This is a genomic window from Delftia sp. WSY_7 (assembly GCF_043104845.1).
In the GTDB taxonomy this organism is placed as follows: Bacteria; Pseudomonadota; Gammaproteobacteria; order Burkholderiales; family Burkholderiaceae_C; genus Comamonas; species Comamonas tsuruhatensis.
In genome coordinates, this window is the sequence record NZ_JBICLB010000021.1 from 1 (window position 1) to 112,586 (window position 112,586).

General features: G+C 68.1%; 96 protein-coding genes, 3 tRNA genes and 1 pseudogene (1 of these 100 running past the window's edge). 35 read left to right on the forward strand and 65 right to left on the reverse strand.

From position 1 onward, the window contains the following. From ACF8ME_RS09045 to ACF8ME_RS09090, 10 genes and pseudogenes are all read right to left on the reverse strand, one after another. Positions 1–199, reverse strand: a pseudogene (locus tag ACF8ME_RS09045) (copper-binding protein); the annotation flags it as partial. Next, the gene (locus ACF8ME_RS09050; RefSeq protein ID WP_392416093.1) at positions 196–1,434 is read right to left on the reverse strand and encodes a hypothetical protein; all 1,239 of its coding nucleotides are present in this window, start codon (positions 1,432–1,434) and stop codon (positions 196–198) included. The pseudogene ACF8ME_RS09045 and the gene ACF8ME_RS09050, both read right to left, overlap by 4 nt. A 1-nt stretch (position 1,435) precedes the next feature. Next, positions 1,436–2,635 carry a methanobactin export MATE transporter MbnM gene (locus ACF8ME_RS09055; protein WP_074923516.1) on the reverse strand — a complete coding sequence of 400 codons (1,200 nt, stop codon included), beginning with the start codon at positions 2,633–2,635 and terminating at the stop codon, positions 1,436–1,438. After that, complete coding sequence (locus tag ACF8ME_RS09060; RefSeq protein WP_392416095.1) at positions 2,635–3,582, reverse strand: MbnP family copper-binding protein; 948 nt, start codon at positions 3,580–3,582, stop codon at positions 2,635–2,637. Before ACF8ME_RS09060 ends, ACF8ME_RS09055 begins: the two co-directional genes overlap by 1 nt. Before the next feature lie 149 nt (positions 3,583–3,731). Next, entirely contained in the window at positions 3,732–4,217 is a 486-nt protein-coding gene (locus tag ACF8ME_RS09065; protein ID WP_392416097.1) for a DUF2946 family protein, read from the reverse strand. A gap of 10 nt (positions 4,218–4,227) precedes the next feature. Then, positions 4,228–4,695: a copper chaperone PCu(A)C gene (locus tag ACF8ME_RS09070; protein WP_013803107.1), complete on the reverse strand. Its 468-nt coding sequence runs from the start codon at positions 4,693–4,695 to the stop codon at positions 4,228–4,230. Between the two features lie 99 nt (positions 4,696–4,794). Then, the gene (locus tag ACF8ME_RS09075) at positions 4,795–6,855 is read right to left on the reverse strand and encodes a TonB-dependent receptor (RefSeq protein WP_392416099.1); all 2,061 of its coding nucleotides are present in this window, start codon (positions 6,853–6,855) and stop codon (positions 4,795–4,797) included. 42 nt (positions 6,856–6,897) lie between these two features. Next, positions 6,898–7,389, reverse strand: coding sequence for a copper uptake system-associated protein (locus ACF8ME_RS09080; RefSeq protein ID WP_061288307.1), 492 nt, complete (start codon positions 7,387–7,389; stop codon positions 6,898–6,900). 34 nt (positions 7,390–7,423) lie between these two features. Continuing rightward, on the reverse strand, positions 7,424–9,262 hold the full coding sequence (locus tag ACF8ME_RS09085; protein ID WP_392416101.1) for a TonB-dependent receptor: 1,839 nt from the start codon (positions 9,260–9,262) through the stop codon (positions 7,424–7,426). Positions 9,263–9,574: 312 nt separating this feature from the next. Then, positions 9,575–9,934 (reverse strand): DUF2946 domain-containing protein, encoded by a 360-nt coding sequence (locus tag ACF8ME_RS09090; RefSeq protein ID WP_088165237.1) that lies wholly within the window; start codon positions 9,932–9,934, stop codon positions 9,575–9,577. Positions 9,935–10,137: 203 nt separating this feature from the next. Between ACF8ME_RS09090 and ACF8ME_RS09095 the strand changes: the two genes are divergently transcribed. Together ACF8ME_RS09095 and ACF8ME_RS09100 are read left to right on the forward strand one after the other, a co-directional pair. Next, on the forward strand, positions 10,138–10,497 hold the full coding sequence (locus ACF8ME_RS09095) for a DUF2946 family protein (protein WP_133074043.1): 360 nt from the start codon (positions 10,138–10,140) through the stop codon (positions 10,495–10,497). A gap of 88 nt (positions 10,498–10,585) precedes the next feature. Further along, entirely contained in the window at positions 10,586–12,760 is a 2,175-nt protein-coding gene (locus tag ACF8ME_RS09100; RefSeq protein WP_392416104.1) for a TonB-dependent receptor, read from the forward strand. A 48-nt stretch (positions 12,761–12,808) separates the two neighbouring features. Here the strand turns inward: ACF8ME_RS09100 and ACF8ME_RS09105 are convergent, their stop codons facing one another. The 4 genes from ACF8ME_RS09105 to ACF8ME_RS09120 form a co-directional block, all read right to left on the reverse strand. Next, positions 12,809–12,940 carry a biotin/lipoyl-containing protein gene (locus ACF8ME_RS09105; RefSeq protein ID WP_082145284.1) on the reverse strand — a complete coding sequence of 44 codons (132 nt, stop codon included), beginning with the start codon at positions 12,938–12,940 and terminating at the stop codon, positions 12,809–12,811. A gap of 105 nt (positions 12,941–13,045) precedes the next feature. Next, positions 13,046–13,122, reverse strand: a tRNA-Arg gene (locus ACF8ME_RS09110). 85 nt (positions 13,123–13,207) lie between these two features. Next, positions 13,208–14,965 (reverse strand): M14 family metallocarboxypeptidase, encoded by a 1,758-nt coding sequence (locus tag ACF8ME_RS09115; RefSeq protein WP_016449926.1) that lies wholly within the window; start codon positions 14,963–14,965, stop codon positions 13,208–13,210. Between the two features lie 239 nt (positions 14,966–15,204). Beyond that, positions 15,205–17,001: a DEAD/DEAH box helicase gene (locus tag ACF8ME_RS09120; RefSeq protein ID WP_016452439.1), complete on the reverse strand. Its 1,797-nt coding sequence runs from the start codon at positions 16,999–17,001 to the stop codon at positions 15,205–15,207. Positions 17,002–17,268: 267 nt separating this feature from the next. On the opposite strand from ACF8ME_RS09120, the gene ettA reads away from it, so the two are divergent. From ettA to ACF8ME_RS09135, 3 genes are all read left to right on the forward strand, one after another. Continuing rightward, positions 17,269–18,930, forward strand: a complete 1,662-nt coding sequence (gene ettA, locus ACF8ME_RS09125) for an energy-dependent translational throttle protein EttA (RefSeq protein ID WP_016449924.1) — start codon at positions 17,269–17,271, stop codon at positions 18,928–18,930. A gap of 60 nt (positions 18,931–18,990) precedes the next feature. Then, a complete protein-coding gene (locus ACF8ME_RS09130; protein ID WP_392416106.1) occupies positions 18,991–21,579 on the forward strand; it encodes a DUF1631 family protein in 2,589 nt (862 codons plus the stop codon). Positions 21,580–21,749: 170 nt separating this feature from the next. Then, positions 21,750–22,895 carry an FAD-dependent monooxygenase gene (locus ACF8ME_RS09135; RefSeq protein WP_133074155.1) on the forward strand — a complete coding sequence of 382 codons (1,146 nt, stop codon included), beginning with the start codon at positions 21,750–21,752 and terminating at the stop codon, positions 22,893–22,895. Between the two features lie 6 nt (positions 22,896–22,901). On the opposite strand, the gene ACF8ME_RS09140 is transcribed toward ACF8ME_RS09135, so the two are convergent. The 10 genes from ACF8ME_RS09140 to ACF8ME_RS09185 form a co-directional block, all read right to left on the reverse strand. After that, the gene (locus tag ACF8ME_RS09140) at positions 22,902–23,912 is read right to left on the reverse strand and encodes a P1 family peptidase (protein ID WP_392416108.1); all 1,011 of its coding nucleotides are present in this window, start codon (positions 23,910–23,912) and stop codon (positions 22,902–22,904) included. Between the two features lie 66 nt (positions 23,913–23,978). Continuing rightward, a complete protein-coding gene (locus tag ACF8ME_RS09145) occupies positions 23,979–24,371 on the reverse strand; it encodes a copper-binding protein (protein ID WP_016452437.1) in 393 nt (130 codons plus the stop codon). A gap of 15 nt (positions 24,372–24,386) precedes the next feature. Continuing rightward, on the reverse strand, positions 24,387–24,896 hold the full coding sequence (locus ACF8ME_RS09150; RefSeq protein ID WP_252651668.1) for a DUF411 domain-containing protein: 510 nt from the start codon (positions 24,894–24,896) through the stop codon (positions 24,387–24,389). Between the two features lie 34 nt (positions 24,897–24,930). After that, entirely contained in the window at positions 24,931–25,422 is a 492-nt protein-coding gene (locus ACF8ME_RS09155; RefSeq protein ID WP_133074156.1) for a plastocyanin/azurin family copper-binding protein, read from the reverse strand. Positions 25,423–25,442: 20 nt separating this feature from the next. Further along, positions 25,443–26,825, reverse strand: a complete 1,383-nt coding sequence (locus ACF8ME_RS09160) for a multicopper oxidase family protein (protein WP_016452435.1) — start codon at positions 26,823–26,825, stop codon at positions 25,443–25,445. 1 nt (position 26,826) lies between these two features. Then, positions 26,827–28,275 carry a TolC family protein gene (locus tag ACF8ME_RS09165; protein WP_392416110.1) on the reverse strand — a complete coding sequence of 483 codons (1,449 nt, stop codon included), beginning with the start codon at positions 28,273–28,275 and terminating at the stop codon, positions 26,827–26,829. Further along, entirely contained in the window at positions 28,272–28,631 is a 360-nt protein-coding gene (locus tag ACF8ME_RS09170; protein WP_392416112.1) for a hypothetical protein, read from the reverse strand. The genes ACF8ME_RS09165 and ACF8ME_RS09170 overlap by 4 nt, the downstream gene beginning before the upstream one ends. Before the next feature lie 121 nt (positions 28,632–28,752). Further along, complete coding sequence (locus ACF8ME_RS09175; RefSeq protein WP_392416113.1) at positions 28,753–29,211, reverse strand: hypothetical protein; 459 nt, start codon at positions 29,209–29,211, stop codon at positions 28,753–28,755. Between the two features lie 48 nt (positions 29,212–29,259). After that, on the reverse strand, positions 29,260–29,646 hold the full coding sequence (locus ACF8ME_RS09180) for a DUF3703 domain-containing protein (protein WP_016449914.1): 387 nt from the start codon (positions 29,644–29,646) through the stop codon (positions 29,260–29,262). After that, positions 29,643–31,841: a heavy metal translocating P-type ATPase gene (locus ACF8ME_RS09185; protein ID WP_392416114.1), complete on the reverse strand. Its 2,199-nt coding sequence runs from the start codon at positions 31,839–31,841 to the stop codon at positions 29,643–29,645. The genes ACF8ME_RS09180 and ACF8ME_RS09185 overlap by 4 nt, the downstream gene beginning before the upstream one ends. 39 nt (positions 31,842–31,880) lie before the next feature. Here ACF8ME_RS09185 and ACF8ME_RS09190 point away from each other — a divergent pair, with 39 nt between their 5' ends. From ACF8ME_RS09190 to ACF8ME_RS09205, 4 genes are all read left to right on the forward strand, one after another. Beyond that, positions 31,881–32,345 carry a Cd(II)/Pb(II)-responsive transcriptional regulator gene (locus ACF8ME_RS09190; protein WP_160855091.1) on the forward strand — a complete coding sequence of 155 codons (465 nt, stop codon included), beginning with the start codon at positions 31,881–31,883 and terminating at the stop codon, positions 32,343–32,345. Positions 32,346–32,417: 72 nt separating this feature from the next. Continuing rightward, a complete protein-coding gene (locus ACF8ME_RS09195; RefSeq protein ID WP_392416116.1) occupies positions 32,418–33,221 on the forward strand; it encodes an MlaE family ABC transporter permease in 804 nt (267 codons plus the stop codon). Positions 33,222–33,286: 65 nt separating this feature from the next. Continuing rightward, positions 33,287–34,279 (forward strand): MlaD family protein, encoded by a 993-nt coding sequence (locus ACF8ME_RS09200; protein WP_392416118.1) that lies wholly within the window; start codon positions 33,287–33,289, stop codon positions 34,277–34,279. Then, positions 34,276–35,034, forward strand: a complete 759-nt coding sequence (locus ACF8ME_RS09205; RefSeq protein ID WP_392416120.1) for a hypothetical protein — start codon at positions 34,276–34,278, stop codon at positions 35,032–35,034. Before ACF8ME_RS09200 ends, ACF8ME_RS09205 begins: the two co-directional genes overlap by 4 nt. Before the next feature lie 59 nt (positions 35,035–35,093). Here the strand turns inward: ACF8ME_RS09205 and ACF8ME_RS09210 are convergent, their stop codons facing one another. Both ACF8ME_RS09210 and ACF8ME_RS09215 read right to left on the reverse strand, forming a co-directional pair. Continuing rightward, positions 35,094–35,258, reverse strand: a complete 165-nt coding sequence (locus ACF8ME_RS09210; protein ID WP_016449910.1) for a hypothetical protein — start codon at positions 35,256–35,258, stop codon at positions 35,094–35,096. Between the two features lie 236 nt (positions 35,259–35,494). Next, a complete protein-coding gene (locus tag ACF8ME_RS09215) occupies positions 35,495–36,523 on the reverse strand; it encodes a porin (protein ID WP_016449909.1) in 1,029 nt (342 codons plus the stop codon). Positions 36,524–37,051: 528 nt separating this feature from the next. Here ACF8ME_RS09215 and ACF8ME_RS09220 point away from each other — a divergent pair. Beyond that, positions 37,052–37,690, forward strand: coding sequence for a response regulator transcription factor (locus ACF8ME_RS09220; protein ID WP_016449908.1), 639 nt, complete (start codon positions 37,052–37,054; stop codon positions 37,688–37,690). Between the two features lie 26 nt (positions 37,691–37,716). Here ACF8ME_RS09220 and ACF8ME_RS09225 read toward each other — a convergent pair whose 3' ends face one another. Further along, positions 37,717–40,368: a PAS-domain containing protein gene (locus tag ACF8ME_RS09225; RefSeq protein WP_392416122.1), complete on the reverse strand. Its 2,652-nt coding sequence runs from the start codon at positions 40,366–40,368 to the stop codon at positions 37,717–37,719. A gap of 223 nt (positions 40,369–40,591) precedes the next feature. Between ACF8ME_RS09225 and ACF8ME_RS09230 the strand changes: the two genes are divergently transcribed. After that, positions 40,592–41,920, forward strand: a complete 1,329-nt coding sequence (locus ACF8ME_RS09230; protein WP_392416123.1) for a dicarboxylate/amino acid:cation symporter — start codon at positions 40,592–40,594, stop codon at positions 41,918–41,920. A gap of 83 nt (positions 41,921–42,003) precedes the next feature. Here the strand turns inward: ACF8ME_RS09230 and ACF8ME_RS09235 are convergent, their stop codons facing one another. The 9 genes from ACF8ME_RS09235 to ACF8ME_RS09275 form a co-directional block, all read right to left on the reverse strand. Beyond that, positions 42,004–42,885: a MurR/RpiR family transcriptional regulator gene (locus tag ACF8ME_RS09235; RefSeq protein ID WP_016452430.1), complete on the reverse strand. Its 882-nt coding sequence runs from the start codon at positions 42,883–42,885 to the stop codon at positions 42,004–42,006. Between the two features lie 120 nt (positions 42,886–43,005). After that, on the reverse strand, positions 43,006–44,178 hold the full coding sequence (locus tag ACF8ME_RS09240) for a Gfo/Idh/MocA family protein (RefSeq protein WP_212645968.1): 1,173 nt from the start codon (positions 44,176–44,178) through the stop codon (positions 43,006–43,008). A 39-nt stretch (positions 44,179–44,217) separates the two neighbouring features. Next, positions 44,218–45,150 carry a TIM barrel protein gene (locus ACF8ME_RS09245; RefSeq protein ID WP_017404562.1) on the reverse strand — a complete coding sequence of 311 codons (933 nt, stop codon included), beginning with the start codon at positions 45,148–45,150 and terminating at the stop codon, positions 44,218–44,220. A gap of 24 nt (positions 45,151–45,174) precedes the next feature. Continuing rightward, a complete protein-coding gene (locus ACF8ME_RS09250) occupies positions 45,175–46,188 on the reverse strand; it encodes a Gfo/Idh/MocA family oxidoreductase (RefSeq protein WP_392416125.1) in 1,014 nt (337 codons plus the stop codon). A 14-nt stretch (positions 46,189–46,202) separates the two neighbouring features. Next, positions 46,203–47,024 (reverse strand): TIM barrel protein, encoded by an 822-nt coding sequence (locus tag ACF8ME_RS09255; protein ID WP_392416127.1) that lies wholly within the window; start codon positions 47,022–47,024, stop codon positions 46,203–46,205. Further along, positions 47,021–47,968, reverse strand: a complete 948-nt coding sequence (locus ACF8ME_RS09260) for a sugar phosphate isomerase/epimerase family protein (protein ID WP_016449900.1) — start codon at positions 47,966–47,968, stop codon at positions 47,021–47,023. The genes ACF8ME_RS09255 and ACF8ME_RS09260 overlap by 4 nt, the downstream gene beginning before the upstream one ends. Before the next feature lie 24 nt (positions 47,969–47,992). Continuing rightward, entirely contained in the window at positions 47,993–49,030 is a 1,038-nt protein-coding gene (locus tag ACF8ME_RS09265; protein WP_016449899.1) for an ABC transporter permease, read from the reverse strand. Between the two features lie 29 nt (positions 49,031–49,059). After that, the gene (locus tag ACF8ME_RS09270; RefSeq protein ID WP_392416129.1) at positions 49,060–50,610 is read right to left on the reverse strand and encodes a sugar ABC transporter ATP-binding protein; all 1,551 of its coding nucleotides are present in this window, start codon (positions 50,608–50,610) and stop codon (positions 49,060–49,062) included. A gap of 71 nt (positions 50,611–50,681) precedes the next feature. Then, positions 50,682–51,662, reverse strand: a complete 981-nt coding sequence (locus tag ACF8ME_RS09275; RefSeq protein WP_016449897.1) for a sugar ABC transporter substrate-binding protein — start codon at positions 51,660–51,662, stop codon at positions 50,682–50,684. A 218-nt stretch (positions 51,663–51,880) separates the two neighbouring features. Here ACF8ME_RS09275 and iolD point away from each other — a divergent pair, with 218 nt between their 5' ends. The 4 genes from iolD to ACF8ME_RS09295 all read left to right on the forward strand — a co-directional run bounded on the left by iolD (position 51,881) and on the right by ACF8ME_RS09295 (position 57,024). Further along, complete coding sequence (gene iolD / locus ACF8ME_RS09280) at positions 51,881–53,764, forward strand: 3D-(3,5/4)-trihydroxycyclohexane-1,2-dione acylhydrolase (decyclizing) (RefSeq protein WP_392416131.1); 1,884 nt, start codon at positions 51,881–51,883, stop codon at positions 53,762–53,764. Positions 53,765–53,845: 81 nt separating this feature from the next. Then, positions 53,846–54,772, forward strand: coding sequence for a myo-inosose-2 dehydratase (iolE, locus tag ACF8ME_RS09285; RefSeq protein WP_288898046.1), 927 nt, complete (start codon positions 53,846–53,848; stop codon positions 54,770–54,772). A gap of 44 nt (positions 54,773–54,816) precedes the next feature. Continuing rightward, the gene (locus ACF8ME_RS09290) at positions 54,817–55,914 is read left to right on the forward strand and encodes a porin (protein WP_392416133.1); all 1,098 of its coding nucleotides are present in this window, start codon (positions 54,817–54,819) and stop codon (positions 55,912–55,914) included. A gap of 135 nt (positions 55,915–56,049) precedes the next feature. After that, a complete protein-coding gene (locus ACF8ME_RS09295) occupies positions 56,050–57,024 on the forward strand; it encodes a DUF4434 domain-containing protein (protein ID WP_392416134.1) in 975 nt (324 codons plus the stop codon). 16 nt (positions 57,025–57,040) lie between these two features. On the opposite strand, the gene ACF8ME_RS09300 is transcribed toward ACF8ME_RS09295, so the two are convergent. From ACF8ME_RS09300 to ACF8ME_RS09355, 12 genes are all read right to left on the reverse strand, one after another. Then, positions 57,041–58,186 carry an acyl-CoA dehydrogenase family protein gene (locus ACF8ME_RS09300; RefSeq protein ID WP_047327189.1) on the reverse strand — a complete coding sequence of 382 codons (1,146 nt, stop codon included), beginning with the start codon at positions 58,184–58,186 and terminating at the stop codon, positions 57,041–57,043. Between the two features lie 26 nt (positions 58,187–58,212). Further along, on the reverse strand, positions 58,213–58,914 hold the full coding sequence (locus tag ACF8ME_RS09305) for an alginate O-acetyltransferase AlgF (protein ID WP_016449891.1): 702 nt from the start codon (positions 58,912–58,914) through the stop codon (positions 58,213–58,215). Between the two features lie 17 nt (positions 58,915–58,931). Beyond that, positions 58,932–60,395, reverse strand: a complete 1,464-nt coding sequence (locus ACF8ME_RS09310; RefSeq protein ID WP_392416136.1) for an AMP-binding protein — start codon at positions 60,393–60,395, stop codon at positions 58,932–58,934. Between the two features lie 69 nt (positions 60,396–60,464). Beyond that, positions 60,465–60,704: an acyl carrier protein gene (locus ACF8ME_RS09315; RefSeq protein ID WP_016449889.1), complete on the reverse strand. Its 240-nt coding sequence runs from the start codon at positions 60,702–60,704 to the stop codon at positions 60,465–60,467. Between the two features lie 22 nt (positions 60,705–60,726). Next, on the reverse strand, positions 60,727–62,307 hold the full coding sequence (locus ACF8ME_RS09320) for an MBOAT family protein (RefSeq protein ID WP_046986545.1): 1,581 nt from the start codon (positions 62,305–62,307) through the stop codon (positions 60,727–60,729). A gap of 13 nt (positions 62,308–62,320) precedes the next feature. Beyond that, entirely contained in the window at positions 62,321–63,454 is a 1,134-nt protein-coding gene (locus tag ACF8ME_RS09325) for a cell division protein FtsQ (protein WP_392416138.1), read from the reverse strand. 3 nt (positions 63,455–63,457) lie between these two features. Then, positions 63,458–64,492 carry a twin-arginine translocation pathway signal gene (locus ACF8ME_RS09330; protein WP_392416140.1) on the reverse strand — a complete coding sequence of 345 codons (1,035 nt, stop codon included), beginning with the start codon at positions 64,490–64,492 and terminating at the stop codon, positions 63,458–63,460. A gap of 54 nt (positions 64,493–64,546) precedes the next feature. Next, positions 64,547–67,414, reverse strand: a complete 2,868-nt coding sequence (locus ACF8ME_RS09335) for a tetratricopeptide repeat protein (RefSeq protein ID WP_392416142.1) — start codon at positions 67,412–67,414, stop codon at positions 64,547–64,549. Beyond that, entirely contained in the window at positions 67,411–69,132 is a 1,722-nt protein-coding gene (locus ACF8ME_RS09340) for a glycosyl transferase family protein (RefSeq protein ID WP_392416144.1), read from the reverse strand. The genes ACF8ME_RS09335 and ACF8ME_RS09340 overlap by 4 nt, the downstream gene beginning before the upstream one ends. Before the next feature lie 42 nt (positions 69,133–69,174). Further along, positions 69,175–71,406 carry a hypothetical protein gene (locus ACF8ME_RS09345; protein WP_392416146.1) on the reverse strand — a complete coding sequence of 744 codons (2,232 nt, stop codon included), beginning with the start codon at positions 71,404–71,406 and terminating at the stop codon, positions 69,175–69,177. A gap of 99 nt (positions 71,407–71,505) precedes the next feature. Continuing rightward, positions 71,506–72,690: a non-hydrolyzing UDP-N-acetylglucosamine 2-epimerase gene (wecB, locus tag ACF8ME_RS09350; protein ID WP_392416147.1), complete on the reverse strand. Its 1,185-nt coding sequence runs from the start codon at positions 72,688–72,690 to the stop codon at positions 71,506–71,508. A 621-nt stretch (positions 72,691–73,311) separates the two neighbouring features. After that, a tRNA-Ser gene (locus ACF8ME_RS09355) sits at positions 73,312–73,401 on the reverse strand. A gap of 619 nt (positions 73,402–74,020) precedes the next feature. On the opposite strand from ACF8ME_RS09355, the gene ACF8ME_RS09360 reads away from it, so the two are divergent. From ACF8ME_RS09360 to ACF8ME_RS09370, 3 genes are all read left to right on the forward strand, one after another. Next, positions 74,021–75,067, forward strand: a complete 1,047-nt coding sequence (locus ACF8ME_RS09360; RefSeq protein ID WP_392416148.1) for a hypothetical protein — start codon at positions 74,021–74,023, stop codon at positions 75,065–75,067. Between the two features lie 45 nt (positions 75,068–75,112). Further along, positions 75,113–76,213 carry a peptidoglycan-binding protein gene (locus tag ACF8ME_RS09365; protein WP_197943042.1) on the forward strand — a complete coding sequence of 367 codons (1,101 nt, stop codon included), beginning with the start codon at positions 75,113–75,115 and terminating at the stop codon, positions 76,211–76,213. Between the two features lie 64 nt (positions 76,214–76,277). Further along, positions 76,278–78,104: an SAM-dependent methyltransferase gene (locus ACF8ME_RS09370; RefSeq protein WP_392416150.1), complete on the forward strand. Its 1,827-nt coding sequence runs from the start codon at positions 76,278–76,280 to the stop codon at positions 78,102–78,104. Positions 78,105–78,151: 47 nt separating this feature from the next. Here the strand turns inward: ACF8ME_RS09370 and ACF8ME_RS09375 are convergent, their stop codons facing one another. Then, entirely contained in the window at positions 78,152–79,369 is a 1,218-nt protein-coding gene (locus ACF8ME_RS09375) for an MFS transporter (RefSeq protein WP_074924265.1), read from the reverse strand. 106 nt (positions 79,370–79,475) lie between these two features. Between ACF8ME_RS09375 and ACF8ME_RS09380 the strand changes: the two genes are divergently transcribed. After that, positions 79,476–80,432, forward strand: coding sequence for a LysR family transcriptional regulator (locus ACF8ME_RS09380; protein ID WP_016448914.1), 957 nt, complete (start codon positions 79,476–79,478; stop codon positions 80,430–80,432). 179 nt (positions 80,433–80,611) lie between these two features. Here the strand turns inward: ACF8ME_RS09380 and ACF8ME_RS09385 are convergent, their stop codons facing one another. Further along, on the reverse strand, positions 80,612–80,875 hold the full coding sequence (locus tag ACF8ME_RS09385; RefSeq protein ID WP_016452405.1) for a hypothetical protein: 264 nt from the start codon (positions 80,873–80,875) through the stop codon (positions 80,612–80,614). A gap of 202 nt (positions 80,876–81,077) precedes the next feature. On the opposite strand from ACF8ME_RS09385, the gene ACF8ME_RS09390 reads away from it, so the two are divergent. Both ACF8ME_RS09390 and ACF8ME_RS09395 read left to right on the forward strand, forming a co-directional pair. After that, positions 81,078–81,371, forward strand: coding sequence for a DUF2789 domain-containing protein (locus tag ACF8ME_RS09390; protein WP_392416152.1), 294 nt, complete (start codon positions 81,078–81,080; stop codon positions 81,369–81,371). A gap of 85 nt (positions 81,372–81,456) precedes the next feature. Further along, entirely contained in the window at positions 81,457–83,394 is a 1,938-nt protein-coding gene (locus tag ACF8ME_RS09395; RefSeq protein WP_392416153.1) for a PAS domain S-box protein, read from the forward strand. A 33-nt stretch (positions 83,395–83,427) separates the two neighbouring features. Here the strand turns inward: ACF8ME_RS09395 and ACF8ME_RS09400 are convergent, their stop codons facing one another. The 3 genes from ACF8ME_RS09400 to ACF8ME_RS09410 form a co-directional block, all read right to left on the reverse strand. After that, positions 83,428–83,550 (reverse strand): hypothetical protein, encoded by a 123-nt coding sequence (locus ACF8ME_RS09400; RefSeq protein WP_016448910.1) that lies wholly within the window; start codon positions 83,548–83,550, stop codon positions 83,428–83,430. Positions 83,551–83,738: 188 nt separating this feature from the next. Next, positions 83,739–83,828, reverse strand: a tRNA-Ser gene (locus ACF8ME_RS09405). Positions 83,829–83,841: 13 nt separating this feature from the next. After that, positions 83,842–84,801 (reverse strand): LysR substrate-binding domain-containing protein, encoded by a 960-nt coding sequence (locus ACF8ME_RS09410; RefSeq protein WP_017403991.1) that lies wholly within the window; start codon positions 84,799–84,801, stop codon positions 83,842–83,844. Between the two features lie 185 nt (positions 84,802–84,986). On the opposite strand from ACF8ME_RS09410, the gene ACF8ME_RS09415 reads away from it, so the two are divergent. Then, positions 84,987–85,394, forward strand: a complete 408-nt coding sequence (locus ACF8ME_RS09415; protein WP_392416155.1) for a tautomerase family protein — start codon at positions 84,987–84,989, stop codon at positions 85,392–85,394. A 68-nt stretch (positions 85,395–85,462) separates the two neighbouring features. Here ACF8ME_RS09415 and ACF8ME_RS09420 read toward each other — a convergent pair whose 3' ends face one another. Then, the gene (locus tag ACF8ME_RS09420) at positions 85,463–86,380 is read right to left on the reverse strand and encodes an SPFH domain-containing protein (RefSeq protein WP_016448907.1); all 918 of its coding nucleotides are present in this window, start codon (positions 86,378–86,380) and stop codon (positions 85,463–85,465) included. 127 nt (positions 86,381–86,507) lie between these two features. Beyond that, positions 86,508–86,933 (reverse strand): NfeD family protein, encoded by a 426-nt coding sequence (locus ACF8ME_RS09425; protein ID WP_016448906.1) that lies wholly within the window; start codon positions 86,931–86,933, stop codon positions 86,508–86,510. A 151-nt stretch (positions 86,934–87,084) separates the two neighbouring features. On the opposite strand from ACF8ME_RS09425, the gene ACF8ME_RS09430 reads away from it, so the two are divergent. After that, complete coding sequence (locus tag ACF8ME_RS09430) at positions 87,085–89,646, forward strand: Orn/Lys/Arg decarboxylase N-terminal domain-containing protein (protein WP_392416156.1); 2,562 nt, start codon at positions 87,085–87,087, stop codon at positions 89,644–89,646. Positions 89,647–89,733: 87 nt separating this feature from the next. Here ACF8ME_RS09430 and ACF8ME_RS09435 read toward each other — a convergent pair whose 3' ends face one another. The 3 genes from ACF8ME_RS09435 to ACF8ME_RS09445 form a co-directional block, all read right to left on the reverse strand. Next, entirely contained in the window at positions 89,734–90,789 is a 1,056-nt protein-coding gene (locus ACF8ME_RS09435; protein ID WP_392416158.1) for a Bug family tripartite tricarboxylate transporter substrate binding protein, read from the reverse strand. Positions 90,790–90,934: 145 nt separating this feature from the next. Next, on the reverse strand, positions 90,935–92,182 hold the full coding sequence (locus ACF8ME_RS09440; protein ID WP_392416159.1) for a CaiB/BaiF CoA transferase family protein: 1,248 nt from the start codon (positions 92,180–92,182) through the stop codon (positions 90,935–90,937). A gap of 39 nt (positions 92,183–92,221) precedes the next feature. Further along, positions 92,222–93,175 carry a hydroxymethylglutaryl-CoA lyase gene (locus ACF8ME_RS09445; RefSeq protein WP_392416161.1) on the reverse strand — a complete coding sequence of 318 codons (954 nt, stop codon included), beginning with the start codon at positions 93,173–93,175 and terminating at the stop codon, positions 92,222–92,224. A 159-nt stretch (positions 93,176–93,334) separates the two neighbouring features. Here ACF8ME_RS09445 and ACF8ME_RS09450 point away from each other — a divergent pair, with 159 nt between their 5' ends. Further along, positions 93,335–94,066 (forward strand): IclR family transcriptional regulator, encoded by a 732-nt coding sequence (locus ACF8ME_RS09450; protein ID WP_034364346.1) that lies wholly within the window; start codon positions 93,335–93,337, stop codon positions 94,064–94,066. A 24-nt stretch (positions 94,067–94,090) separates the two neighbouring features. Here the strand turns inward: ACF8ME_RS09450 and ACF8ME_RS09455 are convergent, their stop codons facing one another. The 4 genes from ACF8ME_RS09455 to fabI form a co-directional block, all read right to left on the reverse strand. Next, the gene (locus ACF8ME_RS09455; RefSeq protein WP_016452392.1) at positions 94,091–95,011 is read right to left on the reverse strand and encodes a ZIP family metal transporter; all 921 of its coding nucleotides are present in this window, start codon (positions 95,009–95,011) and stop codon (positions 94,091–94,093) included. A gap of 45 nt (positions 95,012–95,056) precedes the next feature. After that, positions 95,057–95,692, reverse strand: coding sequence for a superoxide dismutase (locus ACF8ME_RS09460; RefSeq protein ID WP_213757901.1), 636 nt, complete (start codon positions 95,690–95,692; stop codon positions 95,057–95,059). 69 nt (positions 95,693–95,761) lie between these two features. Further along, a complete protein-coding gene (locus ACF8ME_RS09465; protein ID WP_016448898.1) occupies positions 95,762–95,887 on the reverse strand; it encodes a hypothetical protein in 126 nt (41 codons plus the stop codon). Between the two features lie 215 nt (positions 95,888–96,102). Continuing rightward, on the reverse strand, positions 96,103–96,903 hold the full coding sequence (fabI, locus tag ACF8ME_RS09470) for an enoyl-ACP reductase FabI (RefSeq protein ID WP_016448897.1): 801 nt from the start codon (positions 96,901–96,903) through the stop codon (positions 96,103–96,105). Positions 96,904–97,014: 111 nt separating this feature from the next. Between fabI and ACF8ME_RS09475 the strand changes: the two genes are divergently transcribed. From ACF8ME_RS09475 to ACF8ME_RS09490, 4 genes are all read left to right on the forward strand, one after another. After that, complete coding sequence (locus tag ACF8ME_RS09475) at positions 97,015–98,844, forward strand: extracellular solute-binding protein (protein ID WP_034348785.1); 1,830 nt, start codon at positions 97,015–97,017, stop codon at positions 98,842–98,844. 96 nt (positions 98,845–98,940) lie between these two features. Beyond that, a complete protein-coding gene (locus tag ACF8ME_RS09480) occupies positions 98,941–99,969 on the forward strand; it encodes a microcin C ABC transporter permease YejB (RefSeq protein ID WP_016448895.1) in 1,029 nt (342 codons plus the stop codon). A 104-nt stretch (positions 99,970–100,073) separates the two neighbouring features. Then, positions 100,074–101,216, forward strand: coding sequence for an ABC transporter permease (locus ACF8ME_RS09485; RefSeq protein WP_074924285.1), 1,143 nt, complete (start codon positions 100,074–100,076; stop codon positions 101,214–101,216). Continuing rightward, on the forward strand, positions 101,213–102,901 hold the full coding sequence (locus ACF8ME_RS09490) for an ABC transporter ATP-binding protein (protein WP_046240372.1): 1,689 nt from the start codon (positions 101,213–101,215) through the stop codon (positions 102,899–102,901). Before ACF8ME_RS09485 ends, ACF8ME_RS09490 begins: the two co-directional genes overlap by 4 nt. Positions 102,902–102,925: 24 nt before the next feature. Here the strand turns inward: ACF8ME_RS09490 and ACF8ME_RS09495 are convergent, their stop codons facing one another. Continuing rightward, a complete protein-coding gene (locus ACF8ME_RS09495; RefSeq protein ID WP_016448892.1) occupies positions 102,926–103,552 on the reverse strand; it encodes a lipocalin family protein in 627 nt (208 codons plus the stop codon). A 246-nt stretch (positions 103,553–103,798) separates the two neighbouring features. On the opposite strand from ACF8ME_RS09495, the gene ACF8ME_RS09500 reads away from it, so the two are divergent. Further along, the gene (locus ACF8ME_RS09500) at positions 103,799–103,960 is read left to right on the forward strand and encodes a hypothetical protein (protein ID WP_012204826.1); all 162 of its coding nucleotides are present in this window, start codon (positions 103,799–103,801) and stop codon (positions 103,958–103,960) included. Between the two features lie 89 nt (positions 103,961–104,049). Here the strand turns inward: ACF8ME_RS09500 and ACF8ME_RS09505 are convergent, their stop codons facing one another. Further along, entirely contained in the window at positions 104,050–104,385 is a 336-nt protein-coding gene (locus tag ACF8ME_RS09505) for a hypothetical protein (protein ID WP_016448891.1), read from the reverse strand. Next, positions 104,382–105,371 (reverse strand): DnaJ C-terminal domain-containing protein, encoded by a 990-nt coding sequence (locus tag ACF8ME_RS09510; protein WP_392416163.1) that lies wholly within the window; start codon positions 105,369–105,371, stop codon positions 104,382–104,384. The genes ACF8ME_RS09505 and ACF8ME_RS09510 overlap by 4 nt, the downstream gene beginning before the upstream one ends. Before the next feature lie 168 nt (positions 105,372–105,539). Between ACF8ME_RS09510 and ACF8ME_RS09515 the strand changes: the two genes are divergently transcribed. The 6 genes from ACF8ME_RS09515 to infB form a co-directional block, all read left to right on the forward strand. Continuing rightward, positions 105,540–106,367: a c-type cytochrome gene (locus ACF8ME_RS09515; protein WP_392416164.1), complete on the forward strand. Its 828-nt coding sequence runs from the start codon at positions 105,540–105,542 to the stop codon at positions 106,365–106,367. Further along, complete coding sequence (locus ACF8ME_RS09520; RefSeq protein WP_392416166.1) at positions 106,364–107,704, forward strand: c-type cytochrome; 1,341 nt, start codon at positions 106,364–106,366, stop codon at positions 107,702–107,704. Before ACF8ME_RS09515 ends, ACF8ME_RS09520 begins: the two co-directional genes overlap by 4 nt. A gap of 10 nt (positions 107,705–107,714) precedes the next feature. Continuing rightward, a complete protein-coding gene (locus tag ACF8ME_RS09525) occupies positions 107,715–108,116 on the forward strand; it encodes a thioredoxin family protein (protein WP_016452383.1) in 402 nt (133 codons plus the stop codon). Between the two features lie 278 nt (positions 108,117–108,394). After that, the gene (gene rimP, locus ACF8ME_RS09530; RefSeq protein ID WP_374005454.1) at positions 108,395–108,973 is read left to right on the forward strand and encodes a ribosome maturation factor RimP; all 579 of its coding nucleotides are present in this window, start codon (positions 108,395–108,397) and stop codon (positions 108,971–108,973) included. Positions 108,974–109,059: 86 nt separating this feature from the next. Beyond that, positions 109,060–110,547: a transcription termination factor NusA gene (gene nusA / locus ACF8ME_RS09535; protein WP_016448885.1), complete on the forward strand. Its 1,488-nt coding sequence runs from the start codon at positions 109,060–109,062 to the stop codon at positions 110,545–110,547. A gap of 23 nt (positions 110,548–110,570) precedes the next feature. Beyond that, positions 110,571–112,586 carry the 5' portion of a translation initiation factor IF-2 gene (infB, locus tag ACF8ME_RS09540; RefSeq protein WP_016448884.1) on the forward strand. The gene runs 840 nt beyond the window's last position, so only the first 2,016 of its 2,856 coding nucleotides appear in the window; its start codon is at positions 110,571–110,573; its stop codon lies beyond the right edge, outside the window.

A 112,586-nucleotide genomic window follows, 5' to 3' on the forward strand; every position in this document is an offset into this window, starting at 1 on the left:
CGTTCTTTCCCTTGTTCCTGATCCCCCGCAAATACGCCGCCCCGTTGCTGGAGCCGGCGATGGAGGGCGTGGCGTAGGGGTGGTCTATGACCAGGTCTCCCGCCCGGAAGTCATGGGCCCGTGCCGTCAGCGGCAGTGTCAGGGCACAGCCCGTGCCCAGCAGCATTCCAAGCGCCTGGCGGCGAAGCATCGTGGTCATTTCCAGTTCCTTTCCAACAGGGCATCGGGGGTCCAGATCAGCCGCATGCCTGCCACCGTATGGCCTTTGCCGGCAATGTGCTCGCGCCCGGCTTCAAGCGCGATCAGAACGCTTTTGACGGGGCGCCAGCCGGCCATGGCCGTGAAGCGGCGCGATGGGTTGTTGGGCAGCAGGTTGGCGTCCGTGGCCACCAGCAGGGCGCCCGGCCCGCTGACGCGATTGGTGCTTCTGAGCCATTCCTGGCGGGCACCGAATTCCCAGCGCGCGCGCGGCTGCCAGAGCACCTCCAGCCAGCCGCCCAGGGTGCGGCCCTGGTAGCGGGTGTCGCCGTTCTGGGAATAGAGGTTTCCGCTTTCGCGCCGCCAGATGCCTGCTGCGGTGAGCTGGACGCCCTGCAGCGGCGTGGTCCAGGTGGCGCTGGCCCCGGCCAGGTCCACGGTGCCGTCGAAGCAGGTGATGTCGCGCAGGCTGGCATTGCACTGTGGCGCCGTGTGGATGTGGCCGCTGTTGGAGCGCTGTACATAGGCGCCGCGCCCCTTGGGCTGCATCCGGCTGTAGAAGGCGTCAGCCTGCACCGAGGTCCAGGCGGCGCTGGCATGCACGACGGGCGCCCAGGCGGCGTTGTCGCTGCCGGGAAAGCGCCGGGCGCGCCAAAGCCCCAGGTCAATGCCCTGCAGCCAGGACATGGCGCCTTGCAGGTGGGGACGCCAGGCGGCGTTGACGCCATCCTCGATCCAGTCGCCGTTGAAGGCCGCCCGCTTGGCCAGCGGCATCTGGCCGTAGCGGTCGAAGTGCCCGGCACGCGTGAGCACCTGTCCCATGGGCACGCGGTTGCGGCCTGCGCCCAGGGTCAGCTCGGCGTCTGAGCCGCTGCGCGCCTCCATCCAGGCGGCCTCCACATGGGCTGGGTCGCTGTCGTGCCAGCCCATCGCGATGTTGGCCCCCAGTTGGGGAGATACGCGCAGGCCGGCGCCCAGGGTGCCATGCTCCAGCCGCCAGCCGCGCTGGTCGTCAGGCGTGTCGCCCAGGCCCAGCGTGCCGGCCAGCTTGGGTGCCGGCAAGGTGGAATCGCCATGGAGATAGGCGGCCACCGCCGCCATGTCGATGCGCAGGCCGTTGGTCTGCGGTATGCCGTCATCCAGGGTGTGCGCGGCGGCGCTGCCTGCCGCCAAGGCGATGACGACGGCGATGGCCGCTGCCAGCGGTGTGCGTTGCGCGAGGAAGCTGCGTTGCATGCTATTGGCCTGCCTGCCGTGCAAAGGGATCGGCGAGCCTGGGGTTGGTGAGCAGCTCATGGTCCGTGAGGGTTTTGAGAAAGGCCAGCAGGTCGGCGCGGTCGTCGGCCGTCAGGGCGATCTGGTTGATGAAGTCGTTCTTGTTGGGGTTGGCGCGCCCGTCGCCGGCATGCGGGCCGGAGGTGATGTTGCGGCCCCCGGCCGCATAGAACTGCAGCACTTCCTCCAGCGTCGCGATGCTGCCGTCATGCATGTAGGGGCCGGTGACTTCCACATTGCGCAGGCTGGGCGCGCGGAACTTGCCCATGTCCTTGAAGAGCTGGGTCAGTTCGTAGACGCCCCGGTTGGGCTCGGGGAAGGCGCCGGTGCCGCCGATGTTGTAGAGGCCCGTGTTGTGGAACGGGGTCTCGACGATGCGGCTGCCCGCGTGCACGATCTGGTCGTTGAAGTTGAAGCTGCTGTGGCAGTGGAAGCATTCGGCCTTTTCGCCGAAGAACAGGTTCATGCCGCGCTGCTCGGCCGGGTTCAGTGCCGTGCTGCCCTTGAGGTACTGGTCATATTTGCTGTTGCCCGAAAGAATGGTGCGCTGGAATGCCGAGATGGCGTGGATCACATTGCCCCAGGTGATGGGCGCTGCCTGGCCCGGGTAGGCCCTGGCGAAGCGCGGGCCGTAGCCGGTGTCGGCAGCCAGCCGCGCGAGGATTTCCTCCTTGTTGTTGTCGTTGACGCCCATCTCCACCGGGTCCGTGCCGAACAGCGGCGTCTCCATCTGCTTTTCAAGCGTGACCAGCGAGGGGTTGGCCCAGGTCAGCGTGGCGTTGTAGACCACGTTGGCCAGGCTCTGGGCGTTGCGCGGATGTGCGTGCCCCGTGGAGCCCAGTGATGTCGTCAGGCCATCGGTGAAGGCCTTGGACTGTATGTGGCAGCTCGCGCAGGCCTGCGTGCCGTTGCCCGAAAGGCGCCTGTCATAGAACAGAAAGCGGCCGAGCTCGGCCTTCTCTGCCGTCATGGGATTGGTGTCGGGCACCTTGGGGGTGGGGAAAAAGGAGGGCAGCACCCAGGACCAGCCCGTGCTGCTGCCGGAGTCATCGTGGACGGCGGTGTCGCCGCCCCCGCAGCCCGCCAGGGCGATGGCCCCGGCAAGGCCGCACAGGGCGGCGGTCCATGCCGCCACCCGCCGAAGCGAATGGGGCTTGTGCATTACTTGGCCTCGGTACGGAACACGGTCTGGCCGCTGCCTTCATTGATGGAGCGGCCCGTGGTCAGATCGATCTTGAGCGCGCTGAAGATGGGCACGCATTCCGGATCGGTGGCCCCGGACATGCAGCCGGCGGCGCCGCCCAGGTCTTCCTTGACGTTCGAGCCCTGCAGCAGCTGCGCAATGTCCAGCACCACCTTCTGGGTGCCGGCATTGAAATCGCCGAACCCGAAATCCATGCGGTCCGGACGCGCGCAGCTGACCGTCTCGCCGGTCACGGGGTTGCCCGTGCAGCCGGTGGAGCCCAGGTGGACGTAGAACGTCTTGCCGGGGGCGGCCGGCGCGGGGCGGGCCACGCCGCCCACGGGGTTGACCTCGATCTGGGCGAACTTGCGGCCGGCCTGCCACGACCAGGCCAGGGCCTGCACATCGAGCGGCTTGGGCGCGACGGCATAGTCGGTGTGGTTGACCGAGGAGGGCACGCCCACGGTCATCCTGATGCCCTTGTACGTGCCTGCGGGCACCGTGCCCCGGACCTGCGTGTTCTGCGCCTGCGTGCCTGCGTCGGCGCATGCGCCGGTGCCGTCCTCCAGGTCGATCAGCGTCACCTCCTTGGTCTGCCAGTCGTTGACGTCCAGGGTGACGGCCACGGCCTCGCCCTTGTCATTGATCAGCGAGACGCCGCTGACGTAAAAGCGCAGGTCATGCAGGTCCACCGTGGCCTGGCTGGTTCCCATGCCGGCGATGGGCGTGCCGCATTTGGCGGGCAGGTTGCCGGCCTTGGCGGCGAACTCGATGGCCACGGCCTGGGGGCCCGTGGGCGTGGTGGGTGTGGTGGGCTGGCTGTTGTCACCGCCTCCGCCGCCACCGCAGGCGGCCAGCAGCAGCGGCAGCGCGGTGGCGATCAGGGCGAGGGGAAAGCGGGAGTTGTCAAAGTAAGTGGTACGCATGGGTAAACGGTTTCTTGGTGCCTGCGCTGGGGCCATGGCGGCGCGCAGGCGTGGGTAACCCTGCAGGCTGCGACACGGGTCGCGGCTTGGCATGGGAAAGGAGTTCGGGAATGGGCGACGGCATGCCGCCCGTGCGGCCCTTTCGGGCTTCAGGAAAGGGGAGGCGCCCTGGGGGGAGTGCTCAGCACCACGCGCAGCACGGTGTCCCGCGGGCGCAGGGCCTGGGGCGGCAGCGGGGTGGGAGGCGGCGGCGCGGCAAAGCGCAGGTCCGCGCGGGACACATCAGGAGGGGCATCGCCCACGACCCGGCACAGCGGGCAATGCGCCTGGCCAGCGGCCGTGGTTTGACCATCGGCTTTGGGCTCGCCTGCAGCAGACACCGGTTGCGCCTGCTGCAGTCCCAGGGGCGTGCAGACTTCCATGGCCAGCCGCGCCAGCGGGTCGCCACTGCCCTGGCCCGATGCCAGCACCATCGCCAGGGCAGGGTGCACAAAGGCGAACAGCAGCGCCGCAGCCATCCATGCGGCAAAGCGCCGTCCCTGGTCGCGCCGCTGTCGTGCGCCCGGCAACGCCCACGGCCAGGCGGGTGGCCCGAAGGCCACCCAGCGCTTGATGCGGAGGCTGCTGCAGCGCATGGGCCCTGTGTCAGTGCTTGTGATCGTGGCCCGAGGGCGCCGCCTTGGTGGCCAGCGGGCGTACGGGCGCCTGCACCTGCACGGATTCACGCTTGCCGTCCTTGCCTTCGATGATGAGGGTCAGGGGCACGGTCTGGCCTTCCTGCACCTGCTGCTTGAGGTCCAGCAGCATCACGTGGTAGCCGCCGGGCTTGAGCTCCACGGTCTTGCCTGCTGGCAGGGCGATGGACGGCACCTGGCGCATCTTCATCACGTTGTCCTGCATGGCCATCTCATGGACTTCGACGACCGGCGTCAGGGGCGAAGTCGCTGCGACGAGCTTGCTGTCCTGGGCGGCCTGCAGTTTCAGGAAGGCGCCGGTGGCCTTTTGCTGCGGCACGGTGGCGCGCACCCAGGCATCACTGACGCTGACCTGGGCATTGGCGAATCCGCTGATCATGGCGGCGGCGAGGGCAAGCAAACGGACGTGGCGTTTCATGGGTTTCTCCTTCGTTGGCAAAAATGTCGTGTGTGTCGGGTGCGTGCCTGGTGCGTGACTGGTACGCGACTGGTGCGGTGGACGGCTGGAAGGTGTCCATCAGAAGCGCAGGTTCATGCTGGCATAGACGCCGCGCCCGTCGGCGGGCGAGTAGCCCGAGGAGCCGCTGTCATACCAGGCGTAGACGTACTTGCGGTTGGTGACGTTCTTGACCTGCAGGCCCAGGTCCATGGTGTCCGAGAGGCGGTAGCTGGCACCCAGGTTCAGCACGGCGAACTTGCCTGCTCGGCCCTGGGTATTGGTGCGCTCCAGGTAGTAGTCGCCCTGGGCATTGCCCCAGGCCGACAGCTTCAGCCGGTCCGTGGCCTGCCAGTCCACGCCGGCCGAGACCAGGTAGTGCGGCACGTTCTCGATTTCCTTGCCCAGGGTGGCGGGAGCGCTGGGGTCGGGCGCGGTGATGCGCGCCACCTGATGGGAGTAGGCGATCCAGGCGGTGGTGCGGGCATGGGGCTTCATGTTGAGCTGTATGTCGTAGCCCTTGCGCAGCGTCTTGCCCACGTTGCCCAGGCCGCCCGGGTCGGGCAGGCCGTCCACGCCCAGCACCCGGGCCACCTCGCCCGAGGCGCGCTGCTCCCAGTAGGCCACGCGGCCGTTGAGCCAGGGCAGGGGAGAGAACTTGACGCCCGCTTCCCAGCCATCATTGATGGAGGGCCTGAGGTTGCGATCCTGCGTGCGGTAGGCGTCGATGCCCGAGCCGATCTGGAAGGTCCGGCCCCAGTTCGCGTAGACGCTGGCCTGCTGGCTCAGGGTGTAGGCGATGCTGATCTTGGGCTGCTTGATCAGGCCGTAGTCATGCACGGGGGCGCGCGTGCCGGCCAGGCGGTCGATGAAGTGGCCATCCACGTCGTCAATGCGCAGCGCCGGGATGATCCGCAGGGCTTCGATGGGGCGGATCACGGCCTGCACGTAGGCGCCCTGCGTATGGAGGTCGAAGTCCCAGTCGCGGAACGGCGAGGTCCGCACGCGCTCCGTGGTGCGGTAGCGCTGGCCCAGGTTGCTTTGCCGCTGGGCGTCCAGACCGCCTTCGAGCGTGAATTCATGCGCCCAGGCCACCTTGGGGCGCCAGGTCAGGGTGGTGATGGCGCCTTGTTGCTGCTCGTCGTTGTAGCGCTCCTGCTGCGAGCCCGCTGCCGAGAAGCGCACCCAGCGCTGGTTCTCGTACTGGTTGGCGTAGACCTTGGCGGACAGCGACAGCTCGGGCGTCAGTTCGCCATCCAGGTGGACGCTGAGCTGGCCGGTTTCCCGCTCGCCACGGTCGGCCGCCGCATAGGCCGGGGAGCTGCGCGGCGCCTTGAGGGCTTCTTCGTAGCTGAGGTAGCCCGACTCCAGCGCCTTGTTGCGGTAGTAGCGCGCGATCACGCCGGTGCGCCAGCGGCCATCGTCCGAGGTGTAGAACCATTTGCCGGACAGGGACAGCTTGCGGGCGTCGGCATGGTCCCGGTAGCCGTCCGAATCGCGCCAGGCCAGGAAATAGTTCTGGCTCCAGTTGCCGCTCTCGATGCCCTTGGACACCTGAAACTCCTTGGTCCCGAAGCTGCCCACGGTCACGCTGGCACGGCCCTCGTTGCCGCCCGTGCGGGTGATCACGTTGGCATTGCCGGCGATGTTGTTGAGGCCGTAGCGCGCGTCATTGGTGCCGCGCACGATCTCTATGGCCTCGATGTCCAGCGGGAAGACCGCGTCCAGAAAGGGCATGCCCCCGGCGTTGTCATTGCTGGGGATGCCATCGATCAGCAGCTTGACCGCATTGATGCGGCCTTCGCCGTTGAAGCCCCGGAAGGAGAAGCGCCCGGCATCCGTGCCCTGCTTGAACTGCGTGACCTGCACGCCGGGCGCCTTGGACAGCAGCTCCCAGCTGTAGTCCACATGCTCGTTCTCGAGGATGTCCGCGCCCACGATGTCCACGGAGCTGAACACGCTGCGTGTGGACAGCGGGCCGGAGGCCTTGGAGGTGATGCTGATGGTGCCCAGCGTCAGGGCGGAGTCGTCCTGGCTCAACGGTTGGGGGGCGGCCAGGCCCTGGGCATGGGCCGCCGAGGCCAGTGCCAGGGTGATGGACAGGACCAGGGGGCTGCGCGAGAAGGAGAGGGAGACAGACATCAGGTAAGGCAGACGGTGGATGGTGTGGAGGAGGCGATCGGCTCAATGGGCCGGATGTGCGGATGGGGGATGCTGGCCCTGCGCGTCCATATGGACCATGCCGTCGAACAGGGACAGCAGGGCGCGGCGCGGGGCGGGCATGGCGGACTCGGCCTGCACGACCTTGCTGGCCAGGCTGCGCGCGGCCGATGCAGACAGGCCAGCCATTGCCAGCATCTTGGGGTCCTTGAGTCCATCGCCGCCACAGGCGGCCACCAGCCATTGGCCCTGCGCGTCGCGCCGCAGCAGGGCCCGGCCACCGCGATCGCCTTGTATCCATCCGGCGACCGCATGGCCGCCTTCGATGGAAATGGGCGCTACCTCCAGCCTGGCCTCGGGCTTGTCCCAGGTGGCCATCATGACGCTGCGGATGGCCGCCGCATCAGCCGATCCGGCCGTGGCGGGGGGCGTCGCGCCCGAGGCCGCCGCCATGGCGGGCAGGCCCAGGACCAGGGCCATCGACAGGGCGATGCTGCTCAAAGAAAGATGTCTCATGCGTGCTCCTTGTGCGGGCTGTGCGGGCGGGGGATCAGAAGCTGGCCGCCACGCCGATCTGTGCCGAGCGGCCGGGCATGGGGTAGCCGGGGCGATAGGCGTAGTTGCGGTCGAACAGGTTCTCCACGGCCAGGAAAACCTCTCCCTTGCTGCCCAGCGCAGGCACCGGATAGGCCACTCGCAGGTTGGCCACGGCAAAGCCGGCCACGCGCTCGGTGTTGGCGGCATCGGCGCCCCGCGCGCGGCTCAGCGCCCAGACTGCCGACTGGTACTGCGCATCGAAGGCGACCCGCACCGGGCCGGCCTTGCCATTGACGCCCAGCGTCAGCGCGCGGCGCGGGCTGTAGGGCAGGTTGTCCATGCTGGGGTCCAGCAGCGTCAGGCCGGCAAAGCCCGACCAGCCGCCGCCCAGCGCCTGGCGCAGCGACAGCTCCATGCCGCGCATGGTGTAGCCGCCCAGGTTGATGAACTGCGGCGGGGGCGGGACATTGGGCGGAAAGCCGAAGACATAGCGGTTCTTGACCTTGTCGTGGAAGATGCTGGCGTCAAGCTGCGTGGCCTGCGACAGCGTCCACTTGAAGCCCAGTTCGGCGTGGTCCATCTCCTCGGCGGACAGCTGCTGCCACGTGGAGCCCAGGGCCGGAATCAGCGATGCCAGCAGCGGCGTCTCCAGCCCGGGGTAGTTGATGCCGCGCGACAGGTTGGCGTAGACGGTGAACTGCTCCGAGGCCAGCGACAGGCCCGCATGGGGGGCCGCCTTGGAGCTGAACTGGCTGTGGTCGTACATGCGCAGGCCGGCAGAGGGCACCAGGCTCCATGTCGCCGACAGCGGGATCTCCTGGCTGAGTCCCGCATAGGGGGTGGTGATCCTGAAGGTGGGCGCCTGGAAAAATCCCTGCGGCGCTGGTGCGACGCGGTTGAAAGAGGCATCGCCCGAAATGCGGTCATGGTCCAGGCCTGCAGTGACGGTGGCCCCCCTCCAGGGCGAGAACTGTTCCTTCCAGCGCAGGCCGCTCATGCGGAACTTGTTGATGCTGTCGCCGTCCGGCGCGGGCTGGTCCAGCCAGTCGCCACGGCCATGGTTGCTGTACAGCTTGAGCTCGCCCCGCCAGTCACCATGCACGTGGGACACGGAGCTGCTGAACATGCTGGCCTTGGTGTTGTACTGGGGGGCCAGCGCCGCAGCGGCAAGCCGTGCATCGCCAGGGTCCCTGGCCTTGTTGTCCACCTGCAGGAAGCTGGCCGCCACCGACCAGCTCGCATCCAGCCTGTAGCCAATGCGCCCCATGAGGTTGCTGAGCCGGCCATCCGCATTGGCGCGGTGGCCGTCGGAGCGTGCAAAGCCCTGGGCCAGGCTCCAATCCAGGTTGCCGCTTCTGCCCAGCAGACTGGCCTGTTCGGTGAGGGTGCCGTAGGAGCCCGCCGAGATCCTGGCATCCCCGTGCACGCCGTCCTCGGTGGCGCGGCGCGTGAGCAAGTCGATGGAGGCGAAGTTGTTGCCATTGACCTGGGGCTGCGGGCTCTTGTAGACCGTGATGGACTGCATGCCGTTGACGGGCAGCAGGTCCAGCAGGGGATGGCTCCACAGTCCCATGTAGAACGGCACGCCGTCCACATAGGTCTTGATCTCGCTGCCGGGTCGGCTCACACCCATGCCGCGGATATAGACGGCGCCGCCCTGATCGCCGCCAAAGGCACCCACGGGGTTGTAGCGCGAGATCTGGACACCGGGCGTGCGGCGCAGGGCCGAGGCCAGGTCCACCGCGTTCTGGTCGCGCAATTGGTCCTGGGTGATCACGGCCGAGTTGGAGGAAAACGCATCCAGCTCCATCTCTTCCACCACGGGGCGGGCATTGACGGTGACGGGGGCCATCTGAGGCTCCTGGGCATGCGCGCCGGCAGCCAGTGTGAGAAGGGCCGAGGCGATGGAGGACCTGTGGAAAACGGCCGGAATGCAGGTGAAGCGTTGGGCAAGCATGGGTGTGCACGCAGTCCGTCTGAACTGCGCAAATCATTGTTGGACGATCCAGGGCAGGCCGTTGCCCGTGCGCCGCACCGCCGGCCTGGTCACAGGCGGGCGCATTGGGGGCTTGGGGCAGGCCAGGAAATGACCTCGCAACTGGCGTGGCGCAATGCCTTGCCATGGTGTCGCGGCCAAGGCAGCCGCGCTATCGATGCGAGGGAATCAGGCCTGTGCGGGAGGCCCGCGGGGTGGAAGCGGCGCGCCGACCAGGGCTGCGATATGGGCCGCTGCAAACGGATGCAGGGCTGCCGCCAGAGGATGGGGTTGTGCCACCGCCAGGCTGACGGGAGGCAGAGGCAATGCAGGGGCCAGGCACATCGAGCAATCGAGCGTGTGCTGACCTGGCGCCTGGGCCTGGCCCTCGTCGTCAAGAACCACCATGGTGATGGCTCCGCCGCTGGAGCAGATGAGCTCCATGGTCTTGGGGTTCACGAAGGGCGAAGCGCCCGCAACACCCAGCGTCAGCAGGAACCACGCCAGGGCGAGGCGCTTCCAGAATGACGATGTGCGAAGGGTGTGCATAGCCCGCGATTATGGCGGCGATATCGGACCGACAGCAACCTTCTTGCGCAATGGCGGATGCAGATCCGGCCCGGTTGATCTTGGTCAAGGCGCTGCCGCCGCTTGAAGGCGGCGGATGGCAAGGCAGTTTTGCAGGGAACTCACAACAGCTTGCCAGGCAGCTGCCTCGCTCAACAGGCGATGGCCCCCCATAATGCGTACGCATGCAAACCTTGCGCAATTGCCTGATGCTGCCCCGCCTTGCTTTGGCGTGGTTCATGCTGGCATTGGCGATGGCCGTGGCGTCGCCCATCGTGCACCCGCGCTCCCTGGAAGTGGTTTGCACGGGCAATGGCAGCATGCAGGTGGTCGTTCTGGATGACGAAGGACAGGCGAGTGCCGGCACGCACCACTCGCTCGACTGTCCTTTGTGCCTGGTGGTCACGCCTCCCTTGTTTCACCCTTCGCCGGAGTTTGAACAGCCGCAGCCGTTGGGATTGGCGGTGCAGCCCGTGGAGTCTGCGCGCATTGCCGCGCTGGTGGGGGCACCGCTTCCGCCCAGAGGTCCGCCGGCGCGCGTGTAAGCCTTGTGCGGCGGGCCCCGATGCCTGCCTCACCTTCGCCGCCGGGCCTTGCGGGGCACGGCAGGTCTCACTTGCACGCAAATCGCTCATGACCCGTTCCGTTGGCCCCGCGATGCCCGAAGGCATCGTTCACACTTCTTCGTCCACCTTTTTGCAACGTTCTCGCCAGACCCGGGCCGTGGTGTTGCTCCCCATGGCGTTCGCTTGCTCGGCAAGCTGGGGGCAGGCCTCCACAACCCTGGACACCGTCACCGTGCGCTCATCCGGCGACAGCGCCCTGGAGCGCCCGCTGGCCACCGGCAGCCGACTGGATCTCAGCGCACGCGATACGCCCGCCAGTGTCGAAGTGATCACGCGCGAGCAACTGCAGGCCAGGGGAGACACTTCGCTGGTCGATGCAATCACCCGCTCCACGGGTATCACCAGCCTGGGGCATCCGGGCAACAGCGGCAGTTCGCTGTCGGCACGGGGCTTCACCGACACCACGTCGGTCATGCGCTTGTATGACGGCACTCGCCAATATGGCGGTGTGGGCGTAAGTTTTCCCTTCGATACCTGGTCCGTAGACCGCATCGAAGTACTGCGTGGACCGGCTTCCGTGATCTATGGCGATGGCGCCATTGGCGGGGTCATCAATGTGATTCCCAAGAAGCCCACGCGCAGTCCGATACGCAACGAGGTCCAGGCCACGGTAGGCACCGACGGAAAACGCGGCCTGGCCTTTGGCAGCGGCGGCGCAATCAATGAGCACTGGTCCTACCGCCTGGATGCCAGTGGCGACCGCGCCGACGGATGGGTTGACCGGGGTGATTCCAGCAACCGCACCCTCTCCGCAGCCTTGCGATGGGATCCGGTGCAGGACTTCAGCGTGCAACTGTCCCACGCGCTGGGCAGGCAAAAGCCCATGCGCTACTTCGGCACGCCGTTGATCAACGGAGTTCAGGATCCGGCGGTACGCGAACGCAACTACAACGTGGCCGACAGCCGCATCCAGTACAAGGACCGCTGGACCGAACTGGCGGCGCAATGGACGCCCTCCAGCAACGTGATCGTGCGCAGCAAGCTCTATCGCATAGCCAGCGACCGCTACTGGCGCAACGCCGAGACCTACCTGTACAACGCCTCCACCGGCCTGATCGACCGATCAGGAAACACCGAGATCGCCCATGACCAGACGCAGACCGGCAACACCACGGATGCGACCTTCAGCGGCAGTCTCTTCGGCCGCAAGAACCAGGTGTCCCTGGGCTTCGATGTCAACCACGCGGCATTCCGGCATTCCAACAACACCTATGCGGGCAGCTCCGGTCCGGTGGACCCCTACAACCCCGATCCCGGTCAATACACCAGCTCCATTCCCTTCATTCCCCGCTATCGCAACAAGGCCGAGCAATATGCGCTGTTCGCCGAGGACCGCCTGGAGATGACGGGCCGCTGGTCATTGGTGGCAGGTGCGCGGTTTGACCATGCAAATCTCTCGCGCCAGGACCTGGTGGCTGGTACGCAGGCCTTCAAGCGCAGCTACTCCAATGCGGGGTGGCGCTTGGGATCGGTCTACCAACTCCACCCCGGCCTGTCACTGTATGCCCAGGCATCCAAGGCGGCGGATCCGGTGAGCGGCCTGCTGATGCTGTCTGCCGCCAACGCCGCCTTCGACGTGTCCACAGGGCGGCAGTTCGAAATCGGCCTCAAGCAATCGTTCTGGGAAGGCAAGGGCGACTGGACGCTGGCGATGTACTCCATCACCAAGAACAATCTGCTCACGCGTGACCCTGCCAACCCCGCGCTGCGCATCCAGGTGGGGCAGCGGTCATCCAAAGGCATGGAGAGCACCCTGTCGATGCAGGTCGCCAAGACGGTCCGGCTGGATGCCAACGTGGCCTTGCTCAAGGCGCGGTACGACGACTTCAGCGAGTCGGTTGGCGGTGTCACCGTGTCCCGCAATGGCAACGTGCCCACCGATGTGCCTGAACGTGTCGCCAATGTCTGGGTGGGCTGGAACCTCGCTTCGAACTGGACACTGTCAGGAGGGCTGCGCCATGTCGGCAAACGCTACGCCGACAACGCCAATACCTTGAAGCTGGGGGCGTACACCACCTTCGATATGGCTCTGCAATGGAAGGCCACCGCAGATACCACGCTGACGCTGCGCGGGTTCAACGTTCTGGACAAGCGCTATTTCTCCACGGCCTACTACACCACGACGCAGTGGCTGGTGGGCGAGGGGCGGCGCGCGGAGATCACGTTGCATCACCGCTTCTGAAGGCATAGCTGGCGAAAAGGTCGGTCTCCTTGAATGCCGCACAGGACTTCAGGAGCCGGCCGGTTGTAACGCTTCCAGCACCATCAACGCATCTCCCGCAGCCACAGCCTTTCCAGCTTGGCAATGCGCGGCAGCAATCCTGCCTGCCTGACTGGCTACCACCTGGAACTCCATCTTCATCGCTGGCCGATGGACAACGTCCTAAGCTGGATGTACCTGAAGCCCGAGACCAGCGCGGGCTCTTGGACTTCTTTGGATCTATTGGGATTTCTTGGGATGCCAGGATGGCCTGCCCGGAGGGACTCGAACCCCCGACCTATTGCTTAGAAGGCAATTGCTCTATCCGGTTGAGCTACGGGCAGGTATGGCCGCTGACGGGCCAGCGCGGATCATACCCGCAATGGGCGGGCGCTCAGGGCTTGGCGGCGTGCCCTGGCGCCCTTGCCGTCATTCGGCGTCTTCTTCTTCCTCGAACACCACCGAAGGGGGGGCCATCACGCGCGCCATGTCGCTCAGCGTGGGCACCAGGCCGCGTGCGAGGTAGCTGTAGGGCGTGTCGGGCTCCAGCGCCGCAGCGGCAATATTGGCCATGGGCTGGTTCATCGACAGGTAGTAGCTGCCCACGGGTGCTTCGACGGCACCGCGCGTGAGCGCATAGGCGCCGCTGGCGGGCGTGGCCGAGCGGGCCTCGTTGTACGAGTCGGCCAGCAGCTGGCCGGGCTCGGCCACCTTGAGTACTTGCAGGCCCAGCAGGCGCAGCCTGTCCACGGCGGTCTGGGCGCTGGCGGACAGCCAGTAGCCGCAGGAGCGCGGGCGCGACAGCGTGGTGCGGGCCTGCAGGGAGGCGTTCCAGTCCACGCGCACCTGCTGGTCGGCACCCGTGTCGGGCTGGATCATGGTGAGCGTGCGCTGCTCGGGCGTCTGCTCGGCCTGGACGGCCAGTTGCTGGTGGCAGGCGAGAGAGGCGGTCTCGCGCGCCACGAAGGCCTGCACCTGGGTGAGGTCCTTGGCGCGCTCGGCGCTCGAATGCAGCATGCGTGTGGCGGCGGTGACCAGGGTGTGCACGCGCCGCTGGATGTGGGCGCGGCCCAGGTCCGAGCCACGGCTGCTGACCAGATAGCCCACCGAGTTCTTGAGTCCGCTGATGTTGCGCAGCGAATCGGGCGCCAGGCTGCCCATGGAGATGGACTTGTCCTGCAGGTCCTGGCTGGTGGTGTAGTACCAGTCGCTGCTCAGGCCGGCCTGCGACAGCGCGGTGCGCAGCGGTGCCGTGTACCACTCGCGCGCAGCCTTGGTCACGAATTCATTCTGGTTGGCCGTGGCCGAATACTGCAGCAGGGCGTCGTAGCGCTGTATGGCCTGGTACTTCTGCAGGAAGATGCTGGCGGCCGGGAATTCCTGCAGGTCCACCACGGCGACGGGGCGGTAGTCGCGTGCCAGCGTGGCCAGGGCCTTGGCCTCCGGCGTGTTCAGGAGCAGGTGGTCATGGGCGATGTCGGTGCCATCGGCTGCATTGCGCGTGCCGGCTTCCACGGCATCGGGGTTGGCGCGCGGGACCAGGATCACGTTGATCTGCTGCAGCAGCGGCTCCAGCAGGCCGCCGGGAGCGAGTTCGCGGGCAATGATGAGCAATGCCTCGGTCCCTGCAGGCTCGTCGCCATGCTGGCCGGCCACGAGCATGACCGTGGGGCGGCGGCTGTCATACAGCGCCGACGGCTGGATGCCGGGAGCGCGCGTGGCCACCAGGGCCTGGATGGGGCTGCCGCGCTGCGAGCTGCCGGGCTGCACGATTCCCAGGCGCGTGTCGCGGCCCAGGGATTTGCTGGCCTGGCTGTTCAGCCAGGAAGACAGTTCGCTGGCCGTGGTGAACTGGTTGCGCTGCGGCGCCAGGCCGGGCGTGTCATAGCGCGTGGCCGGGTCGGGGAAGCGCGCCGCCACGGCCGCGTTGTAGGGCAGGGGGACGAGGTTGTTGGCCGGTGCGATCGGCTGCGTGGTCGCCTGGGGCACCACGGGTATTTCCGGGGCCGGGCGGGTGGGCGTGGCCACCTGGGGCTTGGAGGACGTGGGCCAGGGCGGCAGCGGCGTGCTGGAGCAGGCGGCCAGCAGGGCGGTGCATGCCAGGGCCGACCACCGCAGCCGGCCCTGTGGCAGCTCCGGATCGGGGCGCTGGCTGGAGGGTATGGCGGGTGGAGTCAGCAGTGTCATGGCGTGGCCTTGAGGAACCAGTCGTGGGGAATCTTGGGGAATCCGGGAAAAGGGGTGCGGCCTTCAGTCGCCGCAGGCCGCAATGCTATCGGGATGATAGCCATGCAGGCTTGCGGCGCGCTGTCGGCTGAAGGCGCAATCTGTGCAATGCAAAAGGGCTGCAGCCCCGGGGAGATGCAGCCCTTTGGGCTGGTGCAATGCCCGGTATGCCGCCTGGCACGTCGGGTATTCAGTGCAGGTCAGCGACCGTAGCCGCCGCGCGAGGAGCCGCCACGGCCACCGCCGCCGAAGCCACCACCGCCGCCGCCGCCACCGCGGTTGAAGCCACCGCCGCCGCGGCGGCCGCGTTCGGCCATGGTGTCCACGCTGGTGCGCATCGGGTCGGGTTGGCCGCCACCGGCGCCGCCGCGCGGTCCGCTGCTGCGTGCATGGCCGAGCTGCGTGCCCAGGTGGGCGTCAGCGCGCGGGGGCTGGTCGTCGAAGCGACGGCCACCGCCGCCTTCGCCGTCAGGACGCGGGCCGCGACGGGGGGCGTTCTGGGGACCTGCCTTGGGGCGGTGAGCAGCGCCGGAGCCGTTGCCCGGACCGTCGAAGCGGTCGCGGCGCGGCTTGTTGTTGGCGCCTGCGCCGGCGTGGTTGCGGCCACGGCCCTGGCCGCCTGCGCTGCCTTCGGAGCGGCCTTCGTCCGAGCCTGCCTTGGGTGCTGCCTGGCCACGGCCGCCTGCACGACCGCCGCGGTCGGGCTGGGCAGCCTTGTTGGTGCGGATGCGGTCCATCATTTCCTGGCGCGCAGCCTTGGCGGCGGCCTGCATGACGTCACGGCTGGGCGGCTTGCCCGCGCCGCCCCAGATGGTCTGGCGGCCCATGGCGATGGGTTCGGCCACTTCGCCTTCTTCCGGGCCGAAGCCTTCGAGCACCTGCACGGGGATTTCCTGCTTGGTGAAGCGCTCGATGTCCATCATGAAGCCTTCTTCGTCCATGCACACGAGGCTGACGGCATGGCCTTCGCGCCCGGCACGGCCCGTGCGGCCGATGCGGTGCACGTAGTCTTCGGAGACGTTGGGGATTTCGTAGTTCACGACGTGCGGCAGCTCATCGATGTCGATGCCGCGTGCAGCGATGTCGGTGGCCACCAGTGCGCGCAGCTCGCCGGTCTTGAAGCCGGCCAGTGCCTGGGTGCGTGCGCTCTGGCTCTTGTTGCCGTGCAGCGCCATGGCGCTGATGTTGTTCTTGGTCAGGAATTCGGCAACGTTGTTGGCGCCGAACTTGGTGCGCGTGAACACCAGAACCTGGCTCCAGTTGTTCTCGTTGATGATGTGCAGCAGCACCTGCTTTTTCTTGCCGCGGCCCACGGGGTGGATCACCTGGGTGATGCGCTGCACGGTGGTGTTGCTGGGCGTGACCTGGATGGACTGCGGGTTGCGCAGCAGGCCGTTGGCCAGGTCGCGGATCTCGTCGCTGAAGGTGGCCGAGAACAGCAGGCTTTGCTTTTCCTTGGGCACCAGGGCCAGCACCTTCTTGACGTCGTGGATGAAGCCCATGTCCAGCATGCGGTCGGCTTCGTCGAGCACCAGGACTTCGACGGTGGACAGGTCCATGAAGCCTTGCTGCTGCAGATCCAGCAGGCGGCCCGGCGTGGCGACCAGGATGTCCACGCCCTTCTTGATGCGGTCGATCTGGGGCTTCATGCCCACGCCGCCGAAGATGACGGTGGAGTTGATGTCCAGGTACTTCGCGTAGCTGCGCACCGATTCCTCGACCTGCGCTGCGAGTTCACGCGTGGGCGTCAGCACCAGGGCGCGGATGCCCTTGCCGCCGAACTTGTTGCGCGGCACCTGGCCTTGCGAGAGGCGGTGCAGCATGGGCAGGGTGAAGGCCGCGGTCTTGCCGGTGCCGGTCTGGGCGCCTGCCAGCAGGTCGTGGCCGGCGAGCACCGCCGGAATGGCCTGTGCCTGGATGGGAGTCGGGTTCTCGTAACCCTCCTCAAGCACGGCCTTCAGAATGGCGGGAGCCAGATTCAGTTCTTCAAATGTCATGTGATCAAAGATGCGCCCGTCCGGGGCGCTGGGTATCAGCCTGCCGAGGCAACCAGGGCGGTTGCCGGACCAGTCGTAGGCGGATGAGGTTCAATGTCGGGAGCCTGGAAAACAGCGTCCATCGTCCCCAGCTGGAATGCTGATGTCACGGGCAACTGGAACCCGCAACGCAGGGTATTGTCGCATGCGCCGATAATCACGGCTGGCGTGCAACCGATTTGTTGCCCGGTTTTTGCAGAAATCAACGATTCAAGTACTCGGACCAGAATGGCTCAATACGTTTTTTCGATGAACCACCTCACCAAGACCGTGCCGCCCAAGCGGCAGATCTTGAAGGATATCTCTCTCAGCTTTTTCCCGGGCGCCAAGATCGGCGTGCTGGGTCTGAACGGCTCTGGCAAGTCCTCGCTGCTCAAGATCATGGCCGGGGTGGACAAGGAATTCGAAGGCGAGGCGCTGCCCATGCAGGGCCTGTCCATCGGCTATCTGCCGCAGGAGCCTCAGCTCAATCCAGAGCACACGGTGCGCCAGGCCGTGGAAGAGGCCATGGCCGAAGTCAACGCGGCCCGCGCGCGCCTCGATGAAATCTACGCCGCCTACGCCGAGCCCGACGCCGACTTCGACGCGCTGGCTGCCGAGCAAGGCGAGCTGGAAGCCAAGATCGCCGCTGCCGGCACCGACTCCGAGCACCAGCTGGAGATCGCCGCCGACGCCCTGCGCCTGCCGGCCTGGGACGCCGTGATCGGCAAGCTGTCCGGCGGCGAGAAGCGCCGCGTGGCGCTGTGCAAGCTGCTGCTGTCCAAGCCCGACATGCTGCTGCTGGACGAGCCCACCAACCACTTGGACGCCGAGTCCGTGGAATGGCTGGAGCAGTTCCTGCACCGCTTCACCGGCACCGTGGTGGCCATCACCCACGATCGCTACTTCCTGGACAACGCTGCCGAGTGGATCCTGGAACTGGACCGTGGCCACGGCATTCCCTACAAGGGCAACTACTCCGAGTGGCTGATCCAGAAGCAAAACCGCCTGGAGTCCGAGCAAAAGGGCGAGGAAGCCCGTGCCAAGGCCCTGAAGAAGGAACTGGAGTGGGTTCGCCAGAACGCCAAGGGCCGCCAGGCCAAGTCCAAGGCCCGTATCGCGCGCTTCGAGGAACTGAGCGATTTCGAATACCAAAAGCGCAATGAAACCCAGGAAATCTTCATTCCTGTGGCCGAGCGCCTGGGCACCCAGGTCATCGAGTTCAACAACGTCACCAAGAGCTTTGGCGACCGCGTGCTCATCGACAACCTGACCATGAACATCCCCGCTGGCGCCATCGTCGGCATCATCGGCCCCAACGGCGCCGGCAAGTCCACGCTGTTCAAGCTGATCGCGGGGCGCGAGCAGGCCGATTCCGGCGAAGTCATCGTGGGCCAGACGGTCAAGATGGCCTATGTGGAGCAGACGCGTGACGCGCTGGCCAACGACAAGACGGTGTGGGAAGACATCTCGGGCGGGCTGGACATCATCAACGTCGGCAAGTTCCAGATGGCCTCGCGCGCCTACGCAGGCCGCTTCAACTTCAACGGACAGGACCAGCAAAAGAAGGTCGGCAACCTCTCCGGCGGCGAGCGCGGCCGCCTGCACCTGGCCAAGACGCTGATCCAGGGCGGCAACGTGCTGCTGCTGGACGAACCCTCCAACGACCTGGACGTGGAAACCCTGCGCGCGCTGGAAGATGCGCTGCTGGAGTACGCGGGCACGGTGCTGGTGATCTCCCACGATCGCTGGTTCCTCGACCGCATCGCCACGCACATCCTGGCCGCCGAAGGCGATTCGCAGTGGGTGTATTTCGACGGCAACTACCAGGAGTACGAAGCCGATAAGAAAAAGCGTCTGGGCGAAGAAGGCGCCAAGCCCAAGCGCATGCGCTACAAGGCACTGAAGTAAGCATCAAAGGCAAGCCTCAAAGCGCCTCCGGCACGGGCTGGAGCCTGTATTCTTCGGGCCATGAATCCTCCACCCGTTTCTGTTGCCGCGTTGCAGGCCTGCCTGGTGCAGGCTGTCCGCGGCTCGGAGGCGCTGATCCTGCGGCTGCTGCAGCGCACGGCTCATGCCATGGAGCAGGCCGAGCTGCCTGGCTCCGGCCTGCCGCGCCGCGCTGAAATCCCCGAGGCGCTGGAATTGCTGGCGCGCCACCGGGCCGCCATGCTCAAGGGCTATGGGCTGGCGCTGCTGGAATGCTTTGGCCAATCCGGTGGCGCTGCCGCCTGGCCGCCGGTGCCGGGCATCTCCGGGGCGTCCGGTGTGCCCGGCACCACTGATTTCGCCTCCCTCTCCCTGCTGGATGACTCCGTGCTGCAGTCGCAGCTGGCCCACCAGCGCCTGCTGCAGCATGTGGCGCCGCAGGTGGAGATTGCACTGGCCGAGCTCGATGCCCTGGTCAGCGCCATCCAGGGCCTGGACCGTGTCCAGCCCGAACGCAACCCGCTCAGGCCCCACAACTATGTGCAGGCGCTGCAGCGCGTGATCGACGACACCGGGGTCGAGCCCGAATGCGCCGCCTGCTGGCTGGGCTTCATGCGCGAGCATCTGGGCGCATTGCTGGTATCCGAGTACGGCCATGTGGCCCAGTCCCTGCGCGACCAGGGCGTGCAGCCTGCCGCCTATGGCGTGGCACCGCCGCCCGAGCCGGGCCGGCGCCAGACCGACATGCCGGGGCCGAACCGCTGGCGTGCGCCTTCACACTATGGCGATGCCGTGGCACAGAGCCGCGCCTACGGCGCCTTCGGCCAGCAGGCGCAGGAAGATGAGCTGACGCGGCGCCTGGTGGCCGCCCTGCTGTCCGACCCCCGCTGGATGGATTCACACCGCGAGGCGCCCGCTGCGGCGCCTTCTTCCATGCTGGCGCTGGCCCAACCATCCGCCTATTCCGTGCCCGGGCAGTTTGCGCCGGCCATGGACGGCGCAAGCCGGCTGCAGACCACCGCCTGGCAGGGCAGCGAGACGGCACCCACCGTGCTGGCGGCGCTGCCCGAAGGCTGGACCTCGCTGAGCTGCATGGCGCTGGAGTCCGTGCAGCACCACTCGGCCCAGCTGGAGCAGCTGATGCAGGCCCTGCAGCCGCAGGAGCCGCAGGAGCCTCCCCCGGGCGCGCGCGCCGACGACGGCGCGGCGCTGCATACGCTGCAGCGCATGATGCGCTTCATGGCCGCCGACACGCGCCTGCTGCCTTCCGTGCAGCGCACGGTGGGCCGGCTGGAGCCGCTGCTGCAGCAGCTGGTGGTCCAGGACACGCGCTTTTTCGAGGACCGCAATCACCCTGCGCGCCAGCTGCTCGACGAGCTGACGGCGCGCAGCCTGTGGTTCGACAGTGAATCCGCACCGGGCTATGGCCAGTTCCTGCAGGTGGCCGATTCCGCTGCCATGCGGCTGGCGGCCCTGCAGCGCGCCGATGCATCGGCCTTTGCCACGGTGCTGCAGCAGCTGCGTGACGGTTGGGGCGGCAGCGGCATGCAGCCCGTGGGCCCGAGCGAAGCGCCTGAAGATGGCACGGTGACCGGCCCCGTCTCGGCCGCGCTCCGGCGCGTGGAAGGGCGGCGTGCGGACCCGCGCTGGCCGGAAACCGCCATGCCCCGGGCCGAGCAGATCGCAGCCGCCATCCGGCGCCTGCCCAGTGCCCAGGGCGTACCCGATGACATCCTGGAATTCGCCACGGGGCCGTGGGCCCAGGTGATTGCCAGCGTCCAGGAGCCTGTGGACGGCAGCGAGGCCCGCGACCCCGGCGGCTACCTCGCCCTGGTGCCCAGCCTGCTGTGGAGCGTGTCCGCACACGCCGGCCGCGATACCGACCGGCTGGTGGCGCTGGCGCCGCGCCTGCAGGCCCGGCTGCGCGCCGGCCTGCGCAGCGTGGGGCGCACGGAGGAGGAGATCCAGGCCTTTGCCGCGCGCTTGGCCGGCCTGCACCAGGATGCGCTGGATGCCGGTGTGGTCCGCCAGCCCATAGAGAGCGTGGATATTTATCTGGACTCCGTGCCGCCCACCGTCTATGGGTCGGACTCGGTGCTGGCGTCCCTGCCTTCCCGGTTCGATGCTGCCGGGCCCGGCCAGGCCAGGCCCGGCTCCTCGGCAGCGCGCCTGCCACAGTCGTTGTTCGGCGTGGCGGCCTCCATGCCGGTGCCGCTGGATGTGCCGCAGCCCATGGCGAGCGATATGGCGCACGAGATGGCCACCCTGACCGAGCAGGACCTGGAGCTGCCCGAGGCGCTGCAGGACGAGCTGCCTGCCCCCCCGGCCGTTGCGGCGTCGCCGACCAGGATGCCTGGCGAGCCTGCCGGGCCCCAGGTGACGCCGCATGCGACATCCGTGGCACCTGCACCTGCACCTGAACCTGTGGCGCCCGTGGTCTCCGAGGACTGGGCGCTGGGCACCTGGGTGGAGCTGTCCAATGCCCGGCAGCGCATCCGCACCCAGCTGACCTGGGTCAGCCCGCAGCAGACGCTGTTCCTGTTCACGGCCACGGATGGCAGCACCCAGTCCATGACGCGCCGCATGCGCGACAAGCTGCTGGCGCAAGGGCAGCTGCGGCGCGTGGACTGAGGCGCCTGCCGGACATGCGCCGGCGCCGATGGGGACGAATCGTGCCCAATTCGGGCGTTGCGGAGGTTGAGGCTTGAGGCGCGTCAAAAAGACAATGTCCTGCATCGATGCGCCCCGGATCACGGGGCGCATTACCACCGAATAGACCCCACCAGCAGGAGACAGGAACCATGGCGCGTTTGAGGATAGGCATCGTCGGAGCAGGCATTGGCGGATTGGCGGCAGCCAATGCGCTGCACCAGGCAGGGCATGAAGTATTGGTGTTCGAGCAAAGCCGGCAGTTCCTGCGCGTGGGCGCGGACATCAACCTCACGCCCAATGCCGTGCGCGCCCTCGATGGCCTGGGCGCCGACATCGCCGCCGCCGTGCGTGCCAGCGCCGCACGGCCCACGCACCGCATCAGCCGCAACTGGGACACGGGCGAGGAAACCTCACGCCTGACCATGGGTGACGAGGCCGAGCGCAAATACGGCGCGCCCCAGCTCACCATCCACCGCGCGGACCTGCTGGCGGCCCTGGCCGATGCCTTTCCGCTGGACCAGGTGCAGTTGGGCAAGCGCGCCAGCCAGATCACGCAGACGGGGCAAGGCGTGGACATCGCCTTCACCGATGGCAGCGAAGTGGCCGGGCTGGACGCACTCATTGGCGCGGACGGCATCCACTCCGTGGTGCGTGCGGCCCTGTTCGGCGCCGAAAGCCCGCGCTTCACGGGCGTGGTGGCCTTCCGCGCGGTGGTGCCTACCGAGCGCGTGCGCCATGTGCCCGACATCCAGGCCTTCACCAAATGGTGGGGCGCCACGCCGCAAAGCCAGATCGTGACCTTTCCGCTGAACCAGGGGCGCGATACCTTCATCTTTGCCACCACGGCCCAGGAATCGTGGCACGAGGAATCCTGGACCACGCCGGGCAGCGTCGAGGAGTTGCGCGGCTTCTATGCCGATTTCCATCCCGACGCGCGTGCGCTGCTCGACGCCTGCGACACGGTGCTCAAGACCGCGCTGTACGAGCGCGATCCCCTGCCGGCCTGGTCGCAGGACCGCGTCACGCTGCTGGGCGATGCCTGCCACCCGATGATGCCCTTCATGGCCCAGGGTGCGGGCATGGCCATCGAGGATGCCGTGGTGCTGGCGCGCAACCTGGACGCTGCCCAGGGATCGCAGCAGGTGCCCGCTGCCCTGGCGCGCTACCAGGCCATGCGCATGCAGCGCACCAGCGAGATCCAGATCGGCTCGCGCGGCAACAACTGGCTGCGCGCCGGTGGCAATGCCGATGGCGTCTACGGCTACGACGCCTGGGCGGTGGCACTGCAGGCCTGAACCCGGTCAGGGCCGGCAGGCGGCCAGCTCCCTGGCACAGGGCAGCTCCAGCCCTTCGGCCGTGGTCAGCGACTGCGCGGCCAGCACGGCGCGCACCGTGGCCAGGGCCACGGCCTCGGCGGCCATGGCGGACAGGGTCAGCATGCCCAGCGATTGCTCGGCCAGGCCCGTGCCCAGGGCGAACAGGGTGTCGCCATCGCTCATGGTGTGCACGGGTCGTATGGCGCGTGCCAGGCCGTCATGGGCCACCACGGCCAGGCGCTGGGCCTGGGCCTTGGTGATGCGTGCATCGGTGGCAACCACGCCGATGGTGGTGTTGGTGCCTGCCAGCAGCGGCCGGGGCTCTTCGCCGCGCAGCAAGGCACGGCAGGTGTCGTGCAGCTGGCGGCCATCGGGGCTGCGCGCGCCGGCCAGCAGCACGCCGCTGTGGGGATCGACCACATCGCCCACGGCATTGCAGGCGATCAGCGCGCCCACGGTGACGCCGTGCACGGTGAGCGAGGCCGTGCCGATGCCGCCCTTCATGGCGCGATCCATGCCGAAGACCTTGCCCACGCAGGCGCCCATGCCGGCGCCCACATTGCCCTCGGCAGGCCGCGCGGCGCTGGCGGCCTGGCAGGCCGCATGGCCGGCATCGGCACCCGGGCGGATGCGGCTGTCGCCCACCGCCAGGTCGAACAGCACGGCGGCCGGCACGATGGGCACGCGGCCCACGCCCACATCCAGCCCTATGCCCTGCTCATCGAGCCAGCGCATGGCGCCGCTGGCCGCGTCCAGCCCCCATGCGCTGCCGCCCGAGAGCATGACGGCATGCACCTGCTGCACCAGGTTGGAGGGATGCAGCAGGTCGGTCTCGCGCGTGCCGGGGGCGGCGCCACGCACATCGCAGCCCCCCACGGCGCCGCCGCGCGCCAGCACGACGGTGCAGCCCGTGGGCCGGCGGGCATCGGTGTGGTGGCCTACCTCGATGCCCTGTACGCGGGTGATGGAGCCGGGGTCTGAGTCGGTGCTTGGCATGCGCTGCTCTGCTCTGTGATGGACAGGCCTTCACCTTAGCCGAAACGGCAGCCCTGCACCCGGTCTTCAGCGCAGCACTTCCAGCTGCGTGACCACGAAGGCGCCCTGGTCCTGCTCGGCGCGAAAGCGCACCTTGTCGCCCGCCTTGAGGGCGGGCTCGGGTGCTGCCACGCGCAGCTGGAAGACCATGGTCATGGGCGGCATGCCCAGGTTCTTGAGTTCGCCGTGGCGCAGCGTGACCTTGCTGGTGCGTGCATCCCAGCGCGTGACCTCGCCTTCGCTGAGGTCCTGGCTGGCGGCGGCGGGTGCGGTTTCGGCAGATTGCGCGCCATGCGCCGCATGGTCGTGGGCCGTGGCCTGGGCACAGGCCCAGGCCGGGATCAGCGCGGCGGCAAGGGCCAGGCGCACGGCAAGGGCGGTACGGGACGTACGGGAAACAAGGAGGACTGTGTTGTGCATGGTGTGCTCCGGGGTTCAGCGGTAGCTGGTGAAGGTGCGGGTGGAAACGTCGCTGTTCATGAGGTTCTTGGTGATGAGCAGCACCTCGTAGGGGTCCTTGCGGCCGCCGTACTCGGGGCCGTCCATGCCGGGGCTGCCCACGGGCATGCCGGGCACGGCAATGCCTACCGCCTTGGGCTTTTGCTTGAGCAGCTTGTGCACGTCGGCCGCAGGCACATGGCCTTCGAGCGCATAGCCTTCGACCAGGGCCGTGTGGCAGGAGCCCAGGCGCGCCGGAATGCCCAGCCTGGCGCGCACGGCGCTGTTGCCGGTGTCGTGCACGGTGACGGCAAAGCCGTTGCGCTCCATGTGCACCACCCAGTCCTGGCAGCAGCCGCAGTTGGGGTCCTTCCAGACCTCGACCGGGATGCGGGCCGTGGGTGCAGCCGCCCATAGCGAAGGGGCGGCGAATGCCGTGCAGGCCAGGGCCATGCGGCGCAGCGCACTGCGGCGCGGGTGGGCGGATGCCATGCGTTCATGTTTCATGGGGTGCTCCTGAAGGGGGGAAGAAGTGGCGCGCTCATTGCGTCACGGTGATGGTTCCGCGCATGCCGGCCTGGTAGTGGCCGGGGATGAGGCAGGCAAAGTCGAAGCTGCCTTCGCGGTTGAAATTCCAGACCAGGTCGCCGGATTGGCCGGGCGAGACATGGGCCATGTAGGGCTCGCCGTGCTCCATGGTGGGGAACTTGAGCATCATCTGCGCGTGCTCGTCCAGCGAGGCCGGCGTGCCCAGCACGATCTCGTGCATGACCTGGCCCTTGTTGGCCACGCGCAGGCGCACCGTCTCGCCGCGCTTGACGCTGATGCGCTCTGGCGTGAAGCGCATGTTGTCGCTCATGTCCAGGGTGATGGTGCGCCGGGCGGCCGAGGCATCGCCGGCGATGCCCCAGGGCTTTTGCTCCTTGACCGCGGCGGCCTTGGGAGCGTCATCGTGGGTTTCGCTGCCATGGGCGAAGACGGCAGCGGGGCCGGCAAGCAGTGCGGTGGCGAGGAGGAGGGCAAAGGTGTTCATGAGGGACTCCTTGGATGGCATCAGTGGTGCTCATGGCCCGCACCGGGCTTGCGCACGCTGGGCGCGCCGGGGGACTGGCCGGGCGTGGTCTGGCGCGGTGCGGAGGCCTCGGCCGCCGGCCCCTTCCATTCATAGGCCACGCGGCCCTTGGGGTGGTTGAACCAGCCCGGGTCGCCGTAGTCGTTGGCGCCCAGCTGCTCGCGCACCTTGAGGGTGGTGAACATGCCGCCCATCTCGAGGGGGCCGAAGGGGCCCGTGCCCGTCATCATCGGGAAGGTGTTGTCGGGCAGCGGCATTTCCATGGCGGCCATGTCGCCCATGCCGCGCTCGCCCATGACCATGTAGTCGGGCACGATCTTCTGGATCTTGCCGACCAGGCCCCGGTGGTCCACGCCGATCATGGTCGGCGTGTCGTGGCCCATGGCGCCCATGGTGTGGTGGCTCTTGTGGCAGTGCAGGGCCCAGTCGCCCAGCTCGTCGGCGATGAACTCCACCTGCCGCATCTGGCCCACGGCCACGTCCGTGGTCACCTCGGGCCAGCGTGCGGACCGGGGCACGGGGCCGCCGTCCGTGCCCGTGACCTCGAATTCGTGGCCATGCACGTGGATGGGGTGGTTGGTCATGGTCAGGTTGCCCACGCGCAGGCGCACGCGGTCGCCGCGCCGGGCGACGACGGGGCTGATGGCGGGGAACACCCGGCTGTTGAAGGTCCAGATGTTGAAGTCCGTCATCTCGGCCACGCGTGGGGTCATGGAGCCGGGCTCCACGTCGTAGGCCGACAGCAGGAAGGCGTAGTCGCGCTGGACCTCGGCGATCTGCGGGTGCGCCGCCTTCGGGTGCGTGATCCACAGGCCCATCATTCCCATGGCCATCTGCACCATCTCGTCGGCATGCGGGTGGTACATGAAGGTGCCGGGACGGCGCGCCGTGAACTCGTAGACAAAGGTCTTGCCGGGCGGGATGTGCGGCTGGGTCAGGCCGCCCACGCCGTCCATGCCGTTGGGCAGGCGCTGGCCGTGCCAGTGCACGGTGGTGTGCTCGGGCAGGCGGTTGGTCACGAAGATGCGGACCTGGTCGCCTTCCACCACCTCGATGGTGGGGCCGGGGCTCTGGCCGTTGTAGCCCCACATGTTGACGAAGAAGCCCGGCGCCACCTCGCGCACCACGGGCTCGGCCACCAGGTGGAATTCCTTGACGCCTGCGTTCATGCGCCAGGGGGTGGTCCAGCCGTTGAGCGTGACCACGGGGCGGTAGGGGCGGCCGTTGGGCGGGGCCAGCGGGGCGGCGGTTTCGGCCGAGGACTGGGTCGCTGCCTCGGGCAGGGCGGCCAGGGCCACGCGGCTGACGGCGGCACTGGAGACGGCGGCCACGGCGGCGCCGGTGAAGAAATTGCGGCGGTTCATGTCAGTGGCTCGCTTCGTTGGTGGGGGTGGGCGCGGCAGCGCTGGCGGCAGCCTGGATGGCTCCCGGCGACGTGCCGGTCAGTGCCAGCTGCAGGTCGGTCTCTGCCAGCCAGAAGTCGCGCTGCGCATCGGTGGCGGTGGCCACGGCCTGGGCGCTGCTGCGGGCCTCGGCCAGCAATTGCCAGACGCTGACGAACATGCCGTTGTAGCGAAGCATGGTTTCGTCCTGGATGAAGCGGCGCAGCGGCAGCACCTCGGCCTGCTGCTGGTGGGCCAGGTCCCAGGCCGTGCGGTAGCGCATCCAGCTGCTGCGCGCCTCGGCGCGAGCCTGGATGGCGCCTTGCTGCAGCTGGGCCGCGCTGCGCTGCAGCTCGGCGCGCGCGCGGCCGCTGGCGGCGCCGCCCCAGTCGAACAGCGGCAGGGGCAGGTCGATCTCCCAGCCGCGTGTTACATCACTGTGGCCAGTGGCCCGGTCCGTGGCGGTGTTGCGGCTGTAGCCCAGGCCGATGTCGCCGAAGATGGCGCCGGCGCGCGCCCAGCCCCGGCGCTCGCCCAGATGGTCCAGGTCGCGGCGCAGGGCGCGCAGGTCCAGGCGCTCGCGCAGCGCGGTGGCCTCGGCATCGTCCCCGGCGCGCAACTGCGTGGCGGCCTGCGGGATGGCGGGCAACTGGTCGGGCAGCTTGAAATCGATGCGCCCTCCCCACAGGCCCATCAGGCGGGCCAGTTGCTCATGCTCGGCCGTGGCGGCCAGGCGCGCACGCGCCAGCTGGGCTGCGGTGTCCTGCTGGATGCTGAGCTCGCGCGCCTGCTGCAGCCGGCTGAAGTTGCCCACGCGGGCCATGCGCCGCGCCAGCTCGGCCCCGGCCTCGGCCGCCTCGTGCATGCGCTCGCTGGCCGCCAGCTGCTGGCGCGCGGCCACGGCGCGCAGCCATGCGCGGCGCGTGTCGGCGGCCAGCCGCAGCACGTCCTGCGCGGCGGTCAGCGTGGCCTGTTCCATCTGCATGCCCTGCCAGCGGCTGCGCCAGGGCAGGGTGATCAGGCTGACCAGGCCGAAGCTCAGCTGGCGTTCGATCTCGCGCTCGTCGCTGTTGACCATGCGGCCCAGGGTCAGCGTGGGGTTGGGCAGCGTCAGGGCCTGCACGCGGTCTGCATCCTGCACGCCCAGTTGCGCCAGGCGCGCCTGCAGGCCGGGGTTGTTGAGCAGTGCGATGCGCACGGACTGGTCCATGTCCAGCGGCTGGCGCAGCCACTCGTCGATGCGCTGCTGCGCCGCGTCGCGGGCCTGCAGATCGGTTGGCGGCAGCTGGGCGCCGTCCGGCAGGCGGCTGGCGGTATGGGACTGGACCGCGCCGCGCAGGCCGTCGGGCGAGATGCTGGCGCAGCCGGCCAGGGCCAGCACGGCAGCCATGGCGCCGACCAGCCGGGTGGGGGCGAAGACGGTGCGCTTCATGGCCGGCCTCCGTGCTGCATGTGAGAGCCGTGCGGGGACGGCGCAGGCGTGGATCGGCCGCCCTGGGCGGCTTCCCAGCGCAGGATGTCCATATGGCCGTTGGGAAACTCGGCCACGGCCGCATTAGCCTGGCGCCAGTCGGTCAGCTCGGTTTCCACGGCGCCACTGGCCGGCAGCGCGGCATGGCGCAGCGGCAGGCTGGCCGCAGCCGGATCGATGGCGCCGGTCAGGCCTGCGGAGGAGGAGGCCGGGGGGAGGCTGCCGTCATGGACCTGGGCCCAGGCAGCGGGGCTGGAGACGGCAAGGGCCGCCAGCCCGAATTGGATAAGGGGGACGAGAAAATGCGCTCGGCGCATGGTGTTCTCCTGAATGCGAAACGGACAACGCATCCGCGGCCAGACGCCCCGCCATGCCCGCAAGCGGGCTGCCCATGGAGGGGCGGCAGGGATGGCGCGGACGCACTTCGGGCGTCAGGCTTCAGGAAATGGGTGGCTTGATGGCCTGCAGCTTGGCCGCGCTGGCAAAGCGCGTGCTGCCTTGGGGGCGCAGTGCGGCGGACGGCGCAGCGCCGTCCGAACCGATCTGGCCAGGGGTGAAAAGGGCCGAATGGCAGATGCCGCACAGGGTACAGCTGGGGCCGTGTTCATGCTCGCCGCAGCCGCCGCCCGCAGGGCTGCCGGCCTGGAGGGAGCAGTCTGCACTGTGCTCGGCGTGCGACGTATGCGAGGGGTGAGAGGGCTGCTCCGTGGCGTGTGCCGGATGCCGTTCATGGCTGTCCGGCGTCTGCGCTATCTCCGGCGCATGGTGGTGGAGTGCGGAGTCCGACGCCAATGCGACGGCCGGAGCCGGGACGCCCATCACCGGAGCCGCCCCCATGGCCATGGCATCGCCCAGCAGGCCACGCAGGACCAGCAGCAAGACCAGGACAATGGACAAGGGGCGACGCATAGGCATGGATGATACCGGACGGTGCCACGAAGTTCCTCAGGTGCGGGCCCTCTGCCCGGGCGGGCGGCGCGTGGTGCGCAGTGCCTCGGCGATCAGCGCCGATATGGCGGGTGGCATGTCCATGGGCAGGGTGGCCGGCACCGTGGTGCGGCCGGTGTTGCCGCGCGGCAGCCGGTCCAGCAGATGGCCTGCGGGCACCAGGGCCAGGCGCAGCAGCTGGCCGGCGACCTCCCTGCCGTCGCGCAGCTGCAGCGCGTGGCGCAGCATCCAGCAGTGGGATCGCCAGTGCAGGCCCAGCAGCTGCTGGCCCAGCACATGGCTGGCCTCCAGCAGCAGCCAGCGCTGTGCGGGCGCCTGGTCCTGGCTTGAACGGAAGCTGTGCAGCAGGTGGGTGAAGGCGGCACGGCGCTGGGCGTCGGTCATGCCGCCTCCCTGTCGCTGCCCCAGCGGCGCAGCCGCAGGCCGTTGCCGACCACCAGCAGGCTCACGCCCATGTCGGCGAGCACAGCCAGCCACATGCTGGCGTTGCCGGCCAGGGCCAGCGCGAAGAACACCAGCTTGACGCCCAACGACAGGGCGATGTTCTGCCAGAGCACGGCGTGGGCGCTGCGTGACAGCTCCACCACCTCGGGCAGGCGGCGCAGGTCGTCGTTCATCAACACCACGTCGGCGGTTTCCATGGCCATGCCCGTGCTGTGCATGCCGCCCATGGCAAAGCCGATGTCGGCCTGGGCCAGGGCCGGCGCGTCGTTGATGCCGTCGCCCGTCATGGCCGTGGGGCCGCGTGTGCGTTGCAGCTCGGCCAGTGCGTCGAGCTTGTCCTGGGGCAGCAGGCCGCCGCGCGCATCCTGGATGCCGGCTTCGGCAGCGATGGAGCGCACGGTGGCCGTGTTGTCGCCGCTGAGCACCACGGGCTGCACGCCCAGGGCCTGCAGGCGCGCCACGGCTTCGCGGGCCTGGGGCCGCAGCGGGTCGGCCACGGCGAACAGGGCACGCACGCCGCTGCTGTCGGCCAGCAGGGTCACGGTGCGGCCCTGGGCTTCGTGCATGGCCAAGCCGGCGCGCAGCGCGGCGCTGTCCCAGCCTTGCTCCTGCACCCAGCGCAGGTTGGCCAGGGTCCAGAGCTGGCCGTCGATCTCGGCCTGCACGCCACGGCCGGGCAGGGCCAGCAGCTTGCTGACCGAGGCCCGCGCGGCATCGGCGGCCACGGCGGCATCAGCCTGGAGGCCGGAAGCAATGGCGCGCGAGACCGGGTGGTCCGAGCGGCCGGCCAGGGCCAGGGCGCGCGCGGCGGGCAGGGCGGGGCCAGGGGCGGTGTCCCGGGCTGCATCCTCTTCGCTCCAGGACTTCCATTCGACCAGCTTCGGGCTGCCCGTGGTCAGCGTGCCGGTCTTGTCCAGGGCAATGGCGCGCAGCTTGCGCGCCGATTCCAGCGCCTGGCCGCCCTTGATCAGCAGGCCGCGGCGTGCAGCCGCCGTCAGCGCGCTGACCACGGTGACGGGGGTGGACAGCACCAGGGCGCAGGGGCAGGAGATGACCAGCAGGGCCAGGGCCTGGTAGGCCGCGTCATGCCAGCTCCAGTCCATGACCAGCGGCGCCAGCACCGCCAGCGCAATGGCCAGCACCAGCACGATGGGCGTGTAGACGGCGGCAAAGCGATCGACAAAGCGCTGGGTGGGGGCCTTGGAGGACTGAGCCTGCTCCACGGCATGGACGATGCGCGCAATCAGGCTGTCATTGGCCGCCGAGGTGACGCGCATCTGCAGCTCGCCATCCTGGTTGATGCTGCCGGCGTAGAGCTCGTCGCCCGGGGCCTTGTCGGCCAGGGCGCTTTCTCCGGTGATGGGCGCCTGGTTGACCGAGCTTTGGCCTCGCAGGACCACGCCGTCCAGCGGCACGCGCGCGCCAGGGGCCACGCGCACGGTGGCGTCCAGCGCCACGTCGGCGGCGGCCACGCGCTGAACGCTGCCGTCGGGCTGGAGCACGTCGGCCGTCTCGGGCGCCATCTGCAGCAGGCTGCGGATGGCATTGCGCGCGCGGTCCATGGCCTGGTCCTCGATGCGCTCGGCCGCGGCGTACAGGGCCATGACCATGGCGGCCTCGGGCCACTGGCCGATGGCGAAGGCACCCGTGACGGCAATGGCCATCAGCGCATGGATGCCCAGCTTCAGGCGCAGCACGTCGCGGATGCCGGCCTTGTAGACGCCCAGGCCCGACAGGGCAATGGCCAGCACGGCCACGGCCATGCCGCCGTATTGCAGGGCCGGCACGCCGCCCTGGGAGCCGCTGAACCAGTGGGCGGCTTCGGCCAGCACGGCTGCAATCAGCGCGGCCGTGATGCGCGGCCAGCCGGGCAGCACGCTGTGGTCATGGCCGGCATGGGGATCGCTCTCGTCGTGACCGTGGTCGTGGTCATGGGCGTGATCGTGGCCCTCGCCGTGCGCATGCGAGTGGCCTTGGGCCTTCTTGCGGGCCGGCGTGGGCTGGGTGATGGTGAAGGGCGCGCAGCAATCGGTGCCGCAGGCGGAAGACGGCGAAGTCGAGGCGGGCGTGGAATGGGCTGGGAAGGCTTTCAGGGCCTCGTTGCCCTGAGGGCTTGGCAGGCGATTGGAGTTCATGCGAGCATTGGAAACGGTGAAGTCACTTCAAGGTCAAGCATGTCACAGCATGAATCTGCGCGCTGGCGCATCGGCGAGGCGGCCAAGCGTTCCGGCGTGGCCGCCGCCAACATCCGCTACTACGAGAAGGAAAGGCTGCTCAGTGCAGGCGCGCGCGAGGACAACCAGTACCGGCTGTACAGCGACAGCGATGTGCACCGGCTGCGCTTCATCCGCCTGTGCCGCGCCATGGACATGTCGCTGGACGAGGTGCGCACCCTGCTGGCGCTGGACGGCGCCAGCAAGGCCGACTGCGTGGCTGCCAACGAAACCCTTGATGCCCACCTGGGCCATGTGCGCGAGCGCCTGGCCGAGCTGCGCGCGCTGGAGCATGAGCTGATGCAGCTGCGCAGCCAGTGCGACGGGTCGGCCAGCTACTGCCATCTGATCGAGGCCCTGCATGCCCAGGCCGACGAGCCGCTGGCACCCGCCCTGGGCAGCTCCGGCGCCAAGCGCCATGTGTAGCGCCGTCCGCAGCTGCCTGTCTTGCGCCGGCGTCCGACGGACCGTCCCGGTACGGCTCGCTATCATCGCCCGATGAGCCTCAGCCACGCAGCCCTGTCCCTTCCCGACCGCATCTGGGCGGCGCTGCGCGACCATGCGCTGGCCTGGTGGCGCAGCGTCTACCTGGGCGTCGTGCTGCTGGTGCTGGCCATGTCCCCTTCCAGCTACCGGCGCGGCGCGCGGCGTGCCATGGCGCACCAGATCTATGTGCAGACCGGGCCCATCCTGCTGGGCTTCACGGCGCTGGCGGCGCTGTTGTGCGCGGTGATCACGCGCATCGTCATCGTCACGGCGCTGAGCTATGGGCTGTCGCGCTATGCGCTGGAGATGGTGGTGCGCGTGCTGGTGATCGAGCTGATCCCGCTGACGGCCGCGCTGTTCGTGGCCATGCGCTGCACCATTCCCAACGGCACGCTGATTGCGCAGCTGCGCGCGCGGGGCCAGCTCCAGGCCTGGCAGGAGCGCGGCTCCGATCCGCTGCGCATGGCCCTGGTGCCACGCGCGGCCGGTGGCGTGTTTGCCTCGGTCACGCTGGCCGTGCTCAGCTGCGTGGTGGCCCTGGTCACCGTCTACCTGAGCGTCTATGGCTTCACGCTGGCGGGCCTGCCCGGCTACACGCGCATCTTCGGCCAGATCTTCACGCCGGCCGTGACCCTGGTCTTCGTGCTCAAGACCTGGTTCTTCAGCCTCACCGTGGCCATCATGCCCATGGCCTCGGGCCTGTATGCGCCGCTGCGGCGCCATCGGCTCGGCGGCGCGGCGCTGGGCGGCTTTGCGCGCATGTTTGCCGTGCTGCTGGTGATCGAGGTGATCTCGCTCATGGGCAACTACTACTGAGCACGCCCGCTGAACTCCACGAACCCCACATGCACGGCAAGGCCCGTGCCAGAACAAGGAATGCCATGACCGATACGCGGCGCACGCCGCCAGACCCCTGGGACGGCGAGGAAATCGAGGCCCTCAAGCCCGTGGCGCACCTGCGCGCCAAGGCGGCGAGCCTGCTGCTGTTCACGCTGGTGCTGATTCTTGGATCGGCCCTGTACCTGCTGTACTCGCGCGGCGTGTTCGACGCCACGCAGCGCCTGGTGCTCACGGCCGACGACTCCGAGGGTGTGAGCGTGGGCATGGACATGACCTTCTCGGGCTTTCCGATCGGGCGCGTGCGCCGCATCGAACTGGCCGAGGACGGCAATGTGCGCATCCTCATCGACGTGCCGCGCAAGGACGCGCACTGGCTGCGCGAGTCCAGCGTCTTCACCCTGGTCAAGGGGCTGGTGGGCGGCACCACCATCAAGGCCTACAGCGGCATCCTCAGCGATCCGCCGCTGCCCGACGAGGCCGTGCGCCCCGTGCTGCGCGGCGATGCCACGGCCGAGCTGCCGCAGATCATGTCCACGGCCAAGGAAGTGCTGGGCAACATCGCCCAGCTCACCGCGCCGGACTCGGCCCTGGGTGGGTCGCTGACCGAGCTGCGCGGCCTGGCCGGCCGGGCCCAGGGGCCGGGCGGCGTGCTGGGCGTGGTCATGGGCAGCGAGCAGGAGGCGCGCAAGGTCACGGCCCTGCTGGACCGCGCCAACGCCACGCTGGCCCGCATGGAGCGCATGGTGGCGCGGGCCGACAGCCAGGTGTTCGACGCCGGCGGCGTCATGCCCGAGGTGCGTTCCACCGTGGTGCAGCTCAACGGCCTGCTGGCCGACACGCGCCGCACGCTGGGCAAGGTGGACGCCGTGCTGGCCGAGGCCCAGGCCGTGGGCTCCAATGCGCGCGAGGCCACGGCCGACCTGGGTGCCCTGCGCGCCGAGGTGGAGGGCAACCTGCGCCGCCTGGAAGGCGTGCTGGCCGACCTGCAACGCAAGTGGCCGTTTGCCCATCAACCGGAGTTGAAGCTGCCATGAGTGCTGCCGCCAAGAAACTTTCTGCCGCAACCCTCCTGGCGCGCCATGCCGCCGCCGGCGCCGTGCTGACCCTGGTGCTGGCCGGCTGCAGCAGCCGCCCGCCCGCACCGGACTGGGCGCTCAATGCCGAATCTGCGTCCCAGCGCGCATCCACCGCCTACCTGGAAGGCCGCCAGCGCGTGCAGGCCCTGGAATGGGACAAGGCCCGCGCCGAAGTGGCCGCCACGGGCCGCACCGACCTGGCCGCGCGTCTGGAGCTGATGCGCTGCGCGGCCCAGGTGGCCAGTCTCGAATGGGACGACTGCCCCGGCTACCAGGCGCTGGCGCCCGATGCCGCGCCGGCCGAGGCCGCCTATGCGCGGTATCTGCAAGGCAAGTCCCGGCCCGAAGACATTGCGCTATTGCCAGAATTGCAGCGCCCCGTGGCACAGGCGCTGCTGGGCGGGTCTGCGTTGGCGTTGGCCGCCGTGGGCGCCATCAAGGAACCGCTGCCCCGGCTGGTGGCGGCCGGCGCGGCCTTGCGGGCGGGGGCGGCACAGCCGCAGTTGCTGGAGCTGGGTGCCGAGACCGCCTCGGCCCAGGGCTGGCGCCGTGCGGTGATGGCCTGGCTGCTGCTGCAGGCCAGGGCCCATGATCAGGCGGGCGAGGTGGACAAGGCCCAGGCCGTCAGGCGCAGGCTGGCGCTGCTGGAGAAGACGGCCAGCGGTGGGGGCGCATCGGCAGGTACATCAACCGGCACATCGGCCGGCAAATGAAAACAGCGCCAGTCCGCAAGGGATGGCGCTGAGCAGGCATTTGCAGGCGCTTGCAGGGCCTACATCGACGACAGCAGGGCGCCCGGGTCTTTTTGCAGCAAGGTGTCTGCGGCCGGGGCGGCGCTGTCCAGCCACAAGGTGGCAACGCTGGCGGCGACGGCAAGCAATACCGTGGCGGTGAAGGCAATGAAGGGATGACGTCCGAAGGGGCTGGGTCTGCGCATGGTGCACCTCCTGTCTGGCAGCGCAGGCAGAGCATGGGGCTGGGCCTGGACTCCATTGCACACCGGATTGCGCAGCGTGGCTGTCGGACAATCGCTTTCTCTCTTGACGTTCGTGAAAAAAGCGGTGGGAGAAATTCCCTATCGATCTTCAGAAGGCCGAAAAAAAAGCGAGGCAGGGCCTCGCTGAAAGTTCGGGACGTAAGTCCCCGGCCCGTGCTGGCAGGCCAGGCGTCGCCTTAGAAACGGTGGCGGATACCCGCGATCAGGCTGGTGCCCGACTTCAGGTCCGTGATGCGGTCGTGCATCAGCACGGTGTACACATCGGTGCGCTTGGACAGGTAGTGGTCGTAGCCCAGGCTGGCCGTGGTGCGCGTGGAGTCCACGGCGCCGATCTCGGCCTTGGTGCGGGCCAGGGCGGCCTTGATGGTGCCGGCGCTGCTCACGGGCACGTCCAGGCCCAGCGAGTAGGTGCTGTTCTTGCGGTCCAGGTCCTTGACCTTGGCCTGGCCATAGGTCGCGTACAGCTTGGCCACTTCGAAGTTGTAGGTGCCGCCCAGCATCCAGTCGGTCTTGGTGGGCATGACGGCCAGGCTCACGGGGTTGCTGATCTGGGCGCGCTCGTAGAAGGCCACCAGGCTCAGCGGGCCGCCGAAGTACATGGCGTTCACGCCGATGTTCTTCTTGCCGGAGTCGCCGCCCTTTTCACCGAACTGGTAGTGGACGTTGGCCTGCAGGCCGCCGAACTTGGGCGTGCTGTAGACGATCTGGTTGCTCCAGCCGGTGTCCGACGGCGTGGTCAGGTTGGCCGAGCCCCAGGCTGCCGTGCCCACGTTGGCGTGCAGCACCAGCGGGGAGATGGTGAAGGAGTCGCCGAAGGGGTTGGTCAGGATGGTGGGCAGGAAGTTGGGCGCCATGCCGCGGCCCAGGCGCACCGTGCCGAAGCCGCCGGACAGGCCGACGTTGGCATCGCGCGAGAAGTACGGGTCGCCGTCGAAGCGGCCGGGGCTGCCGGTGTCCACGCGCATGAAGGCCGTCAGCTGGAAATCGACCTTCAGGCCGCCGCCCAGGTCTTCCTGGCCCTTCATGCCCCACCAGGAGGTGGTCATGCCGCCCGAACCCACGACGCCCTTGCCGCTGGCGTCGCCAGCCATGCGCATGGAGCCGGCATAGGCGTCCACCAGGCCCGTCAGCTGGACCGAGCTTTGGGCGTGTGCAGCGCCGGCGCAGGCCAGTGCAGCGGCCAGTGCGATGAAGGAACGTTTCATGTTGAGGAGTCTTTCATTGTTGGATAGTGGAAACGGTTGGCCAGTGCTGTGACCGGGGCAGACGATGAGGCAAACGCCCTGGGCGGGCTATGTGGCAAACCTGGGACAGTGGCGTTTTCGCATCAGGGTCCGGCCGGTGTCGGCGTGCCTTTGCGGTGCGCGCGCGAGGCAGTCCAGACTGGCTAAGCCGCGTATTACAACGCATCCCAGCCATTGCACCGGCCAGAAAGTGGTGTCTTTGACACAGTTATGACGAAACTTAATTTGTGTTTTGCACTCTCGCGGCTTGAACGCTGCCGTGCACTGGGTTGGGGCCGGGGCACCAGGCCTGTGCAGCAGGTCCTTGCAAGAGGGCTCAAAGGTCAATTCAGGGCTCCTTGTTCGTCGGTTGGAGGAAGATTTCCGCCTGTTGCCAGGCCTGTGGCTGCAACTGATTGCAAACGGCGTGCCAGCCTGCAACCCGGCCACCGGCCTCCACGGGGGGCCATGAGCCGGGCATGTGTTTGCAGACGTGTCAGACTCGCGCCCATGTCCGAATCCACCCTGCTCGTTGCCGATGACCACCCGCTGTTCCGCGCTGCGGTGATCCATGTGCTGCGCGAGGCCCTGCCGCAGTTCGCCGTGCTGGAGGCCGCAAGCGCTGCGACCCTGGGGGCGGCGCTGCAGCAGCACCCCGAGATCGAACTGGTGCTGCTGGACCTGGCCATGCCGGGCGCGCGCGGCTTCTCCGCGCTGCTGCATGTGCGCGGCGAGTACCCCGACATTCCGGTGGTGGTGATCTCATCCAACGACCATCCGCGCGTGATCCGCCGTGCCCAGCAGTTCGGTGCCGCGGGCTTCATTCCGAAATCGGCGCCGGCCGAGGCCATAGGCACGGCCCTGCAGGAAGTGCTGGACGGCGGCAGCTGGTTCCCGCCCATGGCCGCCGAGCGCTCCGAGGCCGACGCCGCGCTGGCCGCGCGGCTGGCCCAGCTCACGCCCCAGCAGTTCCGCGTGCTGCTGTGCCTGGCCGACGGCCTGCTCAACAAACAGATCGCCCATGAACTGGGGCTGGCCGAGAACACCGTCAAGGTGCATGTGACGGCCATTCTCAAGAAGCTGGAGTGCTACAGCCGCACGCAGGCTGCCGTGCTGGTCAAGAGCCTGGAGAACGACGGCACGGCCTGAACTCCATGCCGCGGCGTGCCGTGTCCCTACCGGTGGCGCAGCAGCATCTGGCTCATGAGCGCACGCAGTGCGGGCGGGCGCACGGGCTTGGCCAGAAAGCCCCAGCCGCGCTCGGCCGCCTGGCGGCGCAGCATGCTGTCGCGCTCGGCCGTGACCAGGATCACGGGCGGCGACTGGCCCCAGCGCTGGCACAGCTGCGCGTAGACATCGGGGCCGTGCAACTGGCCCAGGCGCACATCGAGCAGCACCAGTTGCGGCGCTTCGCCGGGCGCGGCCAGCGCCAGCGCCTCGGCCGGGCCGCCGGCCAGCGGCACGCTGCAGCCCCAGCGCTGCAGCAGGGCGCGCATGGCGGTGCAGGACTGGGGATCGTCCTCCACATACCAGGCGTTCATGCCCTGCAGCGGTGCATCCTGGTCCGGGTCGCCGGTCTGCGCGCTTGCGGCGATCTGCGGCACGGCGCCCGGGTCGCCCAGCGGCACGCAGACCCAGAACACGCTGCCCCGGCCCAGTTGCGAGCGCAGGCCGATCTCATGGCCCAGCAGCCGGCCCAGGCGCTCGACGATGGCCAGGCCCAGCCCGGCGCCACGGTCGTCGCCATGGCCCTCGTCCAGGCGGCGGAATTCCTCGAAGATCTCGTGCTGCAGGCTCTCGGGAATGCCCGGTCCCTGGTCGTGCACCTCGATGCGCAACTGCTGGCCCTGGCGCCGGCAGCCGATGACGATGCGGCCCTGGCGCGTGTAGCGTATGGCGTTGGACAGGAAGTTCTGCAGGATGCGGCGCAGCAGGGCCTCGTCGCTGCGCACCACGCAGCGCGTGTCCACCGCGCTCAGGCGCAGGCCCCGGCTTTCGGCCAGGATGCCGAAGTTGTGGCGCATGACCTGCAGCAGCGGGCCCAGCGCGAAGTCGCGCACGCGCACCTCCAGCTGGCCCGATTCCATGCGCGAGATGTCCAGCAGGCTGCCCAGGATGGCGTCCTGCGCGGCCAGGGCGCCGTCGATGCTGTCGGCCACGTGGCGGCCCGCCTCGTCATGCAGATGGCTGCGCAGCAGGGAGCTGAACATGCGCGCGGCGTTCAGCGGCTGCAGCAGGTCGTGCACGGCGGCGGCCACGAAGCGTGTCTTGTAGCGGTTGGCCTGCTCGGCCTCGCGCTTGGCCTCGGCCAGGTCGCGCGTGCGCTCGGCAATGCGCTGCTCCAGCGCATCGGCCAGCGAGCGCAGCTCGCGCGCGGCGTTCTTGTAGCTGGTGATGTCGGCATAGCTGGTGACGAAGCCGCCGTCGGGCAGCGGGTTGCCGCGGATCTCCAGCACCGTGCCGTCGTCCTTGGTGCTTTCGCGCAGGTGCGGGCTGCCGCTGCGCAGATGCTGCAGCCGCCGGTGGATGGCCTCTTCGATGGGGCCGGGCCCCAGCAGGCCGCGCCGGGCGTTGTACCGAAACAGGTTCTCTATGGGCTGGCCCGTGCGCAGCAGTTCGGAGGGAAAGCGGAACAGCTCCACGTAGCGCGAGTTCCAGGCCACCAGGTTGAGGTCGGCATCGATCACCACCACGCCCTGGGGCAGGTGCTCCAGGCTGCGGCTCAGGCCCGTGTCGGCCTGGCGCGCGGCCTGGACGATGCCGTCCTGGGCCGTCCGCAGCTCCTGGGCATGCTGGCGCAGCACGGTCTCCAGCTCCAGGCGGCTGCGCAGGCGCAGCGCGGCCAGCCGCCTGCGCTGGCGCACGAACAGCACCAGCATGCCCAGGGCCAGCCAGCCGCCCGCAGCGGCCGCCGCCGCCCAGCGGCTGGCCACGGTGCTGGCCTGCGTGTCATGCAGCAGGTGCAACTGCCAGTCGCTGCCGGGCAGGGGCAGGGTCTGCCACAGCGTGGTGCCGGGCAGGGCGGGTTCCTGCATCTGCACCAGGCGGCTGCCTTGCTCCAGGCCCTGGCGCACCCGGTAGCGCATGGGGTGCAGTTCCTGGTCGATGTACTGGCGCGTGGCGGCCAGGTCCGCCTCGTCGGCGGGGCTCAGGGGTGACAGCAGGCGGTAGCGCCAGTCGGGCTGGCTGGCCAGGAAGACCACGCCGTGCTCGTCCGAGGCCATGACCACGTCAGGCGTCTGCAGCCATTCGCGCTCCAGCTCCAGCAGCGCGATCTTGATCACCACCAGGCCCGCGACGGCGTTGTGCTCGTCCAGGATGGCCTGCGACAGGAAGTAGCCTGGCACGCCCGTGGTCAGGCCAATGCCGTAGAAGCGTCCGCTGCCGCGCGACAGCGCCTGCTGCACATAGGGCCTGAAGCTGTAGTCCACGCCCACGTTGCTGCGCGTCTCGCGCCAGTTGCTGGCGGCCAGGGCCGTGCCGTGGCGGTCGATCAGGGTCAGCGTGGACGACTGGCTGGCGCCGTTGGCCTGCTCCAGCTTGCGGTTGAGGGCATCGACCTCGGCGGCGGACAGCGGGTGGGTGAGGGCGGCGCGCAGCTGCGCATCCAGCGCCAGCACCTCGGGCAGGGTTCGGTAGCGGTCTATGCGCTGGCCCAGGGCCTGGGCGTAGAGGCTGAGCTGGCGCTGCACGCTTTCGGCCTCGCCGCGCAGGGCACGGTGGTAGACCAGCTCCCCGGCCAGCAGCATGCAGGCGAGCATGCCGCCGAACAGCAGCAGCAGGGTCCAGAAGGAACGGCGTGAAGGGCGTCGAACGGGTTGGGGCATGGTGGTCTGGACCCGATTGGGCGCCAGCTTGGTGCCTTCCAGGGGCGGGAAGGGGTTGGGGATTACCCTGATTCTGCGTCCATTCTCCCTGGGAGAGCGCCTGCGCCTAATACCAATAGGTTATCGGCGCCGGAGGATGCCAGCGGTACAACCTGCACCTTCCCGCAACTTGCCGCACCTCGGTGGTGCGTCAACCCCACAGAAATCCTGCCGGAGCCGCACCATGCATGCCGTCCCCACCCACGCCGCCAGCCCCGAGCGGCTGCCCTTCTACCGCCAGCTGTATTTCCAGGTGGTGGTCGCCATCGTGGCGGGCGTGCTGCTCGGCCACTTCGAGCCCCAGTACGCCGAGCAGTTCAAGCCGCTGGGCGACGCCTTCATCAAGCTGGTGAAGATGATCATCGCGCCGGTGATCTTCCTGACCATCGTCACCGGCATTGCGGGCATGACGCACCTGCGCACCGTGGGCCGCGTGTTCCTCAAGGCCATGGCCTACTTCCTGTTCTTCTCCACGCTGGCCCTGGTGGTCGGCATGGTGGTGGCGCACGTGGTGCAGCCCGGCGCGGGCATGAACATCAACCCGGCCGACCTGGACCAGGCCGCCGTCAAGGGCTATGTGGCCAAGTCGCACGAGCTGACGCTCACCGGCTTTGCCATGGACATCATCCCCAAGACGCTGGTCAGCCCCTTCGTGGGCGACAACATCCTGCAGGTGCTGTTCGTGGCCGTGCTGTTCGGCATCTCGCTGGCCATGGTCGGCGACGCCGGCAAGCCCGTGCTCAACTTCCTGGAGGCGCTGACGGCCCCCGTGTTCAAGCTGGTCGGCATCCTGATGAAGGCTGCGCCGCTGGGCGCCTTCGGCGCCATCGCCTTCACCATCGGCAAGTTCGGCCTGGGTTCGCTGGTCAACCTGGCCTGGCTGGTGGGCTCGTTCTACATCACCTCGCTGCTCTTCGTGGTCGTGGTGCTGGGCTTCGTGGCGCGGCTGTGCGGCTTCTCGGTGCTCAAGCTGGCACGCTACCTGAAGGCCGAGCTGCTGCTGGTGCTGGGCACCTCGTCCTCGGAATCGGCCCTGCCTTCGCTGATGCAGAAGATGGAGCGCGCCGGCTGCGGCAAGTCCGTCGTGGGCCTGGTCGTGCCCACGGGCTACTCCTTCAACCTGGACGGCACCAACATCTACATGACGCTGGCCGCGCTGTTCATCGCCCAGGCCACCAACACCCACCTGACCCTGGGCCACGAGATCGCGCTGCTGCTGGTGGCCATGCTCAGCTCCAAGGGCGCTGCCGGCGTGACCGGCGCGGGCTTCATCACGCTGGCCGCCACGCTGGCCGTGGTGCCCGAGGTGCCGGTGGCGGGCATGGCCCTGATCCTGGGCGTGGACCGCTTCATGAGCGAGTGCCGCTCGCTGACCAACTTCATGGGCAACGCCGTGGCCACCGTGGTGGTCTCGCGCTGGGAAAACGAGCTGGACTACAGCAAGCTCAACGCCGCCCTGGACGGAGAGCCTGTGCAGGCCCTGCCTTCCAAGGCCGCCGTGGCCAAGGCCTGAGAACGCCCTGGCCAGGGCAAGGGCCGGCAACGGCCCCTGCCTGCCCCACCGCTGCGCCACCCCAGGGTGGCGCTTTGCTTTGTCTACTCGCCTGCCAAGCTGCCGGGCGCGGCGGACGAGCGCAGCGACAGCTCCAGCCGGTAGGCCAGGGCCACGAAAAGGCTTTGCGCCAGCCCCATGGCCGCCGTCAGCGCGCGAAAGCCGAAGGTGGCGCTGTCCTGCACGATCAGGGCCGCCTCGGCCTCGCGCGCAATGGGGCTCATGCGGCTGTCGGTCATGGCGATCAGGTGGGCGCTGCGCTGCCTGGCCCACTGCGCCACCTGCACGGTTTCGTCCGCATAGGGCATGAAGGAAATGGCGATCATCACGTCGCCGCTGCGCACCGACCGGATCTGCCCCTGCTGCATGCTGCCCAGCGCGCTGAACAGGCCTATGCGCTTGTCGGTGTGTTGCAGCGCATATTCCAGATACACGGCCACGGGAAACGAGCGGCGCGAGCCGGCGATCCAGATCGCCTGCGTGCCGGCCAGCAGCTCCACCGCCCGGTCGAATGCCTGACCGTCCAGGTTCTGGCGCAGCTGCTGCATGCCGGCCATGCCGCCTTTGAGGAATTCGTCGGCAATCTGCACGGGCTCCAGGGCGGCGGGGCCGGCCTCGACCATGTCGCGCACGCGCAGCTCATAGGCGCGGCCCGGCGCGATCTGCTCGGCAAGGCCTTCGCGGAACAGGCGCTGCATCTCGGAAAAACCCGAGAGCCCGAAATGCTTGGCAAACCGTACGACGGCCGAGGGCTGCACACCACATTGCGCGGCAAGGGACTGTATGCCTTGCAGGCCGAGCTGGTCGCGGTGGACCTCGATGTGGCGGGCAATGGCCTTGAGCTGCCGGCTCAGGCCATCGTATTCCTGGGCAATCTGCTGCAGGAGTCGGTCCACGGATGCGGGGGGCGGCGGGGAAGGGCTCATCGCAGGCGGGCCGGTGGGCGATCCCGGGGCAAGGGATCGACTGATTTCTGGATGGGCCATGATGCCATGGCGATCCCCGGGTCCCGGGCCGCTGGCGGCTCAGGCGGGGCATGGCATTCCCTAGCAGTAGTCCACCCAGATCCCGCCGGCATCGGCCGAGCGCACGCAGTTCTCCACCCAGCGCACGCCCTCGATGCCAGCGTGGATGTCCGGATGGAGGATGGTTTGCAGCGCCTCGCGATCGCGCCTGTCCGTGGCCTCCATCGCCAGCGCGAAGCGGTGGTAGAGGTTGGACCATGCCTCGAACAGGCCTTCCGCATGGCCTGCGCTGATGCGGTCTTCCTGCAGCGCGGCGGGGTGCAGATAGCCCATGCCGCGATCGAGCACCTGCGCCGGCTGGCCCTGGACTTCGTGGCGCAGCTGGTTGGGGTGTTCGTCCCACCATTCGAGGCTGGCCCTGGCGCCGATGACGCGCAGCTTGTGCCCATGCATGGAGCCGCTGTTGACCGCGCAGGCCCACAGGCAGCCCATGGCGCCGCCCTGGTACTGCATGAGGGTGAAGGCGTTGTCCTCCAGCGGGGCGCGGCTGCTGACGAAGCTCTGCCGGCTGCACATCAGCCGCTCGATCTTCAGCCCCGGCAGCATCACCTGGGAAAGGTACAGCGGATGCGTGCCAATGTCGCCCAGCACATAGCTGGGGCCGGCAAAGGCCGGGTCCATGCGCCAGCGCGCGGCGGGGCTGGACTGCTCCACCGCCTCGCTGTGAAAGCCGTGCGAGAACTGCATCTGCACGATGCGGATGTCACCCAGCTCGCCCCGCGCGATCATCTCGCGCGCCTGGGCGATGAGCGGGTGGCCGGCATAGCCGTAGGCCACGCCGACCATGCGGTTCCTGGCAAGAGACAGCTCCAGCAGCTCCTTGGCCTCGGCCGTGGTGAAGCACAGCGGTTTCTCGCAGACCACGTGCAGGCCTGAGAGCAGGGCGGCCTTGCAGATCTCGAAATGGGTGTTGTTGGGCGTGGCGATGGATACCGCGCGAATGCCGTCCGGGCGGCCGGCCTCGGCCTCGAACATCGCCCGGTAGTCGGCGTAGCAGCGCTGCACGTCCACGCCCAGTTGTTCGCCGAACCGGCGCCCGCGCGCGGCATCGATGTCGAACGCCCCGGCCACGAGCCGGAAATTGTGGTCGCGCAGCGCCGCCGACCGGTGCACATGGCCGATCTGGCTGTTGTGTCCGCCGCCGACCATGCCCCAGGCAATCGGGCGGCCGGGCAGAAGGGTTCCGTCGATCATGGTGTCCACCTTTGTGTTGCGTCTTCAGCAAAAGCGTCTTCAGCAAAAACCTGTGCGGGCCAGGAAGGCGCGGCTGGCGGCCACGTCGGGCAGGCTGGCACCCGCATTGCGCGGGTCGCGCTCCTGCTCCACCGTGATGCAGCCTGCATAGCCGATCTCCCGTAGCGTGGCGCCTATGGCCGGATAGTCGAGCACGCCTTGGCCGATGGGGCACATCACGCCCCGGGCGCAGGCGTCGAAGAACGCAATGCGCTCGCCCATCACCTGCCCGTACACCTGGGCGTCTATGTCCTTGAAATGCACGTATTCCAGCCGTGCCGCATGCCGGCGCAGCCAGCTTGCCGGGTCCATGCCGCTGTAGTGCAGGTGGCCGGTATCCAGGCACAGTCCGGCGGCCTGCGCCGGCACGTCGGCGGCGATGCGGTCGATCTCGTCGGCAAATTCGATGTAGCCGCCCGCATGCGGATGGATCACCGCGCGCACGCCGAAGCCGCTCCAGGCAAGGTGCGCTATCTGGCGGATGTGATCGACCATGGCGGCCCAGCGTGCATCGGACAGGCGCGGGGCGCGGTCCGGGTGCCCGGCCTCGAAGTCGCGCTCGGGGTGGCCCCAGTCCATCACCACGAGATAGGGCGCCGGGTAGCGTTGCCCGGCTGCAGCGGCCGGCCTGGGAAGCTGGCTGATGAGTCCGCAGATCTCGCGAGTCTGGCGCAGCAGCTGCGGCAGCCGGGCCGGCGAGACGAGATCGTCGAAGATCGTACCGGCGGTGATGCACAGGCGCCGCTGCGTGAATTCCGTGCGTACCAGGGCCGCCTCGAGCGGGATGTAGCCGCAGGGGCCGAGTTCCATGCCCCGAAAGCCCGCCTCGCAGGCCTCGTCCAGCACCTGGCGCCAGGGCGGCAGGTGCGGGTTGTCCACGTTGTCCACGCCCCAGCAGCAGGGCGCGCAGCCAATGGTCAGGGTCGCTGTCATGGTCGCAGTCATGGCGTCAGGGGCTCAGGGCTGGTAGAACGCCGGGCGCGCTGCGCTCGCCATGCGCTCTATCGCGCCGGAGGACTGCGCCAGCAGGCAGGCATCGGCGGCCACTGCGGCGGCGTAGCCGTCCCAGGCCGAGGGACCTGTCAGTTGCCGGTCGCGCACGCCGTCGATGAAGGCCTGCAGCTCCGCGTCGTAGGCGGCGATGAAGCGCTGCTTCCAGTCGGTCAGCAGGGGCGTGCAGCTGCTGGCCGCGCGCTTCATGGGCACGGCCGCAGGCTCCGGCAGGCGCGCGATGCCCGTCTCGCCCACCACTTCGCACTGGATGTCGTAGCCGTACCGGCAGTTGACGAATACCTCCACGTCGATGCGCACACCGCCCACGGTCTCCAGCAGGATGATCTGCGGATCGTTCAGATGCGGCAATGCGTGGCGCGTCTTCCTGGGGAACACCACCTGGGCGCTGGCGTAGTCGTCGTCCAGCAGCCAGCGCAGGACATTGAGCTCGTGGATCAGCGTGTCGGTGATGGCCATGCTGGTGGTGTAGCCCCCGTCCACCGTGGGATTGCGGTGCGCGCAGTGCACCATCAGGGGCGCGCCAATCTCGCCGGCGGCGATGACATGGCGCAGCGCACGGTAGCCCGCGTCGTAGGGGCGCATGAAGCCGACCTGCACCAGGCGCCGGCCCTGCGCCACCTCCGCTTGCACGATGCGCATGCAGCCTGCGGCGGTCACCGCCAGCGGCTTTTCACAGAACACGGGCTTGCCGTGGGCGATGGCCTCCAGCACCAGTTCCTCGTGCGAGGGACCCCAGGAGGTGACCAGCACCGCCTGCACCTGTGGCGCAGCGATCAGTGCCCGGCCGCTGTCCATGATCTCGATGGCCGGATCATGTCCGGCCACCACGTCCCGCGCCTGCTGCGCATCGATGTCTGTCACCGCCACCACCCGGGCGCCCGACAGCACCCGGGAGATCCTGCGGATGTGGTCTTGTCCGATGGCTCCGCAGCCTATGGCTCCGATCTGCAGCGTCATATGGTTCCCTTCTTTCAAAGCAATGAATGGCGGATGAAGTCCATGCTCTGGCGCAGCAGGGCTTCGTTGCTGTCCGCGTCCGTGATCCGGGCCGCGAACGGCTCGAACGAGACCGGGCCGCCATAGCCGCGATCGAGCAGTTCTCGCAACTGGGCGATGTTGCCCAGGCGGTCTCCTTCGCCGACCAGCACGCGGTGGCCGTCGCGCATCTGGCCGTCTTGGAGCCGGTGGTCCTCGACGCCCGAGACATGCACCAGCCCGGTCAGGTCGGGAAAGAAGATGTCTTCGCCGGCCAGGTAGTGGTGGAAGCTGTCGTGCACCAGCCTGAAGTGGCGTTCGCCGGCTGCGCCGTAGATCGCCTCGACGGCATCGGACTTGCGGCGCAGCGCGCACTCGGCAAAGCCCAGGGGCTCGACCAGTCCCTGCACGCCATGGCCATCGAGGAGGGGGCGCAGCTGCCTGAGGGCATGCACCAGGTCGCGCCGCTGCTGGCCGGGCGTGCGCGGGTCGGCCCTGTCGTTCAACGGGCACATGACCAGGGCCCGGGCGCCGCAGTCACGCGCATACGCCGCCAGCGCGCGCGCCTTGCGCTCCAGGCCGGCGTCGAAAACGTCGAAGGGATACAGCGCGTTGATGGACACGATGGTGATGCCGGCCTGCCGCGCCGCGGCCTGGATGGCGGCGGGCGCCGTGCCGTCGCAGGTCTCGGCATGGGACAGGTCGTTGCGGATCTCGATGGCCGACACGCCCAGGCGCCGGCACATGGCCAGGTAGCCGGCAAACGGCATGCGAGAGGCGCTGATGCGGTTGATGGCGAAATGGATGGGATTCGTCATGGGCCGGGACTCGGGTGGGAAGCGGTGGTCAGGGGCGCAAAGCGGTCCGGGAAATGCCTTTCCAGCTGTTGCTGTATCTGTTGGCGCATGAAGCGGCTGGATTCGGCCGCACGCTCTTCCCAGGCGAACACGCAGGACGACAGAACGCCGTCGAAGCCGGCGCTGCCCAGCGTGCCGAAGAACAGGTCCCAGTCGATCTCGCCCTGTCCCATGTCCAGGTGCTGGTGCACGCGGATGTGGTGCGAGCCCGGCGGGTTGACGATGTAGCGCAGCTGGCTGCTCTTCCTGTGGTCGAAGGTGTCGGCCACGCGCACATGGGCCAGCAGCGGCGCGGCTTCGCGCAGCATGGCGGCCATGTCGCCGCCGTAGTGGAAGGTGTGCGGGGCGATATAGGACAGCCGCAGCGCCTTCGAGCCCATGTTCCTCACGATGTCCATGGCCGGCTGCAGCTGCTCTATCCAGTCCTCCGGATGCGGCTCCACGGACAGCGTGATGCCTTCGCGCTCCAGGATGGGCAGCAGCTCGTCCATGGAGCGGAACCAGGCGGCCTCGCACATCTCCTTCGGATTCGCGCCGGCAGGACCGTTCACCGAGCGCTCGGGCGAGGCTCCACGGCCGAACTCCGAGACCATCAGCGCGCACTCCATCTCGATGGCCACCTCGATGGCCTTCTTCCAGCAGCGCATCGCCCATTGCCGTTCGTCCTCGAACGGGCTGGCCCAGCGGTACATGGGCTGCAGCGATGCCAGTGCCACGCCGCTGGCGCGCATGGCCTGGCGGAATGCGGCCATGCGCTCCTTGGTGGCGCGCGGCATCACCCACCAGTCCAGGAAATCGCTGCGCGGCGACAGCTCGATGTGCGCATAGCCCAGTTCGGCCACGGCCTGCGGCAGCCGGTCCAGCGGCTCGTGCCGGATCATGTAGGGATCGAGGGCGATTTTCATGGTGTCTGCCTGCAGGGCGCGCCGTCAGCGCCGCGCCTTCTTGTTGCGGTACTGGTCGGCGACCACGGCCGCGACGATGATGGCGCCCTTGACCATCTCCTGGTAGTAGGCGTCGATGCGGATGAAGGTGAAGCCCGAGGTCATGACGCCCAGGATCAGCACGCCGATCACCGTGCCGGTGATGCGGCCCATGCCGCCGGCCAGCGAGGTGCCGCCGATCACCACGGCGGCAATCGCATCGAGCTCGTACATGACACCCATGCCCGACTGGCCCGAGATGGCCCGCGCCGCCGTCACCGTGCCGGCGATGCCGCCGAGCAGGCCGGCAATCATGTAGACCCAGACCAGATGCCGCTGCACGTTGATGCCCGAAACCACGGCTGCCTGGCGGTTGGAGCCGATGGCATAGGTGAATTTGCCGAAGCGCGTATGGCGCAGCACCACGTGGAAGACGGCGGCGAGCACCAGAAAGATGATCACCGGATGGGCGCCGGAGCCGATCGCTGCGAAGTCGTCGGTCAGCATGGAGACGGGCGTGCCGTTGGTGAACCACTTGGCAAAGCCGCGTGCGGCCACCATGGTGCCCAGCGTGGCGATGAAGGGCGGAATGCCCGTGAAGGCGATCAGCGAGCCGTTGAGCAGGCCGACCATCAGGCCCACGCACATGCCGGCCGCCACCGGCCAGACCACGGGCAGGTCGGTCAGCTGCGGGAACACGGCACGCGGAAAGTCGGACACCTGTGCCAGGCTGGCGGACACCACGGCGGTGGCGGCCACCACCGAGCCCGACGACAGGTCGATGCCGCCGGTGATGATGACGAGGTTGACGCCCACGGCGATGATGCCGATCACCGCCATCTGCAGCACGATGATCTGCAGCCGCTCGGCGTTGAGCAAAAAGCTCTGGCCCACGGTGAGCCAGCCGGCCGCCTCGAAGAACAGTGCAATGCCCAGCAGCACCAGAAAGATGCTCAGTTCCGGCGGCCGCCTGGCCCGGTGCAGCGGGCCGGTGCCCGGGCCGGGCGGGGAGGGGGCCTGCGAAATCGATGGGGTATTGCTCATCTTGCCTGTCTCCGCTTGGGGTCCCCGGCTCAGCGGGAAGCCAGTTCCATGATCCGTACCTGGTCTGCGTCCCTGCGCTCGACGATGCCCGTCATGCGTCCCTCATGCATGACCAGGATGCGGTCGCTCATGCCCAGCACTTCGGGCATCTCCGAGGAAATCATCAGCACGGCCGCGCCCTCGGCGGCCAGCGTGCCGACAAGGCGGTGGATCTCGGCCTTGGCGCCGACATCGATGCCGCGCGTGGGCTCGTCGAGGATGAGGATGCGGGGCCGCGTCAGCAGCCAGCGGCCGATCAGCAGCTTTTGCTGGTTGCCGCCCGACAGGTTCTGTATCTGTTCATGCAGGCCGGGCGACTTGATGCGCAGCGTGCGCGCCATGTGCTCGCAGTCGCGGCGCAGCGCAGCCCGCTCGACGAAGCCGCACTTCACATGGCGGCTGCTCAGCACCCCCATCTCCATGTTGGCCTGCAGGTCCAGGCCCGTGAAGCAGCCGGTGTCCTTGCGGTCCTCGGTGAGAAAGGCCATGCCGTGCCGCATGGCCTGCGCGGGCGAGTCGATCTTCACCGGCCGGCCGTCGATGCGGATCTCGCCGCTGGTGGCGGGCACCACGCCGAACAGCGCCTCGGCCAGATTGGAGCGCCCGGAGCCCACGAGGCCGGCCACGCCCAGGATTTCCCCGGCGCGCAGCTCGAAGCCCAGGCCGCTGAACACGCCCTGCACGCCCAGCCCGTCCACGGACAGCACCACGTCGCCCAGGGCCACGTCCGGCTTGGGGAACATCTGTGTGATCTCGCGCCCCACCATCATGCGGATGATGTCGTCGCGCGTGACGTCGGCGGCCGCATGCGTGCCTATGTAGCGGCCATCATGGAACACCGAGAACTCGTCGGCGATCTCGAACAGCTCGTTCATCTTGTGCGTGATGTAGACGATGCCTTTGCCCTGGCTGCGCAGGTGGCCGATGATGCGAAACAGGTGCTCCACCTCCCTGTCGGTGAGCGCGGACGTGGGCTCGTCCATGATCAGCACCTCGGAGTCGAAGGACACGGCCTTGGCGATCTCCACCATCTGGCGGCTGGCCACGGTCAGCGTGCGCACCTCGGCCCCGGGATCGATGCCGATGGCCAGCCGGTCGAACAGCGCCTGCGTGCGCTGGCGCAGCTGGCGGTGGTCGACCAGGCCGAGGCGGTTGAGCGGCTCGCGGCCAATCCAGATGTTCTCGGCCACGCTCATGCCGGGCATGAGGTTCAGCTCCTGGTGGATCATGGCAATGCCCTGCTGCAGCGCATCCAGCGGGCCGTGCAGCGTGACGGGCCTGCCCCTGAGGCGGATCTCGCCCTGGTCGGGCGCATGCATGCCGGCAATGATCTTCATCAGCGTGGATTTGCCGGCGCCGTTCTCGCCCATCAGCGCATGCACGCTGGCGCTGCGCACGCGCAGCTGCACATCGGCCAGTGCCACGACGCCGGGAAACGACTTGCCCACGCCACGCACTTCCAGAAGCCAGTCGCCAGCAGGGGATGGGGAAGCTGCAGGCCAGGGGGCGGCCTGCGGCCTGCCCGGCGAGACGGTGGGCATGGGCACTCCTTGGAGGACAGGTTGTGAAGAGGTGGCGGGGGCGGGGGGGACGCGGACCAGGCGAGGCCGGCTCAAGGCCTGGCGTACTGGTCCATGTTCTCGGGCGTGACCAGTTCGAAGGGCACGTTCACGAAGCGCTCCACGGCCTGCTTGCCGGCCAGGCGCAGGGCGGCATCGACGGCATTGGCGCCCTGGCCCGCCAGGTTCTGGAAGACGGAGACCTTGAGGTCGCCGTTCTTCATGGACGCCAGCCCGTCCGGCGTGGCGTCTATGCCGGCCACGATCATGTCGGGCGTCCATTTCCTGGCCGACTTCAGCGCGTTGATGGCGCCTATCGCCATCTCGTCGTTGTTGGCGAGGATGGCGTCGAACTTCATGCCCGAACTCAGCCAGTTCATGGTGATGTCCTGGCCCTGCGTGCGGCTCCATTTGCCTTCGCGCTTGTCCAGGATCTTCATGCCTGCGCACTCGCGGGTCGCCAGCACTTCCTCGATGTCGCGGGTGCGCACGCGCGCCGAATCGTTGGACAGCTCGCCCATCAGCACCAGCAGGTCGCCCCGGCCGCCCAGCAGCTTGCAGACCTGGCGGGCCTGCAGCGTGCCCGACAGCTTTTCATCGGACGCGACCACGGCAGTGCCTGCGGGCAGCTTGTCGAAATCCACGGGCTGGCGGTTCACGTAGACCAGCGGAATCCGGGCGGCGCTCACCATGCGGGTGATCTTGGGCGTGGCGTCGGTATCGACCGGGTTGACGATGATGGCGTCGGCCCGCTGGGCAATCATGTTCTGGATCTGGCTCAGCTGCTTGCCCACGTCGTTGCTGGCGTCCTCGATCTGCACGCCGGCTCCGTGCTTTTTCGCTGCATCGACGATGCCGTTGCGCAGGATGGTCAGGCCCGTGTCGTCAAACAGCGCCATCGCCACGCCGATCCTGAGGGGCTGCACCGGGGCCTGGGCCTGCGCTGCCCGTGGCTGTGCCTGAGCCTGGCCATGCAACGGCAGGGCGGCCAGAAGGGCTGCGGCAATGGCAGCCAGCAGGTGTCTTTTACTCATCCCTCGTCTCCTTGTTCCTGAGCGGCAGCGGGCGCATGCAGGCCCCGCATGGACTCGCCACACACCGGATTGCACCGGACCGTGAGGGGAACTGTAGTTCCGCGCCGTGAAATTTTGGAAATTAATTTCTAAGTGATTACACCTAAGGAAAATAATTTCCAATAGTTTTAATCTTTCGGCCATGTTCCGAACGGCGGACATCGGAGACAAGGCAAGCCATGACAAGCACTGTGAGATTGACCGTCAGCCAGGCGCTGGTCCGCTACCTGGCGGCCTTGCGGGCCGAGGTCGTGCAGCCGGACGGCAGCACCTCCATCCAGCCCTATTGCGGCGGCGTGTTCGCCATCTTTGGGCATGGCAACGTGGCCGGGCTGGGCGAGGCCCTGCATGCCGACAGGCACAGGCTGCCCACCTTTCGCGCCCACAGCGAACAGGGCATGGCCCATGCGGCCGTGGCCTTTGCCAAGACCCATTTCCGCCAGCGCATGATGGCCGTGACCTCCAGCATCGGCCCCGGCGCCACCAACCTGGTGACCTCCGCCGCGCTGGCGCATGTGGCGCGCCTGCCGCTGCTGCTGCTGCCCGGGGACATCTTTGCCTCGCGCCTGCCCGATCCCGTCCTGCAGCAGGTGGAGAGCTTCGAGCAGGGTGATCTGAGCGCCAACGACTGCCTGCGCCCGGTCACGCGCTACTTCGACCGCATCATGCAGCCCGGGCAATTGCTGGCGGCCTTGCCGCGCGCCATCCAGGTCATGACCGACCCGGCGCAGTGCGGCCCCGCCTGCCTTGCGCTGCCGCAGGATGTGCAGACCCAGGCCTTCGACTGGCCCATGGATTTCTTCCACCCGCCGCTGATCCGCCTGCGCCGCCAGCCGGCCGACGCTGCCGGGCTGGCCGAGGCCGTGGCCTTGCTGGCCTGCGCCAAAAGGCCGCTGATCGTGGCGGGCGGCGGCGTGCTGTACAGCCAGGCCTGGGAGGCCTTGCGCGTGTTTGCCGAAACGCATGGCGTGCCGGTGGCCGAGTCGCAGGCCGGCAAGGGCAGCCTGGCCTGGGACCATGCCCTCAACCTGGGCGCCATCGGCGTGACCGGCTCGCCGGCTGCCAACCACGCGGCCCGGCACTGCGATGTGCTGCTGGCCATCGGCACGCGGCAGCAGGATTTCACCAGCGGCTCGCAGGCGCTGTACAGCCAGGCCACGGTGCTGGGCCTGAACGTGCAGCCCTTCGATGCCGCCAGAAAGCGTGGCCGCCAGCTGGTGGCCGATGCCCGTATTGGCCTGGCCCAGCTGGGTGCAGGATTGGCCGGCTGGCGGGCCGATCCACGGTGGACCGAAGAGCTGCGCGCCCGGGCCTCAGCCTGGGCACAGCGCGTGGCGGAGCTGACATTGCACGCGCCCCAGGGCGAGCTGCCCTGTGACGCCGAGGTGATCGGGGCCTTGCGCGAGTCTGCCGCCGACGCAGGGCTGGACAGCGCCCGCAATGACGTCGTGGTCTGCGCGGCCGGCACGCTGCCGGCCGAGCTGCACAAGCTGTGGCGCAGCGGCCTGCCGGGCAACTACCACGTGGACTATGCGTATTCCTGCATGGGCTACGAGATCGCGGGCGGCCTGGGCGTGAAGCTGGCAAGGCCCGAGCGCGAGGTCATCGTGGTCGTGGGCGATGGCTCCTACATGATGCTCAACGCCGAGCTGGCCACCTCGGTGCTGCTGGGCCGAAAGATCATCGTCGTGGTGCTGGACAACCGTGGCTACGGCTGCATAGAGCGGCTGCAGATCCGCTGCGGCGGCGCCAGCTTCAACAACATGCTCGACGACTGCGTGCCCGAGGGCGGCGAGCGCTCGTCCATCGATTTCGCCCGCCATGCCGCTGCGATGGGGGCGGAGGCCGTCCACGTGGGCGGTGTGCAGGAACTGCGCCGCGAAATGCTGCGTGCGCGGGCGTCCCGCCGCAGCCAGGTGCTGGTGATAGACACCACCCACCACCGCACCACGGCCGACGGCGGCGCCTGGTGGGAGGTTGCCGTGCCCGAGGTCTCGGGCCGCCCCGAGGTCCAGGGCGCGCGGCGCGAGTACCTGCACCACAAGGCAGGCCAGCGGCGCTGACGCCGCGCCACCGTCGCCCCGCCCGACTTCTGCCCATCTGCCTAACTGTCTAGGCGCCTATCTGCCCCAAGGAGGACTCGCATGAACTGGAAGGTTCGCATCGGTATCAATCCCCTGTCCTGGATGAACGACGACCTCCCTTCGCTGGGGGGCGATACGCCGCTGGACACGGCACTGAAGGAGGGCGCCGAGATCGGCTACGCGGGTTTCGAGCTGGGCAACAAGTTTCCGAAAACCGGCCCCGCGCTCAAGGCCAGGCTCGACGCGTACGGGCTGGCCTGCGTCTCCGGCTGGTACTCGGGCTTTCTGGCGCAGGCCGATGCGGGCAGCGACGACCAGGCCCTTGCCGCCGAGGCCGAGCGCTGCAAGCCCCACATGGACAGGCTGCGCCACAACGGCGTCGACGTGGTGGTCTATGGCGAATGCGCGGGCACGGTCCAGGGGCAGATCGGCACGCCTGTGTCCCGGCGCCCGCGCTTTGCCGACGATGCGGCCTGGCAGCGCTATGCGTGGCGGCTGGATGCCTTTGGCGCGCACCTGCTGGAGTGTTACGGCATCCGGCTGGCCTATCACCACCACATGGGCGCCCAGGTGGAATCCCCGCAGGATGTGGACCGCCTGATGGCGCTGACCGATCCGCGCAAGGTCTTTCTGCTGTTCGATACCGGCCATGCCTACTACGGCGGCGCGGCCGATCCGGCGGCGCTGCTGAAAAAACATGTGGCGCGCGTGGCGCATGTGCATTGCAAGGATGTGCGTCCCCAGGTGATTGCCCAGGCACGCCAGGGCGACTGGAGCTTTCTGCAGGGCGTGGTCAACGGCATCTTCACGGTGCCGGGCGACGGCGCGCTCGACTTCGAGGCGGTGCTGCGCACGCTCAGGGATGCCGGCTACCAGGGCTGGCTCGTGGTCGAGGCCGAGCAGGACCCCGCCATCGCGCCCGGCTACGCATACGCGAAAAAGGGCTACGAGACGCTGAGCGCGCTCGTGGAGCGGCTGGGCGCCTGAGGCCATCCGGCATCGAGGCATGAAAACCAAGGGAGGACAACGTCATGACATCTGCAATCCACCACGCCCTGCGGGGCCCTGCGGCCCGGGCCACCGTACCTTGCCTGTGCGCTGCGGCGCTGGCCGGCGCAGCCAGTCTGGCCGCGGCGCAAGGCAGCGTCACGCTGTATGGGCGCATCGTCAGCGGTGTCGACTATATGAACCGCATTGCCGAGGGGCCGGGCCGGTCTTCCGGTCAACTCCGGCACGCCGGGCAATGGGGCGCGACCTGGTGGGGGCTGCGCGGGGCCGAGGACCTGGGTGGCGGCCTGAGCGCCGTCTTCCATCTCGAAAGCCAGTTCTCCGCCGACGACGGCACGGTGGGCGACAGCTTCTTCAGCCGCTATGCGGTGGTCGGCCTGCGAAGCCAGACATACGGCACGCTGCTGCTGGGCCGGGCCATGGGCATTCCGGACGGCGAGGTCTGGGCGCTGGACCCCATGGGCCTGCAGGCCATGGGCGCGGGCACGCTGCAGGGCAACCGGACCTGGGGGTCGCGCCCCAATGCCATCAGCTACCAGTCGCCGGCCTGGGGCGGGCTCTCGTTTCGCACCCAGCTGGGGCTGAACGGGGAGGCGGGCCGTTCCCGGGCCTGGCGCCAGGCCGCCGCCAGCGTGGGCTATGAGCAGGGGCCGCTGGTGCTCAAGGCCTTCTACGAGGAAATCCGCGACGGCAACGGCGCGTTCAGTTCGCTCTACACGGCATCGCGCCTTTACACGGTGGGCGTAACCTACCGCGTGGGCGGCCTCAAGCTGTTCACGGGCTACAGCCAGATCCGGTCAGGCCTCCTGACGGTGGCCGACGCCGACAACCCGGCAGGCGCCCGCAGGCAGCAGACCTACTGGATGGGCGCCAACTACCAGGCCACGCCGGCGCTGGTGCTGGTGGGCGGCGCCTACCGCGCCAACCGCAGTGGCGGCGGCGCCAGCCTGCTGAGCCTGGGTGCCAACTACCATCTTTCCCGGCGCACCATGCTGTATGGCACGGTGGGCGCCGTCTCCAACGGCGGCGGAGCCTCGTTCTCGGTGGAGGCCAACAGCGGCAAGCCGCTGCCCGGCTCCGGCCAGCAGGGGCTTTACGCGGGCGTCGTGCACTCGTTCTGAAGCCGCCTTCGCCGCGCATCAACCCTCAGCCCGGCCGGGTCAACCCCCGCTGGGCCGGCCCCCTTGGGGCGGGGCGGTGCCGCTTGGCTGTATTCTTGGCGCTTGCCTTCACGCAGCCTTGCGGCCGTCCCCAACATGCATTTGTCCAGACGCGAATTCCTCGGCGCCGGCGTGGCCGCCGCCTGTGCCTCGCTGGCCGGTTGCGCGGCCTCGGCGCCCGTGTCGGGCAGTTTCCTGCAGCCGTGGCGCAGCCATCTGGAGATGCCGCGCGACCAATGGCGCCAGCGCCTGGCCGCCACCCAGGCGCTGGGCTGCCGCGAGCTGTTCGTGCAATGGAGCGGCCTGCTGGGCGATACCGAGGCGGACAGCTGGATGCTGGCCGACGCGCAGATCGCCGACCTGCTGGACATCTGCACCGAACTGGGCATGGGCGTGCACCTGGGCCTGCCCTATGACGAGCGCTGGTGGAAGCAGATCAGCCTTGACAACGCCGCAGGCCCTGCGCCTTACCTTGCGCATATCGCCGAGCTGGGCACCAGCCACATGTACGCCAGCACCTGGCCGCGCCATGCGGCCTTTCGCGGCTGGTACATCCCCTACGAGCTGGAGCAGTACCACTGGGCCGCGCCCGAGCGCATCGAGCTGCTGGTGAGCGCGCTGCAACCGCTGGCCCAGGCGGCAGCGGCCACATCCGGCCAGGTGCCCGGCATCTCCACCTATTTCAGCCAGCTGCAGACCCTGGGCAGCCTGCCCACGCTGTGGAGCATCCTGCTGGACCGCGTGTCCCTGCGCCCCATGGTGCAGGACGGCGTGGGCGTGGCGGGCCTGGGCAACTACGAGGCGCTGGCGCCGCTGCAGCAGATGCTGCTCGAGCGCAGGGCGCCGTTCGATCTCATCGTGGAACTGTTCGAGCAACTGCCGCCCGCGCGGCCCGATGGCTCGGACTTCCAGGCGCGCACGGCCAGCTTCGAGCGCGTGCGTCGCCAATGGGACGTGGCCCGCGACTACGGCGCCCAGCGCGTCGTTGCCTTCGCCATCGATCCCTGGGTGCTGAACGACACGCCCGAAGCCCGGCAACTGCTGCGCGGGTGGAAATCCGCCGCGCGCTGAGCGGCAGGCGGCCGGGTCAGAAGCGCTTGGCGATGATCTCTCGCAGGATCTCGCTGCTTCCGCCGAAGATGCGCAGTGCCCTTGCATCGGCCCAGGCACGGCCGATGCCGTATTCCGCCATGTAGCCGTAGCCGCCGTGCAGCTGCAGCAGCTCGTCCAGCACCTGGCCCTGCAGCTCGGTGGCGTTGAGCTTGGCCATGGCGGCGGTGACGGAGTCCAGCGAGCCTTCCAGGTGCTGGGCCAGGCAGTCGTCCAGGAAGACGCGCAGCATGGTGGTCCTGGCCAGCGCGTCGGCGAACTTGAAGCGGGTGTTCTGGTAGTCGAGCACGCGGCGCCCGAAGACCTTGCGGTTGCGCACGAACTCGGCAGCCTCGTCCAGCATGCCTTCGGTGGAGGCCGCCGCACGCAGCGCGATCGCCAGCCGCTCCTGCGCCAGCTCCTGCGTCACATGCTCGAAGGCGGCGTTTTCGCGCCCCAGCAGGTGGTCGGCCGGCAGGTGCAGCTCGTCGAAGAACAGCTCGCAGGTGTCCTGGCTGTGCTGGCCTATCTTGCGCAGCGCCGGGCCCTTGCCCAGGCCCTTCATGCCTTCTTCCACCACGAACAGCGACAGGCCGCGCGCGCCCAGGTCGGGCTCGGTGCTGGCCAGAACCACCATCAGGCCGGCGTTGACGCCATTGGTGATGAAGGTTTTCTGGCCGTTGAGCACGTAGCCGCCGCCCTCACTCTCGCTCTTGCGGCGGGCGCGCGTGCGCACGGCCTTGAGGTCGCTGCCCGCGCCGGGCTCGGTCAGCGCGATGGCGCCGATCAGCTCGCCCGTGGCCATGCGCGGCAGCCAGCGGTCCTTCTGCACCTGCGTGCCGAAGTTCCAGAGATAGGGCGCCACCATGTCGGAGTGGATGGAAAAGCCGATGCCCAGGCAGTTGGCACGCGCCAGCGCCTCGATGACCACGGCCGCGTGGCCGAAGTCCCCGCCCTGGCCGTAGGGCGGGGGCAGGTCGCAATTGAGCAGGCCGCTGTCGCCAGCCTTGCGCCACAGGGCGCGCGGCGTGATGCCCTCTGCCTCCCAGTCATTGATGTGGGGCAGGATCTCGGTGGCCACGAATCTGTCCACCTGTTCCTTGAACAGCAGGTGGTCTTCACGCAATACGGAGCGGGTGCGCATGTCTGTGTCGGTCTCCTTGGGCTGGGTCAGGGGCGATAGGTGTCGGTGGCGCTGGCCTGGCCGCGCAGCACGGGGGAGGCGGCCGTACCCGTCATGAACAGGCTGTAGTGGTCGCCGGGCTGCAGCTGGGGCAGTGCCAGCGGCGCGCTGACGGCCTTGGCGCAGCTGGCACTGAGCTGGGCGCTGACCGGGTTGATGGAGCGGCTGGCCGATGCAGCCGGCGCCACGCCCGTGAACAGAGGCGTGCCCGCGGGCGCGACCTGCAGGCTGCCCTGGGGGCAGTCCGTGGTGAGGTTGTAGAAACGCAGCTCGGCCTTGAGCGCGTCCTGGCTGCCGCCGGAGTCGTCGATGGCCGTGAAGCGCGTGGCCGCGTTCTTGCCCTGGCGCTGCGGCACCAGGGTGGTGAAGCTGCCCGGCGCCACCTTCATGCTGCCGGCGCTCTTGCCGTCCAGCTGGATGGCAAAGGGCGTGTCGCCCTTGACGATGGCGTAGCTGCTGGCCGGCTTGCTGCCGGACAGCGTCTGCTCGGGGCCGTCGGCGATCTTCACGCGCAGGCTGCCCGCGTCGGGGTGGACCACGCGCACGAAGGACGAGCCTGCGGGGGGGCGCGCGGCGTACAGCTGGGCCAGCGTGCCTTCGGCATGCGCTGCAGGCAGGCAGGACAGGGCCGCCAGCCCGGCCAGGGTGAACAGTGCTTGGCGCCTCACAGCGGAAAAAACGGAAGTCATGCCTGCAGATCCTTGTTTCATTGGGCGGGGCGCATGCGCGAGTCGAGGTACATGCGCTCCAGTTGCTTGCGGTCGGCCTTGTCGGTCTGGGTCAGCGGAAAGCCATGGCAGGCCAGCAGTTCCGACGGAATCATGTAGGGCGGCACGCGCTGGGCCAGCAGTTCGCGCCATCCGGCCAGGTCTTCGGGCAGGGGGTGCATGCCGGGCGGGCCGCTGCGGTCCAGGTCCACGAAGCCGATCATGCGCACGATGAAGCCGTCGGGCCGCTTGAGTGCCACCGCCGCGCCCGCGCGCACGCCGGGCAGGGTGGCCAGCACGGCATCGACCTCGGCCAGCTCGATGCGGTAGCCGTGCATCTTGATCTGGTCGTCGCGCCGGCCGTGGAAGGTGACCAGGCCCTCGCCGTCGATCTCGCCCAGGTCGCCCGTGCGGTAGCCGCGCTTGCCGTTGCGCATGAACATGCGTGTGGCGTGCAGGTCGGGGCGGTTGAGGTAGCCGCGCATCACGTGGTCGCCGGCCACGCAGATCTCGCCTTCGTCCAGGAACACATCGGCATAGGGCTTGGCCCGGCCGATGGGAAAGGGCAGCGGCGCGCGCTGGCGCAGCGCGGGGTCGATCTCCACCCAGGTGGTGGAGCAGGTGGCCTCGGTGGGGCCGTAGGAGTTGATGATGCGCGCCTGGGGAAAGCGGCTCCACAGCGCCTCGGCCACGGTGGGCGTGAGCGATTCTGCGCCGAAGACGAAGACGCGCAGGTCGGGCAGGTGCTGCTGGTCGAAGTCGGCATCCAGCAGCTGCTGGCGCACGAAGGAGGGCGTGGATGCCCAGACGTTCACATGGGTGCCCGCCAGGTAGGCGGCAAAGGCCTGGCGGTCGGCAATGGTCTCGCGCGCGCACAGCACGCAGGCACCGCCCGTGACCAGGGCGCCCATCCAGTTGAACAGCGAAAAGTCGAAGCTGAACAGCATCTGGTCCATGAAGACCGGCGCCTCGCCCAGGGCCAGGCAGTCGCGTATCCAGCCGGCGAACAGGCCCATGCTCTCGCGCCCGATCTGCACGCCCTTGGGATCGCCCGTGCTGCCCGAGGTGAACATGATGTAGGCCAGCGATTTTTCCTGCAGCGGCTGCGCGGCGATGCCGGTGTCCACAAAGCTGCGGGCCTGCGCGTCGTAGCGCAGGCCGGCCTGCACCAGCGTGGCGATGCGCGCCATGCGCTCGGCCGGGTTGATCACGTCCACGGGGACAAAGGGCACGCCCAGGCGCAGGCAGCCGAGGATGGCCACGAGAAAGGCCGTCTCCTTGTGCCCCGTGATCAGCAGCGGCTCGTCGCGGCGAGCGCCGCGCGCCAGCGCCTGCTGCTCCCATTGCGCCACGGCCTGGGCCAGTTGCTGCCAGTCCAGCGTGCCGGCGGCATCGATGACGGCCGGCCGCTGCGTGCCGGCGTCGGGCTCGATGAAGTCGAAGCGGTCAAAACTGAATCGCATGCGGGCTCCTTGCGGCGGTGGATGGATGGGGATGGCTGCGCAGGCCGGGCCGACAGTGCCGGCGTCTCATCACGCCTTGCGCTGCTCGGCCACGTACTGCGCCAGCGTTTGCACGGACTCCAGGTGCAGGTCGATCTCCGATGGCGGTATCTTGACGCCGAATTCCTTCTCGATGGCCAGGGCCACGTCCACGGCGGACAGCGAGTCCACCAGGCCCGATTCGAGCAGCAGCGTATCGGGCTCGACCGAGGTCAGGATGATGGCTCCGATGATCTGGGCAATCTTGGTTTCGATGTCATTGTGGGACATGCTTTTTTCTCCAACAGGCGTTTCAGAACTGGAAATACAGGAAGCGGGTTTCCTTGTGCAGGTTGACCAGGCACAGGAAGAGCAGGACCAGGGTCACGGCCGTCCAGCCCGCGCTGGGGCGCCAGCGCATCCAGGCCCGGGGCGCCTCCTGCACCTTGAACATGGCGGGCGAGAAGCGGCCCAGGATCTGGTGGGCATTGGGCGTGAACCAGGCAATGGCCAGCAGCAGCAGCACCAGGGCCAGCTGCATATGGTGGCCTATGGCCAGGCGGATGGCATCGCCCAGTGCCAGTCCCTGGACGTGGGACAGCGACTCCAGCGCCTCCACGCCGCGCAGGCCGGCCATGCCCTTGAGCAGCAGCATGGCGTCGCCCACGCCGTGGGCGCGGAAGAAGGTCTGGGCGATGAGCACGGCGATGAAGGTGATGACAACGCACAGCGCCTGCACGCCCCGGCCCGATTTGCGGGCGGCGGCCGGCTTGCGGCTGACCACGAAGATGCGCCAGGCATGGTTGACCGACAGGTAGAAGGCATGCAGCAGGCCGAAGATCACGTACTGCAGGCCGGCGCCGTGCCAGATGCCCGCCAGCCCCATGGTGAACAGCGTGGGCACGACGATGGTGGCCGCAAAGCCGCCCGGCGTGCGCGCGGCGCTCGATCCCACGGACAGCCCGCGCTTTTCGCGTGCGCGCGAGATGGCCATGGCCACGGGGTAGTACAGGTAGGCCGTGAGGTAGCGCGTCAGCGTCATGTGCCAGCGCGCCCAGAAGTCGATGATGCTGCCGGCCTTGTAGGGCGAGTTGAAGTTCAGCGGGAAACGGATGCCGAACATGCGCGCCAGGCCCAGGGCCATGTCCGAATAACCCGAGAAGTCGAAGTACAGCTGCAGCGCGTAGCTGAGGCTGGCGCCCCAGGCGGCCCAGAACTGCAGCTCGCCGGGCGCGGCGAAGCCGGCGTCCGCATAAGGTGCGATCTCGTCGGCCAGCAGCACCTTCTTGGCCAGGCCGATCACGAACAGCGTGCCCCCGATGGACAGGTTGTCCGCGCGGAACCGGTAGTTATCCGGCTGCGCGAACTGCGGCATCATTTCCTTGTGGTGCAGGATGGGCCCGGCAATCAGGTGCGGGAAGAAGGTGACGAACAGCACGTAGCTGAGCAGGCTGCGTTCCTTGACGATGCCCGAGCGGCAGTCCAGCAGGTAGCCGATCTGGGTGAAGGTGAAGAACGAGATGCCCAGGGGCAGGATCAGCTCGTGCATGCCGCCCTGCGTCAGCCCCCATTCGCCCAGGAAGTTGAACAGCGTGGCGAAGTACTTGTAGTGGAACAGTGCCGCCAGGTCCGCGCCCACGCCCAGCGCAGTCACCAGCCCCTGCAGCCGCGCGCGGCCCGCAAAGCGCAGGATCAACCGGCTCACCACGTAGTTGAAGGCAATGGACAGGGCCAGCAGGGCGACGAACTGCGGGTTCCACCAGCCATAGAAGACGAAGGACGTCAGGCACAGCCAGAACGCGGCCAGCCGCAGGCTGATGGCGCCGGCCAGGTAGTGGCCCGCCAGCGCGATGGGCAGGAACAGCAGCAGGAAAAGATAGGAGTTGAACAGCATGTAGCGGGCGGTTTCACGCAGGCGGGGAGGCGGCGTCCAGCTCCTTGAGCGCCGCTTTTTCATCGTCCGTCAGGGGCAGGGACAAGGTGTTTTCCGAGAACTCCCAGATCACCAGCCGCAGGCTGGCCGGCCAGGAGGCGCGGCGCTTGAGGGCGGACACCATGGCGCCGCTGAACTGGCCGCCATCCATGCTGAGGTTCCAGACTTCATGGCCCAGCGCGCGGCCCAGCTGTGGCGCGAAATTGCTGCGCAGGCCGTTGGAGCTGCCGGCCAGCAGCACCTGCACGGGCGGCGTCTCGTCCAGCAGGCCGCCGCCGCGCACGGGGGTGATGGCCTGGGGGCGTATTTCGTCGCGCTGCGGGCGCCAGCCTGCCGGTGCGTAGGCCAGGCCGGCCAGGGCCAGCAGGTCGCCGGGCAAGGGCTGCAGCGGCCCGGGTGCAGACTCCTCGAAGGCCTGGCTGCCGCGCTGCCCGCCCAGCAGCGGCAGCGCGGCCCGGGCCACGGCCAGGGCGGCGGCGCGTGCGCCCTCGGCGTTCATGTGCACGTCGGTGCGAAAGAACACGGGCTGCGTCTGCTCCTGGGCCTGCAGGGCGGGGCGCAGGTCGGCAAAGGCAATGCCGTCGGCCTGCAGGCGTTGCTGCCACAGGTCCAGGCGCTGCAGCATCACGGGGGCCACGGGCAGGCCGCACAGTTGGTCGGCCTCGATGCGCGACTTGTCGGGCACGGCCACCACCAGGGTGGCAATGCCCTTGTCCTGCAACTGCCGTGTCCAGTGGCGCAGCAGGCGCTGGCGCGCCTCGAAGGGCGCGGCGCCTACCCCGGGCTGGGGCCGCAGGCCGTCGCGGTAGAACATCCACTGCGGGCAGCCCAGGGCCACCTGCGCGCCCGTATCGCCCAGCAGGCGATAGCGCAGCGCGGCCTGGCCCGTCTCCAGCGAAGACTGGGCGGGCAGGCGCAGGCCCTTGTTCAGCGCCGTGCCCGCGCGGCCATCGAGCCAGGCCGACAGCTGCAGCTCGCCGGCCTTGGGGCCGTGGCGGGCCAGCGACCAGCCACCCCAGGCCAGGCCCGACAGCAGCAGGGCGCCCCAGATCCAGGCATTGCGCCGGTGGCCCTTGTCGGTTTGCAGGTCTTGCGCGGCTTGGTCCACGGGTCAGCCCTTGAGTGCGGCGCGCAGCCGCTCCAGCCAGGTGGCGCTGGGCATGAGGGAGGCGTTGTCCCACTGGCCGGCCGCGTTGGGACCGTAGCTGTAGGTGGGCTCGAACATCTGCCACACCAGCACCTGGGGCTTGTGGGCCTTGAAGGCAGGTGACTCCAGATATTCCAGCAGCATGGTCCACTGGCCCACGTTGCCGGGCTTCCAGTTCAGCGAGACGGGGCGGTCCAGCAGGCTGGAGAGCTTTTGCGGAAAGCCGAAGTAGGGCTGGACCATGCTGTGGCCCGTCACATGGACAGGCGCGGGCTCGTCGTCGAGCAAGCCCTTGGCGGGGGCCTGGCGGCGCACGGTATAGACCTCGCGGCCCACCTGCTTGCGCTCTTCGGCGGTGAGAAAGAGCTCGGCCAGGTCGCCATAGCGGCGCTCGGTGACGGTGTCGCCCAGGGCCAGGCCGCTGCCGGCGCGGCCCGCCAGCTGGGGCACCTCGCCCTGGACCATGCGGGCCGTGGCTTCGGCCGTGGCGTCGGCCGCCGCCTGGGTCCAGTGCTGGTCGGTGCGGTAGAACACGTCCTTGCCGCTGTCGCGCACGGTGCGCAGCACGGCCTCGTCGTCGAAGCTGGGAATGCCTGCGGCCTGCAGCGCCTGCAGCACCTGCTTGTAGCGGCCCTGGACATCGGCGCTCATGGCCTTGCCATCGGGCATTTTGTCAGCGTAGAAGCGCACCTTGTCGGGCAGCAGCAGCACCTGCAGCTTCACGCCGCGCGCGGCCAGCAGGTTGCGCGCCTCGGTGATCAGCCGCGTGGATTCGGTGATGCCGGCGCGGTCCACCTGGGTCAGGCTGCCCCAGCCCGGAAACAGCCAGCCGTCCTTGCCCCTGAGAACGATGGAGGAGCTGTCCTGTGCCTGTGCCGTTCCCTGCGCTGCCAGCGCGCCCAGCACCAGGGCGCAGCCGGCCAGCCCGCGTGCGGCGCGCGCCATGCCCGAGCGCAGTCCGTGCAGGGCGGGGCGGGGTGCTTGCTTGGTCCAATCCATGGGAGCTTTCTCCTTTTCTCTTGTCTGTGGGGTGGTGGCGGCGGGGCGGGGCTTTCAATAGGACAGCGTCAGCGTCATGAACAGGCCCTTGGCGCGGTCGGCCTGGCCGCCGCCGATGTTGAAGCGGTACTGCATGGACCAGTCCAGATAGGACTGGGCCGTGCTGTAGTGGCTTTCGCGGAACCATTGGCGCAGGCTGATGCCCACGCCGGCGCTGGCCGACCAGCTGCTGCCATTGCCTTGCAGGGCCAGGGTCTGTCCCTGCTGGGCGGCCAATTGGGCTGCGGTGGGCGTGGCGCCAGGGGCAGCCTGCAGGGAACGCACTTGCACGCGGTTCCTCTGTTTGATCCAGTCGGCCGCGACCACGCCGAACGGGAAGATCACCAGGCCCTGGTTGATGCCGTCGGCGCGGAAGCTGCGCCCGATGCGGGCCTCGGTGGAGAAGAACCATTGCTCGCGCTTGTAGCGCCCCGAGCCGTCGCCCACCACGGCGCCATTGGTCTGGTCTGTCAGCGTGAAGCGCGAGGCCATGCTCTGGTTGGCATAGCCGGCCTGGCTGTAGCCTTCCATGGTGAACCAGCTGGAGCGGTCCGTGCGCCGGCCCGTGCCCTCGTAGAAGCCGTGGGTGACATAGGCCAGCCAGCCGCCCTGGCCCGCGCCCGCGCTGTACTTGGCCGAGATGGGATTGCCCAGTGCCGGGCCCGTGGGGTTGAGCGGATCGCGCCCGCTCATCAGGCAGCGCAGCTGGGGCGATTCAGGCGTGATGAAGCCCGAGCGCGTGGCGGAGCCGATGTTGAACTGGCGCTCTATGCCAAAGGTCAGCGCGTACTTGGTGGACGGCGTGAAGCGCATGCCCAGCGAGCCCGTGGTGGTGGGCAGGCCCGAGATGCCGCGGTTGTCGCCTGCCTGCACATTGATGGGCAGGCCCGTGCAGGGGTCGATGGCGCTTTGGCCCAGCGTGGTGCCGCCCCCGTCATGCAAGGTGCTGCCCAGCCGTCCGTAGACATCGAAGATGCGCGTCGATGAGTTGAGGAAGTTGGACGGGCGCCAGTAGGCCTCGGCCGTGCCGAAGACGGCGTCGCCGGCCTGGGTGAGGATGCCGTCCGAGAATGCACGCCCCGCCGGCCGCGCGCCCCGGTAGCCCAGGGAGACGATGGCGCCCCATTCGCGCGAGTAGCCGGAGACGGCGCTGCGCGCGTTCTCGCGCTGCCCCGGCGTCAGCTTGGCGGTGCCGGCATCGTCCAGGTCGATGGCTTGCTTGAAGGTGCGCACGGCACCCCGGCTGTCGCCGGTGCCGGCCAGGGCATAGCCCTCGTCCAGCATGGCGCCCGCAGGCGCCTCGCCCGTGGCGCGGGCGGCACGAAAATCCTGCAGCGCCTTGGCCGGCTCTTCCTGGCGCGAGTACAGGTAGCCGCGCTGCATCAGCAGCTGGGCGTCGTTGGGGGTGAGGGACAGGGACTTGTCCAGCCGCAGCAGGGCCTGCCCCTGCTGGTCGCGGTTGCCTGCGGCCAGCGTGGTGGTCAGCAGCTTTTGCAGCTGCTCGTTGTCGGGGTCCTGCTCCACGGCCGTTTGCGCATGTTCGATGGCGGCCTTGTAGTCCTGGCGCGCGTAGGCCGCATAGGCCTGGGCGCTGGGGCCGCCTGCGCCCTGGGCATCGGAGGGCTGCAGCTCGCAGACCGTTCCGTAGGGCGTGTCGCGGCAGTCCTGCAGCGGCGGCGGGTAGTCGGCCATGGCCAGGGTCTGCGAGGCACCGCGCGTATCGGCCACCATGGGCGTGTCGCGGCCCGGGCGCAGTCCATCGGCTTGCTTGAGGCGGCGGGCCACGGATTCATCCTGCGCCGGCATGGGCGCCAGCAGCGCGCGGGCGCGTGCCGCGTCGCCCGCAGCCAGGGCTGCGTCGGCCGCGATCAGGCGCAGGTTGGCCGATTGCTTTTCGTCCAGCCAGTCCTGCTTGAGCACGTCGTCGAAGTCCTCGTTGGCCAGCGTGGTCTTGCCCTGGCGCTGGCGTATGTAGCCGCGCATGCCCAGGGCGGCCGTGTCCTCGTTGTCCTGCGCCAGTGCCTCGTCGGCAGCCTTTTCCGCGTCGGGCAGCTGCTCGGCCAGCATGAGCGAGGTGATCAGCAGCAAGCGGTGCGATGCCGTTCCCGGCGCCAGCGCCACGGCTTCGCGTGCAAAGGGCACGGCCTGCGCCGGGTTGTTGGCGATCAGCGCCTGGTAGGCCTTTTGCGCGGGCAGCACGGCCTGGCTGCGGCGCAGGGTCTGGCGCTTGGCCACCAGGTCGCTTTTGTTGGGTGGGTCCAGGGACAGGGCGGCATCTGCGGCCTCGATGGCGGCGCCCAGCTGGTCCTGGGCTTCCAGCGCACCAATCCACAGCAATGCCCATTGGCCTTGCGTGGGGTCCAGGCGAAAGGCCTGCTCGGCCTTGCGCGCGCTGTCTGCGTAGTTCCTGGCGTTGTAGTCGGCGTAGGCCTCGGTGGCGATGGGAAAGGCCTTGTTGTAGGCCTCGGAGGCCGTGGCCGCGCCGCCACCTGCGGCGGCCCCGCCTGCCGCAGCCGCGCGCACATTCGTCTCGGCCTGCTGCAGCGTGGCCTCGTCCATCCCGGCGGCGCGGGCCGAGGCGATGGCCTTGAGCGCTTCCTCGTTCTTGCCCTGCCTTTGCAGCGAGTAGATCAGCAGCATGCGCAGGCGCAGCAGGTCGGGGCGCAGCTGTATGGCCGATGCGGCGGCGCTGGCGGCCCGCGCAAAGCGGCCGGCCTGGTAGTGGGCATAGGCCTGGTTGGCCAGCTGCCATGCGCGGCCCCTGAGCGGCGCCTCGGCCTTGACGGCTGCTGCGGCCTGCGGCCAGGCCGGCGGCGCGTTCCAGCCGGCGCCCAGCAGGGCGGCCAGGGTGAGTGGGCGAACGAGGGGTGCGAGACGCTTCATATGCCGGCCCTTGGTGTGCTTGGATTGCCTGTTGCGGCCAAGCCGGGATGTGCCGGGGGATCGGTGGGCTCCCCCTGCTGGAAGCTGATGGCCTCGCGCAGCGTGGCCTCGTCGAGCCAGCCTTGCTCCATGAGGATGGCGCCCAGCGGGCGGCGTTCGCGCCGCTGGATCTCCAGCGCGCTGGCCAGCCGGGTTTCGTCGATGGCCTGCCAGGACAGCAGCAGCTCGCCCAGGCGCTGGCGCTGGTGCACCAACTGGTCTGTGGAGGGGAAGTCGTGCATGGTCTTGTCCCAGGCCAGGCGCTTGCCCGTGACCAGGTGGACGATGAACAGCTTCCAGGCGCGCGCCGCTGCCATGGCATTGATGAAGTTGCCGATCACCATGCGCGGGACGGACAGCAAGGCGTGCTCCCAGCCGTACAGGCGCGAGACGAACCAGGCGCGCTGCACCACGCGCAGCAGCAGGGCGACAACGTTGATGCTCATCAGCGTCACCAGCCAGCCGTTGGGAGCGAACAGGGACGGGTAGTACACCGTCCACCAGCCCATGTGATCGGCCAGCAGGAACAGCAGGAAGTTCAGCAGCAGCAGATAGGCCAGGATGGCCACGAAGGAGGTCACCAGCCCCTTGCGGTCCCGGAACAGCAGGTACTTGGTGGACAGCGGCCCGGCCCAGCCGACCTGGCTCCAGCCCTGCAGGCCGATGCCCAGCGTCCAGCGCGCCTTTTGCCGGTAGGCGGTCTTGAAGGTGTTGGGAAAGAATTCGCGTATGCCCAGCGGCATGGTCAGCGTGGACACCTTTTCCTTGCCCAGGCCGAACAGCGGCTTGCGCCGTATCACGTAGTCCACGGGGAACTTGCCGAAGATCTGCTTCATGCCCCGGCGTGCCAGCCGCGCGCCGATGTCGTAGTCCTCGGTCAGGGTGTCGGTGTTGAAGGGCTGGTTGTGGGTCTCGGCCGCCAGCTCCTCCATCGCCTTGCGCGAAAAGCAGGTACCCACGCCGGCCGAGGGCACCATGTGCGACATGCTCTCGCGCACCACCAGGTCCTTGGTGTGCCATTCGGCGAATTCGTCCATGTAGGTGCCGGCCACCAGCTCGTACCACTCGCGCTCCAGCGAGGTCACGGGCAGCTGGATGAAGTCCATGCGCGGCAGCAGGTAGTTGTAGTACTTGAGCTCCAGCGGGTGCAGCACGTCCTCGCTGTCGTGCAGGATCACGCCGGCAAAGGGCTCGGGCTGCAGCGTGTTCTGCTGGAAGATGGCCTGCACGATCCAGTTGAGGCAGTCGGCCTTGCAGGTGGGGCCGTCATGCGGCACCTCCACGCGGACCAGCTGGCGGTAGCGCCGGCGCATGCGCTCCACCTCGTTCTTGGTGCGCTCGTCATTGCGGTAGGTGCCCACGAAGATCATGTAGTTCTTGTAGTCCAGCGTGCCCACCATGCTCTCGAGCATGGGCGCGATCACGTCGTACTCCAGCCAGGCCGGCACCATGATGGCCAGCGGCTTTTCCTCGACCTCCTGCAACTGCTGTGCCTTGAGCGGCTGGTAGCGGCGCTTGACGGTCAGCGCGCGCCAGGCCTCGCGCACCCAGTACCAGGCGTCGATGAACAGGTCATCGATGCTGGACAGCAGGATGACGACGGCCACCACGGCGCTGGTGATCTCCAGCGCGTGGTAGTAGTCGGCCACCAGGTAGGGCCAGTAGAGGGAAGAGATCATGGTGATCGCCTCATGCCGTCGTCATCGTGGCTCGGACCCGGCTCAGTGCCTGGGCTGCTTGCTGCGCGCCACCGCCCAGGCCAGCAGCACCAGCAGCACCACCACGACCAGCGCAATGGCGATGCCGGGCACGCTCCAGGACAGGAAGTTGCGCCATTCGTGGAAGGCGCCTTCGCGCGGACCGGACGGAATGCCGGCATCGGGGTTGCTGCTGTCGAGCCAGGCCAGCGGGCCGTCACCGCCGATCACGGCGATGTTGCCGCGATTGAGCAGGAAGGGCTCGCCCAGGCCACCAGTCCACTCGCCGATGGCACGCCACAGCACGCCCTGCTGGCCGCCGGCAGTGACGACTTCGGCCGAGGACAGCTGTTTCAGCCCCTTGATGTCCAGCCAGTCCAGCGACTTGCCGCGAATGCGCAGCTGCTGACCGTCCGTGACCGTCACCAGGGGCTTGGCACCGTCCACCGGCACCTCCATGGCCACGAAGGGCATGGAAGGCTTGGCGGGCGCATCGGCCTGGGCCACGACCAGCTCGGCCTGCGAGGCCGACAGGCCGCTGGCGGCTGCCAGGTTGGCCATGCGCTCCAGCGCGGCCGGCGCGGCCGACAGGTAGCTGGCAGGCACCAGCAGCTGCGACCTGGCGCCCAGCAGGGGCAGCAGGCCGATGAAGCTGCCGTTGGGCTCGGCCTTGCCGGGCGTCACATAGCTGATGGCCGGCAGCACGCTGGCGGGATAGGGCTGGGGAATCTCGTTGCAGTCGGCCGAGTAGGGCTGGCGCTGCACCGACACGCGCAAGGTGTTGTTGATGCCCAGCGCGTAGCCGGGCACGCGGGCGCGCAGGCGCTCGGGCTGACCGTTGGCGTCCAGCTGGCGGGCCGACAGCAGCATGCCGTTCCAGAACAGCGTGGCCACGGGGCGCGTGGCCGAGGCGCCGGGGGCTGCGGCCACATACAGCGTGATCTCGCCCGGCATCCGGCCCTGCGAGGCGACGGCGCTCAGCGGGAAGTTCATCGTCCACTCGCCGCGCGACAGCACGTCGAAGCTGTCGGGGCTGCCGCCCAGGCTGGACAGGCGTATGCCCTTGGCCTCGTCCCATTGCGGGGGCTGGGCCGCAGCCACCGTCACGTTGTCGCTGACCAGCAGGCGCTGCAGGGCGGCCTCCTGCAGGCCGGCCACGCGCGCACCCGCATCGGAGGCCACGGCCAGCACCATCTGGCGGCCCATGGGCAAGGCACGCAGTTGCTGCGAGGCCAGCGCCTCGCTGGCCAGCGGCGCGCGGCGGGCGCGCCATTGCTGCAGCGCCTGGCCCGCATCGGGGTCGGACGCCAGCTGGGCCTGCAGGGCCGCGAAGGCGGCGGTCAGGCGCTGCTGCAGTGCCTTGTCGGCCACCACGATGTCTCCGCTGACCTGGGCGGCCCCCAGCATGAGCAGCGCGCCCAGTTCGGCGTCACTGGCCAGCTTGTGCTGGGGCTCGGCGCCGCGCAGTGCGGCAAAGGCTGGCACGCCGGCCAGGGCGGCGGGAACCTCCAGGCCGCGCAGGTCGATCACCTCGCCCACGGCAGGAAGGGCCCGTACCTGCATGCGCCTGTTGTTGCGCTGCAGGCTGGCGCCGATGCGCCAGGCGCTGTCGAACGAGGCCTGCTCCAGCTGCCTGCCCGACACCAGCACGGTGGTGCGCACGGGCAGGGTGTTCCAGACATCCTCGATGGTGCGCACATCGCGCGGGTCCACGCGGTAGCTCAGGCGTGTCTGCGGCGAGATGGTCAGCGAGTTGGCGAGGGAGTGGTTTTCGTCGCAGCGCTGCTGGCTGTTGTTGCGGTTGCGCCAGTTCACGCCCAGGCGCACGAAGTCGCTGGCGCGCGCAGGCTGGGCCACGGGCAGGTTGCGCTGCAGCGTGCCTTCGCCGTCCGGCACGGTCTGGGATACGGCCGGCGTACCGTTGAGCGAGATCACCACGGTCGAGGTCCCCGGCTCTCCCTTCAGGTAGCGGCCATCGAAGGCGATGCTGGCATCGCCCAGAGGCAGGCCGCGCGGCACGGGCAGGTAGAAGTCCTGGGTGGCCGTGCCGGCCAGCACGACCGGGTCGACAATGCCCAGCTCCTTGAGCGTGACGCTGCGCTGCAGCCCGTCGCTGGCGCCCAGCTGCCGTATGGCGTCACCCAGCGCCGAGGCGGATGCCGTCTGGGCGAACAGGGCGCCCAGGCCCAGCAGCGAACCCAGCGCCCAGCGGGCCCCGGTGCGGGAAAACGAATGGCGGTGGATGGTCGGTTGCATGGGGGGCCTCTTTTTCACTTCGGTGCTCGGTTCGTGACGCGATTCGTGACACGTTCAGTTGCTGCAGGGCGGCTGCCGTTGCGTTGGGACTGGCGGCCTTCAGGCCGGCGCCAGGCCCTTGCCCATGGTGGCGAGGATGCCTGCCGGTCCGGCGGCAAACTCCTCGAAGGGCTGTCCCAGCAAGGCCCGTACGATGCGCTGCGAGGCCCGTCCGTCGCCATAGGGATTGATGCGGCGCGCGAACGAGGCGCGGTGGCCTTCATCGGTCAGAAGGCGGTTCACCTCGGCCACGATGCGCGCGCGCTGCGTGCCCACCAGCAGCACGGTGCCGGCCGATACGGCCTCGGGCCGCTCGGTCACATCGCGCATCACCAGCACGGGCTTGCCCAGGTAGGGTGCTTCCTCCTGCACGCCGCCGGAATCGGTCAGGATGATGCGGGCCCGCTGCATGAACCAGACGAAGTCCACATAGTCCAGCGGATCGATGAGGCGGATGTTGTCCATGCCGCCCAGCGTACGCATGACCACCTCGCGCACGGCAGGATTGAAGTGCACCGGGTAGACGATGAGCAGGTCCGGATGGCGCCGCGCCAGCTCGGCCAGCGCGGCGCAGATGTTCTGGAAGCCTTCGCCGAAATTCTCGCGCCGGTGCCCCGTGACCAGCAGCAGCGGGCGCTGCGCATCCACCCAGGGATGGCGCTGGGCAATGGCACGGGCCAGCTCGGGCTGGGCATCGAGCCGGTCGCACAGCGTGGCCAGCGCATCGATGACGGTGTTGCCCGTCACGGCGATGCGGCCCTGCAGGTTCTCGCCCAACAGGTTGGCGCGCGACGTGGGCGTGGGCGCAAACATCCACTGGCTGACCACATCGACCACGCGGCGGTTCATCTCTTCGGGAAAGGGCTGAGCCAGGTCGCCGGTGCGCAGGCCGGCTTCCACGTGGCCCACCGGAATGCGGCGGTGAAACGCCGCCAGCGCGCAGGCCGTGGCCGTGCTGGTGTCGCCGTGCACCAGCACGTAGTCGGGCTTTTCCTGCTCCAGCACGCCATCGGCACCAGCCACCACGCGGGAGAACAGGCCGTTGAGCGTCTGGTTGGGTTGCATGACGGCGAGATCGTGCTGCGCCTGCAGGCCAAAAAGATCCATCACCTGGTCCAGCATCTGCCGGTGCTGGCCGGTGACGCACACCACGCTCTCGATGCCCAGCGTCTGCGACAGGGCCGTGACCAGTGGCGCCATCTTGATGGCCTCGGGACGGGTCCCGAAAAACGAAAGAATCTTCATGCCAACCCCTTTTGCGTTTTCCTGTGCTCTTCGCTTGTGCGTTCTTGTGCTGCGCTGTACCCGGCAGGGGCAGGACCCGTCTCAGCCCGAAGACGGGTCGGGCAGGCTGCAAAGCGGTGTGGAATATACGGCGGGTTTTTGGATTTTTCGATCGATTGCTCCGATTCGATTGAAAACTATCGTCAATTGAGAGAAATTGACGGAAGTTAAGAGGACTTGAGGGAGCTTGATGACCTTGCTTTCCATTGGGGAACCTCCGTCGAATCTCAAGCGCCGCAAGCCATGCGCGCCATGGGGCTGGATGCACGTTCGCGCCAGGGGTGCTGTTGCACAAAGCTGCGCGCCTGGGGGCTTTGTTGCAGCTAGTACATCACCGAAACAAGGATGTGCTTGTCAGACGCTTGCCTATTGCTGCCAGCTGCTGCCTATTGCAAGCCCTGGGGCGCGTCTGCGCAAGGCTTGGAGGGGGTGTCCGTGCTGTCGCTTTCCCTGATGTGCGGCCGGTGCGTGGGGCCGGGGCAGGGGCGCGCGCGGCAGGCGCAAACCTGGGCATGAACCTTGCCACAAGCCGGCCAGGAAACGAAAACGGGCCCCGTGTAGGGGCCCGTTTTGCTGGGTGTATGGCGGAGAGGGCGGGATTCGAACCCGCGGTGGGGATTAGCCCACACACGCTTTCCAGGCGTGCGACTTAAACCGCTCATCCACCTCTCCGAAGCCAGCGATTGTAGCAGTGATTTCGGGTGGTCAAGGTAAGAAGCTGGAACCGGCAGCGATGCAGGTGCGCCCCGGTGCACCTTGCAGGTACAACCGGCAAGGCCGCCCCGGTTGTTCAGCCGCAAGCCATTTGGGATGGTGAATGGTTGCAGTATCGTGAAATCCGGCGAACTTGTGATGCGGGTCCATCCAAGGATTCCCCGGTGCGCATTATTTGCGGTTGGCAACCCATGGCGTATCCGCATTGATTCAGGTTTTCCTCAGCCCGTGCATTCGATGGAGGCAGATGTCGGGACCTGTCATGTATACAAGAAGGTATTTTATTTGTGCTGTGAGATTGGGATAAATTTCATGTAAGTCATTGATGTTATTGATTTTTATGAAAATGAAATTTATCTGTTTTGAAAGGTTCCAGAATGCATCCTGGATGAATTGCAAATGTTGAATGCAATTCTCAAGCGCCGGATGCATTTTGCAACAGACGCCGCATGCCAGCTTGTAGACAATGCCTGCGGCGCCGGGCCTTGAAATGCCTGTTTCAAGCCCATTGCGGCAGATTCCTCCTGTATTGCGGCGTATCGACAGCCCAGGCCAATCATAGAAACCCGCTATCACCATGGCTCACCATTCAATGCGCTCCGATTTTTACTGTGGCGGGGCGCTGCCATGGCGGGCACTGGCCTTGAGCCTTGCGGCGGTGCTGGGTGCCGGGGCGGCGTTCGCTGCCGGGCCGCAGCGGCAGGTGCTGGAAAGCCTGCCGTCCGGCACGGCCAAGGGGGCGCCTGCCTATGAGTTGTCGCTGCCTGCCTGCACGGCGGCGCCTTGTCCCTTTGAGCTGCGGCTGGTGCGTGCCGGCGTGCAGCAGGGCCAGCCAGTGGCGCTGTCCTGGCCGGCGTCCAGGGGGCCGGCGCAATTGGCGCAGCCCGATCCGCTGTACGGCGTGGGCGATCCGCTGTCTGCGGCAGCAGGGCTCCAGCACCTCGAGCGCGTGTGGACGACTGGAGAGGAAGAAGACACCGTCACCGCTGCCGTGCGCAGCTTGCGCCTGCCCGGCGTGCAGGGCGGCTCGCGTGCGCTGCTGGTCACGCAGATGGGGGGCTTTGAGCATCCCAAGCGCCGCCATGCGCTGTATGTCGCCACCGCCCAGGGTCCGCACCTGGCCTGGCAGTACGACGAGCCCCAGGGCAACTACCAAAGCTGGGTGCTGGCGCCCACGGGCCGGATTCCGGTGCTGCTGGTGCGCTATGCATCACCGCAGGACGATGCGCCCGACCAGATCGAGACCCGCAGCCTGCGCTGGAACAAGGGCCGGCAGGCGTTTGCCGAGCAGGCCTCGGCACCACCGGCCGCCGTGCAGGCCGTGGTGGCGGCGCGCTATGCCAGCGTGGCGGCCGCACGTGCCGCGCGCGCGCAGCAGGCCGAATGCCTGGGCGCCTATTCCGTCGTGCGCACACGCCCCGCAGGCGCCGCGCCCCATCACGCCCTGGTGCAGGTGGCGGCGGACATGGCGCAGGCACATGCCGAATCGCTGCGGCTGCGTGCCTGCTCGGCCAGCCTGCAGCCGCGCACCGTGCCATTGGTGCACCTGCTGCCGGATGCCGGCCTGGATCCCGGCAAAAAAACCGGCAACAAACCCGACCGCAAACCCGAGCCCGCCCGCTGAGCCGTTGCTGCGGGCCATATCGACAACCACAACGAGGGGAAAAACATGCCTGACATCAAGGACAGCGTAGGCGAGGGCGGCAGCAACCAGGTGCATGACGTGGCCCTGCTGCAGGCCATGCTGCGCGTGGTCAAGGACGCCAAGAACGCGCCGTATCTGGGCGTGGACTACGACGGCAGCTACGGCGCGCAGACGCGCGCCGCGCTGGAGCGTTTCCAGAACGACCACAAGCTGGCCGCCGCCAAGGCTGCGCCGGGCCAGCCGCAGGCCGGGGGTGCCAAGGAGGCGCTGGGCCTGGCCGCAGCCGGAGGGGCCACGGTGGCCAAGCTCAGTGGCATGCTGCCGGCCTCGCACCAGGGCATGCGCGCCGCGCAGAACTCCAAGACGGTGTACCTGGAGGCCAAGGCCCAGGACGTGGCCACCAGCAAGGCCGCCATTGCCAACGATGCGGAGTACGAGCCCACCTTCCGCGCCAAGCTGGCCAGCCTGGTGCAGCAGATGTATGACACGCACAAGATCGCGCTGTGGATCACGCCCACGGGGCGCCGGCGCACCTTTGCCCAGCAGGCCGCCGAGACCCAGACCAAGGCCGGCCCGGGCGAGAGCAACCACAACTTCGGCCGCGCGGCCGACATCGGCTTCAAGCGCTTCCAGTGGGTCAAGGGCGACGGCAGCATCGTCACCGATGCCGACTGGCTCAACCAGCTGGAGGCCGTCAAGTCCGCCGATGCATCGCGCTGGTGGGACGAGCGCGACAGCCTGGCGGCCAAGCAGGGCCTGCTGCCGCTGAAGTTCGAGCGCGTTCACCTGCAGGCATTCGCCCAGCAGGGGGTGAGCAACCAGCGCTCGCTGGCCAAGCTGCTCAACGCCGTGTCGCAGAACAACATGGGCTGGAAATCCGCCTACCAGGCAGACCTGCAGTCCCAGGGCAAGCATTGGGTGAACGTGGGGTCCGCCAAGTCCATCTGGGCCGGAACAGCCTCCGTGACCAAGGCCGATCTTGCCAAGGCCCGCACGGCGGCCACCGGCAAGCAGGTCAAGGAAGCGCAGATCACCCAGGACGAGGTGGACGCCATGCGCCGCATGCTCAAGGCCGATTTCGAGCAGGCCGACCTGAACTGGTCCAAGTGGGCGCCCGTGCCCTGAGCCTGGCCGGACGCCTGCCGTGCAGGCAGGCGTCACTCCCATCGCATCTTCCGGAGAGAGCATCTTGAGAATCGACCCTTCGACGGGCGAGGCCGCCCTGCGCGCGCCACTGTCCCTTTCGCTGCCCCTGCCTGTGTCCCTGTCCGCGTCGCTTTCAGCGTCCCTTCCCGCCATGGACGCTGACGCAGCGCCGGGCGGGCCGCCTGCCATCCGCGCCCCGCAGGATGTTCTTTCGGGCGTGCGCGTTGCCTCGCAGTTGCTGCAGGACTTTCGGCCCATCACCGAAAGCATCGAGTGGGAGCTGGGCCATCTGCATTGGGCGCAGGCGGGCCTGTTGACCTTTGCCGAGAACGAGGTGCCCTATGTGGTCAACAACAGCGGCCGCCTCTCCGAAGATGCGGCGGCCCTGCTGTTCCATCACTGCGCGGACACGGCGCCGCAGGGCACGATTGCCGTGCTGGAGCTGGGCGCGGGCTGCGGCCTGTTCGCGCGCATGTTCCTGCAGGCCTTCCGGCACCTGTGCCAGCAGGAAGGGCGTGATTTCGACCAGCGGCTGGTCTGCTACGTGACAGACGGCTCGCCGCGCACCGTTGCGCAGTGGCACGAGCGCGGCCTGTTTGCCGAGTTTGGCGGCCAGGTCGTGGCAGGCTGCTGCGACGCCATGCACCCCGAGGCCGTTCGGCTGCACGACGGCAGCACGGTGCCGCTGCCGCCGCTGCATGCCGTGTTCTGCAACTACGTGCTGGATGTGCTGCCCGCCACCGTCGTGCGGCGCCAGAATGGCGGGCCGTTGCAGGAGCTGCGCATACGCACCCGCCTGACGGACGATGCCCAGCTCGTGCGCCAGTACACCGCGCTGTCGCCGCATGAGATCCGCGCCCTGGTGGATCACGCGGATGCGGCCGAGCGCGCGCGCCTGCTGCCCCTGGTGGGCCTGTTCGAGCAGGAGACGGGATTTTTCGACTGCGGCGACGCGGCACTGTCGCCCTGGGTGGATGCCGCCCTGTCCGTCAGCCAGGACGCGACACGCCTGCTGGTCAACCACGGCGCCTTCGGCGCGCTGCAGACGCTGCAGCAGCGGCTGGCGCCCAAGGGCCTGGTGCTCATCAACGACTACGGCGCCTGCACGCCCGAGGCGGCGGCCCAGTCGGGCGCCTCCCAGCGCTTTGGCCGCACCAGCGCCATCGGCCTGAACTTCCCGCTGCTGGCGCAATTGTTCGGGCGCGAGGGCTGGCAGGTGCTGGCGCCTTCGGGCGATGCGCAAAGGGCCATCCATGCGCGGCTGCTGATCGGCGAGGGATGCGAGCGCACGGCGGCCGCCTTTCTCAACCGCTTCAGCGCCGACGCGCAGCAGTTCTTCGAGGCCCCGGCCCATGAGGCCCGCACGAACCTGGAGTCGGGCCGGCAGGACGCCGCGTTGGAAAGCTACCGCCAGGCCATCACCCGCAGCCCGCGCGACTGGCGCCTGCTGGGCGAGGTGGCGGAGTTCGTGGGCCTGCAGCTGCGGGACTTTGCGGCAGGCATCGAGCTGGCGCGCAGCGCGCTGGAGCTCAACCCCTGGCTCAGCACCTGGCTGTGGAACGTGCTGGGCGACTGCCTGTTCTGCCAGGAGCAGTTTGCTGCCGCGCATGACGCCTACCTGCAGGCCGAGCGCATAGACCCGCGCGATGCCCGCACCCAGCTCAACCTGGCCTACACCTGGCAGCAGTGCGGCGACCCGGCGCGCGCGCTCGCCTGCATCGCCCAGGGCCTGGCGGGGGATGCGCATGGCGTGCACACGCAGCGCCTGATGGAAAAGCAGCAGCAGATCCTGGCGCAGATCGCTGCCCTGCGTGCCTCGCAGCAGCAGCGGCTGGCGCAGCGCGCGGCGCGTCTGCAGGCCGGGGCATAGGCCAGGACATAGGCTGGCAGGCCCGCCAACGGCCCGGCCTGCCAGCTTCAGTGCTGGCGGCCGGCCAGCCGCACGCCCAGCGCTGCCGCCGATGCCGCGCAGGCCAGGGCTACCACGCCGCCCCAGCCCCATTGCGCCAGGGCCAGAGCGCCCAGCGCGGAGCCCGAGGCCATGCCGATGAACACGCCCGTGAACAGCAGCGCATTGAGCCGGCTGCGCGCGGCAGGCTCCAGGCCATACACCAGGGTCTGGTGCGCCACCAGCGTGGCCTGGATGCCGAAGTCGAAACCGATGGCGCTGGCCACCAGCAGCGGCAGCTGTGCGCCGGCTGGCAGCCAGGGCGACAGTGCCAGCACGGCAAACGACGCCAGGGCCAGGCCCGCACCCAGGCAGGTCACGCGCTGCGGGCCGCTGCGGTCGGCCAGCCGGCCTGCCAGCGGGGCGGCCAGCGCACCGGCCGCACCCGCCAGGCCCAGGGCGCCGGCAGCGGCGCTGCCCATGTGGAACTGCTGGTGCAGCATCACGGCCAGCGTGGACCAGAACGCGCTGAAGGCCACCGACAGCAGGCCCTGTGCCAGTGCCGCGCGGCGCAGCGCAGGCTGGCTGCGCCACAGCTGCACCATGGAGCCCAGCAGCGCGCCATAGCCCAGTTGCGTGGTGGGTTTGAAACTGGGCAGCCCGCGCCACAGGGCCACCCCCAGCAGTGCCATGGCAGCGGCGGCCAGCAGGTAGACGCTGCGCCAGCCCCCATGCTCGGCCAGCAGGCCGCTGACCACGCGCGACAGCAAGATGCCCAGCAGCAGCCCCGTCATCACCGTGCCCACCACCTTGCCGCGCTGGTGCTCGGGCGCCAGCGTGGCGGCGGCCGGCACCACGTCCTGCGCCAGGGTGGCGGCCAGGCCCACGGCCAGGCTGGCAGCCAGCAGCGGCGCCAGGCCCGGAGCCAGCCCGCTGGCCAGCAGGGCCAGCATCAGCGCGGCGGTCTTGGCCAGGATGATGCGCCGGCGGTCCATGCGGTCGCCCAGCGGTGCCAGCAGCAAAATGCCCAGCGCATAGCCCAGCTGGGTCAGCGTGGGCACAAAGCCCACGGCGCGTTCGCCTGCGCCCAGGTCGGGGCCGAGCACCCCCAGCATGGGCTGGCTGTAGTAGAGCGAGGCCACGCCCACGCCCGCCGTGGTCGCCATCAGCAGCACCAGCGATGCCGGCACGCCGGCAGCCTGCGCGCCCGCAGCGGTTTGCATATGCGTAGATTGAATAGAAGACATGTTGAGGCGCCTGTCAGGCGCAGTTGAAAAGCGATGGCCGTAGTGTGGTGCGGCGCAGCACACCACGGTAGTGGCTGCGCCTGCAGAATCGATATACGCTTGGCGTATGACCCTTGCCGACCTTCCCCTGCCTTCTGGCGCTGACCGCATCGAGCTGCTGCAGACCTTTGTGCGCATCGTCGAAAGCGGCAGTCTTTCGGCCGCTGCGCAGCAGATGTCCACCACCCAGCCCACGGTCAGCCGGCGCCTGCAGACGCTGGAGCGCGCGCTGGGCCTGCGCCTGCTGCGGCGCTCCACCCACGCCATGGCGCTGACCGACGACGGCCAGCGCTGCCTGGAGCACGCGCGTGAGCTGCTGGAGGCATGGCACGCGCTGGAGTCCGACCTGCGCGGCGCCCAGGACACGCCGCGCGGCCTGCTGCGCGTGGTCGCGCCCCACGCCTTTGGCCAGGACCAGCTCATGGCGCCGCTGCTGGCGTTTCTGGACCGCCATCCGGCCGTCAAGGTCGAATGGCTGCTGCATGACCGCCAGCCGGACTTCATTGCCGAAGGCATCGACTGCGCCGTGCAGGTCGGCACCGTGGTCGACCCTTCGGTGATTGCGCTGCGCGTGGCCGAGGTGCCGCGCATTGCCGTGGCCGCGCCTGCCTTGCTGGGGCAGGGCAGCGTGCCCCAGCACCCGCGCGAACTGCAGGGCCTGCCCTGGATTGCGCTGCGCACCTTCTACCAGCGCGAGCTGGAGCTGCACCGCGTGGGCGATGAGCGGGTCTGCAAATCCTGGCGCCTGCAGTTCGAGCCCCGGCTCAGCACCGACAGCCTTTATGCGCTGCGCAACGCCGCCCTGGGCGGACTGGGCGCGGCCCTGGCCTCGGCCTGGATCGTGCGCGAGGATCTGGAGGCCGGCCGCCTGGTGCATCTGGCGCCCGACTGGCAGGCGGCGCCGCTGCCCGTGCATCTGGTCTACCCACCCGCGCGCCACCAGCCGGCGCGGCTGCGCGCCTTCATTGCGGCCATGCGGGAAGTCATGCCGGGCCTGACGGGAATGCGCGCGCCGCTGCCCTGAGTTGCTTGCTGCATCGTGTCCGCCCACGGCACCAGCCCCGACCTGAACCTGCCCGGTGAGCCGCGCAGCGTGATGTTGGCGCTGCGGCACAGCTTCTGAGGCTGCGCCCGGCATGGCCGGGCTTCTCCAAAAGACAAAGGCCCACGCGAGTGGGCCTTGGTCTATCCGGGCGTTGCCGTCTACTCGGTCGCCTTCTTCAGCGATTCCTTGGCGTTCTCTGCCGACTGCTTGGAGCGCTTGTTGTGGTAGTCCGACTTGACGTTGTTCACGGCCTTGCCGACCGGCCCGCTGTCCTTGGCCTTGGCGTCGGCCTGCTTTTCCTTCACCTTGTGGTCTGCAGCGTCGGCGGCTTCGGAGGCAGCCTTGCCCACCTGGGCATGGACGGGTGACAGGGCAGCGGCAGCTGCGAAGGAAATGGCGGTGGCAAGCAGCAGTTTCTTCATGGAATGCAATGTCCTGTGATGAGATGGCTGCATGGTGCGCCGGACCGCCGAGGCAACCGTGTAGGAGCAGGGCTTTGCACGGCGCGGGCGCTGCGGCCCACTCGCAGAAGGGCCGCCGACGGCAGCTTGCTTCAGTGTCCGACATGGTGCCGCCGGCCGAGCTTCTAGCCTTGAGCCAACCCCGTCACAACAAGGACCCCCCATGATCACAGCCGAACCCACCATGACCAATCTCTTCGACCAGCTGGGGCTGGACTCCAGTCCGGAGGGCATCAAGCAGTTCATCCTCTCGCACCGGGTGGAAAAGGACACGCTGCTGGTGGATGCACCGTTCTGGACCGACGCGCAACGTGCCCTGTTCTCGCAGCAGTGGCATGCCGATGCGACCTGGGCGCTGGTGGTGGACCAGCTCAGCGAGGCCTTGCATGCCGAGCCGGACCTCCAGGCTGCGCCTTCGCCCGCAATTGCCGGGCACGAGCAGGAGGCTCGTCCCTGATCCTGTGATGCAACCGCTTGCGATGAACCCGTGGTGCTTACAATTTTCCGGCTCGTTCAACCCATTTGCCTACGGAGTCGTTCACATGCTGACCTCGACTGGTCTGGCGCCGGCCCCTGCAGGCTCCGACGCACACCTCCCCCTTGATCCGGGCCTTGCTGCTTTGGAGGCCTTTCCGGACGCAGTCTTCGTCGTCGGACTCGATGGACGCCTGGCGCGCTGCAACCGCCATGCGTTGAGCCTGCTGGAGCATTCCGGCGATGCCCTGGAGGGCAGTGTTTTCGAGGACCGCTTCGTCGCCAGCAGCGGGCGCGCAGGCTGGTTCAACAGCCAGTGCGAGCCCGCCGGCGCCGCACGGCAGGCCAGCCGCTGGCCCTTGCTGACCTGCACGGGACGCGAGCGGCCCGTGGCCTCATGCAGCTCGCGCGTACGGCTCGGCGATGGCAGCCTGGCCCTGCTGCTGAGTGTGCGCGAGGCGGATGCACCCCCGTCCGGGGCATCGCAGGCTCTGGCCGTGCCTTCCCGGTCCAGCCCTCTTTCCAGCGCCGAGCGCAGCTTTGCCTTGCTGGTGCAGAGCGTGACCGACTGTGCGATCTACATGCTGGATCCCGAGGGCCGCATCGTCAGCTGGAACCTGGGTGCCAAGCGCATCAAGGGCTATGAAGAGGACGAGGTCCTCCATACCCATTTCTCGCGCTTTTACACACCAGAGGACCAGCAGGCGGGGCTGCCACAGGCGGGACTGCGCACGGCCGTCAGCACCGGCCGCATGGAGGCCGAAGGCCTGCGCGTGCGCAAGGACGGCTCGCGTTTTTGGGCATCGGTCGTGATCGATGCCATCTACGACGAGGGCCAACTGATCGGTTTTGCCAAGGTCACGCGTGATGTGACGGAGCGCAAGGCTGCCGAGGCCCAGCTGCGCCAGGCCTTGAAGATGGAGGCCATCGGCCGCTTCACGGGCGGGGTGGCCCATGATTTCAACAATCTGCTGATGGCCGTGCTCAGCAGCCTGGAACTGCTGCGCAAGCGCATGCCGCCCGACGATCGCCTGCGTTCGCTGGTGGAGATAGCCACGCGCGGCGCACAGCGCGGTGCCTCGCTGACCCAGCGCATGATGGCCTTTGCGCGGCAGCAGGAATTGAAGACGCAGGCCGTGGACGTCGCTGTGCTGCTGACCGGGATGCAAGGCCTGCTGCAGCAGACGGCTGGCCCGCATATCTTTCTGAAGATGGCCCTGGCCTCAGACCTGCCGCGCATCGCCACCGACCCCACCCAGTTCGAGAGCAGCATCCTCAGCCTGGTTGCCAATGCGCGCGATGCCATGCCGGGCGGCGGCGTCATCAAGATCACGGCGGCCGTGGAAACCACGCTGCCGCGCCAGCTTGCGGGCCTGGCCTCGGGCTCGTATGTCTGCGTGCGCGTGGTGGACACCGGCGAGGGCATGGACGAACAGACACTCTCGCATGTGGTCGAGCCCTTCTTCACCACCAAGGGCGTGGGCAAGGGCACCGGCCTGGGCCTGGCCATGGTGGACGGGCTGGTGGCCCAGTCCGGCGGCAAGCTCGTGCTGCACAGCGCCCTGGGCAGCGGCACCACGGTGGAGATGTGGATGCCCGTCTCCAAGGACGAAAGCGCGGCCTGCCATCTGGGCGGGCAAAGCGTGCAGGACGTGGGGCCCCTGGATGTGCTGCTGGTGGATGACGACCCGCTGGTGAGGGCCAATGCCTCGGCCCTGCTGGAAGACCTGGGCCACCGCGTCACGACCCTGAGCGCCGGGCAGGAGGCCATCGACCTGCTTGCGCGGCAGGCGCGCTTCGACGTGGTCATCTCCGACTACGCCATGCCCGGCATGAACGGCGTGGAGCTGGCCCGGCATATTGCCGCGCGATACCCGGGCCTGAACTTCATCCTGGCCAGCGGCTTTGCCGACATACCGGCGCTGCCACCAGGAATGACGCGGCTGGCCAAGCCCTATTCGCAGGACGATCTACGCCAGCTGCTTCATCAGTTCGGGAAGGCTTGAGCCCCTGGAAAGCCGCGAGATCCTGAGCCGGCCTCATACACCAGCCTTCTCGAACAGCCGGCGCAGTACCTGCATGGGCAGGAACTTGACGCCGCGCCGCTTCAGCTCGCGGCGAAAGAGGCGCTCCCTCTCGATAAAGTTGATTTTTGGTTTCATCTCGTTCCGGGTGCAATGACTGAACCGGGCAATCTATCAGCGCAGAGGGGCGCTGCTGTAACACCCTGTCATCGCCCCCTTGATCGAGGGCCATCATCGCCGCGTGCGGCCGTGCAGGCATCGGGCGGACGAAAAAAAGCCCTGGGACCAACGTCGTCAGGGCTTTTTCACTGGCTTGGCGCCATGTCTGGCGGAGAGGGCGGGATTCGAACCCGCGGTGGGGATTAGCCCACACACGCTTTCCAGGCGTGCGACTTAAACCGCTCATCCACCTCTCCGAAGACCGCGATTCTAGCATCGATTTTTTGGGGTGGCCGCGAAGTTTCCTGCATGCGTGATCGATATGCCCTGGACGGCTGGCGCTTCGGGCATGGCCCGTGCCTGCGCCTGCAGCCAGTTGCAGAAGATGTCGAGCCGGGTCTGCACCGCAGTGCTGCGGCGCAGCGCCAGGTAGCGGTAGCCGGAGGCCGTGAAGCCGAAGGGCGCCAGCAGGCGACCGGCCTGCACGTCGTCCATCACCAGGTGCCAGGGGGCGACGGCCGCGCCCAGGCCGCGCAGCGCCGCTTCCAGCGTGAAGTAGTAGTGCTCGTAGACGGGGCCGGCCGCTGCGGGCGGGGCCATGTCCATGGAGGCGGCCCACAGGTCCCAGGCGTTGCGCCGGCCGCGTGTGTGCAGCAAGGGGAGGCTGGCCAGGTCTTCAGGCTGCTGGAGGCGTCCTGCCATGGCCGGGGACATCACCGGGCCCAGGTATTCGGCGAAAAGAGGCAGGGACGTCTCGTTGTCTGCAAGGGCCTCGCCGCTGTCGTGCGTGATGGCCGTGATGAGCAGGTCGCAGCCTTCGCGTGCAGCGTCGGTGCCGGTGTCGGTGGTGCGCAGGCGCACCTCGATGCCGGGGTGGTGCGCGTGAAAGTCGAACAGCCGGGGGATCAGCCATTTGACGGTGAAGGTGCTGAAGCAGGCCACGTCCAGAGGGCCTTCGTGGGCGTCGCCCAGGCTGCGCACCGCCTCATGGATCTGCTCGAAGGCCTGGGTCAGCGCCGGCTGCAGGGTGCGCGCTGCCGCGGTGAGCGTGGGGCGGGCCTTGGTGCCCGCGAACAGCGGCAGGCCCAGGTGCTGCTCCAGCTGCCTGACCTGGCGGCTGACGGCGCCGGGCGAGACGCACAGCTCGTCCGCCGCCGCCGTCATGCGGCCCAGACGTGCGGCGGCTTCAAAGGCGCGCAGGGCGGCCAGCGGGGGCAGGCGGCGGGTCATGGGTCGGGTCATGGGTCGGGTCACGGGGCGGGTGGAGGCTATGTGAGTTCCAGGTACATAGAACCGGCCGAATCATCGCTTTTCAGGCCATGGGCCGGTCGGTAGATTTGCCGCTTCGGCTGGCAATCCTGCGTGGATTCTGGCCGGACTTTCCATCTCCATTCGATCCCAAAGCACATAGCACCATGCCCTTCGTCCACACCTATCTGCCCCAGTCCACCTCCGCTTCCCAGCGCGATGCCGTCGTGCAAGGCATTCACCGGGCCCTGGTGGAGGGCATCGGCATGCCCGAGGACGAACTGTTCAACATGGTGCATCCGTACGCTCCCGGGCAGTTCGCGTTCAGCCGCAGTTTCAACGGGATGGCGCGTTCGGATGCGGTGGTGGTGGTCGAGATCACCATGCGGCGCGGGCGCAGCGATGCGATGAAGAAGGCCTTGTATTCGGCCATTGCGCGCAATCTGCACGAAGGGGCGGGGGTTGCGCCGGCCGACGTGTTCATCTTCATGCATGAGAACGACTACTCGGACTGGTCCGTGGGCCACGGGCGCTTCGCCATGGGCCTGGTGCAGCAGGTGGGCGCACCCGCCTGATCCGCACAACGCCGCTGCCATGAAAAACGGGCCGCGATGGCCCGTTGTTCATGGCGTGGCGGCGGCTCTCAGCTGGTGCGCTGGCCGGTCTGGATCATCTTCATGGCCGAGGTGATCAGGCTGGAGACTTCGGTCATGTTGCTGGGCACGATCAGCGTGGTGGTGGCGTCAGAGGCAACCTGGCCATAGGCCTCGACGGCCTTTTCGGCGACCTTGAGCTGCACGGCCTGCTCGCCACCGGGCTGGCGGATGGCGTTGGCCACGCGTTCGATGGCCTGGGCCGTGGCGTCTGCGACCGCCTTGATGGACTCGGCCTCGCCCTGGGCCTTGTTGATGACGGCCTGCTTCTCGCCTTCGGAGCGGGCGATGAAGGCTTCGCGCTCGCCCGTGGCGATGTTGATCTGTTCCTGGCGGCGGCCTTCGGAGGCTGCGATCAGGGCGCGCTTTTCGCGCTCGGCCGTGATCTGGGCCTGCATGGAGCGCAGGATTTCGGCCGGCGGCGTCAGGTCCTTGATTTCATAGCGCAGCACCTTCACGCCCCAGTTGAGCGCGGCCTCGTCGATGGCGGAGACCACCTGGGCGTTGATCATGTCGCGCTCCTCGAAGGTCTTGTCCAGTTCGAGCTTGCCGATCACGGAACGCAGCGAGGTCTGGGCCAGCTGGGTGACGGCCATGATGTAGTTGGACGAGCCGTAGCTGGCGCGCATGGGATCGGTGACCTGGAAGTAGAGGATGCCATCCACCTGCAGCTGGGTGTTGTCGCGCGTGATGCAGACCTGGCTGGGCACGTCCAGCGGGATTTCCTTGAGGCTGTGCTTGTAGGCCACGCGGTCCACGAAGGGCACGAGGAAGTTCAGGCCGGGCGTGAGCGTGCCGGCGTACTTGCCGAGGCGTTCCTTGACCCAGGCGTGCTGCTGGGGCACGACCTTGATGGACCGTGCGATGAAGATGGCCGCGATGACCAGAATGACGATGGCGATTTCCATGGTGTCTCCAGGCCCCGGAGGGGCGTTCGGTGAAACAAGAGGGCGGCGGGACGGCTGGCGGATGGTGCCTGCCACTATGCCCGATGCAGATGCCCGCGCCGTGAAGCGCGGGCGTGGGGATGGGCAATCAGAGTTTGTCCACCAGCAGCCGGTTGCCGACGACCTCGGCCACGCGGTGCATGCCGGCAGAGGGCAGGTTGCCCGGACGGCTGATCACGGTCCATTGGGCTCCGCGGTAGCGGACCTGGGCCGTGCCGTCGGAGTTCCATTGCTCGACCATGACGGATTCGCCGACATCGAGGTTGACGTCGCGGTTGCTGGAGGCGGGCTGGCGGCTGGGCAGGCGCCGGCGCACCAGGTAGCAGGCCAGTACGAAGGCGCTGCCGAGCACGGCGGCAATGACGAGCTGGGCAATGGGCGCCAGGCCCATGTGGGCGCACAGCGCGCCGACGATGGCGCCCAGTGCCAGCATCAGCAGGTAGAAGCTGCCGGTCAGCAATTCGGCGATGACCAATGCGCCGGCGACGAGCCACCAGATGGTGGAATATTCCATTCCCAGACTCCCTGTTTATGACGGTTGCTTGTGTTTAGTGCACCACATTCTGGGTGAAAAGCCGCACGCTTCAAAGGCGCAATAAGGATATTCCTTACACTTCGCGCCTGTTTCGTTTTTTAGGCCCGCTCAGGTTACGGAGGCTGCCCCCATGAAGTTTCGCTTTCCCATCGTCATCATCGACGAGGACTACCGTTCCGAGAACACCTCGGGCCTGGGCATCCGCGCCCTGGCACAGGCCATCGAGCAAGAAGGTTTCGAGGTGCTGGGGGTGACCAGCTACGGCGACCTGTCGCAGTTCGCGCAGCAGCAAAGCCGGGCCAGTGCCTTCATCCTGTCCATCGATGACGAGGAGTTCTCGCTGGGTGGCGAAAGCGATCCCGTGATCCACAGCCTGCGCAGCTTCATCGGCGAAGTGCGCCGCAAGAACGCCGATGTGCCGATCTACATCTACGGCGAGACCAAGACCAGCCGCCACCTGCCCAACGACATCCTGCGCGAGCTGCACGGCTTCATCCACATGTTCGAGGACACGCCGGAGTTCGTGGCCAAGCACATCATCCGCGAGGCCAAGAGCTACCTGGAAGGCGTGCAGCCGCCGTTCTTCAAGGCGCTGCTGGACTATGCGGAAGACGGCTCCTACAGCTGGCACTGCCCCGGACACTCGGGCGGCGTGGCCTTCCTCAAGAGCCCCGTGGGCCAGATGTACCACCAGTTCTACGGCGAGAACATGCTGCGCGCCGACGTGTGCAACGCGGTGGAGGAACTGGGCCAATTGCTGGACCACAACGGCGCCATCGGCGAGAGCGAGCGCAATGCCGCGCGCATCTTCAATGCCGATCACTGCTACTTCGTGACCAACGGCACGTCCACGTCGAACAAGATCGTCTGGCACCACGCCGTGGCGCCCGGCGACGTGGTCGTGGTGGACCGCAACTGCCACAAGTCCATCCTGCACTCCATCATCATGACGGGTGCGATTCCGGTGTTCCTCAAGCCCACGCGCAACCACTTCGGCATCATCGGCCCGATCCCGCAAAGCGAGTTCTCGGTGGAGTCCATCCAGGCCAAGATCGCGGCCAATCCGCTGCTCAAGGGCGTGGATGCCAAGACGGTCAAGCCCCGCGTGCTGACGCTGACGCAGTCCACCTACGACGGCGTGCTCTACAACACCGAGACCATCAAGAGCATGCTGGACGGCTATGTGGCCAACCTGCACTTCGATGAGGCCTGGCTGCCGCACGCTGCCTTCCACCCGTTCTATGGCAGCTACCACGCCATGGGCAAGAAGCGCGCGCGCCCCAAGCACTCGGTGGTGTATGCCACGCAGTCCATCCACAAGCTGCTGGCCGGCATCAGCCAGGCATCGCATGTGCTGGTGCAGGACAGCCAGACCGAAAAGCTGGACCACCACCTGTTCAACGAGGCGTACCTGATGCACACCTCGACCAGCCCCCAGTACAGCATCATCGCCAGCTGCGACGTGGCCGCCGCGATGATGGAGCCGCCTGGCGGCACGGCCCTGGTGGAAGAGTCGATTCTGGAGGCGCTGGACTTCCGCCGTGCCATGCGCAAGGTCGAAGACGAGTTCGGCGACGACGACTGGTGGTTCGAGGTCTGGGGTCCCGAGAAGCTGGCCGATGAAGGCGTCGGCTCGGCCCAGGACTGGATCATCCGCGGCCAGGACGCGGCGCCCAAGCGCTCCAAGGCCAAGAACGGCAAGGAGTTCGACAACTGGCACGGCTTTGGCGAACTGGCCGACGGCTTCAACATGCTGGACCCGATCAAGTCCACCATCGTGACGCCGGGCCTGGACCTGGACGGCGATTTCTCGGACACGGGCATCCCGGCCTCCATCGTGACCAAGTACCTGGCCGAGCACGGCGTGGTGGTGGAGAAGACGGGCCTGTACTCGTTCTTCATCATGTTCACCATCGGCATCACCAAGGGCCGCTGGAACACCATGCTGACGGCGCTGCAGCAGTTCAAGGACGACTACGACCGCAACCAGCCGCTGGCACGCATCCTGCCCGAGTTCTGCCAGCAGCACCGCCGCTACGAGCGCATGGGCCTGCGCGACCTGTGCCAGCACGTGCACGAGCTGTACGCCAAGTACGACATCGCCCGCCTGACGACCGAGATGTATCTGTCGGACCTCAAGCCCGCGATGAAGCCCAGCGATGCCTACGCCCACATCGCGCACCGCAAGACCGAGCGCGTGGAGATCGACCACCTGGAAGGCCGCATCACCGTGGGCCTGGTCACGCCGTACCCGCCCGGCATTCCGCTGCTGATCCCTGGCGAGGTGTTCAACCGCAAGATCGTGGATTACCTGCTGTTCGCGCGTGAGTTCGCCAAGGAGTGCCCTGGCTTCGAGACCGACATCCATGGCCTGGTGGAGCTGGAGGACGCGGACGGCGAGGTGCGCTACTACGCCGACTGCGTGGCCCAGGCCGCTCCTGCCCGCAAGGTGCCGGCTGCCGGCAAGTCTGCGGCCGGAAAATCCGCAGCGGCCAAGCCGGCTGCCAAGGCTGCGGCAAAGCCCGCTGCCAAAAAGGCCGTGAAGGCTGCTGCCGTCAAGGCGCCGGCCAAGCGCCCCGCAGCGGCCCGCAAGGCCGGGTCGGCGCCGGAAGTCGGCACGGCTGCCAAGCCGGCGCGTGGCCGCAAGATGGTGCAGGTGGGCGATGATGGCCCCTTCGGCCGCACGATCTGATCGGCTGGCCGGCTGACGACGGCCCGTCAAAAAGGCGCGGTCCCCGCAAGGGGCGCCGCGCCTTTTTTCTTGCCCGCTGTTTGCCGCTCACTCCAGGCGGATCCTGGCATCGCGGATCAGCGCGGCCCAGTCCGTCTGCTCCTTGAGCAGGTACCGGGCCGCGTCCTGCATGCTGCCGCCCAGGGCCGTGCTGCCCTCGGCCTGCAGTTGCTGCTGCACGGCGGGCTGCTGCAGGGCCGCGTTCACGGCGGTATTCATCTTCTGCACGATGGCGGCCGGCGTGCCCTTGGGCGCGACGATCAGCTTCCAGTCCACGGCCTCGAAGCCTGCATAGCCCGACTCGGCCACGGTGGGCACCTCGGGCAGGATGGGCAGGCGCCTGGCCGAGGTTACGGCCAGGGCGCGCAGCTTGCCGCCCTTGAGCAGCGGATAGACGGCCTGGGGCGTGCCGAACATGTAGTGCGTCTGCTTGCCCAGCAGGTCGGTCACGGCCGGCGCTGCGCCCTTGTAGGGCACGTTGAGCACCTGGATGCCGGCCTTGAAGGCCAGCATCTCGCCGGCCAGGTGGCCCACCGTGCCCGTGGATGCCAGTCCCTGACGGATGCCTCCCGGGTCGGCCTTGGCGGCCTTGACCAGGTCCTGCACCGATTTCCATGGCGAGTCCTGCGGCACGACCAGCACCGTGGGCTGGGCGGCGACCAGGGCCACGGGGATCAGGTCGGTGCGGGGGTTGAAGGGCATGCTGGGCAGCAGGGCGGGGTTGATGGCGAGGTTGGCGGTCTGGCCCATGCCGAAGGTATAGCCATCCGGCGCGGACTTGGCCACCGCATCCAGCCCGATGTTGCCGCCCGCGCCGGGCTTGTTGTCCACCACCACGGTCCATTGGTTCAGCGTGCCCACGCGCTCGCTGATCTGGCGCGCGACCGCGTCCGTGCCGCCGCCCGGCGTGTAGGGCACGACCATGCGCACGGCGCGCGAGGGCCAGTTGCCGGGCTGGGCCTGGGCCGCCAGCGGGAGCAGGGCGGCAGCCAATGCGGGCAGGGCGCACAGCAGCAACTGGCGGCGCGGGGCGGAACAAGGGCGGGCCTGGGTCAGTGTCTGTGTCCGGTTTTGGGCGGCCGGGTTGCGGTGGATGGCGGGCATGGTGTTGTCTCCGGGAATTTTTGGGAAAAGGCCTCCCCGCCGGGCGCGCGGCAAGCGTCGTCCGGTGTGGGGTGGATGGGGTGCAAGGTTGCAGGGGCGCCGCGCGTCGGGTGGACGGCGGCGGCTTCAGTGGCTCAGCCTGGCATCAATGGGAGGCCTTGGCGTGGCTGTCGGTGGCCTCGCCCTGGGCCAGGGCCAGGGCCTGCTCGCTGCTGTAGCCTAGTGCGGTGAGGATCTCCAGGCTGTGCTCGCCCAGGCGCGGGGGCGACAGGCGCACATCCAGGCGCTTGCCGTCCAGCGTGAAGGGCAGCAGCACGGTCTTGGTCTCGCGGCCATCGGGCAGGGTGATGGGGGCCAGCGCGCCCGTGGCGTTCAGGTGCGGGTCTTGCAGCAGGTCCTGCGGGCGTGCGATGGGGGCGAAGGGCAGGCCGTTCTTCTCGAAGACCTCGGCAATGTGGGCGGCGCTGTGCGGGGCCATCTTCTCGCGCAGCAGCGGCATCAGCCAGCTGCGCGCCAGCACGCGGTCGTTGTTGCTGCCAAGGCGCGGATCGTCGCGCAGCTCGCCCAGGCCGAAGGCGTCGCAGAACAGGCGCCAGGCGCCGTCGCTGACCACGGCCAGGAAGATCTGCTCGCCGCCCTGGACCTCGAACACGTCGTAGATGGCCCAGGCCGAGATGCGTGCCGGCATGGGCGCGGCCGGCTTGCCGGTGACGGCGAACTGCATCATGTGCTGGGCGACCAGGAAGATGTTGTTCTCGAACAGTGCGCTTTGCACTTCCTGGCCGCGCCCGGTCTTCTCGCGCTGGGCCAGGGCAGCCATCGCGCCCATGGCGCCGAACATGCCGCCCATGATGTCGTTGACGCTGGCACCGGCGCGCAGCGGGTCGCCGGGGCGGCCCGTCATGTAGGCCAGGCCGCCCATCATCTGCACCACCTCGTCCAGCGCCGTGCGGTGCTCGTAGGGGCCGGGCAGAAAGCCCTTGTGGCTCACGTAGATGAGGCGCTCGAAGCGGTCCTTGAGGCTGTCGTAGTCCAGCCCCAGCTTGCGCATGGTGCCGGGCTTGAAGTTCTCGCAGACCACGTCGGCCGTGGCGATCAGGCGCAGCGCGGCCTGCTTGCCTTCCTCGGTCTGCAGGTCCAGCGTCACGCTCTTCTTGTTGCGGTTGAACAGCGGGAAAAAGCCCGAGCCCGAACCCAGCAGCTTGCGCGTGGCATCGCCGTCGCGGCCTTGGCCCACGGGCTCGACCTTGATGACTTCGGCGCCCAGGTCGGCCAGCATCATGCCGCAGGACGGGCCCATGACCATGTGGGTGAACTCGACCACGCGGATGCCTGCGTAGGGCAGTGGCGTGGCCTGGCCTGCGGCCGTGTCGGGGGAGGTGGGTTGGCTCATGGGAAAACGGTGAATGAATGTATGGGTTGTCGCCGCGGCTCAGGCCGGTGCGTAGGGGTGGGGCGCAAAGCCCTTGGGCAGTCCGGCCAGCGGCGTCATGCCGTGCAGCTCCTCGCCGGGCAGGCCTGCGGCCAGCGGCTGGCGGGCGGCGATCAGGCGATCGATGTCCACGCCGGTGCGGATGCCCATGGCCTCGAACATGAAGACCAGGTCTTCGGTGACCACGTTGCCCGAGGCACCGGGCGCGTACGGGCAGCCACCCAGGCCGGCCAGCGAGGCATCGAAGGTGCGCGCGCCAGCCTCGTAGGCGGCCAGGCAGTTGGCCAGGCCCAGGCCGCGCGTATTGTGCATGTGGGCCGCGCCTGCCTGTTCGCCCAGCTCGGCCCGCAGCCGTGTGAACAGGCGCCGCACCTGGGCCGGGTTGGCCATGCCCGTGGTGTCGGACAGGCCCGATTCATCAGCGCCCGCCGCCACGCAGGCCAGGGCCAGCGCAATCACTTCGTCCTCGGGCACCAGCCCCTGCAGCGTGCAGCCGAAGGCCGTGGAGATGCCCGCCTCGATCAGGGCCTGCGGTGCGATCTCGTCGCGCAGCGCGGCAATGGCCCGCACCTCGTCCACCATCTGCCTGGGGGTCTTGCGCACATTGGCCATGGAGTGCGCGGGGCTGGCCGATACGGGCAGCGTGACCTTGTGGACGCCGGCGCGCAGCGCAGCCTCGGCACCGCGCAGATTGGGGACCAGGGCCATCACGGTGACGCCGGGCAGCGTGATGGCGTGGGCGACCACCTCGGCCGCGTCGGCCATCTGGGGCAGCAGCTTGGGCGAGACGAAGGAGCCGACCTCGATCTCCTGCAGGCCCGAATGGGCCAGGGCGTCGATCCACGCCAGCTTGTGCGCTGTGGACATGGTGGAGGCCACGGACTGCAGGCCATCGCGCGGGCCGACTTCGCTGATGAGTACGTCAAAACGGTGGGAGGACATGGGCAGGGACATCCGGTGGTGGGTGGCGATGACCGCAGGATTCGCCTGTTGACATCGGTTGCTTGAGTCGTTCTAATAGATAGAACTTGATTCTCTCTGTTGAAATATTCCCTGCTGCACGCGCCATCGTCAAGCCTGCGTGCCTGGGGTTTTCCCTTGGGTGCCTTCGATATGCCTCGCAAATCAGTGACGGAATCGGTAGCCGACGAGAACGCCGCGCCGGGCGGCGTGGCTGCGGTGGACCGGGCCTTGAGCCTGCTGGCCGCCTTTCGCGACGGAGATGACGGGCTGACGCTGGCCCAGCTGTCGGAACGCACGCGCCTGTACAAGAGCACCGTGCTGCGGCTGCTGGCTTCGCTCGAACATGGCGGATGGGTGTTGCGCCTGGATGATGGCCGCTATGCCGTGGGGCCGGCCGTGGCGCGGCTGAACACCGTGTATGCCCGGCATTTCTCGCTGGACAGCGTGGTCATGCCCGTGCTGCGTACCCTGGTGCAGGCCACGGGCGAGAGTGCGGCCTACCACGTGCGCCAGGGGCAGGACCGGCTGTGCCTGTACCGCGTGGATTCGCCCCATCCCGTGCGCGACCATGCGCGCACCGGCGATCTGCTGCCGCTGGGGCAGGGTGCGGGCGGGCGGGTGCTGTCCGCGTTCGATGCCGAGCTGTACGCCGCATCGCGCGGCGGCAGCCGCACGCAGCTGGCCCGCGTGCGCGCCGATGGCTACTGCGCCATGGTGGGAGACAGGCACCGGGAGATCGCCGGGATTTCTGCCCCGGTCTTCAAGCGCGATGGAGAGTTGGCAGCGGCACTGACACTGACCATGCCAGCCCACCGCTACGAGGAGCGCCACGCCCGCCATGTGCTGGCGGCGGCGCGGGAGCTGGGGCTCTTGCTGCCCTGAGCCAGGCGTGCGCGGTGCGCGGACTCAGCCCAGCGCCGTGTCCAGCACCATCATCAGCACAAAGCCCAGCATGAGGCCGCCCGTGGCAAAGGCCTCGTGGCCCTTGCGGTGCGACTCGGGAATGATCTCGTGGCTGATCACGAAGAGCATGGCGCCTGCCGCAAAGCCCAGGCCCCAGGGAAGCAGCGCGGCCGAGCCGCTGACGATGACTGCGCCCAGCACGGCGCCCAGCGGCTCCACCAGGCCCGATGCCATGCCCAGCGCCACAGCAAAGCTGCGCTTGTAGCCCGCAGCCAGCAGGGCCACGGCGACCACCAGGCCCTCGGGCACATCCTGGATGGCAATGCCTGTGGCCAGCGCATTGGCGCGCAGTCCGTCGTTGCCCGCATAGCCCACGCCGATGGCCAGGCCTTCGGGCAGGTTGTGCAGGGCAATGGCAAAGACGAACAGCCAGGTGCGCTGCAGCTTGCGCGCGCCTTGCGGGTCCAGGCCTTCGCGGCCCTTGATGAAGTGCTCGTGCGGCAGCAGCCGGTCCATGAGCATGAGCGCCGCGCCGCCCAGCAGGATTGCCGTGCCGATGACAGCGCCTGCCGCCCAGCTCCCGCCCCCAAACAGGCCCTGCGTACGCACCGCCTCCAGCCCCGGCAGGATCAGCGAGAAGGCGCAGGCCGCCAGCATGACGCCGGCGCCAAAGCCGAACAAGGTGTCCTGCGTGCGCTCGGACAGGCGCTGGGACAGCATCACGGGCACGGTGCCCAGGGCTGTCGCCAGCGCGGCTGCCGAGCCGCCGGCCAGGGCCTGGAAGACCACCGGATGGTTCTGGGCATAGGCCCAGAACTGGCTGGTGAGCGCCCAGGCGCCGGCCATCATGATGGCCAGGCCGATCCACAGGCGGATGTTGGACCGTACGCTGGTCTTGGAGCGGAAGCGTTGTGGCAGATCCATGCTGGTCGGGAATGGGTTGGGGCGTTGGCGGGCAGGCTTGGCCGATCAGCCGCGGGCTGCGGTGTAGCGGCGGGCCACTTCGGCCCAGCTGACTACGTTGTAGAACGCCGCGATGTATTCGGGGCGGCGATTCTGGTACTTGAGGTAGTAGGCGTGTTCCCACACGTCCAGGCCCAGGATGGGGGTGGCTCCGGAGCCGATGCCGGCCATCAGCGGGCTGTCCTGGTTGCCGCTGCTTTCCACGGCCAGCTTGCCGTCCTTGCCCACCACGAGCCACGCCCAGCCGCTGCCAAAGCGCGTGAGCGCGGCCTGGGTGAAGGCGGCCTTGAAGGCATCGAAGCCCCCCAGCTCCCTGTCGATGGCCTGGCCCAGCTCGCCCGAGGGGGCGCCTCCGCCACCCTGGTCTGCCGGGGCCATCACGGTCCAGAACAGGCTGTGGTTGGCATGGCCGCCGCCGTTGTTGCGCACGGCGCCGCGCACGCCTTCGGGCAGCAGGGACAGGTCGGCGATCAGCTGCTCCACGGGCTGGCTGCCGTGCGGCGTGTCCTTGAGTGCGGCATTCAGGTTGTTCACATAGGCCTGATGGTGCTTGGTGTAGTGGATCTCCATGGTCTGCGCATCGATATGGGGCTCCAGCGCGTCGTAGGCGTAGTTCAGGGGAGGCAGGGTGTAGTTGCTCATGTGGTTTCTTTCAGGGACTACGGGGGAAATCGGTGCGTCGTAAGGCGTGTGGGGGGGCGAGACCTGCAGTCAGTGCGCCAGCCGCGAGGGCAGGGCCGTTGCCGCGATGTCGAAGACCCGGGACGAGGCCTGCAGTGCAGCATCGATGGGGGCTGGAACGGGAGAGGGCAGGCTGAGGTCAGGGGTTGCTTGCATCTCTGCTGGCTCCGAGGGTTTCAGAGATTCCTTGATATTGATCTGAGAATTGTATTATTCATGAGAATCATTCTCATTCAAAACAAAAATGACCTCAGTCAAGCCGATGTGTATTTCCTTGCGCGTGCAGGCAGGACCCGCAGTCGTGGGTTCCGGGCGAAAAAAAACCCCGCAGGCGGCAATGCCTGCGGGGCCGGTCGGGTGGCGGTGGCCGCTTAGACCTGGTCGGCCGACAGGCCTGCAGTCTGGCTGAAGCCGCCGTCCACGTAGGTGATCTCGGCCGTCACGCCCGAGGCCAGGTCGGACAGCAGGAAGGCGGCCACATTGCCCACATCCTCGATGGTCACGTTGCGGCGCAGCGGCGATGCATCGGCCACGCGGCCCAGCAGCTTGCCGAAGTCCTTGATGCCCGATGCGGCCAGCGTCTTGATGGGGCCGGCCGAGATGCCGTTGGCGCGGATGGCGCGGCCGTCTGCCGTGCGGCCCACGGCCTCGGCCAGGTAGCGCACCGAGGCTTCCAGCGATGCCTTGGCCAGGCCCATGGTGTTGTAGTTGGGGATGGAGCGCAGCGCGCCCAGGTACGACAGCGTCAGCAGCGAGGACTTGTCATTGAGGTAAGGCAGGGCCGCCTTGGCCATCGCGGGGAAGCTGTAGGCGCTGATGTCGTGCGCGATCTTGAAGCCCTCGCGCGACAGGCCTTCCAGGAAGTTGCCGGCGATGGCCTCGCGCGGCGCGAAGCCGATGCTGTGCACGAAGCCGTCGAACTTGCCCCAGGTGGCGCCCAGGTCGGCGAACAGCTTGTCGATCTGGGCGTCGTCGGCCACGTCGCAGTCAAAGATCAGCTTGGAGTCGAATTCTGCAGCGAATTCGGTGATGCGGTCCTTGAAGCGCTCGCCTACATAGCTGAACGCCAGCTCCGCGCCCTGTGCGTGGCAGGCCTTGGCGATGCCGTAGGCGATGGAGCGGTTGGACAGAACGCCCGTGATCAGCAGTTTTTTACCGGCGAGAAAGCCCATTGTTGTTCTCCAGAGGAAGTGAGTGGAAGTGCGCAGCAGCTGGCGGCGAAGGCGGGGCCTCGCGTCAGCGTTTGCCAGCGGGCGGCTGGCTGCGTGGTGCAGAATTGTCGCATGCGCCATTGGATGATTTCTTCGCTGCTGCTGGCCTCGGCGTGTGTGCCGGCGTGGGGCTCGCATGCCTATGCCCTGTGGGGAGAGCCCCGCTATGCCGAGGGCTTCAGCCATTTCGACTATGTCAACGCCAAGGCCCCCAAGGGCGGCGAGCTGCGCCTGGTGAGCAACCTGCGCATCTCCACCTTTGACAAGTACAACCCGTTCACCATCAAGGGATCGTCTCCGGCCTATCTGGCCGAACTGATGTTCGACACCCTGCTGTGGCCCTCGCTGGACGAGACCGCCACGGGCTACGGACTGCTGGCAGAGGATGTGCAGGCTGCCCCCGACGGCCTGTCGGCCACGTTCCGGCTGCGGCCGCAAGCGCGCTTTCACAACGGCAAGCCCGTGCTGGCTGCCGATGTCAAGTTCAGCTATGACACGCTGGTGGGGCCGCACGCATTGCCTGGCTACCGATCGCTGTTCTTCGATGTGGCGGGGGTCGACGTGCTGGATGAACGCACGGTGCGCTTTCGCTTCAAGCAGCCGAACCGGGAACTGCCGCTGGTTGTGGGCGCCATTCCCGTCTTCAGCCGCGACTGGGGCATGGAAAACGGCAAGCCCAAGCCCTTCGACCAGGTGGTGACGGATACGCCCATCGGCAGTGGGCCCTACAGGATAGGACCTGTGCGCTTCGGCAAGGACATCACCTATGTGCGCGACCCGGACTACTGGGGGCGCGATCTGCCTGCGCGCGTGGGCACGGCCAATTTCGATCGCATCTCCGTCAAGATCTACCGCGACAACACGGCGAAGCTGGAAGCGCTGAAGGCCGGCGAGTTCGACCTGATGCGTTTTTACAGCGCCGGCGACTGGGCGCGGCGCCTGTACGGCAAGCGCTTCGACCGGGGCGAGCTGGTCAAGGGCGAATTCAGCAACAAGCTGCCCTCGGGGTTCCAGAGCTATGTGCTCAACACCCGGCGCCCTTTGCTGCAGGACGTGCGCGTTCGCCGTGCGCTGGACCTGGCCCTGGACTACGAATGGATGAACCGGCAGATGTTCTACGGCTCCTACCAGCGCGTGCGCGGGCTGTTCGGCAACACGGCCTGCGAGACCCATGGCGAGCCCTCGCCAGAGGAGCTGGCGCTCATGGAGCCCTTGCGCAAGAGCATTCCGCCGGAGGCCTTCGGCCCCATGGCCGAGCCGCCGCGCACCGATGGCAACAACTCGCTGCGTGCCAACCTGCGCCAGGCGCGGCAATTGCTGGCCGATGCCGGCTGGACCATTCAGGATGGCGTGCTGCGCAATGCGCGGGGCCAGGCCATGGAGCTGGAGTACCTGGACAGCAGCGAGTCGGGCATACGCCAGGTCTCGCCCTGGATACGCAATCTGGAAAAGCTGGGCATACGGCTGCGCTTTCGTTCGGCGGACTTCGCGCTGTACCAGCAGCGCGTGGAGAAGTTCGACTACGACATCATCTCCATTGCCTACCAGGGCACGAACAACCCGGGCCAGGAATTCGCCGACCTGTTCGGCAGTCGGGCGGCGGACACGGACGGCTCGGGCAATTTTCCCGGAGTCAAGAATCCCGCCGTCGATGCCTTGATCCGGCGCATGACCGAGGCCAAGACCGAGGCGCAGCTGTTGCCCGCGTGCCACGCACTGGAGCGTGTCATCGCGCATGGACACTACCTGATTCCGCAGTGGAGCGCGGGAACGCACCGCATGGTCTACGACTCCTGGCGGCTGGTGCGGCCCGCCGTGGTTCCCGCCTACGCCAAGGGCGAGAGCTGGGCCATGGATACCTGGTGGGCCCGCATGCCGGTGCTGACCGCGCCGCCTCCATGAGCGGGCGCTGCCGCCGCATCGTTGCGATCCGTTGCATGATGGGCACGCTCCCGGGCCGGGGTGCCCCCCGGCAATCGACATAATGCAGGACTTCTTATGTGGGCCTACATACTCAAACGCTTGCTGCTGATGGTGCCGACCCTGCTGGGCGTGCTGCTGCTGACCTTCGTGGTCGTGCAGTTCGTGCCCGGTGGCCCGGTGGAGCAGTACCTTGCCGAAGCCAAGGCCAGCGTTGGCCGTGGCGGCGAAGGCGGTGGCCTGGCCTACCGTGGCAACCAGGGGGTGGACCCCCAGCGCATAGAGCAGATCAAGGCCCTCTACGGGTTTGACAAGCCGGCCCATGAGCGCTTCTTCCAGATGCTCGGGCAGTTCGCGCGGTTCGACCTGGGGCGCAGTTTCTTTCAGAACAAGGATGTCTGGCAGCTGATCAAGGAGAAGCTGCCGGTCTCGGCCAGCCTGGGCCTGTGGACCTTTTTCATCAGCTACCTCGTGGCCGTGCCCCTGGGCATTGCCAAGGCCGTGCGTGCCGGCTCGCGTTTCGACTTCTTCACCACGCTGCTGATCCTGGTGGGCTATGCGATTCCGGGCTTTGTGCTGGGCGTGGCGCTGCTGGTGATCTTCGGGGGGCAGCTGCAATGGTTTCCGCTGCGCGGGCTGACCTCGGCCAACTGGGATGAGCTGTCCTGGGGCGCGCGCATCGTGGACTATCTATGGCATATCGCGCTGCCGGTCACGGCCATGGTGGCGGGCAGCTTCGCCATCACCGCCATGCTCACCAAGAATGCCTTTCTGGAAGAGATCCGCAAGCAATATGTGCTGACAGCCCGCGCCAAGGGCCTGTCGGAGCGGCAGGTGCTTTATCGGCATGTGCTGCGCAATGCGCTGATTCCCATCGTCACCGGCTTTCCGGCCGCCTTCATCGGTGCCTTCTTCACGGGCTCGCTGCTGATAGAAACGCTGTTCTCGCTGGACGGCCTGGGCCTGCTCAGCTATGACAGCGTGATACGGCGCGACTATCCCGTGGTGCTGGGCACGCTGTACCTGTTCACGCTGATCGGCCTGGTGACCAAGCTGGTCAGCGATCTTTGTTATGTGTGGGTGGATCCGCGTGTACGGTTTGACTAGGTACCTTCCGAGCCGCTTCGCGGCTTGCCCGGTATGCACGGCGCCCTGTATCACGGGGGGCGGACGGGCGGCGCGTGGCGCCGGGCTTCGTTTCCTGGAGCGACATGGACACTGAAATGCAATCCGTTGTGGTTTCTGGAACGGGGCTGCCGGGGGCTGGGGCGCCTGCACCGCTGGCGGCGGCGGCGGTTTCGCCGGCGCGGCGGGCCTGGCTGCGGTTCAGGCGCAATCGGCTGGGATATTGGAGCCTGGTCGCTTTTTGCGTGATGGTGGTGCTGAGCCTGGGCGCCGAGCTGATCAGCAACGACCGGCCCCTGGTGGTGCGCTACGAAGGCCAGACCTACTGGCCGCTGTGGAACGATTATTCCGAGAAGACCTTCGGCGGCGACTTCGAGACGGCGGCTGACTATCTGGATCCCTACATCCGGGATCGCCTGAGCCAGGGTGGCAACTGGGCGCTGTACACGCTCAACCCCTACGGGCCGCAGGCGCTCAACTACTTTGCGAGCTTGCCCAATCCGGCGCCGCCCTCGCGCGAGAACCTGCTGGGCACGGACGATCGCGGGCGCGATCTGCTGGCGCAACTGATCTACGGCTTTCGCGTGAGCGTGCTGTTTGCGCTGGCGCTGACGGCCTCCGGCGTGGTGCTGGGCGTGGTGACGGGGGCCATCCAGGGCTTTTTCGGCGGCAGGACCGATCTGGCGTTTCAGCGCTTCATCGAGATCTGGGGCTCCATGCCCGAGCTGTATCTGCTGATCATCTTCAGCGCGGTGCTGGCGCCCAGCGTCTCGCTGCTGCTGGTGCTGCTGTCGCTGTTCGGCTGGATGGGGCTGTCGGACTATGTGCGGGCCGAATTCCTGCGCAACCGCCAGCTCGACTACGTGAAGTCGGCGCGTGCGCTGGGCGTGGGCAATGGCGCGCTGATCTGGCGCCATCTGCTGCCCAACAGCATGACGCCCGTGGTCACCTTTTTGCCGTTTCGCATGAGTGCAGCCATCCTGGCGCTGACTTCGCTTGATTTCCTGGGCCTGGGCGTTCCGCCCGATACGCCCAGCCTGGGCGAGCTGCTGAGCCAGGGCAAGAACAGCATCGATGCCTGGTGGATCTCGCTGTCCACCTTTGCGGTGCTGGTGGTGACGCTGCTGCTGCTGACCTTCATGGGCGATGCGCTGCGCGATGCGCTGGACCCGCGCAAGGCCGCTGCCACCGATGCAGCCCCGGCCGTTGATGCGAAGGACGCCGCATGAACGCAGAGCAGCCGGCAATGGACATGCCTTCCGCCCCCGGTCGCGGCCGGACACTGCTGTCTGTGCGCAACCTGCGCGTGCGCTTTGGCAGCAAGGACGTGGTGCACGGCGTGAGCTTCGATCTGGCGGCCGGTGAGAAGCTGGCGCTGGTGGGTGAGTCCGGTTCGGGCAAGACCATCACGGCGCTGTCCCTGCTGCGGCTGGCCGGTGACGCCCAGCTGGGCGGGCAGGCGCTTTTCGACGGCCGCGACCTCCTGCGCCTGCCCGAGCGCGAGATGCGGGCCGTGCGCGGCGGCGACGTGGCCATGATCTTCCAGGAGCCCATGACGGCGCTCAATCCGCTGATGACCGTGGGCGAACAGGTGGGCGAGGTGCTGCGCCTCAAGCAGGGGCTGACGCGGGCGCAGTCCCTGGCCCAGGCGGCCGAACTGCTGGCGACCACGGGCATTGCCGAGCCCGTGCGCCGTGCCCGCGCCTTTCCGCATCAGCTCAGCGGCGGCCAGCGTCAGCGCGCCATGATCGCCATGGCACTGGCCAGCAGCCCGCGCCTGCTGCTGGCCGATGAGCCGACCACGGCGCTCGACGTCACGCTGCGCGGACAGATCCTGCAATTGCTCGATGACCTGCAACGCCAGACCGGCATGGCCGTGCTGATGATCACCCACGACCTGCACCTGGTGCGGCGCTTTGCCGATCGCGTGGCGGTGATGGAGCGCGGGCAGCTGGTGGAGCAGGGCGAGGTGCCGGCGGTCATGGCAGCTCCGCGCCATGCCTACACGCGCAAGCTGCTGGCCAGTGTGCCGCGCCGCGATCTGGTCGAGGCGCAGGCCGGTACACCGGGGGCGGCTCCCGAGCCGCTGGTCCATGCGCAGGGCCTCAAGGTCAGCTACCCGGTGCCGTTGACGGGCGTGCGCGGCTGGTTTGGCCAGGGGCGTTTTGTTGCCGTGCAGTCCGCCGACCTGGACCTGATGCCCGGGCGCACCGTGGGTGTGGTCGGGGAGTCGGGCTCGGGCAAGTCCACGCTGGCCCAGGCCGTGCTGGGACTGCTGCCGCATGAAGGCCAGCTGCGCATCGCTGGTCAGGCCTGGAGGCAGCCGGCCACGCGCAACTCGCCGGCCAATCTTGCGCTGCGGCGCAAGGTGCAAGTGGTGTTCCAGGACCCGTATTCATCGCTGTCGCCACGGCTGACGCTGGAGCAGATTGTTGGCGAGGGCCTGCGCGTGCACGCCCCGGCGCTCACGGGGCGGCAGCGCCGTGACCGTGTCGTGGACATGCTGTCTGCCGTCGGGCTGACGGATGAGCAGTTCCCCGGTCTGCTCGATCGCTATCCGCATGAGTTCTCCGGGGGCCAGCGCCAGCGTATCGCCATTGCGCGTGCCCTGGTGCTGGAGCCTGAAGTGCTGGTGCTTGACGAGCCCACCAGTGCGCTGGATGTGACCATTCAGCAGCAGGTGCTGGGCCTGCTGCAGCGGCTGCAGCGCGAACGTGGTCTGGCCTATCTGCTCATCACGCACGATGTGGACGTGATCCGCGCCATGGCCCATGACGTGGTGGTGATGAAGGATGGTGCCATCGTCGAATCCGGCCCCGTGGCCCAGGTGCTGGGCGCGCCGCGTGAGTCCTATACCCAGCGGCTGGTGGAGGCTGCTGGCTTTTCGGGTGACGGCATGCCCGAAGGGTTCTGAGTTCGCCGGCCTGCCGCCGGGCCGCTACCAGCTGCCTGTGGGATTGACCCCGTCCTGAAGAATCCACTGCACCTTGTCCACGGGCACGCCCAGCAGCCGGGCCTGGGCCAGCAGGCGCGCTGCCACGCCATCGGGCAGTTCAGGGGTGCGCGAAAGAATCCAGAAATAGCGCAGGTCCGAGCCGACCACCATGGCCCAGCGGTAGTCGGCATCCAGGGCCACCACGTTGTAGCCGCCGTAGAACGGTCCGAAGAACGAGACCTTGAGCGCCGCAACGCCGGGGCCATGCACCGTGCGGGCCTTGCCTTCAGCGGACTTCCAGCGCCGGCGGCCTGCGTCGTAGCCCCGGTTCAGCACATGCACGCTTCCATCGGGAAGCGGCGTGTATTCGGCCTGGGTGCGCTCCAGGCCTTTTTCGAAGCGGTGGTCTATGCGGGCCACCTCGTACCAGCGGCCCATGTAGCGCTGGATGTCCCAGCCGCGTACGGGCTCCACTGTGGCAGGAATGGGCGGGTTGCGCAGGCCCTTCCAAAGCAAGGCGGCTGCAGCGGCCCCGACGGCAAGCCCAGCAAGGCCTGCCGCGGGCCGAACCCAGGCAGGGCGGGGTGTGGACGGGGTGGTGACTTCTGTGCGTGGTTGGCGGGGTGACATCGTGCGGAACTCCGTGTTCAGGCAGAGCGCATGCCAGGGGCATCATGTGCGCTTGGCAGCGTGCTCCTACTTTAGGACAGAACGCCGGGCCGCGGTGTAGGCCGGCGCTGCCGGAACTGCGGCTGTGCGGGCTGCGCAACGCAGGAACTTTCCCTATGCCGGAGCAGGCCATGTGTTTTTTTATGCGCGGGCCTGCAGGTCTATGGCCTAATTGCGCGTTCTCATTTTTTTGAAGAAGGAAATGCCATGGGCAACAAGATCGTTACCGAAGCCGACCGCAAGTTCACTCCCCAGCCTCCCCTGCCCAACGGCGTCACCCTGCCGACGCCCGGCCGTGGCCAGCGCGTGAGCCGCGCCCGTGGCGCCCACACCCATACCAAGAAGAACCCCGGCAAGCGTCACCGCTGAGCACGGCGGGCCGCATGCATGCCTGCTGCGGCCGCGTTCTGAAAGCAAGAGCCCTCGAAAGAGGGCTTTTGCTTTTGGGGCGAATGCGCTCAGTGCTGCAGTGCCTGGAGCTTGCGGCGCAGCATCTGCACTTCCTCGATCAGGTCTGCTGTCAGCGCAGCCAGTTGGGGGTCGGCATCGAAGCTGTGCTCCAGATGGGCTATGCGGCGCGCACGCACCAGCATGTGGCTGCTGAAGCGCCACTGTGCCTGCGCGTCGGCCGCGTCGCCGGCCGGCTCGTTCTCGCAGTACAGCACCCCGGTCTGCACGCGCTCCACCACCCAGGCGGTGTTGCGCTGGCAGTGGCGGGCGAGATCGTGCAGATCCAGTGCGCCTTCATCCAGCAGTTCTGCAGGTTCGTAGAAGGGATACAGCGGCGTGCTCATCGCGAGGCTCCTTGGCCCGTGCCTTGCTGGCGGGCATCGAACGAGGGGAAGGCCTGGGCCAGTGCCTCATAGGCCTTTCGCTGGGCGTCGGTCTGCGGCTCCGGCAGGCTGATGCCCAGCACCAGATACAGATCGCCTGGCGTGGCGGCGGGCAAGCCCTTGCCCTTGATCCGCAGCTTGCGGCCTGCGCGGCTGCCGGCAGGGATGCCGACATCGAATTCGCCGGCAATCGTGGCGAGACGGACCGTGCCGCCCAGCGCGGCTTCCCAGGGCGCGAGCGCGATGGGCTGATAGACATCCTTGCCCTCGGCCCACCAGCGCGGGTCGTGGCGCAGATGCACCTGCAGCAGCAGATCGCCTGCCGGACCGTTGCCCAGGCCCGGGCCCCCCTGGCCGGCCAGACGGATCATCTGGCCTTCGCGCACCCCCTTGGGAATGCTGACCTGCAATTCCTTGTCCCGCGCCACCGGCCGCCCGTCCTCATCCAGCACCGTGCTGCGCAGGTGCAGGCTGCGCTGGGCGCCGTGGTAGCTGTCCAGCAGGTCCAGCTCGATGCTGGCGTGCTGGTCCTGCCCGCGCAGGTCGGGTGGAGGTCGGTGCTGCCCGCCGCCCGCATGGCGCGCGCGGGCGCCCTGGCCGAACATCTGCGAGAAGAATTCGCTGAAATCCGCATCGCCGTCCGGCATGGCGCCATCGCCGCTGCGAAAGTGGAAGTCCTGACCTTCCCAGTCCGGTGGCGGCTGGAATCCGCCGGCGCCTGCGCTGCGGCGGGGCGCATCGGCCAGCGCGTCGTAGGCCGCACGCTTTTCGGGATCGGACAGCACGGCGTTGGCTTCATTGATCTCGGCCATGCGTTGCGAGGCATCCGCTTCCTTGCTGATGTCCGGGTGGTACTTGCGCGCCAGCTTGCGGTAGGCCTTCTTGATCTCGTCAGCACTGGCCTGCCGGTCCACGGCCAGGATGCGGTAGTAGTCCTTGTATTCCATGAATTTCCGTCCTCCAGCCCTTGCGGGCGATGTTCTGGACAAGCCAGAAGCCAGCATAGCCCGGTCATGGCAGGGTCTCAACCGATGGGCCTTTTCCTGCTGGACTGGCATCTTGTGACGGGTTTACTACATTCGCGCGTCGGCAGGACGCAAAAGGAGGCGTCGGACATGGCACATGGCAGGCGATGGCGGTACGGGACAGGGCTTTCAGGCGTCAAGGGGGCAAGGAGCGTGCTGGGCGCATGGCTGGCGGCCTGTGCATGCGGCGTGATGGCGCAGTCCGCCCAGCCGGCACCGGGCGTGCCGATGGCGGACCTGCCCCCCGCCGTGGTCAGTGCGCCTCTGCCCGATGTGGGCTCCATGGCGTCCAGGGTGCTGGCCTGCACGGCCTGCCATGGTCCCGAGGGACGGGCCACACCCAGCGGCTACTTTCCTCGCATTGCGGGCAAGCCTGCGGGCTATCTTTACCGCCAGCTCAAGAATTTCCAGCAGGGGCGCCGCAGCTATCCGGCCATGAACCGGCTGATCGAATTCATGTCGGACGACTATCTGCGCCAGATCGCCGTGCATTTCGCAAGCCTTGAGCTGCCCTATGCGCCGCCCGTGCCGGCGCAGCTGCCGCCCGCCGACCTCGCGCGTGGCGAGCAGCTGGTGCTGCAGGGCGACGCGCAGCGGGGCCTGCCCGCCTGTGCTGCCTGCCATGGCCAGCGGCTCATGGGCGCGGGCGACGATATCCCGGGTCTGCTGGGCCTGTCACGCGACTATCTCAACAGCCAGATCGGCGCCTGGCGCTCGGGCCAGCGCCAGGCGGCCGCTCCCGATTGCATGGACCAGGTGGCCAAGGCGCTGACGCCGCAGGAAGTCGTGGCCGTCACGGCATGGCTGTCGTCGCGGCCTGCATCGGCGACGCCGGGAGGGCGCGAGGCCTTGGCGCGCTCCTTGCCGCTGCGCTGCGGTGCGGTGGCCGCTGTGGGCGGTCAGGAGGGCATGCCATGAGTGTCCAAGTGGAAAATCCGGCCAGCGCGAGCGTACGCGGGCGGTGGCCCCTGCTGGCTCTTGTGGTCCTGGCCCTGGTCCTGGTGGGGCTGCTGCTGGTCTGGCTCAACCTGCGGGGGGAGCAGGGGGTTCATGCCTATGGCCACGGCGGCTGGTCAGGATCGACCGAAACACGGGCCGCCCTGGTCGAGCGCGGCGCCTACCTTGCGCGGGTAGGCAACTGCGCTGGCTGCCACACGGCGGCGGGCGGTGCCGAATATGCGGGCGGGCGGGGCTTGCCCACCGCGTTCGGCACGCTGTACACCAGCAATCTCACCTCCGACAAGGAGACGGGCTTGGGGCTGTGGTCGGCGCAGGACTTCTGGCGTGCGCTGCACAACGGGCGCTCGCGTGGTGGGCGCCTGCTGTATCCGGCCTTCCCGTATGACAGCTACACCCGCGTGACGCGCGCCGATTCGGACGCCTTGTTCGCCTATCTGCAAAGCCTGCCCGCCGTGCGCGCGCAGACGCCGCCGCATGCGCTGGACTTTCCCTATGGCTGGCAGGGGTCGCTGGCCGTCTGGCGGGCGCTGTTCTTCTCGCCGAAGGATTGGCAGGACCAGCCAGGGAAGGCCCCGGCCTGGAATCGCGGCGCCTATCTTGCCCAGGGGCTGGGCCATTGCGCGGCCTGCCATGCGCCGCGCAATGGCCTGGGTGCCTCCGGCCAGGCCATGTCCGGCGGCTTTGTGGCAGGGCAGTCCTGGTATGCGCCTTCGCTGCTCGATCCCGGCGAGGCGGGTGTGCGCGCCGGCCAGGAATCCGCCTGGGTGCAGTTGCTGCAGACGGGGTCCGGCCCTTCAGGCTCGGCACTGGGCCCCATGGCCGAAGTCGTGGCGCGCAGCACCCAGCACTGGCAGCCACAGGATCTGCAGGCGCTGGCTTCCTATCTGCAGGAGCAGGGCGCTGCTGCCCCATCTGCCGGCACAGACGGGCACGGCGCCATCAAGGCTGTGCAGCCTGGGCAGATGGCCTTGGGGCGGGCCGTGTACGAACGGCAGTGCGCGGTCTGCCATGGTGCGCAGGGCCAGGGAACACCGGGCGCGTTTCCTGCGCTGGCTGGCAATGCCTCCGTGACCATGGCCGAGCCGCGCAACCTGCTGCTGGTGCTGCTGGACGGTGGCTATCCCCCGTCCACGCGGCAACAGCCGCAGCCGCATGGCATGCCGCCCTTTGGCCATGTGCTGTCTGACGCACAGGTGGCCGCCGTGGCCAGCTATGTGCGCAATGCCTGGGGCAACAAGGCGGCGGAAATCGGTACCATGGAGGTTTATCGCGCCCGGGAAGGGCGTGGTTTCTGAGAGGTTTTCCATGGATTCAATGGCCGGCAAGCTGCCGGACGACAGCGCGGCAGCCAGCCCCTGGTGGGTGGTTTGCCTGTGTGCGCAATGGTGCGGCGTTTGCAACCAGTACCGGAGCGCGTTTGCGGAGCTGGCCACCCAGTTCCCGCAGATGCACTTCGTCTGGCTTGATGTCGAGGACCGCGAGGATGTGGCCGGGGACCTGGACATCGAAACCTTTCCCTCTGTGCTGATCGCTGACGGCGAGCGCGCGCGCTTTCTGGGGCCGGTGCTGCCCCAGCCGGGCGTTGTGGCGCGCATGCTGCAGTCATTGGCCCAGGACCCTGGCGCGGCCCCGGCCGACCCCGCCGAAGCGCAGGCCCTTTTGCGGCGGCTTCAGTCGGCGCAGGCGCTTGAGCGCGTGGGCGCCTGAGCCTCCGGCGGAGGGGTGTCCGCCCTGGTCTGGGCTGCCTTGCGCAGTGCCTGCCAGCGCCTGTATTTGTACGGCGCGAACTTGGCCTGAAGGTCGTTTGCGGATACAATGGCATATTCACGACCAAACGGGCGGGTACCAACCGCCCTTTTTTTTGGGCGATCTTCGGGCGACCTTAGGGATTGCCATGGGGCTCGGCGCTGTTGGGACATGGCTGCTGCCAAGGTTCCAGGGGCGTTCCGGGTCTTTTGTGTTTGCAGGATTGAATTTAATTACACGTGGCACTACAGCAAATCGTTGAACAAACCGTGACAGGTCTGGGCTATGACCTGGTGGAAATAGAACGCTCGGCAGGCGGGCTGTTGCGCGTCACAATTGATTTGCCTTGGCAGCCCCCGGTGGAGGGCCAGCCGGTGGTGCCGGAGCAGTTCGTGACAGTCGAGGACTGCGAGAAGATCACGCGCCAGCTGCAGTTCGCGCTGGAGGTCGATGGCACGGATTACACGCGCCTCGAGGTCTCCTCCCCGGGCATCGACCGCCCCCTGCGGCATGAGCAGGACTTCATCCGCTTTGTCGGGGAAGTCATCGACCTGACCCTCAAGGAGCCCATCGGCGCCGCCGCTGAAGGGCAGGTCAGCGCCAATCGCAAGAAATTCCGCGGCACGCTGGAGCGTGCCGAAGGTGGTGGCTGGCAGATCGTCTGGAGCGACGAGCCACCCGTCAAGCCTGGCCAGAGGGTCAGCAAGAAGCGTGTTCCCGCGCCCCTGCAGGCGCTGGGTTTCACGCTGGAGGAGCTGCGCGAGGCGCGTCTGGCTCCCCTTGTGGATTTCAAGGGGCGTTCTGCCAAGCCGGTCTGATCGGAGCGGGCAGGGTACGTCGAATCATTGGGGCAGAAGGGCATTGCCATCCCCTTTCTGCGTGATTGAAATAGGAGAGTCGTCGCATGAATCGCGAATTGTTGATGTTGGTAGAAGCCATTTCGCGCGAAAAGAACGTGGAGCGCGATTTGGTGTTCGGTGCAGTGGAATCGGCCCTGGCCCAAGCCACGAAGAAGCTGTACCAAGGTGAAGTGGACATCCGCGTGGCCATCGATCGCGACAGCGGTAACTACGACACCTTCCGCCGCTGGCTGGTGGTGCCCGATGATGCGGGCCTGCAAAACCCCGATGCCGAAGAAATGCTGATGGACGCACAGGACCGCGTCCCCGGCATCTCCGAAGGCGAGTACATCGAGGAAGAGATCGAGTCGGTGCCCATCGGCCGCATCGGTGCGATGGCGGCCAAGCAGGTCATCCTGCAAAAGATCCGCGATGCCGAGCGCGAAATGCTGCTCAACGAGTTCCTTTCGCGCGGCGACCGGATCTTCACGGGCACGGTCAAGCGCATGGACAAGGGCGACATCATCGTCGAGGCCGGCCGTGTCGAAGGACGCCTGCGCCGCAGCGAAATGATCCCCAAGGAAAACCTGCGCAACGGCGACCGCGTGCGGGCCATGATCATGGAAGTGGACGCCACGCTGCGCGGCGCGCCCATCATCCTGTCGCGTTCGGCGCCGGAGTTCATGGTCGAGCTGTTCCGCAACGAAGTGCCCGAGATCGAGCAGGGCCTGCTGGAGATCAAGAGCTGTGCTCGCGATGCCGGCAGCCGCGCCAAGATCGCCGTGCTCAGCCATGACAAGCGTGTCGATCCCATCGGCACCTGTGTCGGCGTGCGGGGCACCCGCGTCAACGCCGTCACCAATGAATTGGCTGGCGAGCGCGTGGACATCGTGCTGTGGTCCGAGGACCCTGCACAGTTCGTGATCGGTGCGCTGGCTCCGGCCAATGTGTCGTCCATCGTTGTGGACGAGGAAAAGCACGCCATGGACGTGGTGGTTGACGAGGAAAACCTCGCCATCGCCATCGGCCGTGGCGGCCAGAACGTTCGCCTGGCTTCCGAGCTTACCGGCTGGAAGATCAACATCATGGACGCGGCTGAGTCTGCGCAAAAGCAGGCGGACGAGTCTGCCGTTGCGCGCCAGCTGTTCATGGAAAAGCTCGATGTGGACGAGGAAATCGCCAACATCCTCATCGAGGAAGGTTTCGAGACCCTGGAAGAAGTGGCCTACGTGCCGCTGCAGGAAATGCTCGAAATCGAGGCGTTCGACGAAGAGACGGTGAACGAGCTGCGCACCCGTGCGAAGGATGCCCTGCTGACGCAGGAAATCGCGCACGAGGAAAACGTGGGCAAGGTGTCGCAGGATCTGCTGACGCTCGAGGGAATGACTCCGGAGATCGTGGACAAGCTGGCCGAGGCCAATGTGCACACTCGCGACGATCTGGCCGATCTGGCCATCGATGAGTTGACCGAGCTGACCGGGCAGACCGAGGAAGAAGCGAAGGCTTTGATCATGAAGGCGCGTGAGCACTGGTTCACCGAAGGGCAAGAGTAAGGTCAGGGAGGTTCAGAGCATTTATGTCCAGTAATACGGTTGCCGAGTTTGCAAAAGAGCTCAACAAGACCCCTGACACGTTGCTGCAGCAGCTCAAGGCTGCAGGCGTCGCCAAGGACAACGCATCGGATGCGTTGACCGACGGCGACAAGCAGCAACTGCTCAGCCATCTGCAGGCCAGCCACGGAAGTGGCGCCAAGAAGATCACGCTGACCAAACGGTCCACCAGCGAGATCAAGCAGGCCGATTCGTCGGGCCGCGCCCGCACCATCCAGGTGGAAGTGCGCAAGAAGCGCACCTTCGTCAAGCGCGACGAGGCCGCCGAAGGCGCCTCCGACCCCGCTGCCGTTGCGGCTGCCCAGGAGCAGCGCGCGGCGTCGGAGCGCGAATCTCAGGAATTGGTGCGCCGCGAAGGGGAAGCACGTCGCCAGGCCGAAATGATCGGCCGGGAGGAGGAAGAATTGGCACAGCAACGCCGTGAGCGCGAAGAGCGCGAGCTAGTCCAACAGCGCGAGCGCGAAGCCGAAGAGCGCGCAGCCGCCTATGCGGCTGCCGAAGCCGCAAAGATTGTCGAGGCCAACCGCGCTAAGCAGGAAGCCTCGCGCGAGCAGGCTGCCGGCCAGATAGCGCGCGCCGAAGCCCAGCTCGCGGCACGCGCCAAGGCCGAGGAAGAGTCCAAGGCCCGTGCGGCCGAGGAAGCCGAACGCGCCAAGGATCTGGAAGACCGCCGCCGCAAGGCGCTGGCCGAAGCCGAAGCCATTCGCGCCATGATGGCCGCGCCCAAGAAGGTGCTCGTGGCCAAGAAGCCCGAAGAGCCCAAGCCCGTGGCAAAGCCTGCAGCGCCTGCTGCCGCCGATGCCAAGAAGACCACGCTGCACAAGCCCGCTGGCACGACCGCCGGCGGAGCCGGTGCGCGCGCGCCTGCCGGCGCCGGCAAGGAAGTCAAGTCCGCCAAGCTCTCCTCGAGCTGGGCCGGCGATGGCAAGAAGAAGGAAATCAAGACCCGTGGCGACAGCTCCGGTGGCGTGGGCGGCCGTTCCAACTGGCGCGGCGGCCCGCGTGGCGGCCGTCGTGGCAATGACCGCAATGACGGACAGCACCAGAGCGCGGCAACGGAATTCCGCGCCATCGAAGTGCACGTGCCCGAGACCATCACCGTGGCCGAGCTGGCGCACAAGATGTCGGTCAAGGCATCCGAGCTGATCAAGGTGCTGATGAAGATGGGCCAGATGGTCACCATCAACCAGCCCCTGGACCAGGACACGGCCATGATCGTGGTCGAGGAAATGGGCCACACCGCCAAGGTCGCTGCGCTGGACGATCCCGAAGCCTTCACGGCCGAGGAAGTGTCCCAGCAGGAAGCTGCCCAGGAGTCGCGCGCCCCCGTGGTCACCGTCATGGGCCACGTGGACCACGGCAAGACCTCGCTGCTGGACTACATCCGCCGCACCAAGGTTGCGTCGGGCGAAGCCGGCGGCATCACCCAGCACATCGGTGCCTACCATGTGACGACGCCCCGCGGCATCGTCACCTTCCTGGACACCCCGGGCCACGAGGCCTTCACGGCCATGCGTGCCCGTGGTGCCCAGGCCACCGACATCGTCATCCTGGTGTGCGCTGCCGACGACGGCGTGATGCCCCAGACCAAGGAAGCCATCAAGCACGCGAAGGCGGCGGGTGTGCCCATCGTGGTTGCCATCACCAAGGCCGACAAGCCCGATGCCAACCTCGACCGCGTCAAGCAAGGCCTGGTGGCCGAGCAGGTGGTGCCTGAAGAGTACGGCGGCGAGTCCCCGTTCATCGCCGTGTCGTCCAAGACCGGCCAGGGCATCGACGAGCTGCTGGAACAGGTCCTGCTGCAGGCCGAAGTGCTGGAGCTGACCGCTCCCGTGGAAGCCGCTGCCAAGGGTCTGGTCATCGAAGCGCAGCTGGACAAGGGCCGCGGCCCCGTGGCCACGGTGCTGGTGCAGTCCGGCACGCTGAAGGTGGGCGACGTGGTGCTGGCAGGCCAGACCTACGGCCGCGTGCGCGCCATGCTG

Bases quoted from the DNA above. Each gene is read 5' to 3' on its own strand.
- ACF8ME_RS09050 (WP_392416093.1), bottom strand. From the start codon at position 1,434: ATGCAACGCAGCTTCCTCGCGCAACGCACACCGCTGGCAGCGGCCATC.
- ACF8ME_RS09055 (WP_074923516.1), bottom strand. From the start codon at position 2,635: ATGCACAAGCCCCATTCGCTTCGGCGGGTGGCGGCATGGACCGCCGCC.
- ACF8ME_RS09060 (WP_392416095.1), bottom strand. From the start codon at position 3,582: ATGCGTACCACTTACTTTGACAACTCCCGCTTTCCCCTCGCCCTGATC.
- ACF8ME_RS09065 (WP_392416097.1), bottom strand. From the start codon at position 4,217: ATGCGCTGCAGCAGCCTCCGCATCAAGCGCTGGGTGGCCTTCGGGCCA.
- ACF8ME_RS09070 (WP_013803107.1), bottom strand. From the start codon at position 4,695: ATGAAACGCCACGTCCGTTTGCTTGCCCTCGCCGCCGCCATGATCAGC.
- ACF8ME_RS09075 (WP_392416099.1), bottom strand. From the start codon at position 6,855: ATGTCTGTCTCCCTCTCCTTCTCGCGCAGCCCCCTGGTCCTGTCCATC.
- ACF8ME_RS09080 (WP_061288307.1), bottom strand. From the start codon at position 7,389: ATGAGACATCTTTCTTTGAGCAGCATCGCCCTGTCGATGGCCCTGGTC.
- ACF8ME_RS09085 (WP_392416101.1), bottom strand. From the start codon at position 9,262: ATGGCCCCCGTCACCGTCAATGCCCGCCCCGTGGTGGAAGAGATGGAG.
- ACF8ME_RS09090 (WP_088165237.1), bottom strand. From the start codon at position 9,934: ATGCACACCCTTCGCACATCGTCATTCTGGAAGCGCCTCGCCCTGGCG.
- ACF8ME_RS09095 (WP_133074043.1), top strand. From the start codon at position 10,138: ATGCAAACCTTGCGCAATTGCCTGATGCTGCCCCGCCTTGCTTTGGCG.
- ACF8ME_RS09100 (WP_392416104.1), top strand. From the start codon at position 10,586: ATGACCCGTTCCGTTGGCCCCGCGATGCCCGAAGGCATCGTTCACACT.
- ACF8ME_RS09105 (WP_082145284.1), bottom strand. From the start codon at position 12,940: ATGAAGATGGAGTTCCAGGTGGTAGCCAGTCAGGCAGGCAGGATTGCT.
- ACF8ME_RS09115 (WP_016449926.1), bottom strand. From the start codon at position 14,965: ATGACACTGCTGACTCCACCCGCCATACCCTCCAGCCAGCGCCCCGAT.
- ACF8ME_RS09120 (WP_016452439.1), bottom strand. From the start codon at position 17,001: ATGACATTTGAAGAACTGAATCTGGCTCCCGCCATTCTGAAGGCCGTG.
- ettA (WP_016449924.1), top strand. From the start codon at position 17,269: ATGGCTCAATACGTTTTTTCGATGAACCACCTCACCAAGACCGTGCCG.
- ACF8ME_RS09130 (WP_392416106.1), top strand. From the start codon at position 18,991: ATGAATCCTCCACCCGTTTCTGTTGCCGCGTTGCAGGCCTGCCTGGTG.
- ACF8ME_RS09135 (WP_133074155.1), top strand. From the start codon at position 21,750: ATGGCGCGTTTGAGGATAGGCATCGTCGGAGCAGGCATTGGCGGATTG.
- ACF8ME_RS09140 (WP_392416108.1), bottom strand. From the start codon at position 23,912: ATGCCAAGCACCGACTCAGACCCCGGCTCCATCACCCGCGTACAGGGC.
- ACF8ME_RS09145 (WP_016452437.1), bottom strand. From the start codon at position 24,371: ATGCACAACACAGTCCTCCTTGTTTCCCGTACGTCCCGTACCGCCCTT.
- ACF8ME_RS09150 (WP_252651668.1), bottom strand. From the start codon at position 24,896: ATGAAACATGAACGCATGGCATCCGCCCACCCGCGCCGCAGTGCGCTG.
- ACF8ME_RS09155 (WP_133074156.1), bottom strand. From the start codon at position 25,422: ATGAACACCTTTGCCCTCCTCCTCGCCACCGCACTGCTTGCCGGCCCC.
- ACF8ME_RS09160 (WP_016452435.1), bottom strand. From the start codon at position 26,825: ATGAACCGCCGCAATTTCTTCACCGGCGCCGCCGTGGCCGCCGTCTCC.
- ACF8ME_RS09165 (WP_392416110.1), bottom strand. From the start codon at position 28,275: ATGAAGCGCACCGTCTTCGCCCCCACCCGGCTGGTCGGCGCCATGGCT.
- ACF8ME_RS09170 (WP_392416112.1), bottom strand. From the start codon at position 28,631: ATGCGCCGAGCGCATTTTCTCGTCCCCCTTATCCAATTCGGGCTGGCG.
- ACF8ME_RS09180 (WP_016449914.1), bottom strand. From the start codon at position 29,646: ATGACCGACGCCCAGCGCCGTGCCGCCTTCACCCACCTGCTGCACAGC.
- ACF8ME_RS09185 (WP_392416114.1), bottom strand. From the start codon at position 31,841: ATGAACTCCAATCGCCTGCCAAGCCCTCAGGGCAACGAGGCCCTGAAA.
- ACF8ME_RS09190 (WP_160855091.1), top strand. From the start codon at position 31,881: ATGTCACAGCATGAATCTGCGCGCTGGCGCATCGGCGAGGCGGCCAAG.
- ACF8ME_RS09195 (WP_392416116.1), top strand. From the start codon at position 32,418: ATGAGCCTCAGCCACGCAGCCCTGTCCCTTCCCGACCGCATCTGGGCG.
- ACF8ME_RS09200 (WP_392416118.1), top strand. From the start codon at position 33,287: ATGACCGATACGCGGCGCACGCCGCCAGACCCCTGGGACGGCGAGGAA.
- ACF8ME_RS09205 (WP_392416120.1), top strand. From the start codon at position 34,276: ATGAGTGCTGCCGCCAAGAAACTTTCTGCCGCAACCCTCCTGGCGCGC.
- ACF8ME_RS09210 (WP_016449910.1), bottom strand. From the start codon at position 35,258: ATGCGCAGACCCAGCCCCTTCGGACGTCATCCCTTCATTGCCTTCACC.
- ACF8ME_RS09215 (WP_016449909.1), bottom strand. From the start codon at position 36,523: ATGAAACGTTCCTTCATCGCACTGGCCGCTGCACTGGCCTGCGCCGGC.
- ACF8ME_RS09220 (WP_016449908.1), top strand. From the start codon at position 37,052: ATGTCCGAATCCACCCTGCTCGTTGCCGATGACCACCCGCTGTTCCGC.
- ACF8ME_RS09225 (WP_392416122.1), bottom strand. From the start codon at position 40,368: ATGCCCCAACCCGTTCGACGCCCTTCACGCCGTTCCTTCTGGACCCTG.
- ACF8ME_RS09230 (WP_392416123.1), top strand. From the start codon at position 40,592: ATGCATGCCGTCCCCACCCACGCCGCCAGCCCCGAGCGGCTGCCCTTC.
- ACF8ME_RS09235 (WP_016452430.1), bottom strand. From the start codon at position 42,885: ATGAGCCCTTCCCCGCCGCCCCCCGCATCCGTGGACCGACTCCTGCAG.
- ACF8ME_RS09240 (WP_212645968.1), bottom strand. From the start codon at position 44,178: ATGATCGACGGAACCCTTCTGCCCGGCCGCCCGATTGCCTGGGGCATG.
- ACF8ME_RS09245 (WP_017404562.1), bottom strand. From the start codon at position 45,150: ATGACAGCGACCCTGACCATTGGCTGCGCGCCCTGCTGCTGGGGCGTG.
- ACF8ME_RS09250 (WP_392416125.1), bottom strand. From the start codon at position 46,188: ATGACGCTGCAGATCGGAGCCATAGGCTGCGGAGCCATCGGACAAGAC.
- ACF8ME_RS09255 (WP_392416127.1), bottom strand. From the start codon at position 47,024: ATGACGAATCCCATCCATTTCGCCATCAACCGCATCAGCGCCTCTCGC.
- ACF8ME_RS09260 (WP_016449900.1), bottom strand. From the start codon at position 47,968: ATGAAAATCGCCCTCGATCCCTACATGATCCGGCACGAGCCGCTGGAC.
- ACF8ME_RS09265 (WP_016449899.1), bottom strand. From the start codon at position 49,030: ATGAGCAATACCCCATCGATTTCGCAGGCCCCCTCCCCGCCCGGCCCG.
- ACF8ME_RS09270 (WP_392416129.1), bottom strand. From the start codon at position 50,610: ATGCCCACCGTCTCGCCGGGCAGGCCGCAGGCCGCCCCCTGGCCTGCA.
- ACF8ME_RS09275 (WP_016449897.1), bottom strand. From the start codon at position 51,662: ATGAGTAAAAGACACCTGCTGGCTGCCATTGCCGCAGCCCTTCTGGCC.
- iolD (WP_392416131.1), top strand. From the start codon at position 51,881: ATGACAAGCACTGTGAGATTGACCGTCAGCCAGGCGCTGGTCCGCTAC.
- iolE (WP_288898046.1), top strand. From the start codon at position 53,846: ATGAACTGGAAGGTTCGCATCGGTATCAATCCCCTGTCCTGGATGAAC.
- ACF8ME_RS09290 (WP_392416133.1), top strand. From the start codon at position 54,817: ATGACATCTGCAATCCACCACGCCCTGCGGGGCCCTGCGGCCCGGGCC.
- ACF8ME_RS09295 (WP_392416134.1), top strand. From the start codon at position 56,050: ATGCATTTGTCCAGACGCGAATTCCTCGGCGCCGGCGTGGCCGCCGCC.
- ACF8ME_RS09300 (WP_047327189.1), bottom strand. From the start codon at position 58,186: ATGCGCACCCGCTCCGTATTGCGTGAAGACCACCTGCTGTTCAAGGAA.
- ACF8ME_RS09305 (WP_016449891.1), bottom strand. From the start codon at position 58,914: ATGACTTCCGTTTTTTCCGCTGTGAGGCGCCAAGCACTGTTCACCCTG.
- ACF8ME_RS09310 (WP_392416136.1), bottom strand. From the start codon at position 60,395: ATGCGATTCAGTTTTGACCGCTTCGACTTCATCGAGCCCGACGCCGGC.
- ACF8ME_RS09315 (WP_016449889.1), bottom strand. From the start codon at position 60,704: ATGTCCCACAATGACATCGAAACCAAGATTGCCCAGATCATCGGAGCC.
- ACF8ME_RS09320 (WP_046986545.1), bottom strand. From the start codon at position 62,307: ATGCTGTTCAACTCCTATCTTTTCCTGCTGCTGTTCCTGCCCATCGCG.
- ACF8ME_RS09330 (WP_392416140.1), bottom strand. From the start codon at position 64,492: ATGGATTGGACCAAGCAAGCACCCCGCCCCGCCCTGCACGGACTGCGC.
- ACF8ME_RS09335 (WP_392416142.1), bottom strand. From the start codon at position 67,414: ATGAAGCGTCTCGCACCCCTCGTTCGCCCACTCACCCTGGCCGCCCTG.
- ACF8ME_RS09340 (WP_392416144.1), bottom strand. From the start codon at position 69,132: ATGATCTCTTCCCTCTACTGGCCCTACCTGGTGGCCGACTACTACCAC.
- ACF8ME_RS09345 (WP_392416146.1), bottom strand. From the start codon at position 71,406: ATGCAACCGACCATCCACCGCCATTCGTTTTCCCGCACCGGGGCCCGC.
- wecB (WP_392416147.1), bottom strand. From the start codon at position 72,690: ATGAAGATTCTTTCGTTTTTCGGGACCCGTCCCGAGGCCATCAAGATG.
- ACF8ME_RS09360 (WP_392416148.1), top strand. From the start codon at position 74,021: ATGGCTCACCATTCAATGCGCTCCGATTTTTACTGTGGCGGGGCGCTG.
- ACF8ME_RS09365 (WP_197943042.1), top strand. From the start codon at position 75,113: ATGCCTGACATCAAGGACAGCGTAGGCGAGGGCGGCAGCAACCAGGTG.
- ACF8ME_RS09375 (WP_074924265.1), bottom strand. From the start codon at position 79,369: ATGTCTTCTATTCAATCTACGCATATGCAAACCGCTGCGGGCGCGCAG.
- ACF8ME_RS09380 (WP_016448914.1), top strand. From the start codon at position 79,476: ATGACCCTTGCCGACCTTCCCCTGCCTTCTGGCGCTGACCGCATCGAG.
- ACF8ME_RS09385 (WP_016452405.1), bottom strand. From the start codon at position 80,875: ATGAAGAAACTGCTGCTTGCCACCGCCATTTCCTTCGCAGCTGCCGCT.
- ACF8ME_RS09390 (WP_392416152.1), top strand. From the start codon at position 81,078: ATGATCACAGCCGAACCCACCATGACCAATCTCTTCGACCAGCTGGGG.
- ACF8ME_RS09395 (WP_392416153.1), top strand. From the start codon at position 81,457: ATGCTGACCTCGACTGGTCTGGCGCCGGCCCCTGCAGGCTCCGACGCA.
- ACF8ME_RS09400 (WP_016448910.1), bottom strand. From the start codon at position 83,550: ATGAAACCAAAAATCAACTTTATCGAGAGGGAGCGCCTCTTTCGCCGC.
- ACF8ME_RS09410 (WP_017403991.1), bottom strand. From the start codon at position 84,801: ATGACCCGCCGCCTGCCCCCGCTGGCCGCCCTGCGCGCCTTTGAAGCC.
- ACF8ME_RS09415 (WP_392416155.1), top strand. From the start codon at position 84,987: ATGCCCTTCGTCCACACCTATCTGCCCCAGTCCACCTCCGCTTCCCAG.
- ACF8ME_RS09420 (WP_016448907.1), bottom strand. From the start codon at position 86,380: ATGGAAATCGCCATCGTCATTCTGGTCATCGCGGCCATCTTCATCGCA.
- ACF8ME_RS09425 (WP_016448906.1), bottom strand. From the start codon at position 86,933: ATGGAATATTCCACCATCTGGTGGCTCGTCGCCGGCGCATTGGTCATC.
- ACF8ME_RS09430 (WP_392416156.1), top strand. From the start codon at position 87,085: ATGAAGTTTCGCTTTCCCATCGTCATCATCGACGAGGACTACCGTTCC.
- ACF8ME_RS09435 (WP_392416158.1), bottom strand. From the start codon at position 90,789: ATGCCCGCCATCCACCGCAACCCGGCCGCCCAAAACCGGACACAGACA.
- ACF8ME_RS09440 (WP_392416159.1), bottom strand. From the start codon at position 92,182: ATGAGCCAACCCACCTCCCCCGACACGGCCGCAGGCCAGGCCACGCCA.
- ACF8ME_RS09445 (WP_392416161.1), bottom strand. From the start codon at position 93,175: ATGTCCCTGCCCATGTCCTCCCACCGTTTTGACGTACTCATCAGCGAA.
- ACF8ME_RS09450 (WP_034364346.1), top strand. From the start codon at position 93,335: ATGCCTCGCAAATCAGTGACGGAATCGGTAGCCGACGAGAACGCCGCG.
- ACF8ME_RS09455 (WP_016452392.1), bottom strand. From the start codon at position 95,011: ATGGATCTGCCACAACGCTTCCGCTCCAAGACCAGCGTACGGTCCAAC.
- ACF8ME_RS09460 (WP_213757901.1), bottom strand. From the start codon at position 95,692: ATGAGCAACTACACCCTGCCTCCCCTGAACTACGCCTACGACGCGCTG.
- ACF8ME_RS09465 (WP_016448898.1), bottom strand. From the start codon at position 95,887: ATGCAAGCAACCCCTGACCTCAGCCTGCCCTCTCCCGTTCCAGCCCCC.
- fabI (WP_016448897.1), bottom strand. From the start codon at position 96,903: ATGGGCTTTCTCGCCGGTAAAAAACTGCTGATCACGGGCGTTCTGTCC.
- ACF8ME_RS09475 (WP_034348785.1), top strand. From the start codon at position 97,015: ATGCGCCATTGGATGATTTCTTCGCTGCTGCTGGCCTCGGCGTGTGTG.
- ACF8ME_RS09480 (WP_016448895.1), top strand. From the start codon at position 98,941: ATGTGGGCCTACATACTCAAACGCTTGCTGCTGATGGTGCCGACCCTG.
- ACF8ME_RS09485 (WP_074924285.1), top strand. From the start codon at position 100,074: ATGGACACTGAAATGCAATCCGTTGTGGTTTCTGGAACGGGGCTGCCG.
- ACF8ME_RS09490 (WP_046240372.1), top strand. From the start codon at position 101,213: ATGAACGCAGAGCAGCCGGCAATGGACATGCCTTCCGCCCCCGGTCGC.
- ACF8ME_RS09495 (WP_016448892.1), bottom strand. From the start codon at position 103,552: ATGTCACCCCGCCAACCACGCACAGAAGTCACCACCCCGTCCACACCC.
- ACF8ME_RS09500 (WP_012204826.1), top strand. From the start codon at position 103,799: ATGGGCAACAAGATCGTTACCGAAGCCGACCGCAAGTTCACTCCCCAG.
- ACF8ME_RS09505 (WP_016448891.1), bottom strand. From the start codon at position 104,385: ATGAGCACGCCGCTGTATCCCTTCTACGAACCTGCAGAACTGCTGGAT.
- ACF8ME_RS09510 (WP_392416163.1), bottom strand. From the start codon at position 105,371: ATGGAATACAAGGACTACTACCGCATCCTGGCCGTGGACCGGCAGGCC.
- ACF8ME_RS09515 (WP_392416164.1), top strand. From the start codon at position 105,540: ATGGCACATGGCAGGCGATGGCGGTACGGGACAGGGCTTTCAGGCGTC.
- ACF8ME_RS09520 (WP_392416166.1), top strand. From the start codon at position 106,364: ATGAGTGTCCAAGTGGAAAATCCGGCCAGCGCGAGCGTACGCGGGCGG.
- ACF8ME_RS09525 (WP_016452383.1), top strand. From the start codon at position 107,715: ATGGATTCAATGGCCGGCAAGCTGCCGGACGACAGCGCGGCAGCCAGC.
- nusA (WP_016448885.1), top strand. From the start codon at position 109,060: ATGAATCGCGAATTGTTGATGTTGGTAGAAGCCATTTCGCGCGAAAAG.